104 protein-coding genes, 3 pseudogenes and 1 riboswitch are annotated in these 113,083 nt (G+C 67.5%); of the genes and pseudogenes, 54 read left to right on the top strand and 53 right to left on the bottom strand.

Features of this window, described 5'->3' with window-relative positions:
• Positions 1-29 precede the first annotated feature (29 nt).
• The 9 genes from hprK (at position 30) to AAD027_RS04540 (ending at position 9,350) form a co-directional block, all read left to right on the top strand.
• On the top strand, positions 30-980 hold the full coding sequence (gene hprK, locus AAD027_RS04580) for an HPr(Ser) kinase/phosphatase (protein ID WP_341725391.1): 951 nt from the start codon (positions 30-32) through the stop codon (positions 978-980).
• Positions 977-1,912, top strand: coding sequence for an RNase adapter RapZ (gene rapZ, locus AAD027_RS04575; RefSeq protein ID WP_341724845.1), 936 nt, complete (start codon positions 977-979; stop codon positions 1,910-1,912). Before hprK ends, rapZ begins: the two co-directional genes overlap by 4 nt.
• Before the next feature lie 207 nt (positions 1,913-2,119).
• Complete coding sequence (locus AAD027_RS04570; protein ID WP_341724844.1) at positions 2,120-2,512, top strand: PTS sugar transporter subunit IIA; 393 nt, start codon at positions 2,120-2,122, stop codon at positions 2,510-2,512.
• The gene (locus AAD027_RS04565) at positions 2,505-2,771 is read left to right on the top strand and encodes an HPr family phosphocarrier protein (RefSeq protein WP_341724843.1); all 267 of its coding nucleotides are present in this window, start codon (positions 2,505-2,507) and stop codon (positions 2,769-2,771) included. The genes AAD027_RS04570 and AAD027_RS04565 overlap by 8 nt, the downstream gene beginning before the upstream one ends.
• Entirely contained in the window at positions 2,768-4,486 is a 1,719-nt protein-coding gene (gene ptsP / locus AAD027_RS04560; RefSeq protein WP_341724842.1) for a phosphoenolpyruvate--protein phosphotransferase, read from the top strand. The genes AAD027_RS04565 and ptsP overlap by 4 nt, the downstream gene beginning before the upstream one ends.
• Before the next feature lie 265 nt (positions 4,487-4,751).
• Positions 4,752-6,113 (top strand): magnesium transporter, encoded by a 1,362-nt coding sequence (gene mgtE, locus AAD027_RS04555; protein ID WP_341724841.1) that lies wholly within the window; start codon positions 4,752-4,754, stop codon positions 6,111-6,113.
• Positions 6,114-6,515: 402 nt separating this feature from the next.
• The gene (locus AAD027_RS04550; RefSeq protein WP_341724840.1) at positions 6,516-7,316 is read left to right on the top strand and encodes a carboxylesterase family protein; all 801 of its coding nucleotides are present in this window, start codon (positions 6,516-6,518) and stop codon (positions 7,314-7,316) included.
• A gap of 8 nt (positions 7,317-7,324) precedes the next feature.
• Positions 7,325-7,615, top strand: coding sequence for a hypothetical protein (locus AAD027_RS04545; protein ID WP_341724839.1), 291 nt, complete (start codon positions 7,325-7,327; stop codon positions 7,613-7,615).
• Between the two features lie 133 nt (positions 7,616-7,748).
• Positions 7,749-9,350: a diguanylate cyclase gene (locus tag AAD027_RS04540; protein ID WP_341724838.1), complete on the top strand. Its 1,602-nt coding sequence runs from the start codon at positions 7,749-7,751 to the stop codon at positions 9,348-9,350.
• Positions 9,351-9,609: 259 nt separating this feature from the next.
• On the opposite strand, the gene AAD027_RS04535 is transcribed toward AAD027_RS04540, so the two are convergent.
• The 3 genes from AAD027_RS04535 to AAD027_RS04525 all read right to left on the bottom strand — a co-directional run bounded on the left by AAD027_RS04535 (position 9,610) and on the right by AAD027_RS04525 (position 11,677).
• Positions 9,610-10,554: an aspartate carbamoyltransferase catalytic subunit gene (locus AAD027_RS04535; protein ID WP_341724837.1), complete on the bottom strand. Its 945-nt coding sequence runs from the start codon at positions 10,552-10,554 to the stop codon at positions 9,610-9,612.
• Positions 10,555-10,575: 21 nt separating this feature from the next.
• On the bottom strand, positions 10,576-11,025 hold the full coding sequence (ruvX, locus tag AAD027_RS04530) for a Holliday junction resolvase RuvX (RefSeq protein WP_341724836.1): 450 nt from the start codon (positions 11,023-11,025) through the stop codon (positions 10,576-10,578).
• 85 nt (positions 11,026-11,110) lie between these two features.
• Positions 11,111-11,677 carry a YqgE/AlgH family protein gene (locus tag AAD027_RS04525; protein WP_341724835.1) on the bottom strand — a complete coding sequence of 189 codons (567 nt, stop codon included), beginning with the start codon at positions 11,675-11,677 and terminating at the stop codon, positions 11,111-11,113.
• 133 nt (positions 11,678-11,810) lie between these two features.
• On the opposite strand from AAD027_RS04525, the gene AAD027_RS04520 reads away from it, so the two are divergent.
• Positions 11,811-12,356 (top strand): DNA-3-methyladenine glycosylase I, encoded by a 546-nt coding sequence (locus AAD027_RS04520; RefSeq protein WP_341724834.1) that lies wholly within the window; start codon positions 11,811-11,813, stop codon positions 12,354-12,356.
• Between the two features lie 84 nt (positions 12,357-12,440).
• Here AAD027_RS04520 and AAD027_RS04515 read toward each other — a convergent pair whose 3' ends face one another.
• The 6 genes and pseudogenes from AAD027_RS04515 to AAD027_RS04495 form a co-directional block, all read right to left on the bottom strand.
• Positions 12,441-12,641: a hypothetical protein gene (locus AAD027_RS04515; protein ID WP_341724833.1), complete on the bottom strand. Its 201-nt coding sequence runs from the start codon at positions 12,639-12,641 to the stop codon at positions 12,441-12,443.
• A 271-nt stretch (positions 12,642-12,912) separates the two neighbouring features.
• Positions 12,913-13,146: pseudogene (locus AAD027_RS04510) on the bottom strand (transposase); the annotation flags it as partial.
• Positions 13,147-13,742: 596 nt separating this feature from the next.
• Positions 13,743-16,391 (bottom strand): annotated as a pseudogene (locus AAD027_RS04505) (RHS repeat-associated core domain-containing protein); the annotation flags it as partial.
• A gap of 945 nt (positions 16,392-17,336) precedes the next feature.
• Positions 17,337-17,630, bottom strand: a pseudogene (locus tag AAD027_RS19035) (DUF6531 domain-containing protein); the annotation flags it as partial.
• A gap of 809 nt (positions 17,631-18,439) precedes the next feature.
• Positions 18,440-19,570: a PilT/PilU family type 4a pilus ATPase gene (locus AAD027_RS04500; RefSeq protein ID WP_341724831.1), complete on the bottom strand. Its 1,131-nt coding sequence runs from the start codon at positions 19,568-19,570 to the stop codon at positions 18,440-18,442.
• Between the two features lie 133 nt (positions 19,571-19,703).
• The gene (locus AAD027_RS04495) at positions 19,704-20,741 is read right to left on the bottom strand and encodes a type IV pilus twitching motility protein PilT (protein WP_341724830.1); all 1,038 of its coding nucleotides are present in this window, start codon (positions 20,739-20,741) and stop codon (positions 19,704-19,706) included.
• 92 nt (positions 20,742-20,833) lie between these two features.
• Here AAD027_RS04495 and AAD027_RS04490 point away from each other — a divergent pair, with 92 nt between their 5' ends.
• The 3 genes from AAD027_RS04490 (at position 20,834) to AAD027_RS04480 (ending at position 22,948) form a co-directional block, all read left to right on the top strand.
• A complete protein-coding gene (locus AAD027_RS04490; RefSeq protein WP_341724829.1) occupies positions 20,834-21,517 on the top strand; it encodes a YggS family pyridoxal phosphate-dependent enzyme in 684 nt (227 codons plus the stop codon).
• A 51-nt stretch (positions 21,518-21,568) separates the two neighbouring features.
• The gene (proC, locus tag AAD027_RS04485) at positions 21,569-22,417 is read left to right on the top strand and encodes a pyrroline-5-carboxylate reductase (RefSeq protein ID WP_425605390.1); all 849 of its coding nucleotides are present in this window, start codon (positions 21,569-21,571) and stop codon (positions 22,415-22,417) included.
• A 63-nt stretch (positions 22,418-22,480) separates the two neighbouring features.
• Positions 22,481-22,948 carry a DUF4426 domain-containing protein gene (locus tag AAD027_RS04480; protein WP_341724828.1) on the top strand — a complete coding sequence of 156 codons (468 nt, stop codon included), beginning with the start codon at positions 22,481-22,483 and terminating at the stop codon, positions 22,946-22,948.
• A gap of 223 nt (positions 22,949-23,171) precedes the next feature.
• Here the strand turns inward: AAD027_RS04480 and AAD027_RS04475 are convergent, their stop codons facing one another.
• Positions 23,172-23,969, bottom strand: a complete 798-nt coding sequence (locus AAD027_RS04475; RefSeq protein WP_341724827.1) for a cobalamin-binding protein — start codon at positions 23,967-23,969, stop codon at positions 23,172-23,174.
• Positions 23,970-24,009: 40 nt separating this feature from the next.
• Positions 24,010-24,612: a pyridoxamine 5'-phosphate oxidase gene (pdxH, locus tag AAD027_RS04470; RefSeq protein ID WP_341724826.1), complete on the bottom strand. Its 603-nt coding sequence runs from the start codon at positions 24,610-24,612 to the stop codon at positions 24,010-24,012.
• 57 nt (positions 24,613-24,669) lie between these two features.
• On the opposite strand from pdxH, the gene AAD027_RS04465 reads away from it, so the two are divergent.
• Positions 24,670-25,500: a kinase gene (locus AAD027_RS04465; RefSeq protein WP_341724825.1), complete on the top strand. Its 831-nt coding sequence runs from the start codon at positions 24,670-24,672 to the stop codon at positions 25,498-25,500.
• Positions 25,501-25,503: 3 nt separating this feature from the next.
• Here AAD027_RS04465 and AAD027_RS04460 read toward each other — a convergent pair whose 3' ends face one another.
• The 6 genes from AAD027_RS04460 to AAD027_RS04435 form a co-directional block, all read right to left on the bottom strand.
• Positions 25,504-25,944, bottom strand: a complete 441-nt coding sequence (locus tag AAD027_RS04460; protein ID WP_341724824.1) for a hypothetical protein — start codon at positions 25,942-25,944, stop codon at positions 25,504-25,506.
• 56 nt (positions 25,945-26,000) lie between these two features.
• Positions 26,001-26,273, bottom strand: coding sequence for a DUF4282 domain-containing protein (locus AAD027_RS04455; protein ID WP_341724823.1), 273 nt, complete (start codon positions 26,271-26,273; stop codon positions 26,001-26,003).
• Between the two features lie 47 nt (positions 26,274-26,320).
• Positions 26,321-26,548: an SH3 domain-containing protein gene (locus AAD027_RS04450; protein ID WP_341724822.1), complete on the bottom strand. Its 228-nt coding sequence runs from the start codon at positions 26,546-26,548 to the stop codon at positions 26,321-26,323.
• A 130-nt stretch (positions 26,549-26,678) separates the two neighbouring features.
• Positions 26,679-26,987, bottom strand: a complete 309-nt coding sequence (locus tag AAD027_RS04445; RefSeq protein WP_341724821.1) for a hypothetical protein — start codon at positions 26,985-26,987, stop codon at positions 26,679-26,681.
• Positions 26,988-27,056: 69 nt separating this feature from the next.
• Entirely contained in the window at positions 27,057-27,911 is an 855-nt protein-coding gene (locus AAD027_RS04440; RefSeq protein ID WP_341724820.1) for an OmpA family protein, read from the bottom strand.
• A gap of 134 nt (positions 27,912-28,045) precedes the next feature.
• Positions 28,046-28,618 carry a hypothetical protein gene (locus tag AAD027_RS04435; protein WP_341724819.1) on the bottom strand — a complete coding sequence of 191 codons (573 nt, stop codon included), beginning with the start codon at positions 28,616-28,618 and terminating at the stop codon, positions 28,046-28,048.
• 147 nt (positions 28,619-28,765) lie between these two features.
• Here AAD027_RS04435 and AAD027_RS04430 point away from each other — a divergent pair, with 147 nt between their 5' ends.
• Positions 28,766-31,510 carry a protein kinase domain-containing protein gene (locus tag AAD027_RS04430; protein WP_341724818.1) on the top strand — a complete coding sequence of 915 codons (2,745 nt, stop codon included), beginning with the start codon at positions 28,766-28,768 and terminating at the stop codon, positions 31,508-31,510.
• 15 nt (positions 31,511-31,525) lie between these two features.
• On the opposite strand, the gene AAD027_RS04425 is transcribed toward AAD027_RS04430, so the two are convergent.
• A complete protein-coding gene (locus AAD027_RS04425) occupies positions 31,526-31,729 on the bottom strand; it encodes a dodecin family protein (protein ID WP_341724817.1) in 204 nt (67 codons plus the stop codon).
• Between the two features lie 110 nt (positions 31,730-31,839).
• Between AAD027_RS04425 and AAD027_RS04420 the strand changes: the two genes are divergently transcribed.
• The 5 genes from AAD027_RS04420 to AAD027_RS04400 all read left to right on the top strand — a co-directional run bounded on the left by AAD027_RS04420 (position 31,840) and on the right by AAD027_RS04400 (position 35,914).
• Entirely contained in the window at positions 31,840-32,382 is a 543-nt protein-coding gene (locus AAD027_RS04420) for a shikimate kinase (RefSeq protein ID WP_341724816.1), read from the top strand.
• A complete protein-coding gene (gene aroB, locus AAD027_RS04415) occupies positions 32,379-33,485 on the top strand; it encodes a 3-dehydroquinate synthase (protein ID WP_341724815.1) in 1,107 nt (368 codons plus the stop codon). The genes AAD027_RS04420 and aroB overlap by 4 nt, the downstream gene beginning before the upstream one ends.
• Positions 33,486-33,778: 293 nt before the next feature.
• Entirely contained in the window at positions 33,779-34,039 is a 261-nt protein-coding gene (locus AAD027_RS04410) for a WGR domain-containing protein (RefSeq protein WP_341724814.1), read from the top strand.
• A 126-nt stretch (positions 34,040-34,165) separates the two neighbouring features.
• Positions 34,166-35,227 carry a uroporphyrinogen decarboxylase gene (hemE, locus tag AAD027_RS04405; RefSeq protein ID WP_341725389.1) on the top strand — a complete coding sequence of 354 codons (1,062 nt, stop codon included), beginning with the start codon at positions 34,166-34,168 and terminating at the stop codon, positions 35,225-35,227.
• Between the two features lie 45 nt (positions 35,228-35,272).
• Complete coding sequence (locus AAD027_RS04400; protein ID WP_341724813.1) at positions 35,273-35,914, top strand: hypothetical protein; 642 nt, start codon at positions 35,273-35,275, stop codon at positions 35,912-35,914.
• Between the two features lie 97 nt (positions 35,915-36,011).
• Here the strand turns inward: AAD027_RS04400 and AAD027_RS04395 are convergent, their stop codons facing one another.
• Positions 36,012-36,986: a hypothetical protein gene (locus AAD027_RS04395; RefSeq protein ID WP_341724812.1), complete on the bottom strand. Its 975-nt coding sequence runs from the start codon at positions 36,984-36,986 to the stop codon at positions 36,012-36,014.
• A 14-nt stretch (positions 36,987-37,000) separates the two neighbouring features.
• Positions 37,001-40,591 carry an ATP-binding protein gene (locus tag AAD027_RS04390; protein ID WP_341724811.1) on the bottom strand — a complete coding sequence of 1,197 codons (3,591 nt, stop codon included), beginning with the start codon at positions 40,589-40,591 and terminating at the stop codon, positions 37,001-37,003.
• Positions 40,592-40,702: 111 nt separating this feature from the next.
• On the opposite strand from AAD027_RS04390, the gene AAD027_RS04385 reads away from it, so the two are divergent.
• From AAD027_RS04385 to AAD027_RS04375, 3 genes are read left to right on the top strand one after another with little or no spacing between them, the layout of a single operon-like run.
• Positions 40,703-41,440, top strand: a complete 738-nt coding sequence (locus AAD027_RS04385; RefSeq protein ID WP_341724810.1) for a YceI family protein — start codon at positions 40,703-40,705, stop codon at positions 41,438-41,440.
• A complete protein-coding gene (locus AAD027_RS04380; RefSeq protein WP_341724809.1) occupies positions 41,437-42,054 on the top strand; it encodes a cytochrome b in 618 nt (205 codons plus the stop codon). The genes AAD027_RS04385 and AAD027_RS04380 overlap by 4 nt, the downstream gene beginning before the upstream one ends.
• A complete protein-coding gene (locus tag AAD027_RS04375; protein ID WP_341724808.1) occupies positions 42,041-42,598 on the top strand; it encodes a YceI family protein in 558 nt (185 codons plus the stop codon). The genes AAD027_RS04380 and AAD027_RS04375 overlap by 14 nt, the downstream gene beginning before the upstream one ends.
• Before the next feature lie 18 nt (positions 42,599-42,616).
• Here AAD027_RS04375 and AAD027_RS04370 read toward each other — a convergent pair whose 3' ends face one another.
• The gene (locus AAD027_RS04370; RefSeq protein ID WP_341724807.1) at positions 42,617-43,192 is read right to left on the bottom strand and encodes a hypothetical protein; all 576 of its coding nucleotides are present in this window, start codon (positions 43,190-43,192) and stop codon (positions 42,617-42,619) included.
• A 72-nt stretch (positions 43,193-43,264) separates the two neighbouring features.
• A complete protein-coding gene (locus tag AAD027_RS04365; protein WP_341724806.1) occupies positions 43,265-43,513 on the bottom strand; it encodes a glutaredoxin family protein in 249 nt (82 codons plus the stop codon).
• Between the two features lie 71 nt (positions 43,514-43,584).
• On the opposite strand from AAD027_RS04365, the gene AAD027_RS04360 reads away from it, so the two are divergent.
• Positions 43,585-44,967 carry an L-serine ammonia-lyase gene (locus AAD027_RS04360; protein ID WP_341724805.1) on the top strand — a complete coding sequence of 461 codons (1,383 nt, stop codon included), beginning with the start codon at positions 43,585-43,587 and terminating at the stop codon, positions 44,965-44,967.
• A gap of 24 nt (positions 44,968-44,991) precedes the next feature.
• On the opposite strand, the gene AAD027_RS04355 is transcribed toward AAD027_RS04360, so the two are convergent.
• Complete coding sequence (locus AAD027_RS04355) at positions 44,992-45,588, bottom strand: helix-turn-helix domain-containing protein (RefSeq protein ID WP_341724804.1); 597 nt, start codon at positions 45,586-45,588, stop codon at positions 44,992-44,994.
• 368 nt (positions 45,589-45,956) lie between these two features.
• Here AAD027_RS04355 and AAD027_RS04350 point away from each other — a divergent pair, with 368 nt between their 5' ends.
• A complete protein-coding gene (locus AAD027_RS04350) occupies positions 45,957-46,949 on the top strand; it encodes an alpha/beta fold hydrolase (protein ID WP_341724803.1) in 993 nt (330 codons plus the stop codon).
• 51 nt (positions 46,950-47,000) lie between these two features.
• Here the strand turns inward: AAD027_RS04350 and AAD027_RS04345 are convergent, their stop codons facing one another.
• Genes AAD027_RS04345 through metX form a run of 3 tightly spaced genes read right to left on the bottom strand, consistent with a single transcriptional unit; the run spans position 47,001 to position 50,319 of the window.
• Positions 47,001-48,074 (bottom strand): homoserine dehydrogenase family protein, encoded by a 1,074-nt coding sequence (locus AAD027_RS04345; protein ID WP_341724802.1) that lies wholly within the window; start codon positions 48,072-48,074, stop codon positions 47,001-47,003.
• Positions 48,071-49,309: an O-succinylhomoserine (thiol)-lyase gene (locus AAD027_RS04340; protein WP_341724801.1), complete on the bottom strand. Its 1,239-nt coding sequence runs from the start codon at positions 49,307-49,309 to the stop codon at positions 48,071-48,073. Before AAD027_RS04340 ends, AAD027_RS04345 begins: the two co-directional genes overlap by 4 nt.
• Positions 49,306-50,319, bottom strand: a complete 1,014-nt coding sequence (gene metX, locus AAD027_RS04335; protein ID WP_425605408.1) for a homoserine O-succinyltransferase MetX — start codon at positions 50,317-50,319, stop codon at positions 49,306-49,308. Before metX ends, AAD027_RS04340 begins: the two co-directional genes overlap by 4 nt.
• Positions 50,320-50,461: 142 nt before the next feature.
• Positions 50,462-50,577, bottom strand: a riboswitch (SAM riboswitch).
• A 114-nt stretch (positions 50,578-50,691) separates the two neighbouring features.
• Here metX and AAD027_RS04330 point away from each other — a divergent pair.
• The 5 genes from AAD027_RS04330 (at position 50,692) to AAD027_RS04310 (ending at position 57,435) form a co-directional block, all read left to right on the top strand.
• Positions 50,692-51,783 carry a phytase gene (locus tag AAD027_RS04330; protein WP_341724799.1) on the top strand — a complete coding sequence of 364 codons (1,092 nt, stop codon included), beginning with the start codon at positions 50,692-50,694 and terminating at the stop codon, positions 51,781-51,783.
• A complete protein-coding gene (locus tag AAD027_RS04325) occupies positions 51,780-52,709 on the top strand; it encodes a peptidoglycan DD-metalloendopeptidase family protein (protein ID WP_341724798.1) in 930 nt (309 codons plus the stop codon). The genes AAD027_RS04330 and AAD027_RS04325 overlap by 4 nt, the downstream gene beginning before the upstream one ends.
• A gap of 128 nt (positions 52,710-52,837) precedes the next feature.
• A complete protein-coding gene (locus AAD027_RS04320; RefSeq protein WP_341724797.1) occupies positions 52,838-54,442 on the top strand; it encodes a peptide chain release factor 3 in 1,605 nt (534 codons plus the stop codon).
• 253 nt (positions 54,443-54,695) lie between these two features.
• On the top strand, positions 54,696-55,394 hold the full coding sequence (gene trhA, locus AAD027_RS04315) for a PAQR family membrane homeostasis protein TrhA (protein WP_425605389.1): 699 nt from the start codon (positions 54,696-54,698) through the stop codon (positions 55,392-55,394).
• A gap of 91 nt (positions 55,395-55,485) precedes the next feature.
• Positions 55,486-57,435 carry an AsmA family protein gene (locus AAD027_RS04310; protein WP_341724796.1) on the top strand — a complete coding sequence of 650 codons (1,950 nt, stop codon included), beginning with the start codon at positions 55,486-55,488 and terminating at the stop codon, positions 57,433-57,435.
• A 9-nt stretch (positions 57,436-57,444) separates the two neighbouring features.
• Here AAD027_RS04310 and AAD027_RS04305 read toward each other — a convergent pair whose 3' ends face one another.
• Genes AAD027_RS04305 through mtgA form a run of 3 tightly spaced genes read right to left on the bottom strand, consistent with a single transcriptional unit; the run spans position 57,445 to position 59,608 of the window.
• On the bottom strand, positions 57,445-57,873 hold the full coding sequence (locus AAD027_RS04305; protein ID WP_341724795.1) for a CBS domain-containing protein: 429 nt from the start codon (positions 57,871-57,873) through the stop codon (positions 57,445-57,447).
• Positions 57,833-58,864 carry a glycosyltransferase family 2 protein gene (locus AAD027_RS04300; RefSeq protein ID WP_341724794.1) on the bottom strand — a complete coding sequence of 344 codons (1,032 nt, stop codon included), beginning with the start codon at positions 58,862-58,864 and terminating at the stop codon, positions 57,833-57,835. Before AAD027_RS04300 ends, AAD027_RS04305 begins: the two co-directional genes overlap by 41 nt.
• A gap of 6 nt (positions 58,865-58,870) precedes the next feature.
• Positions 58,871-59,608 carry a monofunctional biosynthetic peptidoglycan transglycosylase gene (gene mtgA / locus AAD027_RS04295; RefSeq protein WP_341724793.1) on the bottom strand — a complete coding sequence of 246 codons (738 nt, stop codon included), beginning with the start codon at positions 59,606-59,608 and terminating at the stop codon, positions 58,871-58,873.
• Between the two features lie 63 nt (positions 59,609-59,671).
• Here mtgA and hslO point away from each other — a divergent pair, with 63 nt between their 5' ends.
• From hslO to AAD027_RS04275, 4 genes are all read left to right on the top strand, one after another.
• On the top strand, positions 59,672-60,628 hold the full coding sequence (gene hslO, locus AAD027_RS04290; RefSeq protein WP_341725387.1) for an Hsp33 family molecular chaperone HslO: 957 nt from the start codon (positions 59,672-59,674) through the stop codon (positions 60,626-60,628).
• Between the two features lie 151 nt (positions 60,629-60,779).
• Complete coding sequence (locus tag AAD027_RS04285) at positions 60,780-61,616, top strand: XOO1806 family protein (RefSeq protein WP_341725386.1); 837 nt, start codon at positions 60,780-60,782, stop codon at positions 61,614-61,616.
• A 453-nt stretch (positions 61,617-62,069) separates the two neighbouring features.
• Complete coding sequence (locus AAD027_RS04280; RefSeq protein ID WP_341725385.1) at positions 62,070-65,123, top strand: TonB-dependent receptor domain-containing protein; 3,054 nt, start codon at positions 62,070-62,072, stop codon at positions 65,121-65,123.
• A 205-nt stretch (positions 65,124-65,328) separates the two neighbouring features.
• Positions 65,329-66,984: a tetratricopeptide repeat-containing sulfotransferase family protein gene (locus AAD027_RS04275; RefSeq protein ID WP_341724792.1), complete on the top strand. Its 1,656-nt coding sequence runs from the start codon at positions 65,329-65,331 to the stop codon at positions 66,982-66,984.
• A 556-nt stretch (positions 66,985-67,540) separates the two neighbouring features.
• Here the strand turns inward: AAD027_RS04275 and AAD027_RS04270 are convergent.
• The 5 genes from AAD027_RS04270 to AAD027_RS04250 form a co-directional block, all read right to left on the bottom strand.
• Positions 67,541-68,440: a DUF4097 family beta strand repeat-containing protein gene (locus AAD027_RS04270; protein ID WP_341724791.1), complete on the bottom strand. Its 900-nt coding sequence runs from the start codon at positions 68,438-68,440 to the stop codon at positions 67,541-67,543.
• Between the two features lie 10 nt (positions 68,441-68,450).
• Complete coding sequence (locus AAD027_RS04265) at positions 68,451-68,930, bottom strand: hypothetical protein (RefSeq protein WP_341724790.1); 480 nt, start codon at positions 68,928-68,930, stop codon at positions 68,451-68,453.
• Positions 68,927-69,517 carry an RNA polymerase sigma factor gene (locus tag AAD027_RS04260; RefSeq protein ID WP_341724789.1) on the bottom strand — a complete coding sequence of 197 codons (591 nt, stop codon included), beginning with the start codon at positions 69,515-69,517 and terminating at the stop codon, positions 68,927-68,929. Before AAD027_RS04260 ends, AAD027_RS04265 begins: the two co-directional genes overlap by 4 nt.
• Before the next feature lie 222 nt (positions 69,518-69,739).
• Positions 69,740-71,530, bottom strand: coding sequence for a phosphoenolpyruvate carboxykinase (GTP) (locus tag AAD027_RS04255; RefSeq protein WP_341724788.1), 1,791 nt, complete (start codon positions 71,528-71,530; stop codon positions 69,740-69,742).
• A gap of 202 nt (positions 71,531-71,732) precedes the next feature.
• Positions 71,733-72,476 (bottom strand): helix-turn-helix domain-containing protein, encoded by a 744-nt coding sequence (locus AAD027_RS04250; RefSeq protein ID WP_341724787.1) that lies wholly within the window; start codon positions 72,474-72,476, stop codon positions 71,733-71,735.
• 108 nt (positions 72,477-72,584) lie between these two features.
• Between AAD027_RS04250 and AAD027_RS04245 the strand changes: the two genes are divergently transcribed.
• The 3 genes from AAD027_RS04245 to AAD027_RS04235 all read left to right on the top strand — a co-directional run bounded on the left by AAD027_RS04245 (position 72,585) and on the right by AAD027_RS04235 (position 74,292).
• Entirely contained in the window at positions 72,585-73,019 is a 435-nt protein-coding gene (locus AAD027_RS04245; RefSeq protein WP_341724786.1) for a hypothetical protein, read from the top strand.
• Between the two features lie 5 nt (positions 73,020-73,024).
• Entirely contained in the window at positions 73,025-73,846 is an 822-nt protein-coding gene (locus AAD027_RS04240; protein WP_341724785.1) for a DUF2145 domain-containing protein, read from the top strand.
• A gap of 161 nt (positions 73,847-74,007) precedes the next feature.
• A complete protein-coding gene (locus AAD027_RS04235) occupies positions 74,008-74,292 on the top strand; it encodes a hypothetical protein (RefSeq protein WP_341724784.1) in 285 nt (94 codons plus the stop codon).
• A gap of 71 nt (positions 74,293-74,363) precedes the next feature.
• Here AAD027_RS04235 and AAD027_RS04230 read toward each other — a convergent pair whose 3' ends face one another.
• Positions 74,364-74,972 carry a TetR/AcrR family transcriptional regulator gene (locus AAD027_RS04230; protein WP_425605388.1) on the bottom strand — a complete coding sequence of 203 codons (609 nt, stop codon included), beginning with the start codon at positions 74,970-74,972 and terminating at the stop codon, positions 74,364-74,366.
• Positions 74,973-75,108: 136 nt separating this feature from the next.
• Here AAD027_RS04230 and AAD027_RS04225 point away from each other — a divergent pair, with 136 nt between their 5' ends.
• From AAD027_RS04225 to AAD027_RS04210, 4 genes are all read left to right on the top strand, one after another.
• Positions 75,109-76,065 (top strand): alpha/beta fold hydrolase, encoded by a 957-nt coding sequence (locus AAD027_RS04225; protein ID WP_341724782.1) that lies wholly within the window; start codon positions 75,109-75,111, stop codon positions 76,063-76,065.
• On the top strand, positions 76,062-78,539 hold the full coding sequence (locus AAD027_RS04220) for an acyl-CoA dehydrogenase (RefSeq protein ID WP_341724781.1): 2,478 nt from the start codon (positions 76,062-76,064) through the stop codon (positions 78,537-78,539). The genes AAD027_RS04225 and AAD027_RS04220 overlap by 4 nt, the downstream gene beginning before the upstream one ends.
• A gap of 194 nt (positions 78,540-78,733) precedes the next feature.
• Entirely contained in the window at positions 78,734-79,216 is a 483-nt protein-coding gene (locus tag AAD027_RS04215; RefSeq protein ID WP_341724780.1) for a hotdog fold domain-containing protein, read from the top strand.
• A gap of 19 nt (positions 79,217-79,235) precedes the next feature.
• Complete coding sequence (locus AAD027_RS04210; RefSeq protein WP_341724779.1) at positions 79,236-79,619, top strand: hypothetical protein; 384 nt, start codon at positions 79,236-79,238, stop codon at positions 79,617-79,619.
• Between the two features lie 155 nt (positions 79,620-79,774).
• Here AAD027_RS04210 and AAD027_RS04205 read toward each other — a convergent pair whose 3' ends face one another.
• The 3 genes from AAD027_RS04205 to AAD027_RS04195 form a co-directional block, all read right to left on the bottom strand.
• Entirely contained in the window at positions 79,775-80,125 is a 351-nt protein-coding gene (locus AAD027_RS04205) for a DUF1304 domain-containing protein (RefSeq protein WP_341724778.1), read from the bottom strand.
• A gap of 140 nt (positions 80,126-80,265) precedes the next feature.
• The gene (locus AAD027_RS04200) at positions 80,266-81,447 is read right to left on the bottom strand and encodes an NAD-dependent epimerase/dehydratase family protein (protein WP_341724777.1); all 1,182 of its coding nucleotides are present in this window, start codon (positions 81,445-81,447) and stop codon (positions 80,266-80,268) included.
• The gene (locus AAD027_RS04195; protein ID WP_341724776.1) at positions 81,444-82,808 is read right to left on the bottom strand and encodes an NTP/NDP exchange transporter; all 1,365 of its coding nucleotides are present in this window, start codon (positions 82,806-82,808) and stop codon (positions 81,444-81,446) included. The genes AAD027_RS04200 and AAD027_RS04195 overlap by 4 nt, the downstream gene beginning before the upstream one ends.
• A gap of 218 nt (positions 82,809-83,026) precedes the next feature.
• Here AAD027_RS04195 and AAD027_RS04190 point away from each other — a divergent pair, with 218 nt between their 5' ends.
• The gene (locus tag AAD027_RS04190; RefSeq protein ID WP_341724775.1) at positions 83,027-84,676 is read left to right on the top strand and encodes a GMC family oxidoreductase; all 1,650 of its coding nucleotides are present in this window, start codon (positions 83,027-83,029) and stop codon (positions 84,674-84,676) included.
• Between the two features lie 9 nt (positions 84,677-84,685).
• Here AAD027_RS04190 and AAD027_RS04185 read toward each other — a convergent pair whose 3' ends face one another.
• Together AAD027_RS04185 and AAD027_RS04180 are read right to left on the bottom strand one after the other, a co-directional pair.
• Positions 84,686-86,605 (bottom strand): M48 family metalloprotease, encoded by a 1,920-nt coding sequence (locus AAD027_RS04185; RefSeq protein WP_341724774.1) that lies wholly within the window; start codon positions 86,603-86,605, stop codon positions 84,686-84,688.
• 112 nt (positions 86,606-86,717) lie between these two features.
• The gene (locus AAD027_RS04180; RefSeq protein ID WP_425605387.1) at positions 86,718-87,323 is read right to left on the bottom strand and encodes a LemA family protein; all 606 of its coding nucleotides are present in this window, start codon (positions 87,321-87,323) and stop codon (positions 86,718-86,720) included.
• A gap of 81 nt (positions 87,324-87,404) precedes the next feature.
• On the opposite strand from AAD027_RS04180, the gene AAD027_RS04175 reads away from it, so the two are divergent.
• The gene (locus tag AAD027_RS04175) at positions 87,405-88,820 is read left to right on the top strand and encodes a serine hydrolase domain-containing protein (RefSeq protein WP_341724773.1); all 1,416 of its coding nucleotides are present in this window, start codon (positions 87,405-87,407) and stop codon (positions 88,818-88,820) included.
• A 61-nt stretch (positions 88,821-88,881) separates the two neighbouring features.
• Here the strand turns inward: AAD027_RS04175 and AAD027_RS04170 are convergent, their stop codons facing one another.
• The 8 genes from AAD027_RS04170 to AAD027_RS04135 form a co-directional block, all read right to left on the bottom strand.
• Positions 88,882-89,415, bottom strand: a complete 534-nt coding sequence (locus AAD027_RS04170; RefSeq protein WP_341724772.1) for an SRPBCC family protein — start codon at positions 89,413-89,415, stop codon at positions 88,882-88,884.
• Positions 89,416-89,532: 117 nt separating this feature from the next.
• Positions 89,533-89,967 carry a hypothetical protein gene (locus AAD027_RS04165; RefSeq protein WP_341724771.1) on the bottom strand — a complete coding sequence of 145 codons (435 nt, stop codon included), beginning with the start codon at positions 89,965-89,967 and terminating at the stop codon, positions 89,533-89,535.
• A gap of 1,119 nt (positions 89,968-91,086) precedes the next feature.
• Positions 91,087-91,479, bottom strand: coding sequence for a glycine cleavage system protein GcvH (gene gcvH, locus AAD027_RS04160; protein ID WP_341724770.1), 393 nt, complete (start codon positions 91,477-91,479; stop codon positions 91,087-91,089).
• Positions 91,480-91,562: 83 nt separating this feature from the next.
• On the bottom strand, positions 91,563-92,183 hold the full coding sequence (locus AAD027_RS04155) for a 2-hydroxychromene-2-carboxylate isomerase (protein WP_341724769.1): 621 nt from the start codon (positions 92,181-92,183) through the stop codon (positions 91,563-91,565).
• A 10-nt stretch (positions 92,184-92,193) separates the two neighbouring features.
• Positions 92,194-93,315: a glycine cleavage system aminomethyltransferase GcvT gene (gene gcvT, locus AAD027_RS04150; protein ID WP_341724768.1), complete on the bottom strand. Its 1,122-nt coding sequence runs from the start codon at positions 93,313-93,315 to the stop codon at positions 92,194-92,196.
• A gap of 62 nt (positions 93,316-93,377) precedes the next feature.
• Positions 93,378-93,890 carry a hypothetical protein gene (locus AAD027_RS04145; protein WP_341724767.1) on the bottom strand — a complete coding sequence of 171 codons (513 nt, stop codon included), beginning with the start codon at positions 93,888-93,890 and terminating at the stop codon, positions 93,378-93,380.
• Between the two features lie 3 nt (positions 93,891-93,893).
• The gene (locus tag AAD027_RS04140) at positions 93,894-94,325 is read right to left on the bottom strand and encodes an NfeD family protein (protein ID WP_341724766.1); all 432 of its coding nucleotides are present in this window, start codon (positions 94,323-94,325) and stop codon (positions 93,894-93,896) included.
• 3 nt (positions 94,326-94,328) lie between these two features.
• Positions 94,329-95,285, bottom strand: coding sequence for an SPFH domain-containing protein (locus AAD027_RS04135; protein WP_341724765.1), 957 nt, complete (start codon positions 95,283-95,285; stop codon positions 94,329-94,331).
• A 171-nt stretch (positions 95,286-95,456) separates the two neighbouring features.
• On the opposite strand from AAD027_RS04135, the gene AAD027_RS04130 reads away from it, so the two are divergent.
• From AAD027_RS04130 to AAD027_RS04120, 3 genes are read left to right on the top strand one after another with little or no spacing between them, the layout of a single operon-like run.
• Positions 95,457-96,020, top strand: coding sequence for an RNA polymerase sigma factor (locus AAD027_RS04130; protein ID WP_341724764.1), 564 nt, complete (start codon positions 95,457-95,459; stop codon positions 96,018-96,020).
• On the top strand, positions 96,013-96,741 hold the full coding sequence (locus AAD027_RS04125) for a hypothetical protein (RefSeq protein WP_341724763.1): 729 nt from the start codon (positions 96,013-96,015) through the stop codon (positions 96,739-96,741). The genes AAD027_RS04130 and AAD027_RS04125 overlap by 8 nt, the downstream gene beginning before the upstream one ends.
• A gap of 32 nt (positions 96,742-96,773) precedes the next feature.
• Positions 96,774-97,940 (top strand): PDZ domain-containing protein, encoded by a 1,167-nt coding sequence (locus AAD027_RS04120; RefSeq protein WP_341724762.1) that lies wholly within the window; start codon positions 96,774-96,776, stop codon positions 97,938-97,940.
• Between the two features lie 198 nt (positions 97,941-98,138).
• Here the strand turns inward: AAD027_RS04120 and AAD027_RS04115 are convergent, their stop codons facing one another.
• From AAD027_RS04115 to AAD027_RS04095, 5 genes are all read right to left on the bottom strand, one after another.
• Positions 98,139-99,101, bottom strand: a complete 963-nt coding sequence (locus AAD027_RS04115; protein ID WP_341724761.1) for a DUF6607 family protein — start codon at positions 99,099-99,101, stop codon at positions 98,139-98,141.
• An 11-nt stretch (positions 99,102-99,112) separates the two neighbouring features.
• Entirely contained in the window at positions 99,113-99,754 is a 642-nt protein-coding gene (locus tag AAD027_RS04110) for a Hemin transport protein (RefSeq protein ID WP_341724760.1), read from the bottom strand.
• A 5-nt stretch (positions 99,755-99,759) separates the two neighbouring features.
• Positions 99,760-102,003 (bottom strand): TonB-dependent hemoglobin/transferrin/lactoferrin family receptor, encoded by a 2,244-nt coding sequence (locus tag AAD027_RS04105; RefSeq protein WP_341724759.1) that lies wholly within the window; start codon positions 102,001-102,003, stop codon positions 99,760-99,762.
• A 144-nt stretch (positions 102,004-102,147) separates the two neighbouring features.
• Positions 102,148-102,354 carry a hemin uptake protein HemP gene (gene hemP / locus AAD027_RS04100; RefSeq protein ID WP_341724758.1) on the bottom strand — a complete coding sequence of 69 codons (207 nt, stop codon included), beginning with the start codon at positions 102,352-102,354 and terminating at the stop codon, positions 102,148-102,150.
• A gap of 92 nt (positions 102,355-102,446) precedes the next feature.
• Positions 102,447-103,418, bottom strand: coding sequence for an aldo/keto reductase (locus tag AAD027_RS04095; protein ID WP_341724757.1), 972 nt, complete (start codon positions 103,416-103,418; stop codon positions 102,447-102,449).
• Positions 103,419-103,745: 327 nt separating this feature from the next.
• Here AAD027_RS04095 and AAD027_RS04090 point away from each other — a divergent pair, with 327 nt between their 5' ends.
• The 8 genes from AAD027_RS04090 (at position 103,746) to AAD027_RS04055 (ending at position 112,447) form a co-directional block, all read left to right on the top strand.
• Positions 103,746-104,318, top strand: coding sequence for a TMEM165/GDT1 family protein (locus AAD027_RS04090; RefSeq protein WP_341724756.1), 573 nt, complete (start codon positions 103,746-103,748; stop codon positions 104,316-104,318).
• A gap of 68 nt (positions 104,319-104,386) precedes the next feature.
• The gene (locus AAD027_RS04085; protein ID WP_341724755.1) at positions 104,387-105,685 is read left to right on the top strand and encodes a NupC/NupG family nucleoside CNT transporter; all 1,299 of its coding nucleotides are present in this window, start codon (positions 104,387-104,389) and stop codon (positions 105,683-105,685) included.
• A 98-nt stretch (positions 105,686-105,783) separates the two neighbouring features.
• The gene (locus AAD027_RS04080) at positions 105,784-106,770 is read left to right on the top strand and encodes a ribokinase (protein WP_341724754.1); all 987 of its coding nucleotides are present in this window, start codon (positions 105,784-105,786) and stop codon (positions 106,768-106,770) included.
• Positions 106,771-106,862: 92 nt separating this feature from the next.
• Positions 106,863-109,004, top strand: coding sequence for a TonB-dependent receptor (locus AAD027_RS04075; RefSeq protein ID WP_341724753.1), 2,142 nt, complete (start codon positions 106,863-106,865; stop codon positions 109,002-109,004).
• Between the two features lie 71 nt (positions 109,005-109,075).
• Positions 109,076-110,146, top strand: a complete 1,071-nt coding sequence (locus AAD027_RS04070) for a PepSY-associated TM helix domain-containing protein (RefSeq protein WP_341724752.1) — start codon at positions 109,076-109,078, stop codon at positions 110,144-110,146.
• Between the two features lie 33 nt (positions 110,147-110,179).
• Positions 110,180-110,515 (top strand): YegP family protein, encoded by a 336-nt coding sequence (locus tag AAD027_RS04065; protein ID WP_341724751.1) that lies wholly within the window; start codon positions 110,180-110,182, stop codon positions 110,513-110,515.
• An 83-nt stretch (positions 110,516-110,598) separates the two neighbouring features.
• On the top strand, positions 110,599-111,597 hold the full coding sequence (gene dusB / locus AAD027_RS04060; RefSeq protein WP_341724750.1) for a tRNA dihydrouridine synthase DusB: 999 nt from the start codon (positions 110,599-110,601) through the stop codon (positions 111,595-111,597).
• 22 nt (positions 111,598-111,619) lie between these two features.
• Positions 111,620-112,447, top strand: a complete 828-nt coding sequence (locus tag AAD027_RS04055; RefSeq protein ID WP_341724749.1) for a class I SAM-dependent methyltransferase — start codon at positions 111,620-111,622, stop codon at positions 112,445-112,447.
• Positions 112,448-113,083: the final 636 nt, after the last annotated feature.

Below are 113,083 nucleotides of genomic sequence, written 5' to 3'. Positions count from 1 at the left end.
TGGCCGTGCCTACGAGTCGCCGCCGCATGATGAACACCAGCATCACCGCCCGTGAACTGTTCGACCAGCAGAAGGACAAGCTGGCCCTGCGCTGGCTGGCCGGACAGAAGGGCGAGAAGCGCGTCCTGGAAGCGGGCGACACCGTATCGCGGCGGCCCTCGATGGCCGGCTATCTCAATGCGGTCTACCCCAACAAGGTGCAGATCCTCGGCTCCGAGGAACTGGCCTGGCTGGATTCGCTGGATTCGCGCCAGCGCTGGGAAACCATCGAGAAGATCGTGCAGTTCCGCCCGCTGGCGCTGGTGATCAGCAAGAACCAGTCCTGTCCCGAGGACCTGCGCGAAGTCGCCAACGAGACCGACACGCCGCTGTGGGTGTCGCCCAAGCGCGGCCACGAGCTGCTCAACCACCTGTCCTACCACCTGGCGCGCACGCTGGCGCCGCGGGTCACGCTGCATGGCGTGTTCATGGAGATCTACTCCATCGGCGTGCTGATCACCGGCGAAGCCGGGTCCGGCAAGAGCGAGCTGGCGCTGGAACTGCTGAGCCGCGGCCACCGGCTGGTGGCCGACGACGCGCCCGAGTTCACCCAGATCGCCCCCGACGTGCTCGACGGCACCTGTCCCGAACTGCTGCAGGACCTGCTGGAAGTGCGCGGGCTGGGCGTGCTGAACGTGCGCGAGATGTTCGGCGACACCGCGGTGAAGAAGAACAAGTACCTGCGCCTGATCGTGCACCTGACCCGGCCGATGACCGAACCCAACCCGCACGGCTACGAGCGGCTGACCGGCGACTCCGGCACGCGCCACGTGCTGGACCTGGACGTGCCGCTGATCACCCTGCCGGTGATGCCCGGCCGCAACCTGGCCGTGCTGACCGAAGCGGCCACCCGCCTGCACATCCTGCGCACGAAGGGCATCGACCCCGCCGCCATGTTCATCGCCCGCCACAGCAACCTGCTGGAACGCAGCACGCCATGAGCACGGTCGAGACCACCGGCGTCTCCCATCCGCACGACGTGCTCGAAGACAACGGCACGCCGGCGGCGGCGGCGCCCACGGTGGTCATCGTCAGCGGCCTGTCCGGCTCGGGCAAGTCGGTGGCGCTGAAGACCTTCGAGGACCTGGACTACTACTGCGTCGACAACCTGCCGGTGGAACTGCTGCCCTCGTTCGTGCGCAGCCTGATGCGCGACGACGAACTGCCGCCGAAGATCGCCGTCGGCATCGACGTGCGCAGCCGCCACAGCGACCTGTCCAAGCTGGCGCAATGGCGCGCCGCGCTGACCCAGCTCGGGCTGGAAGGCAGGCTGATCTTCTTCGACGCCAGCGACGACGTGCTGTTGCGCCGCTATTCCGATACCCGCCGCCGGCACCCGCTGGGACATGGCGGCCAGACGCTGAGCGAGGCGATCCGGCAGGAACGCGCCATCGTGCAGCCGCTGCTGGCCGAGGCCGACGTGGTCATCGACACCAGCCACCTCAACGTGCACCAGTTGCGCCGGCGCATCATCGCCGAGTTCGCGTTCAACAAGGGCACCTCGCTGTCGCTGCTGTTCGAGTCCTTCGCCTACAAGCGCGGGGTGCCGGCCGATGCCGACTTCGTGTTCGACGCGCGCGTGCTGCCCAACCCGCACTGGAACCCCGAGCTTCGCCCCTACTCCGGCCGCGACCCCAAGGTCCGCAGCTACCTGGACGCACAGCCGGAAGTGGCCGAATACGTCGGCCAGGTCAGCGGCTTCCTCGACACCTGGCTGCCGCGCCTGCGCGGCGAGACCCGCAGCTACGTGACCATCGCCTTCGGCTGCACCGGCGGCAAGCACCGCTCCGTCTACCTGGCCGAAACCCTGGCCCGCCACGCCCGCGACCTGGGCTGGGAAGAAGTCGCCACGTTCCACCGCGAACTGGACTGAGGGGGCGGGGAAGGAGGCGGGATGGCCCGTAGGAGCGCCCTGGGGCGCGATGCCCTCGGCTCTTCCGGACTTTCCCGCCGGAAAGCATCGCGGCCGAGGCCGCTCCTACCGACTTCTCCCTTTGCAGGCCGCAACGCGGCTGTGCCACTCTCACCGTTCCATCCACGCTGCTTCCAGCCCGTCATGCCGGTCTGTTAACGTTCCGGCATGGCCTGTGGCATTCTTCTGGTAACTCATCCTGGCGTGGGCGCCGCGATCCTGGCGGTCGCCACCGCGCTGTTGCGGCAATTGCCCTTGAAGGCGGAAGCCTTCGAGGTACCGCTGGACGCGGACCTGGACGCGCTGCTGCCTGAGGCATCGGCCGCGTTGCGGCGGGTGGACGGCGGCGATGGCGTGCTGGTGCTGACCGATCTGTACGGGGCCAGCCCCAGCAACCTGGCCGGGCAACTGGCCCGGCTGGGCACGCCGGTACGGCGGGTGTCGGCACTGAGCCTGCCCATGCTGCTGCGGGTGATGAACTATTCGGAACAGGGACTGGACGAACTGCCGGCGACTGCGGCCGCTGGCGCACGCAATGGAGTCATACACGACGATGCTTGAACGCGAACTCACCGTTTCCAACCGCCTGGGCCTGCATGCGCGCGCCACCGCCAAGCTGGTGCAGACGCTGTCCGGCTTCCGCTGCAACGCCACGCTGGCGGCCAAGGGCCGTGAGGTGAACGCCAAGAGCATCATGGGCGTCATGCTGCTGGCCGCCGGCCAGGGCACGCCGGTGACGGTACGGATCGAAGGCGAAGACGAAGCCGCCGCCATGCAGGAAGTCGTCTCGCTGTTCGAGCGACGATTCGACGAAGAATGACGCGGGCGCTGCTGCCGGGTCACGGGGCTTCGCGCGGCAGCGCGCTGGGACGCGCCCGGGTCCGGCTGCCGCATGTGCTGGAGGTCGCCGAGCAGCGCATCCGCCAGAACCAGGTCGACGGGGAACTGACGCGGCTGCACGATGCCGTGGGCGCCACTCGCGGCGAAATGCACGAGTTGCGCGCGCGCCTGCACGGCGCGTTGGCCAAGGAAGTCGGCGAGTTCCTCGACCTGCACGCCCTGCTGCTGGACGACCCCGAGCTGCTGCATGGCTTGGACGAACTGATCCGCACCGGCCGCTACTCCGCCGATTACGCCCTGCGCCTGCAGCGCGACCGGCTGGCGGCGGTCTTCGACGGCATGGACGACGCCTACCTGAAGAGCCGCATGGACGACCTGGACCATGTGATCGGCCGCATCCACGCGCACCTGCACCAGCGCGTCGCCGACACCGGCGGCGTGGCCGGCGAGATCCTGGTCAGCGACAACGTGGCGCCGTCCGAACTGGCCCAGTTGCAGACCCAGGGCGTGGTGGCCATCGTCACCGCCGCCGGCAGCCCGCTGTCGCACAGCGCCATCCTGGCGCGCAGCCTGCACCTGCCGCTGGTGGTCGGCAACGCACAGGCCCTGCAGCGCATCAACGATGGCGACATCCTGCTGGTGGACGGCAGCACCGGCGAGGTCATCGTCAGCCCGGACGCGGAGGACCTGCGGCGCTATCGCGCGCGCCTGCGCGAGGCCGCCAGGGAGGAACGCGAACTCGGCCGCCTGCGCTCCAAGCCCAGCCGCACCCGCGACGGCGTGGACATCGCGCTGTGGGCCAACGCCGAATCGCTGGACGACGTGGCGCATGCGCACGCGCTGGGCGCCGCCGGGCTGGGCCTGTACCGCACCGAGTTCCTGTTCCTGCAACGCAACGAGCTGCCGGACGAAGACGAGCAGTTCCGCACCTACCGCGACGTCGTGCTCGGCATGAGCGGCCGCCCGGTGACCATCCGCACGCTGGACCTGGGCGCCGACAAGGCCGACCGCACCGGGCTGGCGCTGAGCGACGAGGACAACCCCGCGCTGGGCCTGCGCGGCGTGCGCCTGTCGCTGGCCCATCAGGGCGTGTTCGACACGCAACTGCGCGCCATCCTGCGCGCCTCCGGCTACGGCCCGGTGCGCATCCTGGTGCCGATGGTCAGCAGCCGCGAGGAAATCCTGCAGGTACGCCGGCACATCAAGCGCGTCGCCCTGAAGCTGCGCAAGGAAGGTCACGAGGTCGCCGAACACATCGCCCTGGGCGCGATGATCGAAGTGCCGGCGGCCGCCATCGCGCTGCACGGCTTCGTCGACGTGGTCGATTTCCTCTCCATCGGCACCAACGACCTGGTGCAGTACCTGCTGGCGGCCGACCGCAACAACGACGCGCTGGGCGAACTGTATTCGCCCCTGCACCCGGGCGTGCTGCGCCTGCTGCGGCATGTCATCGGCATCGGCACCGAACACAAGGTGCCGGTGGCGATGTGCGGCGAGATCGCCGGCGACGCCAAGATGGCCCCGCTGCTGCTGGCCCTGGGATTGACCGAGTTCAGCCTGCATCCGGCCACGCTGCTGGAACTCCGCCGCGCCATCCGCGACAGCGACCTGGGCCAGTTGCAGGCACGCGCCGGCAAACTGCTGCAGGCGCGCGACCGCGCCGGCATCGAGCGCTGGCTGAAGGCCACCCCTTGAACACGCTCTCCGGCGCGATGCCGCAGGGACACCTTGTAGGAGCGCTCTCGGGCGCGATGCTTTGCTTTTTCCATGTGTCCATCGCCGAAAAGCATCGCGCCCGAGGGCGCTCCTACAGCAATGCTGTGGCTTCTCGTGCCCGGGGCGCACGTAGCAAGCTTGCGCGGGGTGTCCTTATTTCGACCATCGGGCGATAATGGTGCGATGAACACCTGATGCCCCGGTCGCATCCGTCACGCGGATCGGCCCCATTCCGGAGTCCCGAATGGTCGAAGCCATCCGCCACGACAAGACCGCGCGCCAGCTGCGCCTGCTCTCCGACGCGCTCGACAGCGGCCGGCTGGGTCCCGTGCGCCGGCTGGTCAACACCTTGTCGCCAGCGGAGATCGGCAACCTGCTGGAATCGCTGCCGCCCGGCAAGCGCGAGGTCGTGTGGGGGCTGGTGGATGCCGAGGACGACGGCGAAGTGCTGGTGCACGTAGGCGACGAAGTGCGCGAAAGCCTGCTGGCCGACATGGACCCGGACGAGATCATCGCCGCGGTCGAGGACCTGGACATCGACGACCTGGCGGACCTGGTCGAGGACCTGCCCGACACCGTCATCGACGAAGTGCTCAAGTCGATGGACCGCGAGAACCGCGAGCGGCTGGAGCAGGTGCTGTCGTACCCGGAGGACACCGCCGGCCGCCTGATGAACCCGGACGTGGTCACCGTGCGCGCCGACGTCAACGTCGACGTGGTGCTGCGCTACCTGCGCCTGCGCGGCGAACTGCCCGACCACACCGACCATCTTTACGTGGTCAGCCGCCGCCACCAGTACCTGGGCCGGGTGTCGCTGGCCTCGCTGGTGACGCACGAGGACTCCACGCCCATCAACCGGCTGATCGACGACGAGCAGCCGGCCATCGACGTGGGCGAAAGCGCGCAGGAAGTCGCGCGCCAGTTCTCCGACCTCGACTGGGTCTCCGCGCCCGTGGTGGACGACAACAACATTCTGCTGGGCCGCATCACCATCGACGACGTGGTGGACATCATCCGCGAGCAGGCCGAGCACCAGGCGCTGGGCGCCGCCGGCCTGGACGAGGACGAGGACTTGTTCTCGCCGATCAAGCGCGCCGTGCGCGGCCGCGTGGTGTGGCTGGGCATCAATCTGTTCACCGCGTTCCTGGCCGCCAGCGTGATCGGCCAGTTCGAGGCGACGCTGGAGAAGATCGTCGCGCTGGCCGTGCTGATGCCGATCGTCGCCGGCATCGGCGGCAATGCCGCCGTGCAGGTGCTGACGCTGATGGTGCGCGGCCTGGCGCTGGGCCAGGTGGGCTCCAGCAACGCCCGCATCCTGCTGTGGAAGGAAATCCGGGTGGCGCTGATCAACGGCGTGCTGATCGGCGGCATCGTCGGCATCATCGCCTTCGTCTGGTTCCACAGCGTGCTGCTGTCGCTGGTGATCGCATTGGCGCTGATCATCAATTTCTGCGCCGCCGCCGTCGCCGGCGTGCTGTTGCCGCTGCTGCTGAAGCGGATGGACATCGATCCCGCCGTGGCCGGCACCGTCGTGGTCACCGCGGTGACCGACGTGATGGGCTTCTTCTGCTTCCTGGGCCTGGCGACGCTGATCCTCTTGCATTGAGGCACCGCGCCGGTGAAGTGCGCGGAATGCAGATCGCTTTTGTAGGAGCGCCCCATGGGCGCGATGCTTTCCGGTCCAATCACGCAAGAGCATCGCGGGCATGGCCCGCTCCTACAAGCAGGCGCCTACTTCTGCAGGAGTATCCATGGACGCGATGCTCCCCGCCTCAACCATGCAAGAGCATCGCGGGCATGTACCCCATGCGGGGCATAAAGACCGCTCCTACCAGCAGGAAGGACATGCCGCGCCCTTCATGCTCCAACGGGGTACATGGGTGCTTGGCTGTTGCCGGAATCGCCTTGGGCCGAGACATCGAACACGCGGCTCCACCCGACGGCGCTTCATGCCGCCCGCACGACCACGGGTTATGCTGCAACCCGGTTTCCGCCGACTGATCCCACCATGCGCTATCGCACCTTCGCCTTCCTTGCCCTGCTGCTGATCCTGATGACCGCCTGCCAGACGACTTCCACCGCATCCACGGGCGAATTCGTCGCGCGCGAAGTCACCGTGGACGGTACGGTCCGTCGCTACCAGGTCTTCGTGCCGGCGTCGCGGTTCCGCAAGGACAAGCTGCCGGTGGTGCTGTTCCTCAACGGCTCCGGCGAGCGCGGCAGCGACGGCGTGAAGCAGACGATGGCCGGGCTGGGGCCGTACCTGCGGCAACACACGGACGACTTCCCCGCCCTGGTCGTCTTCCCGCAGGCGCCCGAAGACACCGAATGGACCGAGGACGCCGGCCCGATCGCGTTCGCCGCACTGGATGCCGCGGTGGAGGAGTTCAAGGGCGATCCGGATCGCGTCTACCTGACCGGCATCTCGATGGGCGGCTACGGCACCTGGGAACTGGCGCTGCAGCAGCCCACCCGGTTCGCCGCGCTGGTCCCGGTCTGCGGCGGCATCACGGTGGACTGGACCGAGGCGCGGCCGACGATGAACGTGCACAGCGTGGCCGGCACTGCGGATCCCTTCGCCGCCGCAGCGCAGCGCCTGAAGGACGTGCCGGTATGGATCTTCCATGGCGGCAAGGACGAAGCGGTGCCGCCGGCGCAGTCCCGTCGCATGGACGCCGCGCTCAAGGCCGCTGGCGCCCGCGATGCGCGCTATACCGAATTCCCCGACGCCAACCACAACAGCTGGGACGCGACCTACGCCCATGCCCCGATGTGGGACTGGCTGTTCGCGCAACACCGCGGGAAGTAACCCTCCCCATGGCCGAACTCGTCCCCGATTACTTCAGCGCCGGCTGGCGTACCCGCGCGCTGGCCTGCCCCTGCGGGTGGGAGGGCGACAGCCGGGGCATGGCCATGGAACTGCACGACCAGGTCACCGACTACGCCTGCCCGCAATGCGGCAACCTGCTGCTGATCGTCACCCATCCCACGCTGGCGCAAGTGCGGCAGGCCGCCGCCGAAGGCCAGGCCGAGGCCATCGAACAGCTGGCGATCGTCGAGGAAGCACGCCGGCATTTCCCGTCCGGCGCCGAGGGCAGGGACGGCTGAGCCGCCCCAAGCCGCACCCGCGTCACGATTCCGCTCTTCCCGCCATCGACCGTGGGGCCTGCGGCTCAATTGTGGCCCGCCGCGGCCGATAAACCGGCATCCCTCCTTCCGGCGGCCCGACGGCTGCGCACCCGTGGCCAAGAAGCCTTCCGCCCTACCCGAGACGACCGACGACGATTCCGGCATCGCAGGCGGCCTGCGCCGCCTGTGGCCGCTCCGCCGGGAAAAAGCGGCCCCGGCTTCGACCGAACTGGCCACGGTGCCGCCGACGGCGAACGGTGTCGCCGGCGCCATCCTCCTGCCCAGCATCAGCCCGGCGCAGCTGCACACCCTGTTCGCGCACGCACTGGAACCGGCCACCCTGCTGTCGGCCTTCGCCGACGGCGTGGCCGGCCTGCCGGGCGAACTGCGCGGCATGGGGCAGCGCCTGCAATCGGCGCATGCCGATGGCGACTGGGCGCGCTACGGGCGCGCCCTGCGGCAACTGGTGGACAAGTACATCCGCACCATCCAGGACGAACCCGTCGCCGGCGAGGCCGAACAGTTGCGCGACCTGCTGCACCATACGCTGGCGCTGGCGCTGGAGACCCTGTTGCGCGACGATGCCGTGCTGTTGCCGCAGACGCATGCGCTGGCCGGCCGCGTGAAGCAATGGCGGCCCACGCAACCGCTGGACGCGCTCGCGACCGAACTGAAGGACCTGTGCCGGCAGGTCGGCCTGCGCACGCACGAAGTCAGCGATGCGCAGGACCTGATGCGCAGCCTGTTCGACCTGTTGCTGGAGAATGTCGGCGAACTGCTGGAAGACGGCAACTGGTTGCAGGACCAGATCGCCGCCGTGCGCGAACTGCTGGCCGGCCCGCTGGACCGGACCACGCTGGAACAGACGCGCGCCGGCCTGCGCGAGGTCATCTACAAGCAGGGCCTGTTGAAGCAGGGCATCGCCGATTCCAAGACAGCGATGAAGGACATGATGGTGGCCTTCGTCGAACGGCTGGATGGCATGGCCAGCAGCACCGGCGAGTTCCACGACCGCATCAGCTTCCACGCGCAGGCGATCCGCGACAGCCGCAGCATCGCCGAACTGGGCAAGCGCATGGACGACATCCTGCAGGACACCGAACAGCTGCAGGCGCAGGCGCTGAAGGCGCGCGACAACCTGCTGGCCGCCCGCCGCGAGGCGGAAGAAGCCGAACAGCGCGTGGCCGACCTGGAACAGGAACTGCAATCGGTATCCACGCTGGTGCGCGTGGACCAGTTGACCGAAGCGCTGAACCGCCGCGGCTTCGACGAACTGTTCAAGCGCGAATCCGTGCGCGCGCTGCGCAGCGGGCAGACGCTGTGCCTGGCCATGCTGGACCTGGACGACTTCCGCCAGATCAACGCGGTCCACGGCCATCTCGGCGGCGATGCCGCGCTGTGCCATGTCGTCGCCATCGCGCGCGCCACGCTGCGCGGCAGCGACGCGGTGGCGCGCTTCGGCGGCGAGGAATTCGTGCTGCTGCTGCCGGACACGCCGTTCCTCGAAGCGATGGGCACGCTGGAACGCCTGCGCGCCCGCCTGTCCCAGCGCCCCGTGCTGCACCAGGGCCTATCGCTGGCGGTGACGTTCAGCGCCGGCGTGGCCCGCTGGCGCCCGGGCGAATCGCAGGACGACCTGCTGGCGCGCGCCGACCGCGCGATGTACCAGGCCAAGCAGGACGGCAAGAACCGCGTGGTCGCGGCGGCGGATTGAGCGCCGGGTTCGCCGGACAGCACGACACGGACAAGCGCGAAGGAAGGAAGGAAACCTCCAGACGCCTCGCCTCCCTCTGGTAACCATCATCAATGACAGCCGTCATCCCGGCGAAAGCCGGGACCCAGTGCCTTTGCACTTCAGCGATGAAGTCGCTGGGTCCCGGCTTTCGCCGGGATGACGGGGAAACGGCTTGCCGGAAGTTTCCTGCTTATCTATCCGTGCGGGAAGAACACCCTCGACCACTACGGATACACACTCAGGCCAGCAACGTCTCCAGCACCGCCATGCGGATCGCCACGCCGTTGCTGACCTGGCGCAGCACCAGCGATTGCGGGCCGTCGGCCACCTCGTCGGTGATCTCCACGCCGCGGTTGATCGGGCCGGGATGCAGCACCACCGCATCATTCGCCGCACGTGCCAGGCGCGCGGCCGTCAGGCCGTAGTCGCGGTGGTAATCCTCCAGCGAATCCACCAGGCCTTCCTCCATCCGCTCCCGTTGCAGGCGCAGCATCATCACCACGTCCACGCCTCCCAGCATGGCGTCGAAATCCCCGCCAACTTGGCAGCCCGCCAGGGTGTCGTCGTCCGGCAGCAGCGATCGCGGGCCGCAGACGCGGATCTCGCCCGCGCCCAGCGTGCGCAGCGCATGCAGGTCCGAGCGCGCCACGCGCGAGTGCTTCACGTCGCCCACCATCAGTATCTTCAACCGCGAGAAATCCGCGCCCTTGGCCTGGCGGATCGTCAGCGCGTCCAGCAGGCCCTGGGTGGGATGGGCGCTGCGGCCGTCGCCGGCATTGACCAGCGTGGTGCCCTCGCCCGCCTCGGCCGCCAGCGCGGCCACCGCGCCGTCCTCGGCGTGGCGCACGATGAAGCCGCGCACGCCCATCGCTTCCAGGTTGCGTAACGTGTCGCGCGCGGTCTCGCCCTTGCGGGTGGACGAGGTGGAGGCGTCGAAGTTCAGCACGTCCGCGCCCAGCCGCTGCGCGGCGATGTGGAACGAGCTGCGCGTGCGCGTGGAAGGCTCGAAGAACAGCGTGCAGACCGTGGTGCCCACCAGCGCCGTGCGCCGTTGCGTGCGCCCCAGCGCCGCATCGCGGATCTGCCCGGCGCGGTCCAGCAGCCGGCACAGCGTTTCGCGGGGCAGTCCTTCCAGGGTCAGCAGGTGCCGCAGGCGTCCATCCGAATCAAGTTGTTGGGTCATGTGCCATCACGAAGGAAAGAATCAGGTCACCTGGGTCGCGTCATGCGGCGCGGCCAGCCAGCGTTCGATGATGACCGCCGCCGCCACCGCGTCCAGCGCGGCGGCATCGCGGCGGCGCTTGCGGCCTTCGGCGCGGTCCAGCGCGAAGCGCTGCGAAGCCTCGATGGAACTGGTGCGCTCGTCCACCAGCACCACCGGCAGGCCGTAGCGCGTGCGCAGTTCGCGGGCGAAGGCGTGCGCGCGCTTGCGGATCGGCTGGTCGCCGCCGTCCAGCGTCATCGGGTCGCCCACCACCAGCCCGTCGGGCTTCCATTCGGCGTGCAGCTTGTCGATGGCCAGCCAGTCCGGGCCATGAGCATGCACGTCGATCACCGCCAGCGCGCGGGCGCCGGTGCCGAAGGCGCTGCCCACCGCCACGCCGATGCGGCGCGCGCCCACATCGAAACCCAGCACGGTGCCGTCCAGCTTCATGCGGCGCGCCTCCTTCCGCGAAGGACGCCACGATCCCGCGCCGGATGGCAAGGAGAGCGCGTGTCCGATGCGGGCAGGCCGGGCTTCATGCGTGGCCGCTGTAGTCCGTCAGCCGGGTCATGTCCACGCCGATGCGGCTGCCGGCCGCCTGCCAGCGCTGTTCCAGCGGCAGCGCGAACAGCAGTTCGGCGTCGGCCGGCGCAGTCAGCCAGCCGTTCTCGCCCAGTTCGTATTCCAGCTGCCCGGCACCCCAGCCGGCGCACCCCAGCGCCACGACGACGTGCTCGGGGCCATCGCCGGCGGCCATGGCTTCCAGGATGTCGCGCGACGTGGTCAGGTAGAGGCCATCGGCCACTTCCAGCGTGGAGTCCCATTCGCGTTCGCCGTCGTGCAGCACGAAGCCGCGCTCGGGGTGCACCGGGCCGCCACTGAGGACGATCTGGCTGTCCAGTTGGGCGTCGTTGACCTGCAGGTTCATCTGCCGCAGCACGTCGCCCAGCGTGTATTCGGAGGCGCGGTTCACCACCACGCCCATCGCACCCTCGTCGTCGTGCTGGCAGATCAGGGTGACGCTGCGGGCGAAATGAGGGTCCGACAGCGCCGGGGACGCGATCAGCAGCTGGTTGGCAAGGGGAGTGGGAGCGTCTTGCATGGCGCCATTCTAGCCCGGTCGCGCGCCCCGCGGACCGGCCACCGAGGGCGGCCGCTGTCCCCATTCCGGGCCTACACTGGGCGATCAACGCGGCGCATTTCCGCCCGCCTCTACCCGGCCACGTCCACACCCCATGTCGAGCTACTGCGATTTCGCCCCCGGCCACCCGCTGCACGGTCCTTACCACGACCACGAGTACGGCTTCCCGCAGCGCGAGGAAGCGGTGCTGTTCGAACGGCTGTTGCTGGAGATCAACCAAGCGGGGCTCAGCTGGGAAACCATGCTGAAGAAGCGCGATGGCTTCCGCGCGGCCTACAGCGGCTTCGACGTGGACAAGGTGGCGCGCTACGGCGAGATGGACCGCGCCCGCCTGCTGGCCGACCCCGGCATCATCCGCAACCGGCTGAAGGTGGATGCCGCCATCCACAACGCGCAGGTGATCCGTCAGCTGCGCAAGAGCCACGGCGGTTTCGTCGAATGGCTGGACGCCCACCACCCGCTCGCCAAGGCGGAGTGGATCAAGCTGTTCAAGAAGACCTTCCGCTTCACCGGCGGCGAGATCACCAACGAGTTCCTGATGAGCCTGGGCTACTTGCCCGGCGCCCACCGCGAGGACTGCCCGGCGTTCAAGCGGGCGGCGAAGCGGAAGCCGGCGTGGATGGGGGAAAGCATAGGCTGACAAGCCGGCCTTTGGCGAGGGGAATCCTCGTAAAAGTAAGCCCCGCAGTGCTGCAGGGCTTCCTCGTTCTTCATCAGAAGTAGATCAGATGCAAGACTCGGCGATGCACTGCGCATAAACGCGTGCGCAAACGTTTGTGCTCAATCCATTCGCGATGCATTCGTCGTAGATTTCTTGGCAATATTGAATCGCAATGGGCGAACATGGAGCTGTCTGAGCGACAGCGCCGCCCAATCCAGAAGACACAAGAACAGCAGCGGCCACTACACTCTTGATGATCTTCATGAGTCAGTTCCTGACTGTGCCTGCAATTCAGGCTGTCCGACTCTATCGAAATGGAAGTCCAGCATGACGTGATGCTACTCACGTATCTAAAGCCTGATATTTCCCCTACATGCAAGTTCACACTAGGGGGGTGCTTCATATCATAAAGCATGGCTTCCCATCCTTATCCCTGTAGTCCTTGTCAGGCTACCGTTCGAGGTGGCTGATGAGGTAGACGCGGCCGCCCACGGTGGTACTTTCGCCCACCTTGATAGGCGGGTACAGAACGCGTCTTCAGCCGGGCCACCTCCTTCTTCAGCCGCTCGATCTCCGCTTGCTCGGGCCGCTGCTGGCCCGGCCCCGGGAACGGATGCTTGGAATCTTCGTCGACGGCCTTCAGCCATGCCCGCAGCACGTTGAGGTGAATCCCCAAGTCCCGCGCCGCCTGCGAGATCGATACCCCGCGCTCCCGGACCAGCTTTACCGCCTCAAGCTTGAACTCGGGCGTGAACGTCCGCTTTGCCATTTACCACCTCCGACTTCATCATTGCACCTGAACTAGGTGTCTGTGAAATCGGCAGCAGGCCACACAGTACACTCCCATATGGCGATCGTTACCCAATTAAAGTGTCCAATAAATCGGGAGAGAAGGGCACTCTATCCTCATTCTTTTTGTGAGATAGCGGCCGTGACGAGCCTACTAATTACGGATGCGCTTTTTTCCACTCAGCCTCTAAAGCCTTCAGACTCTTCAACTTGCTCTACCAAGTTTGGACGGGAGTCAACTTACGTACGCTACTGACACTCGGGTGCCGGGTACTTACTGAACTTGTACGCGGCTGAAATCCGCTCCGCTCAACCCACTCTACGTGTCACATGACGCAGATCGCAATATACATCGCAAATATAGACACGCCAGTCATAACTGATAGATACACCCAATGCCACCACGAAAAGCCACCCGTTCCGCTATGCTTTGACCAGAGCCAACCGGAGATGATCTTTGACATTCTTCTATGCTTTACAGAAGAAGCAACACCAAAGATGAGCACCATGGAACCTACCAAAAGAACTCCACGAAGTAAAAATTCGGACATAACTGATTCCAGACTCATCCTGCTCTCAATCGCAGGGCCATAGAAGACCAACATACTTCTTCGCAAACCAACCCGCGACAAAGCTCAATTCGGGCCTAAAGATGCCAACCAGACATCCCGCCACAGCAGCATTCTTGGCTTCACAATTCATTGAGTTGCGTAAGCAAGTCCTCCAGTCACAAGTTCGGACGTCCCATGATCCGCAAGCATCCTTACAACAATCGAAGGTTTGTTTCGCAATGTTCGTTGTCGTGGAAGTAACTGCGCCAGCCAGGCACCGACTTAATGCTCCCAAGATAATACTGTTTATTGCAGCTGCTGAAGGAACAAGACCCTTCTCGTCATGTGAAAGGAAGGGATCCCCTGCAACATAACTGTATGTACTCACCCCGCCCAGAAGACCGATTGGATCACTCTGCGAGTATCGGCCAGTGGCGAGATCGTAATCCCGCAGATAGTTATAACTGATAGCACTAGCGGAATCGTAGCGCTGCCCTGGAAAACGCATATCGAATACGAACGGAATCCCATCTCCATCCGGATCCTGCTCCGGCGGCGTGTTACCAAAAGCCTCGCCTTTGATATCCCACTTCCACACCGCCACATCCCGCATCGGATCGACCACCATGCGCGGTGTCCCCAAGTGATCCGGCTGCACGTAATGCAGCTGGTTGCCGTTGGCTAGCAGGCCCACCGGCAGGTCGTCCATCCAGATCGCCTGCTGGATGGGACTGCCGCTGCTATCGTAGTCACCCAGCCAATGGCCAGCCTCGTCGTACAGCGTGTAAGTATTGGCTGCGCCTAGATACCGGCGTACCTGTTCGCCACGGCCGTTGTAGGCGTACTCCCTGGTCACCAGCCCGGCCTGCTTCACCTGGCTCATGCGGCCGGCGTCGTTGTAGACGAACTCGCGCGAACCGCCAATAGCCAGTGTATTGCCTGCCGCGTCGTAGCTGCGGATAACGCCACCAACATCGGTCAGGCGATGGTTGTTGGAGGAATAGCCATAAGCACTGGTTCCCGACGAGGTGCCATGCGCCGTGCGGTTGCCCGTCTTGTCGTAGCTGTAGCTGTCGATGATCGCCTGCGTGGGACCATCCCGGGTTTCGGTCAGGCGACCCAGGGCGTCGTAACCATAATTCACAGGCGGCGGCGAACCGCTGGTCAGTTCGGCCAGATTCCCGACCGGATCGAAACCAAAGGCCAACGCCAAGCCATCCGTGCCACCCTGTACCGAGATCGGGCGGTAGTCCTGGTCCACGTCGCGCTGCATCGGACGGCCATTGCCGTATGCCCAACCCGCGACAGGGCCGAAGGGATGGTAGGCAGCCTGGTGGAGCAATGTGGCGCGGGGCTGCCCGGGCAAGGCCACTCCCACTTCGCTTACCTGGGCTAGCGTATTGCGCACGTAGTCCACCACCGTGCCATCGGGATACAGCATGGCCTGCAACTGACCAGCCTTGGTGTAGGCGTAGCGCAGCACGAACGAAACGCCGTTGGTGGTCTGCACCTTGCGCACAAGATTGCCGAAGCGGTCATGGCAGTACTGTGTGCTGCCGCTGCCATCCTGCATGCGGGTCAGCCGGCCGATCGAGAACGTTTCCCCCGACTCGCACACCGCCTGCGTGACGTCGTAGGTATAAGCGACGTCCAGGCCGGGTGTGGGATAGCCGACATGGGTGAGTCGGTTCAACGCATCGTACTGGTAAGTGGTGGTGACCCCGCGCGCATCGGTCTGGCTGGTGCGGTTGCCGGCACTGTCATGGGTATAGGTGGTGGTGCCGGTATCCGGACTCTGCAACTGGACCAGATCGCCCAGACCGTTGTAGGTGTAGGTGGTGTCGAGCCCCTTGGGGTCCGTCACCTTGGTCAGGTTGTCCAGTGCGTCGTACTGGAACTGGGTTTCTGCCGCGATGCCACCCACGTCTTGGAGCGTGCGGATCAGCCGGTTCAACGGGTCATAGTGGTTGCCGGTAACCCGACCCAATGCATCCGTCACCGAACCCATGTTGCCGTTGGCGTCGTAGGTGAAGTCCGTGGGGTTGGCCTGCGCATCCGCCTGGGTGGCAAGCTGCCCCAACTGGTTGTAGATGCGCGACAACGTGCGCTTCAACTGCCCGCCTGCATCCTTGGTATCTTCCTTGATGCGGTTGCCGGCGTTGTCCAGCAGATATTCGATGCGGTTGCCGGCATTGTCGGCGATGGCGGCCAAGCGATGGGCGGCATCGTATTCGTAGGAGGTGAATGCACCGTCCGGTTGTGTAACTTTCTTGACCAGCCCGGTAGGCTCGTATTCGTAGAGTGTCGTGCGGTCCTCCGTGGGCGTGATGCCTTTGACAGTTGTGGCGGCTACCCATCCACGTGGGTGGTAGAGCGTCTCCGTAACCACACCATCGGAATTCTTCACAGTGAGTGGGCGAGCGAAGATGTCATAGGCCAATACCTCGGTGACGCGACCCAATGCATCCGTGACCGTCCATACGTCTCCGGGAGCATAACCACAATCCGATAGGCTCGTAGTGCAAACCGGTCCGGTGCTGTTGTAGTACGCATACGTTGTCGTGTCAGTAACGTCTGTACGCGGCCCATCGATGGACTTGAGCAAACCAAGCCTGGGGCATAGGCCGGCATCAATGTCTACCTGCTCACAGTATGTGAACGAAGTCGTGCGCGAAGCCAAGGTAGCCGTATCAGTCGATGTCGAGAGAACTCTTTGACCCCGACTATTCAGCGAGTAATCCTCCCTCAGATTGGGCTTTAGGACTCTTACGAGCCTAGGTGTTGCAACTTGCTTCCAAGTCTGTGACGTTCTGGCATATGGCGTACCCGCTCCTTCCACCTTAGTGACCACCCGTACGCTTCCCAACAGCGGGTCCGTGGTATCGGCATACTGATATGTTGTTTGGTTCCCGCGACCATCCAGAATCTTGACTGGTCGGCGCCTGAAATCTGACCCCAAAGAGGCGAATGTAGTAGTAGACGTACCGGCGCTAGTCTGCGCTGACGAGACCTTGCGGTAACTTGCATCATTCGTCAGACGATATGTGTACTCCTCCCCTAATTGGTTTATATACCTAGTCGACCCATCAATATCGTAAGCGAACTGATGAATCTCCACTCCATTAGCGCGCTCGGACCGGATTGCTCGCCCCGATTCATCATAGCTGTAGGTAGAGATCCTATATCCTGATTCATCGGTAATACCTGTCAGATAACTCGGGAACCTGACATCCTCGTAATGGTAATGCCGCTCACCACCTTCAGGGTAAGTGACACCCGTCAGCTTTCCTTCGCCGTCATAGGAATAGGCCGCCAATGTGTATCCAGCGCTCTCAATGGAGCTTATGTTTGCTGCCGCAGGATGGGCGATCTCCTCATATCGAAAGGCCAGACTTCGCCCAGTCGAATGGGACACCGAGAACAATCTTCCGTACGAATCGTAAGCGAATGTCAACCCTTCCCCGTTGTTATTCATGATAGTGGTGACTCGGCCCGATACATCGAATCGCACTACATCATCGCCGCGATGAAGGGCATACCCATTCTGGTTTGTTATTCGCCAGCCAGAGCCATCATTTGCCTCGTAACCGCCCGCAACATTGAGAAAATTTAGTGCTTGTCCTCCATCGGCCATCAAAGCCGGACCATTCCTTCCATGCACCAGCCTGATGTTGAGATCATGGCTCCAGCCGCTTCCCAGCCGCCCATCGATAGAGGATTCCGCCGAGTGATAAATGCGAGAGAACTTTATCCAAGGAAGCGACAGATCTATTTCGACCTGACGCTTGTCTCCGGTCGCCACGCTTACCGGATTCCCCACGTAGTCACAGGCCCCGCAAGGAGGGAGTGGCTTGGTCACTGTTCGAGCTATGTCGTGCCTTGCACAAGCCTTGTCCAAGCTACTCCATGCCATGTACTCCGGACATTCCACAGGTCTAGTACGCCAGCCTCGAACCTTCCACGTTAAGGTGCAATGCCCTTGAGTCGCATTAGATGTCATGTCATATAGTCTTGACTCCAAAGAGTTTGTACCGTCGTACCATTTTTGGAACATAGCCCAATCTGAAGTGGGGGTAATAGATACGAAATTGCATGTCGGATACCTAGCATTCATTATGGCTAGCTTCGCGGCAATCGCCCCTGCCTCGCTGGTTGACGCACCTTCTCCTTGTGGACTTGATCCCTCCAGGTTGTACGTCCAATTTCCTACTGTCGGCCCTCTTGGAATTGCACCATAGACGTAGGTGACTTTGTCGATATCAGGGATCACCTGCTCCACGCGTTGCGCCAGTGCGTAATGGCTGCCGAGCGCTCTCACTGCCGAAATCGCAGTGGCCTCAGATGCGAATTGACCAGGCACCACATTGGTAGTCCAGACCTGGTGCGGCGTATGCGTTTGCGCGCGCAGATTCGTTGACGACAGGGCGATCAGAAAAACCAAGAACAATTGCCCCGTGAAAGTCCTTATCTTCGACTCCATACTTCCCCTGGCATAGTTGGCTTTGAATTGACCATCGCTATATTGCGTCGCTCGCAATCACAATGGTTCGGAATGGTGGCAATGTGTACCAAGCTTGTTAGCTATATGCGTTTACTTCAAGCGCACGCGAATATCCTCGACCAGACGGGATCGTCGTCAGGACCGTCACCTCTTTTCCGATTCCCACTAAAAAGGGGCGGTCGCCCGCCCCTTTCTTCAGTGCATCGATGCGAACTGGTGGCTCAACGCACTTCCGCAATCTCCACGCCATCCAGCCCCTGCGCCAGCGTGCGCGCGTCGCCGCCCTGGGCCAGCTTGATGCGCAGGCGCACTTCGTTTTGCGAGTCGGCATAGCGCAGTGCGTCTTCGTAGCTGATCTCGCCGGCCTGGTACAGCTCGAACAGGCTCTGGTCGAAGGTCTTCATGCCGAGGTTGGTGGACTCCTTCATCACTTCCTTCAGCTTGTGGATCTCGCCGTCGCGGATGTAGTCCTGGATCAGCGGCGTGCCCAGCAGGATTTCCATCGCCACGCGGCGGCCCTTGCCATCGGGCGTGGGCACCAGTTGCTGCGCCACCACACCCTTCAGGTTCAGCGACAGGTCCATCAGCAGCTGGGTGCGGCGGTCTTCCGGGAAGAAGTTGATGATGCGGTCCATCGCCTGGTTGGCGTTGTTGGCGTGCAGGGTGCACAGCACCAGGTGGCCGGTTTCGGCGAAGGCGATGGCGTGGTCCATGCCCTCGCGGGTGCGCACCTCGCCGATCATGATGACGTCCGGCGCCTGGCGCAGCGTGTTCTTCAGCGCCGCGTCCCAGCTGTCGGTGTCGATGCCCACTTCGCGCTGCGTGATGATGCAGCCCTCGTGCTTGTGCACGAATTCGATCGGGTCCTCGATGGTGATGATGTGGCCGGTGGAATTCTGGTTGCGGTAGCCGATCATCGCCGCCAGCGATGTCGATTTACCCGTACCCGTCGCGCCGACGAAGATGATGATGCCGCGCTTGGTCATGGCCAGCGTCTTGATGACCGGCGGCAGGTTCAGTTCTTCCACAGTCGGGATGCGCGTCTCGATGCGACGCAGCACCATGCCCACCTGGTTGCGCTGGTAGAAGCAGCTCACGCGGAAACGGCCCACCCCGGCCACGCCGATGGCGAAGTTGCACTCGTGGGTCTTTTCGAATTCCTCGCGCTGCGCCGGCGTCATCACGTTGAGCACCAGGTCGCGCGACTGCTGCGAAGTCAGCGGCGTCTGCGTGATCGGCGAGATCTTGCCGTGCACCTTGATGGACGGCGGCATGCCGGACGTGATGAACAGGTCCGACGCCTTCTGGTGCGCCATCAGCTTGAGGAAGGAGGTGAAATCGATGGTGCTCATGGGTGGCTCCTGTGGAGCCGGGATTCGGGATTCGGGATTCGGGATTCGCAACAGTGAAGGCGACCCAACCCGCATTCCGGTACCGGCTTTTACGAATCTCGAATCCTTAATCCCGAATCCCGCGCTTGTTCGATTATTCGAACAAGCGCTTGTCCTTGGCGTATTCCTTGGCCTGGTTGCGGGTGATCAGCGCGCGCTTCACCAGGTCCTGCAGGTGCTGGTCGAGGGTCATCATGCCGCTCTGCTGGCCGGTCTGGATGGCCGAGTACATCTGCGCCACCTTGTCCTCGCGGATCAGGTTGCGGATGGCCGGCGTGCCGACCATGATTTCCCACGCCGCGGTGCGGCCGCCGCCGATCTTCTTCAGCAGCGCCTGGCTGATCACCGCGCGCAGCGATTCGGACAGCATCGAGCGCACCATCGGCTTCTCGCCGGCCGGGAACACGTCGATCACGCGGTCGATGGTCTTGGCCGCCGAGCTGGTATGCAGGGTGGCGAACACCAGGTGGCCGGTTTCCGCGGCGGTCAACGCCAGGCGGATGGTTTCCAGGTCGCGCAACTCGCCGACCAGGATGTAGTCCGGGTCCTCGCGCAACGCCGAGCGCAGCGCTTCGTTGAAGCCGTGCGTGTCGCGGTGCACCTCGCGCTGGTTGATCAGGCACTTCTGCGAGGTGTGGACGAATTCGATCGGGTCCTCGACGCTCAGGATGTGGCCGTATTCGTTCTTGTTGATGTGGTCGATCATCGCCGCCAGCGTGGTCGACTTGCCCGAACCGGTCGGGCCGGTCACCAGGATCAGGCCCTGCGGCTGCTGGATCAGTTCGCGGAACAGCGGCGGACAGCCCAGGTCTTCCAGGGTCAGCACTTCCGACGGAATGGTACGGAACACCGCGCCGGCGCCACGGTTCTGGTTGAAGGCATTGACGCGGAAGCGCGCCAACGACGGGATCTCGAACGAGAAGTCGACTTCCAGGAATTCCTCGAAGTCGCGCCGCTGCTTGTCCGACATGATGTCGTAGACCAGCGCGTGCACCTGCTTGTGGTCCAGCGCCGGGATGTTGATGCGGCGGACGTCGCCGTCCACGCGGATCATCGGCGGCAGGCCGGCCGACAGGTGCAGGTCCGATGCTTTGTTCTTAACCGAGAACGCCAAGAGTTCGGCGATATCCATAACGCTGCTTCCCCAATTTGCTGCGACTGGAACGATACTTCCCCGAAGGGCAGTATAGCGCTCTTGTAGCTCCCGCCAATGGTTGAACGAACATGCTCGCCGACACCCTCAGCGAGACCCTGCAACGTATTGAAAACGCAGCGGATGCGGCGCAACGGCCAGCGCCGCGCCTGCTGGCCGTCTCCAAGCTGCAACCGGCCGCCGCCGTGGCCGCGCTGGCCGCCGCCGGACAGCATGCTTTCGGCGAAAACTACGTGCAGGAAGCGCAGGCCAAGATCGCCGAACTGGCGCCATCGGCGCTGGAATGGCACCTGATCGGCCACCTTCAATCCAACAAGGCCGACGTCGCCGCGCGCACGTTCGACTGGGTGCAAACGGTAGACCGTCACAAATTGATTGGCGCGCTGTCACGGTATCGGCCGGCCGAACTGCCGCCGCTCAACGTGCTGATCCAGGTCAACATCGACGACGAGGCCAGCAAGCACGGCTGCCACCCGCAAGACATCCCCGCCCTGGCGCGGGCCATCGCCGCCGAACCGCGACTGGCCCTGCGCGGGCTGATGGCGATTCCCGCCCCCCATCCCGACCCGGCGTTGCGCGCCGCCGCATTCAGCCGGATGAAGGCGCTGTACGATGGACTCGCCGCGGAATACCCGCAGGTCGATACGCTGTCGATGGGCATGAGCGACGATTACGCCCTGGCCATCGCGCATGGTGCGACCATGGTGCGCATCGGCACGGCGCTGTTCGGCGCACGGCCTACGCGGTCGCCCTGACACGCCGCACGGCCGCACCCGATTCCTGCATTCCACGTGAAAAACGACGCCATGACACACGCCTCCGCTTCGCGCACCCTGCTCTCCCATCCCATCGCCTTCATCGGCGGCGGCAACATGGCGCGAAGCCTGATCGGCGGACTGGTCAAGCGCGGTGCGGACCCCTCGCGGATCCGGGTGGCCGAGCCGGTCGAGGCGCTGCGCGCCGCGCTGGCCGCCGACTTCGGCGTGCAGGTCTTCGCCGATGCCGGCGAAGCCGCCTACGGCGCCGATACCTGGCTGTTCGCCGTCAAGCCGCAGGCGATGCGGCAGGCCTGCGAATCGCTGGCCGCCAAGGCGCAGTCGCAACGGCCTCTGGTGGTCTCGATCGCCGCCGGCATCACCACCGCGCAACTGCGACGTTGGCTGGGCGACGACCTGCCGGTGGTGCGCAGCATGCCCAACACGCCCGCATTGCTTGGCGCGGGCGTCACCGGGCTGTTCGCCAGCCCCGAGGTCGACGACGCCGGCCGCCAGCGCGCGGAGTCGTTGCTGGCCAGCGCCGGCCCCACGGTATGGATCGACGCCGAGACGAAGATGGACGCGGTGACGGGCGTGTCCGGCAGCGGCCCGGCCTATGTCTTCCTGCTGGCCGAAGCGATGGAAGCGGCGGCGAAGGCAGAAGGACTGCCGGACGACTCGGCACGCACGCTGGTGTTGCAGACCGTGCTGGGCGCGGCCCGCATGCTGACCGAAACCGGCGAGGCACCGGCCGAACTGCGCCGCCGCGTCACCTCGCCCAACGGCACCACGCAGGCCGCCATCGAAACCTTCCAGGCGGGCGGTTTCGAGACGCTGGTGGCCCAGGCGGTCCATGCCGCCACCGTGCGCGGCGGCGAGCTGTCGGCGGCCAACGACTGAATGCCTTCCCTTCATGCGACCCGCATGCATCCCCATGGACCCGGCCGATCCCTTGGTATCGCAATGATCAAACTCCTCGTGCGCCCCACCCTGCCGGTCCTGCTCGGCCTGCTGTTGTCCGCATGTTCCGGCGGCGACGCGCCGCGTGCGGCGGAATTCGTGCCGCCGGCACCGGCGGAAAGCGACTTCGGCACGCTGCGCGTGCGCTACAACGCGCTGCCCACGCTGTCGCTGAGCGAAGCGGTCGCACGCGAGTACGGCGTGCAGCGCGATGCCGGCACCGCGCTGGTGGTGGTGGCGCTGCGCGACCTTTCCGGCGATGAAGAGAAGCATGCCGAGGGCGAAGTAGACGCGGTCGCCGTGGATATCTCCGGTGCGCGCCAGAAGATCGCGCTGCGCAGCGTCGGGACCGGCAGCTACACGGACCACATCGGTACGGCCCGCATCTCGCCGCGCAATACCTACCGTTTCGAACTCGACGTACGATCCGGCGGACGCAGCGGACAGGTGAAGTTCCAGCGCAATTTCTGACCCGTCACCCCTGTAGGAGCGACGCAAGTCGCGACCGCGCCGCAAGAGTCCATGGATACCGGCATGGATGAGCGCGTCGCCACGCGGCTGGTAGGCGAACAAGAAGGGTATTGCCCTTCCCAGCCGCGCGGTCGCGACTTACGTCGCTCCTACAGGGCGGAAGGGCGCGCGTTCGGCGCACCCCCTATCCCATGCATCCCCAACCGGTGCGCCAGGGCGCACCCTACGCGTGGCGCGATGCCCATGCATGGATGATCGCGGCGATCTCCCGCACGCCGTCGGTCAACGCGGCCGGGCCCGGCTGCAGGATCAGCGGCGACTTGATCTCGTGCAGTTCGCCATCGCGCACCGCGGGGATCGCCTGCCAGCCGGGGCGCGCGGCCACCTTCTCGGGGCGGAACTTCTTGCCGCACCACGAGCCCAGGATGATGTCCGGCGCGCGCCGTACCACTTCGCCGCCGTCGGCCAGGATGCGCTGCTTCGCCAGCGGCTCCACCGCCAGCTCGGGAAAGGCATCGTCGCCGCCCGCGATCCGCACCAGTTCGGACACCCAGCGGATGCCGGTGATCTGCGGCTCGTCCCATTCCTCGAAGTACACCTTGGGGCGGCGCGGCAATGTCGCGGCCTGTCCGCGGATGCCGTCCAGTCCTTTCGCCAGCTCGTCCGCGTAGGCGTCGGCCTTCGCAACCACGCCGACCAGCGCGCCGAGCCGGCGGACATAGTCGAGGATGCCGTCCACGCTGCGGTGGTTGGAGATCCACACTTCCACGCCATGCCGCACCAGTTCGGCCGCGATGTCGGCCTGGATGTCGGAGAAGCCGATCGCCAGGTCGGGCTTCAACGCGAGGATCTCGCCGATCTTCGCGCTGGTGAACGCGCTGACCTTGGGCTTTTCCTTGCGTGCCTGCGGCGGCCGCACGGTGAAGCCGCTGATGCCGACGATGCGGTGCTGCTCACCGAGCGCGTACAGCGTCTCGGTCGGTTCCTCGGTCAGGCAGACGATGCGTTGCGGGCCCGTCATGGCAATGCACTATCCGTGGGAGCGGCGCAGGGGGCGCCCCTCACGGATACAGCATCCGCTTGCTCCACGCGCCGGCGGCATCGCGTTCGTAGCGCCAGCGTTCGTGCAGGCGGAACTGCGCGCCGTACCAGAACTCGATGCTCTCGGGCACCACGCGGTAGCCGCTCCAGCCGACGGGGCGCGGCACATCGCGGCCGGCGAATTCGGCCTCCACTTCCGCCATGCGGGCCTCGAAGGCCTGGCGCGACGCCAGCGTCTCGGACTGGATCGACGCCCAGGCACCCAACTGGCTCTGGCGCGGACGCGAGGCGAAATAGGCATCGGCCTCGGCATCGCTCACCGGGACGACATGGCCTTCCACGCGCACCTGGATGCCGGCCTCGCGCAGGCTGCGCCACAGGAACAGCAGCGCCGCGCGCGGGTTGTCGTGCAGTTCGCGGCCTTTCTGGCTGTGCATATGCGTGTAGAACACGAAGCCTTCCGCATCGAACGCCTTCAGCAGCACGGTGCGCGCGGACGGGCGCCCGTCGGGCGTGGCCGTCGCCACCGTCATCGCGTCGGCTTCGGCCTCGGTGCCCGAGGCCTTGGCTTCCTCGAACAGCGTGGCGAAGTGGGACAGGGCTTCCGCGTACAGGTCGGGCATGGCGATACCAACGAAGGGAGGGCAGCCCGCAAGACGGGCATGCGCTATTGTCTCTCGATGACGACGCTTCCGCACCCGCTGGAGAACGAAGGGTTTCCGCACGCCCTGGCGACGTCGGCACTGGCGGCCGCGCGTGCGCTCCCCGGCGGCACCCCGGTCTTCGGCATCGCCGGCCTGCAGGGCAGCGGCAAGTCCACGCTGGCCCGTCAGATAGCGGAACTGGGCCAATCGCAGGGCCTGCGCGTGGCCGTGCTGTCCATCGACGATGCGTACCTGACCCGCGCGCAGCGGCAACGGCTCGCCGCGGACGTCCACCCCCTGCTCGCCACGCGCGGGCCGCCCGGCACGCACGACGTGGGCCTGGCCTGCGCCGTGCTGGATGCGTTGCGCGCCGGCGAATCCGTACGACTGCCGCGTTTCGACAAACTGGCGGACGACCGTGCCCCCGAACGCGAGTGGGACCGGGTCGATGAGCGGCTGGACCTGGTGATATTCGAAGGCTGGTGCCTGCAGGTGCCGCCGCAGGACGAAGGAGAACTCGCCACGCCCCTCAATGCGCTGGAACGCGACGAAGACCCCGACGCCCGCTGGCGGCGCTGGTGCAACGAGGCCCTGGTGCGCGACTACCCGGCGCTGTGGGCACGGCTGGACGCGCTGTGGTTCCTGCAACCGCCCGGCTTCGACATCGTTGCCGCGTGGCGATGGCAGCAGGAACGGCACCTGCATGCCCGCGATCCCGGCCGCGTGGCGATGGACGAAGCGCAGGTGAGGCGCTTCATCCAGTTCTTCGAGCGCGTCAGCCGACAGGCGCTGCGCACCCTGCCGGCCGTCGCCGACGCCACCATCGCGCTGGACGAAAACCGCAAGCCACGGGCCTGGCCCGCGTAGCCGTCACTTGCACTTGAGGTACGGCGACCCCGCGATGTATGGGCGGTACTTGTCGGGCAGTTTCGGTCCGCCGGCATAATCGAAGTCGTACACCTCGATCTTCATCACGCCTTTTTTCTCGTCCGCATTGAGCCTCAGCAAGAACGGCCGCGGCTCGGCGGGATACGGAAAGAAGGCCAGGCTGATGCCCTCGTAGAAGTTGCCCATGAAGCTGGCCGCGTATTCCGGGCGCGTGGCCTTGGGCAGCGCCGGGCCGCCCTCGAACGCGAAGCCGTCGCGCCCCACCACGACCTGCGGCTGGCGCGAACAGTCGCCGCCCGGCGCATAGCGGTCGAAATGCTCCTCGAAGCCGTCGAGGTTCTCCACTTCGATCGCCTGTGCGGCGCCCCACGGCGCCATCGCCGCGGCGAGCGCAAGGATCGCCCTGCGTCCCTGTATTTTCATTGCGGTTCCTCCCGATTGGGATCGTCTAACGCGGTTGCCGGCGCGCCGGCCGCGGATCATTTCCTGCGGATGTCCTGCAGCGCTTCGTTGATCTTGAACAGCACGATCATGATCTCGCAGTAGATCCGCGCCAGCAGCGCCGAGAACACCACCAGGATGGGCGCGGCGACCACCATGCCGAACCCGGCGAAGCCCGAATACTTCATGAGGCCGAATCCCTTGAACATCAGCACCAGGCCACTGATGGCGGCGCCCGCCAGAAGCAGCCAGTAGATGAAGGTGATGATCTTCGGCGTCACCATCGAATCGAAATAGAGCAGGTCGCGCATGGATGGGTTCCTCTTTCTCGGTGTGTTGTATGTGTAGGCGTCGCCGATCAGTCACGGGGGACGTAGCCGACGGTGCCATCGGTGTAAAGGACGATCTGGTCCCAAGTGCGGCCCAGCTCCACCACGCCGCTACGCCTGTACCGCTCGCCGGCGCGGAGCGTTTCCAGCACTGGCGCTTCGGGGTCGGGGAAACTGCGCACCTGGACGGGCCTGCCGGAATCCCAGTTGCCGCCTTGCGACTTCACCCGGAAATCCAGCAGCGCCAGCCGGGCCATCAGAGCGCGCTTGCGATCTTCATTGCATTCCCCCTTTTGCCCATGTCAGTCGTTCCTTGCCGCCAGCACCGCGCCATCGAGCGCATCGGTGATGGCGACCTTGCGCGGCACGCCTTGGACGGTGGAGTGGTCATCGCGGCTCGCGCCTGTACTTGATGCCCATCGGCCCGGACAGCGTGTCGGCGTCGGTCCGCGTGAGCACCAGGGCCGCGCCCCGCGCGTCGGGATGGGTCAGCCGGACCTTGTCGCCATCGATTTCGTACTGCATTTCCACCTCGACGCCGGCCAGTTCCGAAGACTGCACGACCTTGCCGCCATCGTGGGAGGTGAGCGTGCCCATGCCGAATTCGTCGGTATAACGCCCTTCCAGGCCGCTCCCGCAAGCCGACAGCAACATGGCCAGCACCACCAGCGCCGCCACTCCCAACCGATTGCCCATGCCCATTTCCGATCCTCCATTCAATGGAGGGTGCCGCCCCGGCCAACCGCGCGGCACCGCTGCGCCCTGTCACTCCAGCACGATGATCTCGACCCGGCGGTTGGCTTCGTCTTCCGGCGACTCGGGTCGTTTCAGGCGCGCTTCGCCATGCCCTTGCACGTCCAGGCGCGATGCCGGCAGTTGGAACTGCCGCACCAGGTAGTCCCGCACGGCTTCGGCGCGCTGCCTGGACAGGCGCAGGTTGGCCTCGGCCGATCCGACCGCATCGGTGTGGCCGTGGATGCCGATGCGGCGCCCGGCCAGGGACGGCGACAGCAGGATGCGTCCCAGTTCGTCCAGTTGCGGCGTGCCATCGGCGCGCAGGGTCGCCTTGCCGAAATCGAACAGGATGTTGAGATCGATGCGGCCATCCGCGGCCAAGGCGCTGCCGATGCCGCCCGCATCCACCTGGTCGGGCTGGGCGGGCGGCATGGGAATGGCGCACTCCGCCCGCGGCGGCGCGGGCGAGGGGCGGCGGCCGAGATCGAAGTCCTTGCAGCCTCCTCCCCCTCCGCCGACCTTGCCGCTGAAGCGCCGACCCTCGGCGTCGACCAGGCCGTCGAAGGACACCACCCGATAACCGCTTGGGTGCAGCAGCCAGTCGCCGCCCTTCAACCTCAGCCGGCCGGTCGCCGGGTCGTAGTCGCCGGTCATGGTGAAGCAGCCCGTGGGCACTTTCGGATTGCGGGGATCGGCATAGAAGTGGAACAGCGCGCGCGCCTGCGTGGGCGTGGCTTCCGCGATGCTCAGCGTCAGTCCGGTCAGTCCCTGCGCGCAGACGTAGGTTCCCACCCATTCGCCCAGCACGCTGCGCGGCGGCGCGGACTGCCGGTCGTCGGCGCCGGCGGCCATCGCACGCGGCGCGCACGGCCACGCGGCGATCATCGCCGCGCAGGCCAGTGCGTGGACGATCCGGTGAACCGCCGCCTGTCCCGGCCCATGGGCCCGGTGCGGCGCGGCCGCCGGTGCGCGCGCGGACGCGGACGGAGGCGGCCCATGCGGGGACCCCGCCGCGCCCATCAGGGAACCCGCCAACCGTCGCTGGTCTTGACCAGGGTCATGCTGCTTTCGACCGGTTCGACCATGCCCTGGATGCCCTTGAACATTTCCGGCTCCACCCAACCGGGCGCGTCCTTGAGCCGCCAGGTGTAGGTCACCTCGGTGAAGGTCATCCCCTTGCCCTCGCCGGGTTCGGTCCAGCGCACGACTTCGTGCAGGCGCCGGCTGCCGATGCAGATGCCGTCCTTGGCGTCCCATACGCCGGCCTTGCGGCCCTTGTCGGTCAGGTCGATGCGCCAGCGGCTGCCCATGAAGCCGCTGCGTTCCCGGGCAAGTTCCAGGAACCCCGCGTCGACCGCGCCGGCCAGGATCGGCTCGTCGGCGGGCGAGCCGAAACCGAAGTCGACCACCACCGGCCAATCGAAGTTCGTGTTCTGCAGGGTCCAGCAGCGCGGCCGGCTGTCCTTCCGCAGTTCCTCGTCGATGATTTTTCCCAGCGATCCCTTGGACAGCCCGTCTCCGCAGCCGGCCAAGGCCAGCGCCATCAGCACGAGGCCCGTCACCGCCACTGCCCGCCTGTTTCCGATCGTCATGTCCGCGCCTCCGTCTGGTGCCTGGCCACCGATGCTGGCGGTCCGGCGACGCGGTGTCCTCACGCCACCTTCAAGGAACCTTCAAGCCTGTCCGCAGCGGCGGTGCGAGCGGGGTTGCCGCGCCGCAGCGGGCGTTATCATCCGGCCATGCCGTTCTCCTCCCCTCCCCGCGACGCTCGGCTGTACCGCTGGCGCTTCGGCAGCGTCGAGTTCGACGAGGCGCGCCACGAACTGCGCGTGGCCGGGCTGGCGGTGGACATCGAGCACAAGCCGCTGGAAGTGCTGTCGCTGCTGCTGCGCCACGTCGGCGAAGTGGTGACCAAGGAGGAACTGTTCGACAGTGTCTGGGCCGGCCGGATCACCGTCGACCACGTGCTGGCCACCGCCGTGGGCAAGCTGCGCAAGGCGCTGGACGCGGCCGGCGAGAGCCGCATCGCCACGGTGCCGCGGATCGGCTACCGCTTCGACGGCCCGGTCGAACGGACTGCGGTCGGCCGGCAGCCGGGCAGCGTACTGAAGCTGGAGATCGGCCAGCCGGTGCCGGGGCGCGAGCACTTCCTGCTCGAACGCCCGCTCGGCAGCACCCTGGGCAGCGAAGTCTGGCTGGCACGGCAACCGCGCAGCCGCGAAACGCGGGTGTTCAAGTTCGCCCTCGACGGCGAACGGTTGTCGTCGATCAAGCGCGAGGCCACCCTGCTGCGGGTGCTGCGCGACACCCTGGGCGAGCGCGACGACTTCGTGCGGGCGCTGGACTGGAACTTCGAGTCCGAACCCTACTTCCTCGAATGCGAATACGGCGGCGAGGCGCTGCCGGAATGGGCCGCGAAGGACGCGCGGCTGGCCGCGCTGCCGCGCGAACCGCGGATCGCCTTCTTCCTGCAGATCGCCGACGCGGTGGCCGCCGCGCACGGGGTCGGCGTGCTGCACAAGGACCTGAAGCCGGCCAACATCCTGGTCGCGGCGCACGGCGGCGACTGGCAGGTCAGGTTGACCGACTTCGGCAACAGCCGCCTGCTGCAACCGGAACGGTTGGCCGAACTGGGCATCACCGCGCTCGGCCTGACCGCGCCCCGCACCGACGGCGACACCTCGGGCACGCCGCTTTACCTCGCGCCGGAGCTGGTGGCCGGGCAGCCGCCCACCATGCGCAGCGACGTCTACGCGCTGGGCGTGATGCTGTACCAGTGCCTGGTGAGCGACCTGCGGCGGCCGCTCGCGCCGGGCTGGGAACGCGAGATCGACGACCCGCTGCTGCGCGAGGACATCGCCCAAGCCACCGACGGCGACCCGGCGCGGCGCATCGCCAGCGCGGCGGGACTGGCCGAACGCCTGCGCCACCTGCCACAGCGTCGCACCGAACGCACCCGGCGCGAAGCCCAGGAACGCGCCGCCGCCGAATTGCGCCAGGCGCTGGAACGCACCCGCGCCCGCCGCCCGTGGGTGGCCGCCGCCGTCTCCGCGCTGTGCATCGGCTTGCTGCTCAGCGGCCTGCTGTGGGGGCACAGCGAACGGCAACGGCGCATCGCCCAGCAGCAGGTCGCACGCACCGAAGCAGTGGTGCGTTTCCTCGACCATGCGCTGGGCACGATCAGTACCGGCAACAGCGGCCACGGCAACAACGCGACCATCAGGGAAATGCTGGAGTACGCTTCGGCTCCCGGCAACGGATACCTGTCGGACGATCCGGAGGTGCGCGGCGACATCCACACCCTGCTGGGGCGATCCTGGCGGAATCTGGGGGACTCCGCACGCGGCGTGGTCGAATACCGCACGGCGGTGGGCGGTTACGCCCAAGCCCTCGGCGAAAGCCACGAACTGACGCTGAAAGCCCGTTACGCGCTGGCGCGCACGCTGGCCTACATGCAAACCGCGCAAGCCTTCGCCGAAGCCGGTGCGTTGCTGGACGAGACCGATCGGCTGGCCGGCGCGCGCCTGCAGCAAGACAATGCACTGGCGCTGCAGGCGGCGCTGGAGCGCGGCATCTTCCACCTGCGCCGGCTGCAGATGGAGCCGGCGCTGCACGCATTGCGCCGTGCCGATCGCCTGCAACGCAAGATCGCACCGGACGATGCCGGGACCGCAGCGCTGATCCGCGGCAACATCGCCGATGCCCTGCGACGTTCCGGCAAACCGGAAGAAACCCTCGCCTGGCTGCGTGCCGCGCAGGCCGACCCGTTGCTTTTCCCCGAACGCATCGGCGAGGTCAGCGTGGCGCTGCTGCAATCCGCTTCGGCCAACGCACTGCACGATCTGGGACGCCATGCCGAAGCGCTGCCGCTGGCGCGTGCGGCGGCGGAAGAAAGCAGGAAATTCCTCGGCCCCGACGATTACCTCACCCTGGTCCAGCTTTCCACGGTCGCCAGTATTCATGGCGCTTCGGGAAACTGCTCCGCAGCACTGCCGCTGGCCCGCGACGTGCGCGAACGCATGGCTCGGCGATTCGGCGAGAACATGCAAGCCACGCTGATCGAAACCGGCAATCTGGGAAAAATCGAACTCGATTGCGGCGAACGCGACGCGGGCATCGAACATCTGAGCCGGGCCGAAGACCGCTTGCGTGCGGATTTCGGCGAAGACAACGTGGCCGCGCACAACTTCCGCTATGCGCTGGCGCGCGCGCTGGCCGAACAGGATCGCTACCGCGAGGCACTGGCGATGGCCGAGGGGCTCGACGTGGAGGCGCTGACCGCCGGCGATCCCGCGCCCGGCTGGGAACATCGCCTGCGCGCGTTGCGCGGGCGCATCCTGATGCTGTCCGGCGACGCGCCGGCGGGGCGCGAACTGCTGGCCGAGGCGCTGCCCGCGCTCGTCTCGCTCGGCACCGAGGAGCCGGACGACATCGGGCAACTGCGACGGCTGCTGGACGGCGGCGAGGCCGCCGCCGGACCTTGAGCGGTCAGGCGGCGCCTACGAAACCACGAAGCTGATCCGCAGGTTGACGCGCCATTCGGTGACGTTGCCGCCGTCGTCGGTGACCACCTTGATCTCGTTGACCCAGGCGCCCTTGAGGTTCTTCACCGTCTCGGCGGTCTTGCTCAGGCCCACCTTCACCGCATCTTCGATGCTGGTCTTGGAGGCGGCGTTGACTTCGATGATCTTGGCTACGGACATGGTGCGATTCCTTCCAGAAGAGTGACCCGGCCATCCGCCGGGAATCCAACTTACCCGCCCCGCCGTTAAGCCGGCGACACGCCCGCGCGCAGTGCTAGCATCTGCCCATCATGAATCCGGCCCCCAACCTGATCCTCGTCGGCCCCATGGGCGCAGGCAAGACGTCCATCGGCAAGCGCGTGGCCGAGCGCTTCGGCCTGCTGTTCGTGGATGCGGACCACGTGATCGTGGAACGCGCCGGGGCCAGCATCCCGACCCTGTTCGAGCATGTGGGCGAGGCCGGCTTCCGCGAACGCGAGAAAGCCGCGCTGAAGGACCTGCTGGCGGGCCACGGGCAGTTACTGTCCACCGGCGGCGGCGCGGTGCTGGACGCGGACAACCGTGCGCTGATGCGCCGGCGCGGCTACGTGGTCTATCTGCGCGTCGGCGTGGAAGCGCAGTTGCGCCGGCTGGGCCGCTGCACCAACCGGCCGCTGCTGCAACGCCCCGACCGCGAGGACGTGCTGCGCGAAATGGCGGTGCTGCGCGAACCGCTGTACCACGAAGTGGCCGACCTGACCCTGGACACCGACGGCCTGACCCCGCCGGAGGCCACGGCCCGCCTGACCCAACTGCTGGTCCACCGCTGGCAGCCCATCGAAGAGAACGCATGACCACCGCACGCACCGTCGACGTCGGCGGCGAACACCCCTACACCATCGCCATCGGTCCCGGCCTGGCCGGCGACGGTACCGCACTGGCCCGCCACGTGCGCGGCCGCCACGCGCTGCTGGTCAGCGATTCGATCGTGGCGCCGCTCTACGCCGGCGCCGTGCGCGAAGCGCTGCATGCCGCCCGGCCGGAGCTGGCCATCGGCACCTTCGTGCTGCCGGCCGGCGAGGAATCGAAGACGCTGGCGCACTTCGGCGCCGCCATCGATGCGCTGGCCACGCTGGGCGCCACTCGCGACGCCTGCGTGTTCGCGCTGGGCGGCGGCGTGGTCGGCGACCTGGCCGGTTTCGTCGCGGCCTGCTGGATGCGCGGCGTGGACTGCGTGCAGTTGCCCACCACGCTGCTGTCGATGGTGGACTCCTCGGTGGGCGGCAAGACCGCCGTGGATATCCCGCAGGGCAAGAACCTGGTGGGCGCCTTCCACCCGCCGCGCGCGGTGTTCGCCGACACCGCGACGCTGGCTACGCTGCCGCCGCGCGAACTGCGCGCGGGGCTGGCGGAAGTGATCAAGTACGGCGCCATCCGCGATGCGCGCTTCTTCCAATGGCTGGAACAGGAACGCCCCGCGCTGCTGGCCGGCGATCCGGACACGCTGGCGCTGGCCATCGCCGCCAGTTGCGAGCACAAGGCCGAGATCGTCGAACGCGACCCGCTGGAGAAGGGCGAGCGCGCCCTGCTGAACCTGGGCCACACCTTCGGCCATGCCATCGAGACCCAGCAGGGCTACGGCGGCCTGGGCAACGACAATCTCAACCACGGCGAGGCCGTCGCCGTGGGCATGGTGCTGGCCGCCCGGCTGTCGGCCGACCTGGGCATGGCCCCGGTCGCCGACGCCGACCGGCTGGAATCGCTGTTGCAGGCCTATGCCCTGCCCACCCGCATCCCCGCCGGCCTGGCCGCGGACGCGCTGCTGGCGCGCATGCGGCTGGACAAGAAGAACCTGGCCGGCCGCCTGCGGCTGGTGCTGTGGCGGGGCATCGGCCAGGCCGAGGTGGTACCGGGCGTGGACGAAGCACGCGTGCTGGCGGTGCTGCGCGCCGGCTAGCGGAGTTTTCCAGCAACTCCATCCGTCGCCTTCCATTGTGGGAGCGACGTCAGTCGCGACTCACGTCGCTCCCACAATGCACGCACTGATGAGCCGGCGCACCTGCGCCCGCCGCTTCCGTAAGCCACCGGTGCCAGCCTCGGGCAACGGCCGACCAGCGGTCGGCCCGCGCACAGCGGCGGCTGGAAACCACCGACCATCGCCGCCGCGCCGGGCACCTCGCCTTCGGCCTACCGACGACTTCCGCGGCGGCCGACCCTGCCCGCGCGGGCCGCAACCGCTACAATCCGCCCATGCGCGTCCTCCTCCAGCAACGCCCCGGCGCGGGCGAAGCGCCCCGCTACGTCCAGCTGACCCTGCAGCCCGATCTGTTCGGGGGCTGGGAACTGTTGCGCGAAACCGGCCAGATCGGCGGCCGCGCGCAGCTCAAGCGCGAGCAGTACCTGCTGCAGGACGAGGCCACCGCCGCGTTCGAGAAAGCCCGCGACAGCCACCTCAAGCGCGGCTTCCAGGTGACCTTCGTGCGTGGCGCCGAAGCCCCCAGGAACCCGTAGCGGGTTCCGGTCGCGGGCCGCCGGTTGCCGGAGCGAAGACCGGGACGGCCACCCGCGACCTGGAACCCCGAACCCGCCATCGACCCCCACATGCCTTCCGGAACCTCCGCCTTGTCCACCCCTGCCCTGAAGAACGACCGCCTGCTGCGCGCACTCAAGCGCCAACCCGTGGACCGCACGCCCGTATGGCTGATGCGCCAGGCCGGGCGCTACCTGCCCGAGTACCGCGCCACCCGCAAGCAGGCGGGCAGCTTCCTGGGCATGGCGAAGAACCCGGAGGTGGCCTGCGAAGTGACTCTGCAGCCGCTGCGCCGCTTCGACCTGGACGCGGCCATCCTGTTCTCCGACATCCTGACCATCCCCGACGCCATGGGGCTGGGCCTGTATTTCGTGGAAGGCGAGGGCCCCAAGTTCGAGCGCACCGTGCGCAGCGCCGCCGACGCGCAGGAGCTGGGCGTGCCGGACATGGAAACCGAGCTGCGCTACGTGATGGACGCGGTGCGAGTGATCCGCCGCGAACTGGACGGCAAGGTGCCGCTGATCGGCTTTTCCGGCAGTCCGTGGACGCTGGCCTGCTACATGGTGGAAGGCGGCGGCAGCAAGGACTACGCCCGCATCAAGGCGATGGCGCTGAACGACCCGGCCACCCTGCACACGCTGCTGTCGGTCAACACCGACGCGGTGATCGCCTACCTGGCCGCGCAGCGCGCGGCCGGCGCACAGGCGCTGCAGGTGTTCGACACCTGGGGCGGCGTGCTGTCCCCGGCGATGTACCGCGAGTTCTCGCTGCCGTACCTGCAACGCATCGCGCGCGAACTGCGGCGGGGCGAAGGCGACGAGCGCACGCCACTGATCCTGTTCGGCAAGGGCAATGCCGCCTACCTGGAAGACCTGGCCGACAGCGGCGCCGAAGGCGTCGGCGTGGACTGGCTGGTGGAACTGTCCGAAGCGCGCCGCCGCACCGCCGGCAAGGTCGCGCTGCAGGGCAACCTGGACCCGGCCGTCCTCTATGGCTCCCCCGAGGCGATCCGCGCGCAGGTCAAGCGCACGCTGGACAGCTACGCCGAAGGCGCCGGTGGCGGCCGCGACGGCCATGTCTTCAACCTGGGCCACGGCATGTCGCCGGACATGAACCCCGAGCACGTCGCCGTGCTGGTGGATGCCGTGCACGAATTCAGCGCAAGATAAACGCCACGCGCGCCGTCCGGCCGCGTCCACCCATGGAGTGACGCAATGGATTGCCGCCGCCTGCTGGTCCCCGCCGCCGCGTGCCTGCTGCTGGCGGCCACGCTGCGCGTTCGGGCCGAGGACGCGCCCCCACTGCGCGCGCTGCAGGTACAGGGGCGCGACTTTCCGTCGTTGACGATGGAGATTGCTCCCGATCTGGCCGATGCCGCGCATGGCCTGTCGCCGGTGCCGGGCTGCGACCGGATCCGCGTGCGCCGCCTGGACGAACTGGCGCCGGACTGGCGCCGGCGCGTCCACGGCGTGCAACTGGATTGCGATACGGCCACCGCCAACGATGCCGGTTTCGAGACGGTGGCCCTGTCCGCGCGCGCGCTGCTCAGGCCGGGCCAGGTGGAACTGGCGGGGCATCCGGTGACGGAAGTGCGGTTGATGGATTCGGAACTGTGGGGCGACCACCAGTACATCGTGGACGCTCCGTACGGACAGGCCGCCGAGTCCCTGCGGCGGCATGTCGAGGCATCCTGCCGTCTATGGCGGCTGCGCGAGGAAACCGACGCCGCCGGCTGCACGATGAGCGCGGTCGGCGACGGGTTGTTCCTGTCCACCAGCGAGATCGGCGGCATCTGGATCCATCCCGATCCGGAAAACGCGCGGCGCACCGTCTATGCCGAGGCCTGGGCGGACTGACCGCACGCCGCGTACCGGGCCTTGCTCCTCGTTGCCGCTCGTGCACGGATGAGAGCCTCGCGGCACGGTGGAAGCACATCCACTGCGCCGGATGCGATCACCCCACCCCGGTACGGCGCCCATGCAGGCGCGGCGTGTTGCCATCGCTCCGCTCGGGCGGCGCGCGGTATTCGAAGCGGATCTCGCGGTGCGTCGCCGGCACCTCGGGCGTCATGTCCTCCGGCGGATGGCAGCCGGGTATCCAGCGGCCACTGGCGCTCATCGACATGAGCTGCATCGCCTTCGCCTCGGGCGCTTCCGGATCCACCGCTTCGACGCGATCGGCGAATGCGACGGTGCGCAATCCGTCCTCGCGGCGGATGTGCATCAGGTTCCCGGCCGCCGCGTCGTCGGGCACGGCAACCTGCACGATCGGCGGCGGCATCCAGCATGCGCCGGTGCTGAACAACGACGTCTGCCGGACCAGCGGCTCCATCAACGCCTGCAACCGGGACTGGACGCGCGCCGGCTTGAGCGCGTCCGCCTCGGCGCTGAAGCGTCCCTTGATGAAATACAGGTCCTTGGCCAGCAGCACCATCGCCGAACTGTAGTCCTTGCCGTCGCGTTGCAGCGACATGGAAACCGCATAGGCGGGCAGTTGCCTGCGTTGCTTCCCCGAACCCGTGGCGATGGCGTACCCGCGCAACGGCGCGATCTCGGCACGGCTGTAGCCGCCATGTTGCCGCACGCCCTCCAGCGTCCCCTTGGCTTCCTCCAGCAACCGTCCCTGCGGCAGCACGCCGGCGGGATAGAAATAGATGTCCACCCAGCGGTCGCGGTGCACGCGATGCTGGTAACGCACGGAGACGCCCATCTCCGCCTGTTCGTAGCGATGCTCGCCGCGCGCTTCCCAGTCGCCGACCGCGAGCGGATAGAGGATGCGCGTCTCGGTCAGGAACCCGCCCAGGAAAGGCGCCCCGTCCTGCTGCGAGGCCGCTTCGGCCTGCTGCGCCGACGACACGGACGTGCCCCTGTCCTGCGCCGCCGCGATGGCCGGGCCCAGCAACAGTCCGCCCAGCCAGCGTCTCGCCATGTCGCGCCGCGTCGTCACGCGCCGCCGCCCTGATCGTTTCCGCCTTCGCGGGAGGGCGGGGAAGGGGCGCTGGCCATCGCCTGGGCCACGACCTCCGCCAGCATGTCGCCGGTGACCGGTTTGCGCAGGAAGCTGTCGAAACCGGCGGCGCGCGCCTGCGGTTCGGCCTCGGCATCGGCGCGCGCGGTCAACGCCACCAGCGGCGCGACGAATCCACGCTGGCGCAACTGCTGCGCCAGTGCCATGCCGTCCAGCCCCGGCAGGTCCAGGTCCAGGAACGCCAGGTCGAAATCCCCGCCCGACGCTTCGGCCAGTGCCGCCAGGCCATGCGGCGCATGCGTCACCCGGTGGCCGCGCGCGCGCAGCAGGCCGGCGACGACCTCGGCCACCGTCATGTCGTCCTCCACCAGCAGGATGTGCAGGGCCAGCGGCGCGGCGCGCATCGGCGCCGGGGTCGCCGCAACCATCCCGCCTTCCACCGGCACCAGCGCCGGCAGGTCGACGAAGAAGCGCGTGCCCTTGCCCGGCGCGCTTTCGACGCTGATCCGGCCGCCCATCGCCATCGCCAGTTCCTGGCAGATCGCCAACCCCAACCCGCTGCCGCCGTAGCGCGCCGCGGTGCGCGCGCCCTCGGCCTGTTCGAACCGCTGGAACAGCCTGGCCAGCTGTTCGGCATTGATGCCCGGGCCGGTGTCGCCGATCTCCACGCGCAGGCCGTGCGGCGACAACGGCAGCGCGCGCATCGACACGTGGCCGGCTTCGGTGAACTTGATGGCGTTGCCCAGCAGGTTCAGCAGGATCTGCCGCAGGCGCAGCGGGTCGCCGCGCACCGTGCGCGGCACGCCCGCGGCGATGCCGTCGTGGAAGGCGAGCCCGCGCTTGCCGGCCACCGGCGCCATCAGGGCGACGACATCGTTGAGCAGCGTATGCAGGTCGAAGTCGATCTGCTGGAACTCCAGCTTGCCGGCCTCGATCCTGGCCAGGTCCAGCGCATCGTTGACCAGCCGCAGCAGGTGCGTGCCGGCGCGCTGGATGGCATCGGCATAACCGCGCTGGCGCGCATCCAGCGGCGTGGACTGCAACAACTCGGTCATGCCCAGCACGCCGGTCATCGGCGTGCGTATCTCGTGGCCCAGCGTGGCGAGGAAGCGCGTCTTCGCCAGCGATGCCTGTTCCGCCAGTTCGCGCTTGTGCTCGGCCAGCTGCCAGGCGCTGCGACGGCGCACGCGGCGGCGATAGGCGGCCGCCATCGCCAGCATCGCCAGCAGACCGAGCAGGCAGAACAAGGCGATGCCCCATGGGCTGCGCCACCATGGCGGCAGCACGCGGAAGCGCAGGTGGATCTCGCGCGAGGCGTTGCCGGCGGCATCGAAGGCCTGCATGCGCAGCAGGTAGCGGCCCGGCGACAGCGCGGAGAACACGCGTTCGCCGCTGGCGCCCTGGTCCACCCAACCCTGGTCGACGCCCTCCAGCAACGAGCGATATCGGTTGGCCAGCGGATCTTCGTAGTTCAGCAGGCGCATGCTGATCTGCAGTTCGTGGTCCTGCGGCCTCAGCTCCAGCCCATCCTGCACGGGGAAGTGCATGACGTCGTCGCCACGGCTGACCTGCAATCCGTCCAGCACCAGGCTGGGCGTGAGCGGCTCGGGGTCGGGCAGATGGGTATCCAGCAGCATCACCGAGCCATCGGCGGCGGTGCCGGCCAGCAGGCCGTCGGGCGTCATCAGCAGGCCGCGGTCGTTGAATTCCTGGCTGAGCAGGCCATCGCGCACGCCGAAACTGCGCAACAGCGCGTGCGAACCCTGCGGGTTGGGATCGATGCGGAACACGCCGCGCCGCGTGCCCAGCCAGACGCGACGCTGCGCGTCCACCTGCAACCCGGTCGACTCCACCGCCGGCAATCCCTCGGCCACGCCGATGCGCCGCTCGCGCACCCAACCCTTCGCACCGTCGCGACGCCAGGCCTCCACGCCGGACAACCGGTGCAGCCACAGGCGGTCTGCGTGCTCGAAGGCGAACGAGAACACGCGCTCGTCGCCGAGCGAAGGCACCGCAACGAATCGGCGCGCGGCCGGATCCCAGCGCAGCAGGCCGGCGGCGCCGCCCAGCCACACGCTGCCGTCGGGCGCACGCACGATGGCCTCCGTGTCCGGCAACGCGGCGCCTTCGTCGGATTCCTTGTCCACCGTGTCCAGCACGCGGCCGGTCAGCAGGTCGCGCCGTTGCACGCTGCCCATCTGGGTGACCAGCCAGACGCTGCCATCCGGTGTTTCCACCAGCCAGTCCACGGAGGTCCCGTCGGGCGTGGCGTCCACCGCGCTCTCATGCGTCCACCGATCCAGCTGGCCGGTGTCGGGATCGATGCGCAGCACGCCGGTACGGTGGCCCAGCCACAGCTTTCCCCGGCTGTCCTGCAAGGCGGACGTCAGGCGCATCTCCGCCAGCATCGCTTCGTGCAGGCCCAGCGGCACGATCTCGCCGGTGCGCGTGTCCAGACGCTCGACCTTGCCGGTGCTGCTGGCCAGCCACACCCCATGGTCGCCGGCCTGCGACAGTCCGCGGTACAGGCCGCCGCCCAGTCCCTGTGCCGTGGAAAAAGCCGCGGTGCGGCGCCAGTCCGGACGCAGGTAGGCCAGGCCGCGCGTGGGCACCGGCACCCACAGGCCGCCATCGGGCAGCATCAGCACCGTCTGCAGCACGCGTCCGATGCCGACGCTCTGGTGGTCGTAGTTGACCGGCGCGGGGGCGCCATCGCCTTCGGTGCGCCACAGGCCGCCCTGGCTGGCCAGCCAGTATTCGCCCCGCCCATCGTGCGTCATCGCGATCACCGCATTGGGGCGCGCGAACATCGGCGACCAGGGCGGCGTGACCCAGCCGCCGTCCGGCGACCACCGGTGCACGCCATCGGAAGCGCCGACCCAGACGGCGTCCTGGTCGGCGTTGACCGAGTAGACGATCAGGCCATCGCCGCCAGGCAACGCATGGCGCCGCACTTCGCGACCGTCGTAGCGCGCCAGCCCGGCCATCGTGCCGATCCACAGCGCGCCGCGCGCATCGAAGGCCAGCGAAAGCACCACATCCGAAGGCAGGCCATCGGCCGCGCCCTCGACGGCGGCGAACCGGCTGATGCGGCCATCGGCCGACAACCGGTGCAGGCCACCGCCGAACGTACCGAACCAGATATCGCTGCCGGCGCTGGCGATCGCGAAGACGTCGTCGCTGGCCATCTTCGGATGCGAAGCCATGCGGTAATGCCGGAAGCCCTTGCGCTCGGGTCCCATCACGCTGAGTCCACCGTTCTCGGTAGCCACCCAGATGCGATCGGACGCATCGATGTGCAGCGCCTGCACCACGTTGCCCGGCAACGACGCCGGGTCGGCGGGATCGTGCCGCCATACCTTGAAGTGCACGCCGTCGTAGCGGGCCAGCCCGTCCCAGGTGGCGATCCACAGGAATCCGGCGCGGTCGCGGGTCAGTGCGGGAATGGTGGTGGAAGGCAACCCGTCGGCCGCGCCCAGCAGGCGGAAGCGCGGGATCTCCGGCACGGCCGCCCAGGCCGGGGCACACAGCAGGCACAGGACCAGCCACCACGCACGCATCGCCATCCCCACTCCACCTTCCATTGCTGATTGCTCACCCCGTCCGGCATCCTCGCAACGGACCGTTGCATGTGCAAGCGGAGTATCTTCAGCGTCCGGCCCCTAGAATCGGCGCCCATGCCCGGACTTCACGCCAGCTTCCGCTCCCGCCCGCGCGCCGCCAGGCTTGCGTGGCGCCTATGGCCCCTGCTGGCGCTGCTGCTGCCCGTGCTGGCCTGGGCCGACGACAGGATCGCCGAATACCAGTTGGACCCCGTGCACACGCGCGTGATGTTCGCGGTGGAACACGCGGGCTTCTCGCGCGCGATCGGCACCGTTTCCGGCAGCACCGGCACGCTGGCGTTCGACCCCGGCGACTGGACCCGCGCCCGGCTGGACGCCACCGTGCCGTTGGACCGGGTGGACCTGGGCGATGCGGAGTGGAACAAGGCCACCCTGGCCCGCTCCCTGCTGAACGTGGAGCAATACCCCACCGCGCACTTCGTTTCCACGCGCGTCGAACCGGTCGATGCGCAGCACGCCGCTGTCTACGGCACGCTGACCCTGCACGGGGTCTCGCGCGAAGTGAAGCTCGACGTCACCCTCAATGCCGCCAAGCGCCATCCGCTGCCGCCGTTCCGCCGCACCGTCGGGTTTTCCGCCACCGCCCGCATCAGCCGCGCGGAATTCGGCATCACCGCATGGAAATCGGTGATCGGCGACGACGTGGAACTGCGCATCGAAGCGGAAGCGACCTACCGCGGGAAGACCGGGGCGGAGGCGGAGGCCGAAACGGAGACCGGGACCGGGACCGAGGCCGACGACGACGCACGCGGACACGACGAAGAAGCCACCGCCCCGGAGCCGACGCCATGACCCTGAAGAACACCGACGAGCGCTGGGGCGCCATCAGCCAGTTGTTCCACTGGGTCATCGTGGCGCTGATCCTGGTGATGGCCTACCTGGGCCTGACCATGGGCGACCTGCCCAACGGCCCGCGCAAGATCAACGTCTACGCGCTGCACAAGTCCATCGGCCTGACCATCCTGGCGCTGGTCGTCCTGCGCGTGGCCTGGCGCCTGTATGCCGGCGCACCCGCCGCCGTGCCGGGCACGCCGACCTGGCAGCAACGCATCGCGTCGGTCACGCATGTCCTGCTGTACGCATTGCTGCTTGCCATCCCCTTGTCGGGCTGGGTGTTGAATTCGTCGGCCGGCTATCCGCTGCAGTGGTTCAAGCTGTTCAACCTGCCGGCCATCGCCGGGCGCAGCGACCGCGTGCACGAACTGGCCGAAGACGCCCACGAACTGCTGTTCTGGATACTGGTGGCGCTGGTGCTGGCGCATGCCGCGGCGGCGTTCTATCACCATCTATTTCAAAACGACGATACCTTGCGGCGGATGCTGCCGGGTCGCCGCAAGGCCATCGCGCCCCCTCCCGATCCCGTTCCCCCTTCCCCCACCCAGGATTCCCCCGATGAAACTGTCTGATCGCACGCGCATCGCGCTGGCCGGCTTGCTGCTGGCCACCGCACCGGCCATGGCGGCCGACTACGTGCAGGCCCCCGGCTCCACGCTGGTGTTCGCCAGCAACTACCAGGGCGAAACCTTCACCGGCAGGTTCGGCGGCTTCACCACCACATTGAGCTTCGACCCCGCGCAGCTGGCCACGTCGAAACTGGACGTGGTCATCCAACTGGCCGGCACGCAGACCGGCAACCGCGACCGCGACGACACGCTTTCCACCAGCGACTTCTTCAACGTCGCCAAGTTCGCGCAGGCGCGCTACACCGCCAGCACGTTCCGCTCGCTGGGCGGCAACCAGTACGCCGCCGACGGCACGCTGAGCCTGCGCGGCGTCAGCAAGCCGGTCACCCTGACCTTCACCTGGACGCCCGGCGCGCAGCCGGTGCTGTCCGGCAAGGCCACGGTCAAGCGCCTGGACTTCGGCGTGGGCGGCGGCGACTGGGCCGACACCGGCACCATCCCGAACGAAGTGGCGATCAGCACCAAGGTCGTCTTCAAGCCGAAGTGAATCCCGCGCGGGATGCGATCACTGCCGGCAGAAGCGCCGCTCGGGATTCCCCGGCGGCGTTTCGATCCGCCCCAGGCCATAGCTGAGCGCACCCAGCAGATCGCCTTCGCGCGCACGCGCGTGGCAGGCCAGGCATTCGCCTCGCGCCCGGATCGGGCCCATCGCGCGCGTACTCCCCGCCACGTCATGGACGACGAGCGACTGGCCCGACGCCAGCAGGCCAAGCATGTCGCTTTCCCATCCGGACAGATCGCGCGTGGGATGCCCGGGGGCTTGCCCCGACTCGGCATTCGCATGCTGGAAACCCATGAAGCGCCCCGCGTGGACCAGGGGCGGATCGTGTCGGGCGATGCCGATCAACTCCACATCGTGGACGCACCGTCCGCTGTCGCCGATGCCATCGAACTCATAGCGACGCATCTGCACCATCATCGGCGTCACGCGCCGTGGCCCAAAGCCATCGCTTTCGACGAACGCCTCGACGAACGCCTCATGCATCCGCTGGAGCGCCGGAGCATCCCCGTCCACCTGCGCGGTGGCCACCGAGGCCCCCGACCCGATCACGGCCAGCACCAGGACTGCAACGCGGAACATGCGGCTCTCCTTCGGCATGCGGATGCGCCAGCCTAGCCCGGCCATGCCCGCTCGTGCCGTCTTCGCGGCCGGTCATTGCGCTGGCGGACAGGTTGCCTGGCCAAGGAAGATACCCACGCGCCCGGCATCGAAAGGCCACTCCAGTTCCGCACCGGTGTCGCTGCATAGCAGCACCGGCACCCGGCTGCCGTAGCGCGCTTCCAATCCCGCGTCATCGTCGATGAACACGCTTTCGAACTCCGGCACCCGCGCCGCAGCCAGCACATCCAGCGCCAGGTCGCACAGATGGCAGTCGTCGCGTTGGTACAGGATCAGCGGCATGGGCGTCATCGGGTCCGGATCTGCTGCGACGCAGGAAGGTTTGCGCGCACGGGCAGCATAGAATACGCGCCATGGCAGTGAGCACGTTCGACCTGTTCAAGATCGGCATCGGTCCCAGTTCCTCGCACACGGTCGGCCCCATGCGGGCCGCCGCCCGTTTCGTCGCCCGCTGGCTGACCGAACCCGGCCGCCTGCCCGAGGTGGCCCGCATCCGCGCCGAGGTGTTCGGCTCGCTGGCCCTGACCGGCCGCGGCCACGGCACCGACAAGGCCGTGCTGATGGGCCTGGAAGGCCACTCTCCGAATGAGATCGACCCGGACATCATCCCGCCGGCGCTGGCCCGCATCCGCGGCTCCAGGCAGGTGCGGCTGGGCGGCACCCACGCCATCGCCTTCGACGAGAAGCGCGACCTGCTGATGAACAAGCGGCAGAAGCTGCCCTACCACACCAATGGCATGCGCTTCACCGCCTACGACGCCCACGACGAGGTGATCGCCACCCGCGACTACTATTCGGTCGGCGGCGGCTTCGTGGTCAACCAGGACGATGCCGCCTCGGACCGCATCGTTGCCGATGAAACGCCGCTGCCGTACCCGTTCCACAGCGGCGACGAACTGCTGGCCCAGTGCCAGCGCAGCGGGCTGAGCATCGCCCAACTGATGTTCGAGAACGAGAAGTGCTGGCGCGGCGAGGAGGAGATCCGCGACGGCCTGCGCGAGCTCTGGGGCGCCATGCAGGCCTGCGTGGCGCGCGGCATCCGCGAGGAAGGCACCCTGCCCGGCGGCCTGCACGTCTCCCGCCGCGCGCCCAGCCTGCACCGCGAGCTGTCCGGCAAGCCGGAGGCGGCGATGCGCGACCCGCTGACGGTGCTGGACTGGGTCAACCTGTACGCGCTGGCGGTGAACGAGGAGAACGCCGCCGGCGGGCGCGTGGTCACCGCACCCACCAACGGCGCGGCCGGCATCATCCCCTCGGTGCTGCACTACTTCGACCGCTTCTGTCCGGGCAGCAACGAGCAGCGCATCTTCGACTTCCTGCTCACCGCCTCCGCCATCGGCATCCTGTACAAGGAGAACGCCAGCATCAGCGGTGCCGAGGTCGGCTGCCAGGGCGAGGTGGGGGTGGCCTGTTCGATGGCCGCCGGCGGGCTGGTCGCCGCGCTGGGCGGCAGTCCCAGCCAGATCGAGAACGCGGCCGAGATCGGCATGGAGCACAACCTAGGGCTGACCTGCGACCCGATCGGCGGGCTGGTGCAGATCCCGTGCATCGAGCGCAACGCGATGGGCGCGGTCAAGGCGATCAACGCCAGCCGCATGGCCATGCGCGGCGACGGCAAGCACAAGGTCAGCCTGGACAAGGTGATCAAGACCATGCGCGACACCGGACGCGACATGCAGGACAAGTACAAGGAAACCTCACGCGGCGGACTGGCCGTCAATGTCATCGAGTGCTGAAACTGCGGCGAGGCCCTGTTCAGATCACCCCGCCGCCCTTGCCTTGGCCGCCGCGGACTGCGCCAGGATGATTTTCTTCCAATGATGTCGTCCCCAGAGGACGAACCGATATTCCTTGCCCCCGGCAACATGGATTGCCAACGAATTGGGAAATATCGGGATGACGTTGAGGAACTTCGTCCAGCAAGGACGAACAGTCTCTATCTCCGCGAGGCGGATCTCCGTTCTACCCGGCTGCACATTGATCGCATGCGAATCGAAGCGCAAACGCTCGCTTGTCAGGCATATCAGGCCACCGACCGTTTCCCATCCCCGCTGGAGATTGGCGAAGCCCTGCCGGACCAGGCGCTCCCCGGGCCGTCGGTCCATTGCCATGCGAGGCAAGGCCACCGCGTCCGTTACATTCTGATCGACATCCTTCCTGGTGAGTTCCGCCGAACTCAAGCCAAAAGCCGCCGCAATGGCGGCGCGCGATTCAAGCGACGCGCTGCCGGCGTTTTCCGCCCGCTGAACCGTGCGGGTGCTCAGGCCGGCTACCGTCGCCAACTGTTCCTGGGACCAGCAGCGCTCTTCGCGCAACTTCTTTATCAATGCACCGTCCAGCCTCATCGCCAGCACCATTCTTCCTCAAGCAGATTTCCAATGAAGGACTCTCGTTCACCTCGCGCCCACTGACCACGTCAGTCTTGCGACAGCCGGACGACAGCGACACGACACTGCTTTGGAATCAATGAATTACACAACCGGCGCCGGGCACTCAGCCCGGCTACTGCAGCCCAAATGCTGCTGACCAGTCCCGTTGTTCCCGCGGCGATTTCAGGCGATAGGGGGCGATCTTCATGCCCATGTCCGGATGATTTCGCTGTGGCGAGCATACCGTGGCGCGTGATCCTCCCGGAACCGGCACGACATCGGCCCGCCAGCGGCGTCTTAACTTTCCGAATGCGCGGCTCGTTACTCTACCCCTCCCCATATCGCCCTGTGCCCTGATGAAACGGCTCCCCGTCCTGCTGGCATTCGCCTGCGCGCCGCTCTCCCTTGCCGCCCAGGACGCGCACTACGGCGCGCGGCTGGAAGGCTTCGACTATCCCCATCCCGTGCAGCACTTCGGTTTCGCCTCGCAGGAGCAGGTGCTGGAGATGGCCTACCTGGACGTCGCGCCGAAGACACCCAACGGCCGCACCGTCGTGCTGCTGCACGGGAAGAACTTCTGCGCCGCCACGTGGGAATCGGCCATCGCGGCGCTCACCGGTGCCGGCTATCGCGTCATCGCGCCGGACCAGGTCGGCTTCTGCAAGTCCAGCAAGCCGCAGCGCTATCAATATTCGTTCGGGCAACTGGCGGCCAACACCCGTGCGCTGCTGGAAACACTCGGCATCGAACGCGCGGCGATCGTCGGTCACTCGATGGGCGGCATGCTCGCAGCGCGCTATGCGCTGCAATATCCGGATGCCACCGGGCAACTGGTGCTGGTCAACCCGATCGGGCTGGAGGACTGGAAGGCCGAGGGCGTGCCGTGGCGCAGTGTGGACGAATGGCATGCGCGCGAATTGAAGACCGGTTTCGACAGCATCCGCCAATACCAGCAGACCGTGTACTACGGCGGCCAATGGAAGCCCGAGTACGAACGCTGGGTGGAGATGCTGGGCGGCATGTACGCCGGCGACGGCAAGGCCGCCGTGGCATGGAGCCAGGCGCTGACCTCGGACATGGTGTTCAACCAGCCGGTCATGTACGAATTCCCGAAGATCGCCGTGCCGACCACGTTGTTCATCGGCCAGAAGGACCGCACCGCCATCGGCAAGGATCAGGCACCGCCGGAACTGGCGAAGCGGCTGGGCGACTATCCCGCGCTGGGCAGGCGCGCCGCGGCGGCGATTCCCGGCGCGACGCTGGTGGAATTCGCCGACCTGGGCCATTCGCCGCAGGTGGAAGCGCCCGCGCGCTTCAATGCGGCCCTGCTCGACGCATTGACGCCGTAGCGTGGGCCGCGCACCCGGAACGATCCCTTGTCCGCGTGCGCGCGGCCCACGCTACGGACGGGCGATGGCCAGCACATCGTCCAGCAACGCGGCCGCGGTGACTTCCGCTCCAGCGCCCGGACCCTGCACGACCAGCGGCTGTTCGGGATAGCGATCGCTGTAGATCGCGACCCGGTTGTCGGTACCGCCGCCGCCGCACAGCGGGTGATCGGCGGGCAGTGCCTGCAGGCCGACGCTGGCGCGCTCGGCATCGAAGCGACCAAGGAAGCGCAGCCTGGCGCCGTTGCGGTAGGCATCCTTGAACCGGGTCGCCAACGGAGCGTCCAGTTGCCCGAGCGCGGCGTCCAGTTCGGCCAGCGGCAATTCCGCAAGTTCCGCCGGCACCAGCGATTCGACGCGCACGTCCTCGGCCTGCAATGGCAGGCCGGCCGCGCGCGCCAGGATCAGCAGCTTGCGGCGCACGTCCTCGCCGGACAGGTCGATGCGCGGATCGGGTTCGGTATAGCCGGCCTGCCTCGCCTGCCGGACGAAGCCGGAGAACGCGCGCATGCCGTCGTAGTGGTTGAACAGCCACGCCAGCGAGCCGGACAGCACGCCTTCCACGCGATGGATGCGGTCGCCGCCGGCGACCAGCGCGCGCAGGCTGCGCAGCAGCGGCAGGCCGGCGCCGACGGTGGCGGCATCGCCGTAGCGCGCGCCGAAATCGGCCTGTGCCCGCGCGATCGCCTGCGCACGCGGCAGCGAGCCGCCGTTGCCCAGCTTGTTGGCGGTCACCACGTGCACGCCGCGCGAAAGCCATTCCGCATGCCAGTCGGCGACGGCTTCGCTGGCGGTGGCATCGACGACGATATCGCCCGAACGCAACGCTTCGCCCTCCGCCCACGGCGGCGGGCCGCCGTCGCGCGGTTCGGCCTGGTTGGCTTCGTCCAATGCCTGCTGCGCGGACGCATCGCAGGCATGCACCACGCGGGAGTTGGCCAGCCATGCCAGTTTCGGCACCGGCAATGCGCGATCCTGCAAACGCTGGTAGCGCGAAACGAAGGCGCCACCGACCACGCCGGTACCCAGCAGCGCGAGTTTCGGCGCGGCGCGCGAGGCGGTCGCCAGCCGGACGACGGTGCTCATGCGTCGGCGAGTTTGCGTTTGCCGGCCTTGATCACCGCCTCGGCACGGGCCAGTGCCGCCGACAGATCGGCCAGCAGGTCGTCGGTGGCCTCGATGCCCACCGACAGGCGCAGCAGGCCGTCGGAGATGCCGGCCTTGGCGCGCGCTTCCGGCGTCATCGCCGCATGCGTCATCGAGGCCGGGTGCGCGATCAGGCTTTCCACGCCGCCCAGCGACTCGGCCAGGGTGAAATAGCGCAGGCCGTCGACGAAGGCGCGCACCGCCTGCTCCTGCAGACCATGTTCGCCACCGGCCAGTTCGACGCTCAGCATGGCGCCGAAGCCCTTCTGCTGGCGCGCGGCCAGCGCATGGCCCGGGTGCGATTCCAGGCCCGGGAAGTACACCTGCGACACCACCGGATGCTGGTCCAGCAGCGCGGCGATGGCGGTGGCGTTTTCCTGGTGCACGCGCAGGCGCGCGTCCAGGGTGCGCAGGCCGCGCAGGGTCAGGAAACTGTCGAACGGCGAACCGGTCAGGCCCAGCGCGTTGGCCCACCACACCAGCTGATCGTGGACGTCCTTCTCGCGCGCCACCACCGCGCCGCCGACCACGTCGCTGTGGCCGTTGATGTACTTGGTGGTGGAATGGACGACCAGGTCGGCGCCGAACTCGATGGGCTTCTGCAGCGCCGGCGACAGGAAGGTGTTGTCCACCACGGTGACCGCGCCGGCCTTGTGCGCGGCGTCGATGACGAAGCGCAGGTCGGTGATGCGCAGCAGCGGGTTGGATGGGGTTTCGATCAACACCAGCTTCGGCGATTGGGCCAGCGCGTCGGCCAGCGAGCGCGGATCGGTCAGGTCGGCGGTGGTCAGTTCGAAATGACCCTTCTTCGCCAGGGCGTTGAACAGGCGCCAGCTGCCGCCGTAGGCGTCGTGCGGCACCACCAGGCGGTCGCCGGGCTGCAGCAGCGCGTTCAGCACCAGGGTGATCGCGCCCATGCCGGTGGAGGTGACGACGGCGCCGGCGCCGCCCTCCAGTTCGGCCAGCGCGTCGGCCAGCAGGTCGCGGGTGGGATTGCCGCTGCGGGTGTAGTCGTATTCGCGCTTGTTGCCGAAGCCGTCGAAGCTGAAGTTGGACGACAGCACGATGGGCGGCGTCACCGCGCCGTAGGCGGTATCACGGTCGATGCCGGCGCGCACGGCGGAGGTGGCGGAACGACACGGGGCGTCGGCGTCGGTCGGGGTATGGGTGCTCATGCGTTGTCTCCGGTGCCGCGCAGGGCCGAGGTGAGGATGGAATCGATGCGATCGGTTTCTTTCAGGAAGGCGTCGTGGCCGTACGGCGAGCGCAGCACGCGCAACTGGCCCAGGATGCCCAGGCCTTCGACCAGCGCGACGGAATCGGACAGCGGCACCAGGCGGTCGCCTTCCACCGCGACCACCACGGTCGGCACGCGGACGTCGGCGGGCGCGACGCGGTGCAGGTCGATGGATTCGGACAGGCGCACGTAGGCGGTGACCGGCGTGCGCGCGACGTACTGCGCGCCGGCGGCGTCCAGGTAGTCCTCGGCGGCGCAGCGCACGCGGCCGTTGACGATCTCCGGCGCGGCATCGAAGCGTTCGCCGAATTCCTCCGGCGTGCGGTAGCTCAGCATGGCGAACTGGCGCGCCAGCGACAGGCCCTGCGCATCGGCGCATTGCAACTGGCCCAGCGTGACCGCGCGGCGTTGGAGCGCACGCCACGCGGCGGCATACGGATGCGCGCGATGGGCGCCGCTGACGGCGACCAGCTTCCCGATGCGTTCCGGATGGCGCGCGGCGAACTGCAGGCCGACCAGCGCGCCATAGGAATAACCGACGAAGGCCTCCAGCCGCGCGATGCCCAGTGCCGCCAGCAGCTTGGCGATGGCGTCGGCCTGGTCGGTCGAATCGATGGGCGCGTCCAGGCGCCCGTCGGCGCCGATGAAATCGAAGGCGAGCAGTTGGCGGTGCGCCGGGTCCAGCGCGCGGCCGGCGCCGACCAGGTCGTTCAACCAGCCGGCTTCGGGAAACACGTCGCTCGCCGCCAGGTGGCGATGCGCGGAAATGCCGCCGGCGACGAACACCACCGGCGCGCCCACCGGTCCCTGCAATTCGTAGCGCAGGGTGACCGCACGGGTGCCGGCGTGGCGCATGGCCAGTTCCACCACCACTTCGCCGCGCACGGCGCGCGGGGCGTCGTCCTGCACGGACGAGGCCTGCACGGATGGGAACAGGACGCCTTCGATGGGCGAAGGTTCGGCAAGGCGGTTCAGGGCGGGGCTGACGAAACTCATGGCGGCATCCGGTGGGTTCGGTTCGTCCCTCGCGGGACGGGACAACACCACCGAGCTTCGCGGAGCTCGCGTTCGCCGTGCGAAGGCACGGTACGAACCATCTTCCGGCAGACGCTGGGTCCCCGCAGGATTTGGCACCTACACGGCGCTTGCGCGTCGCTGGCTGCCCCGGCTTCTTCGGGCCTGTCCCTCTGCCGGTCTCGATGGTGGGGCTACTTTGCCGCAGGTTCGCGGCGATGTCAATCGCTTTATTCGGATAAAGCGATGGAAGATGAACCCGGCCACCCTCGCCCGCGCCTGCGACGATGCCGCATAATTCGTCGCATGACCCGAAACTTCCTGTTGGCCGGGCTTTGCGCCGTCCTGTTGGCCGCCTGCAGCACCCCTGCGCCGCGCACTTCCACGCCCCCGGCGCCGACACCGAAAACTCCCGCCGATGCGGTGATCGCCGAAGCCTGGGTGTCCGAACCGGTGCCCGGCGACGAGCTGGATTCGCTGGTGGCGTGGCCCACCGAGGAAGGTCCGGTCTGGCTGATCGCCACCGCCAAGGCCAGCCACCGCCTGGCCGTGTACGACGCCGACACCGGCCGCCGCCTGCGCACCGTGGGCGGGCCGGGCACCGCCCCGGGCCGGTTCAACCGGCCCAATGGCATCGCCGCGTTCGGCGACCTGCTGTTCGTGGCCGAACGCGACAACCACCGCGTGCAGGCGTTCCGCCTGCCGGAATTCGAGCCGCTGGGCAGCTTCGGCGAGGACGTGCTGGGTTCGCCCTACGGCCTGTGGCTGCAGGAAACCGGCCCGGGCGAGTTGGAGTTGTTCGTCACCGACAGCTTCATGGCCGATTTCCGCATCGGCAAGCTGCCGCCGATGGAAGAACTCGACCGCCGCGTGAAGCGCTTCCGCGTGCAGGTGGACGCGGACGGCGAGCTGCGGACGGAACTGCTGGGCAGCTTCGGCGACACCGGCGAAGCCGGCGCATTGCGGATGGTCGAATCCATCGCCGGCGACCCGGCGCACCAGCGGCTGCTGATCGCCGAGGAAGACCGCCGCGTGGGTTCCACCCTGCGCGACTACACGCTTGCCGGCCACTACAACGGCCATAGCCTGCCGATCTTCGACGCCGACGCCGAAGGCATCGCGCTGTGGGCCTGCAATGCCGAGGACGGTTACTGGGTGGCGGTGGACCAGTTGACGCCCACGCGCTTCCGCGTGTTCGACCGCGCCACGCTGGCGCCGAGCGGCGTGTTCTCCGGGCAGGTCACCGCCAACACCGACGGCGAGGCCATCTACGCCATGCCCACGCCGCGCTTCCCGGCCGGTGCGCTGTTCGCGCTGCACGACGACGTATCGCTGACGGCGTTCGACCTGCGCGACATCGCGCGTGCGCTGGACCTGCACGAAGACTGCCACCGATGAGCGCACTGCGTGCCCTGCTGACGGGGTGCGTGGCGGGTGCCCTGCTGTGCACCGCCGCCAGCGCCGATGCCGCGCGGCTGTACCGCTGGAAGGACAAGGAGGGCTACACGCAATACGGCGACCAGCCGCCCCAGCCCGACCAGGTGGCGGGCGGCGACCTGGACGTGATGCGCTTCCGCAATCCGCCCAGCGCATTGGTGCGGTTGCGGCTGGAAAAGCAGGGCCTGCGCTACCAGGCCTGGGCCGACAACCTGATGCATGGACCGGTGGAGGTGCAACTGGGCTTCCGCCGCCAGCGCAGCGTGCACAGCGCGCCCACCCTGCCCGCGCGCACCGTGGTGCCGGCCCGCAGCAGCGTGCTGGTGGCCAACATCAGCGTGACCGATCCGCTGCGCGGCGGCGATTTCGAGCTGTCGCTGGACGGCATGCCGGGCGATCCCGCCAGCCAGCCGCAGGATTACGAGTACCGCATTCCCTTCGACTACGGCCGCGTGCGCGTGGACCAGGGGCCGGGCGGGCGCTTCAGCCACAGCGACCCGCAGAACCTCCATGCCGTCGACTTCGCCGTGCCCGAGGGCACGCGGATCGTGGCCGCCCGCGAGGGGCTGGTGATGCAGGTGGAATCGGATTTCGACAAGGCCGGCCTCAACCGCGAGAAATACGGCGGCCGCGCCAATTTCATCCGCATCCTGCACGCCGACGGCAGCATGGCGGTGTACGCCCACTTGCGGCCGGAGGGCGCGCAGGTGCGCGTGGGCCAGTACGTGCGCAAGGGCCAGTACATCGGCCTGTCGGGCAACACCGGCTTCTCCACCGCGCCGCACCTGCATTTCGTGGTGCAGGCCAACCGCGGCATGCGGCTGGAATCGGTGCCGTTCCGGATGTTCGGCCCACTGGGGCAATTGCAGTTCCCGACGGACCGGTGAAGCGTTGGCGGGCCCCGGGCTGTCGGGAATCCGCTTCACCATAAACCGGCCGCCCGGAACCCGCCGGCGCAGCCGGTATAATCCCGCCCTCCCTAGCCTCTTCCGCGCCCACCCTGGGCGTCCGCCCCATGCCCGAAGTTTCCACCGAAGCCGCGCGCCGCCGCACCTTCGCCATCATTTCCCACCCCGACGCCGGCAAGACCACGCTGACCGAGAAGCTGCTGCTGTTCGGCGGCGCGATCCAGATGGCCGGCTCGGTGAAGGGCCGCAAGGCCGCGCGCCATGCGACGTCCGACTGGATGGCGCTGGAAAAGGAGCGCGGCATCTCGGTCACCTCGTCGGTGATGCAGTTCCCGTACGAAGGCAAGATCGTCAACCTGCTGGACACCCCGGGCCACGCCGACTTCGGCGAGGACACCTATCGCGTGCTGACCGCGGTGGACTCGGCGCTGATGGTCATCGACGTGGCCAAGGGCGTGGAGGAACGCACCATCAAGTTGATGGAGGTCTGCCGCCTGCGCGACACGCCCATCATGACCTTCATCAACAAGCTGGACCGCGAGGGCCGCGAGCCGATCGAACTGCTGGACGAGGTGGAAAGCGTGCTGGGCATCCAGTGCGCGCCGGTGACCTGGCCGATCGGCATGGGGTCGCGCCTGAAGGGCGTCGTGCACCTGGTTAGCGGCGAAGTGCACCTGTACGAGCCGGGCCGCAATTTCACCCGCCAGGATTCGACCATCTTCGCCTCGCTGGACGATCCCGGCCTGGAAGCGAAGATCGGCGCCGAAATGCTGGCCGGCCTGCGCGACGAACTGGAGCTGGTGCAGGGCGCCAGCCATCCGTTCGACCTGCAGGCCTACCGCGAAGGACGGCAGACGCCGGTGTTCTTCGGCTCGGCGGTCAACAACTTCGGCGTGCAGCCGCTGCTGGACTTCTTCGTCGAACATGCCCCGCCGCCGCAGCCGCGCGCGACCACCACGCGCACCGTGGACCCAGCGGAACCGAAACTGACCGGCTTCGTGTTCAAGATCCAGGCCAACATGGACCCGCAGCATCGCGACCGCGTCGCCTTCATGCGGGTGTGCTCGGGCCGCTTTGAGGCCGGCATGAAGACCTTCCATGCGCGCACCGGCAAGGAGATGAAGCTGGCCAACGCGCTGACCTTCATGGCCAGCGACCGCGAGATCGCCGCCGAGGCCTGGCCGGGCGACGTGATCGGCATCCACAACCACGGCACCATCTCCATCGGCGACACCTTCACCGAGGGCGAGGCGATCGGCTTCACCGGCATCCCCAACTTCGCGCCCGAGCTGTTCCGCCGCGCCCGCCTGCGCGATCCGCTGAAGCTCAAGCAGTTGCAGAAGGGCCTGGCGCAGCTGAGCGAGGAAGGCGCCACCCAGTTCTTCCGCCCGCTGATGAGCAACGACCTGATCCTGGGCGCGGTGGGCACGTTGCAGTTCGACGTGGTGGCCTACCGGCTGAAGGACGAATACGGCGTGGACGCCAGCTTCGAGCCGGTCGGCGTGGTCACCGCGCGCTGGGTGCGTTGCGACAACGCGAAGAAGTTCGAGGAATTCCGCGACAAGAACGCGATGAACCTGGCGCTGGACGCGGCCGGCCAGCTGGTCTACCTGGCGCCGACGCGAGTGAACCTGCAACTGGCGCAGGAACGCGCGCCGGACGTGGCCTTCCTGGCCACGCGCGAGCACGCGCACAGCGTGGCGCTGGACTGACCGAAGCTCCTCCTCTGTAGGAGCGGCTTCAGCCGCGACCGGAACCTGGCTGGCAACGAAAGGCTTGTCCTCATGCGGACGGACACGCGCCACCGTTCTGTCTGGATCTGCCGTCCCATGCCTGATCCATGTCGAGAGGGCACTTCAGCCATGCGGTCGCGGCTGAAGCCGCTCCTACAGGGGCCGGCTCCGTGCTGAATGCCGGGCCGGCGTACAGATGCGTCGATTGCTGCATTGCGGTAATTTTGTCGCCATGAGCACCGATCCCTCGCCCTTCAAGACCTTGCGCGCGCGCAAGCGGGCCGACCACCTGGCCGACATGCGCGACGAGATCGCCAGCGCGCTGACCCATGGCCTGGGTGCCGTGGCGGCGCTGGCCGGCGGCGCGGTGCTGATCACGCTGGCCGCGATCCATGGCGACGGCTGGCAACTGGGCGCTTCCATCGTCTTCGGCATCACCCTGCTGCTGCTCTACACCGCGTCCACGCTGTACCACGCCATCCAGCATCCTGTGGCCAAGGGACGGCTGAAAGTCTTCGACCACTGCGCCATCTATCTGCTGATCGCCGGCACCTACACGCCGTTCACGCTGATCGGCCTGCGCGGGCCCTGGGGCTGGGGGTTGTTCGCCGCGATCTGGACGCTGGCCATCGCCGGCGTCGTCTTCAAGCTGTTCTACACAGGCCGCTTCAAGCTGCTGTCCACGCTGATCTACATCGCGATGGGCTGGCTGGTGATCGTGGCGATCCGGCCGCTGCTGCAATCGCTGGACGGCTGGACGCTGGGCTGGCTGCTGGCCGGAGGCCTGTTCTACACGCTGGGCACCTACTTCTACCATCGCGAATCGATCCGTTATTCGCACGCGATCTGGCACCTGTTCGTGATCGCCGGCAGCGTCTGCCATTTCATCGCGGTGACCGAACAGATATTGATGCCGCGACTGGGCGGCTGATTCACGCGATGCTGCGGTTCATGTCCCGCGCATGAATCGCTGAGGCGCCGCTTCGCAGCATCTGAACACATGGCGGCCAACCATGGGCGCCATGAGCCAGGCGACACGCCCGCGACGCCGTTTCCCACGCCTGCGGCCACTCTCGCGCACCAGCACCATCGTGCTGGGCGTGGTGGCGGCACTCGTCGTCGTGTTGCTGCTCCTGTTCGAATGGAACTGGCTGCGCCGCCCGATCGAGCGCGTCGTGCAATGGCAAACCGGGCGGAGTTTCCATATCGGCGGCGACCTGGACGTCGACCTGGGACGCGTCACCACGATCCGCGCCGATGCGCTGACCTTCGGCAATGCCGCGTGGTCGAAGGTGCCGACGATGGCCTCGGCCGACCGCGCCGAGCTGAGCGTCGAAGTGCTGTCGCTGGTCTTGCGGCGCGAAACGCGCATCCCCGCCATCAGGCTGCAGAAGCCGCGGTTGCGGCTGGAGATGGGACCGGACGGCACGGGCAACTGGGTGTTCGGCGAACCCGGCGAGAGCCGGATCCGCTACCGCGCGTTGTGGATCGAGGACGGCCGCCTCAGTTACCTCGATCCGGGCAGCAAGACCGGGATCGAACTGCAACTGGACAGTGCGGAAAGCCGCCGCGGAGCCGAATCGCCTCCGGTCGACGTGAAGGGCGGCGGACATTGGACCGGCAGCCGCTTCACCCTCGCCGGACGCGTGGAATCTCCCCTGGCATTGCGCGACACCGACAAACCTTATCGGATCAACCTGCGCGCCACCGCCGGGCCGACGCGCGCCCATGCGCGGGGTACGCTGCTGGACCCGTTCCGTCTGCGCGATTTCGATCTCCGCCTGATGCTGACGGGCCAGGACCTGGAGGACCTCTATCCCCTGATCGGCGTGGCCACGCCCCCTACCCCTCCCTACCGGCTCGACGGCCGTTTCACCCGCGATGGCGACAGCTGGCGCTACGACGATTTCACCGGCACCGTCGGCGACAGCGATCTTTCCGGTTCGGCCAGCATCACCGTGGGGCGCGACCGTCCGTTGCTGAAAGCGGATCTGGTGTCGAAGCGATTGGATTTCGACGATCTGGCCGGCTTCGTGGGCGCGCCCCCCGAGACCGGCGGCACGGAGACCAGCAATCCGGAACAGAAAGCCCAGTCGGCCAAGCGGGCCGCCGAGGCCCGCCTGCTGCCGGACACGCCGTACGACCTGACCAAGTTGCGCGCGATGGATGCGGACGTGCGCTGGAAGGCGCAACGCATCAATGCACCGGGGCTGCCCATCGACAACATGGACGCGCACCTGTTGCTGGATGCCGGCCTGCTCCGGCTGGAGCCGCTCAACTTCGGCGTCGCCCAGGGCAATGTCCGTTCGACGATCCGCATGGATGCGCGGGCGGACACCATCCGCACCGACGCCCGGATCGCCGCGCGCGGCCTCGACCTGGGCAAACTGTTCCCGGACGTGCAACTCACCCGCGACGCCATCGGCCGCATCGGCGGCGACATCGCGATCTCCGGCACCGGCAACTCCATCGCGCAGATCCTGGGCAGCGCCGACGGCGATATCGCGCTGGGCATGGGCCGGGGCCGCATCAGCAACCTGCTGATGGAACTGGCCGGCCTGGACATCGCCGAATCCCTGAAGTTCCTGGTGACGAAGGACCGCACCGTGCCGATCCGCTGCGCCTTCGGCGACTTCGCGGTGAAGGACGGCACGATGCAGGCGCGCGCGCTGGCGTTCGACTCCACCGACACGATCATCGTCGGCAAGGGCACGATCAGCCTGAAGGACGAGACGCTGGACCTGGAACTGCGGCCGCGTCCCAAGGACCGCAGCATCCTGGCGCTGCGCTCGCCGCTGGTGGTGGGCGGCACCTTCAAGGATCCGTCGTTCCGCCCCGATTTCAAGCGCCTGGGCCTGCGTGGCGCCACCGCGCTGGTGCTGGGCAGCATCGCGCCGCCGGCCGCGCTGCTGGCGACACTCGAAGTGGGGCCGGGCGAGGACAGCGGCTGCGGCGGGCAGTACGCGGAATAGGCGCGGCGGTCAGCTGGCGATGTAGCGCTGCAACTGGTCCAGTTCCACCTGCTGGTCCTCGATCACCGCCTTGACCAGGTCGCCGATGGACACCACGCCGACGACGCTGTCGCCTTCCACCACCGGCAGATGGCGGATGCGGTGCTGGGTGACCACCTGCATGCAATGGTCCACCGTATCGTCCAGCCGCACCGTCACCACCTTGGCGGTCATGATGTCGCGCACCGGCGTATTGGCCGACGAACGGCCCTGCAGCACCACCTTGCGGGCGTAGTCGCGCTCGGACACGATGCCGCTCAGCCGCGGCCCCTGCATGGCGAGCACAGCGCCGACGCCTTTCTCCGCCATCAGCTTGATGGCGTCGAGGACCGACGAATCCGGGGAAACTGAGAAGACTTCAGGGGTCTTGGCCCCCAGCAACTGACGAACCGTGCGCATGGCTGCCTCCGTGATGGAGAGAGGATCGGTCGGGTTGTGGCAAGGATACTCCTGCCCCACCGGGTTGCCACACATCGATCAGGTAAAGCGGGCGCTGCTTGGCTTCCTCGTACAACCGGCCCAGGTACTCGCCGATCAGGCCCAGCGCGACCAGTTGCACGCCGCCCAGGAACAGCACCACCGTCATCATCGTCGGCCAGCCCGCCACCGGGTCGCCCCACAGCAGCGCCTTCAGCACCACCCAGATCGCGAAGGCGAACGCCAGCAGCGCCGTCATCACGCCCAGGTAGGTCGCCGCGCGCAATGGCGCGGTCGAGAAACTGGTGATGCCCTCCAGCGCGAAGTTCCACAGTTTCCAGAAGCCGAAGCTGCTGCGGCCGGCCATCCGCGCCTCACGGTGATAGGGCATGGCGACCTGGTTGAAGCCGACCCAGCCGAACAGGCCTTTCATGAAACGGTGGCGTTCGCGCAGTTCGCGCAGGGCCGCCAGCGCGCGCGGCGACAGCAGCCGGAAATCGCCGGTGTCGGCCGGAATGGGCGTCTTCGACAGGCGCCCGATCACCCGGTAGAACGCATGCGCCGTGGAACGCTTCAGCCAGCCTTCGCCCTCGCGCCGGATGCGGGTGCCGTGCACGTTGTCGTAGCCGGCCCGCCATTGGCGGACGAATTCACCGATCAGTTCGGGGGGGTCCTGTCCGTCGGCGTCGAGGATCAAGGCAGCCCCTTCATCGACACGGTCCAGCCCCGCCGTCAGCGCGGCCTCCTTGCCGAAATTGCGCGAAAGGCGCAGCAGCGAAACGCGCGGGTCGGCACCGGCCAGCGCCCGCAGCACCGGCCAGGTGTTGTCGGTGCTGCCGTCGTCCACGTAGAGCACGCGGCCACGCACGTCCGCCAGGCCGTCCAACGCCGCCGCGATGCGCGGATGCAGCAGCGGAAGGGTCTGCGCTTCGTTGAAGGCGGCCACGACGACGGTAAGCGAGTGAGGGGTCATCCGGATTCAGTCCAACGTCTGCAGGTAGTCGGTGCCGCCGATCTGCTGGACCTGGCGCTGTATCCAGCGCGCGCGGCGCTGCACGTAGGGGCCGGGATCGCGGGCGTCGTAGCGACGGGGCGAGGGCAGCACAGCCGCCAGACGGGCGCTTTCCGCCGGAGTGAGCCGCGATGCGTCCTTGCCCCAGTACCGGCGCGCGGCCGCCTGCGCGCCATACACCCCATCGCCCAGTTCGGCCACGTTGGCATAGACCTCCAGGATGCGCGTCTTCGGCCACATCAGCTCGATCAGCAACGTGTACCAGGCCTCGAACCCCTTGCGCAGCCAGCGCGAGGCGCGGCTCTGGCCCTGCCACAGGAACAGGTTCTTGGCGACCTGCTGGCTGATGGTGCTGGCGCCGCGCACCTTCCGGCCCTTGGCGTTGCTGGCGCGCGCCTTCTGGATGGCCGGCAGGTCGAACCCATGGTGATCGGCGAAATTCTGGTCCTCCGCCGCCACCATCGACAGCGGCAGGCTGGGCGCGATGCGATCCAGATCGCGCCACTGGTAGGACACCCCGAAGCGCCACTCGCCCTGCCCCCACGCCTCCAGTTGCCGCCCCGCCATGAAGGCCGTGAACGGAGGATCGACGAAGCGCAGCACAGCCACCTGCAGCGCGCTGGCCGCGGCGAACAGGAAAGGCAGCGCGACCAGCCAGCGCAACCAGCGCCGCAGGCGGCGGGGCGGTGATGACGGCTGGCTCATCCCGCCATCCCTGTCTTGAGGATGGCCCGCGGCGCCCCCATCGTGGTGTTTCCCTTGGCTGACATGTCCGGCGCATTATGCCGAGGCGATGCGTCCGCCCGCACCCACTGCCTGGACCACGACGTGAGCAACGAGCATTCCCGCGACACCCTGACCCGTTTCCTGCTGCCCGCCGCCGGCGTGCGCGGCGTCGGCGTGCGACTCGACGAGACGTGGCGGACGGTCGCCGGGCGCGCCGAATACCCCGCCGCCGCGCGCGAACTGCTGGGCGAGGCCCTGGCCGCTGCCATCCTGTTCACCGGCCACACCAAGGTGGACGGCCGGCTGTCGATCCAACTGCGCAGCCAGGGCGCCTTGCGCACACTGTTCGCCGAATGCACGGCGGCCGGTACGGTGCGCGGCATCGCGCAATTGGCCGACGGCGAGGACGCCCCGCGCGATCTCCGCGACCTGGGCGAGGATGCCCTGCTGGCCATCACCATCGAGAATCCCGGCCTGGACCCGCGCGAACCCCAGCGCTACCAGAGCCTGGTCAGCCTGCAGGCCAGCCGGCTGGCGGAGGCCTTCGAAGACTACTTCCGCCAGTCCGAGCAGCTCCCGACCCGGCTGCTGCTAGCCACCGACGGCCAGTGCGCCGCCGGCCTGATGCTGCAGAAGCTGCCCGGCGACGAGGGCGATGTGGACGGCTGGACCCGTGCCGGCGCCCTGTTCGACACCCTGGGCGAGCCGGAACTGCTGTCCACGACGGCCCCGGTGCTGCTGCACCGGCTGTTCCACGAGGACAACCCGCAAATCTTGACGGAACGTCCAATTCGCTTCGGCTGCTCTTGTTCCCGGGAGCGGGTTGCGAGCATGCTGCAGGCGCTGGGGGAAGAGGAAGCGACCGCGGCCCTGGCCGATGGGGTGGCCGAGGTGCGTTGTGAATTCTGTGGTCAGCGCTACCATTTCTCTCCGGCCGAGATTGCGGAACTTTTCGCCCAACCGCCGGTCGGATGGGAAGCACCGGCCAGGCTGCAATAGCCTGCCGGAGGGGGCAAGACACCCCCGGGGACTTGTTAAAGAAACATAAACGGCATAGCATCGGTTCCCCTTCGGGAGGGGAACTCCATCGGTCCAACGGAGTCTGAAGCGAGCCATGAACCTGCGTTGCCTGCCACTGTCGCTTGCCCTGCTGCTCGCCTTCGGCGCGGCATCGGATGCGCATGCGCAGAGCAAGCCGCAACGCAGGCAGGCCGCCGAATCCAACTCTACCGCGCTGCCCATCTGGAACAACGACGGCAAGGTGGAAGCCCTGCTGCTGCTGGAACCCACGGGCGAAGCCACCGCGGGCGCCCGCTGGCGCATGGGCAGCAATACCCTCAGCGCCGCCTTCGGGCTGGACGCCGATGACTCGCTGGGCCTGGTCTGCAACCGCAACAGCGGCATCGTTGGCAACATCGGCAACCTGGCCAGCCATTGCATGCTGGCCGCCCTGGGCGACGAAGCCGACAACGACAGCCAGCGCATCAGCGCCGGCGCCACCCTCAGCCGCCCGGGCGGTCGCCTGGGCCTGTCCGCCGGCACCGGCCGCGACACCCTGCCCGCCTGGCTGTCCGGCGGCACCGCCGCCAGCGGCCGCATCGAACAGAACGACCTTGCCGTCTTCGGCCAGAAGAACATCGGCCGCGAAGGCTTCGTTTCCATCGGCGGCGCGGTGGCCAAGGCTCGCCTGGTGCCCGCTTCCGACCTGCCCGCGCTGGCCGATCACTGGAACAGCAAGAGCCTGACCGTGGGGGGCGGCTATGGCCCCTTCAGCGCCAACATCGTCGGCCGCGTCGTCGACGTCCCCGGCCAGCCCGGCAAGTGGGAAGGCCTGGGCCTGGGCCTGACCTGGCGCACCCCCTGGAGCGGCCAGTTGACCGTCGGCGCCGAAAACGTCATCACCCGCGGCAAGAACCCCTTCTCGCTCAGCAACGAGAACGTCGACGAAGGCACCGTGCCTTACGTGCGGTACGAGCAGGACCTCTGAGGCGGCAATCGCCCCCCCAGCGCCCGAAAGATTGCTCCCACCGGCCGACTGCCGGGGAAGACATAGGCAATCAAGACCTTAGTTGAAGCACGCATCCCTTCTGCATAGCACGGATCAGCCTGTACTGGTCGTGATCCCAAGGCGCAAGCACTGTACACCGATTGCCGCGCCATCAACGCCGAACGTCAATTCAAGCTACCCCCCGGGGGGGGAGACCGATGCTTCAGCGTTGCGGTCACTTGAAGGTGCCTATTCAGGTTCACTTTGCCGACCCTGCCCAAGCATCATGCCGACCCGGCTTGCAGGTTTTGCTTCAATTTGGGACTTAACAACACTTTAATTCTTGGGGAAGCCCGTCTATGATCGGGCCACCCCCGCTTTTTGGTGGCCGTTCATTGGCCGGCCAGCTGGGTTCCTTAGGGCTTGAATCGACCTCACTTGGAGAGAGAGAGAATGAACTGTAAAACCAGCAAGCTTCGCGACGCGATTAGCCTCGCGCTCGTTGTAAGCGCCTCTGCCACCGGCGCCGCTTTCGCACAGGAAAGCACTGCCGCTCAGGAACGGCAGGCGACCAACCTGGATCGTATCGAAGTGACCGGCAGCCGCATCCGCCAGGTCGAACTCGAGACCGCGCAGCCGGTGCTGACGATCAGCCGCGAAGACATTCAGGCCGGCGGCTTCAACACCGTTGCCGACATCCTGCAGAACATCAGTTCGGCGGGCAATCCGACGTTCAGCCGCACCTCGCCGCTGACCGCCAACCAGGAAGCCGGCGGCCAGTACATTGACCTGCGCAACCTCGGCGCGCAGCGCACCCTGGTCCTGCTCAACGGCAAGCGCCTGGGCATCAGCCCCGATGGCTTCCAGGACGTTTCCACCATACCGTCCGTCGTGGTCGAGCGCATCGATGTCCTCAAGGACGGCGCCTCCTCCATCTATGGCTCCGATGCCATGGCCGGCGTGATCAACATCATCACCCGCCGGAACTTCGAAGGTGCCGAAGCCAACGCCTACTTTGGCCAGTACAGCCAGGGCGACGGCGAGAAGCAGACCTACGACTTCATAATCGGCATGACCGGCGACCGCGGTTCGGTCACCGTCGGCGCCGAATACCACAAGGAAGAGGGCGTCTGGGCGCGCGACCGCTGGTTCTCCGACGAGAGCTATCCGGGCTATCCGCAGTACAGCACCACGGTCGTCGGCCAGTGGGGCAACTACAACCGCAATGCCAACCTTTTCCAGCGTGACGAAAACGGCGTGTTGATCCTTGACGAGGAGACTGGTAATCCTCTTCGTGTTGGCGCAGCTTGGTCCGCAGCCAATCGCGGCAGCAACGCCATCGGGGCAGGGAACTTCCACCCGCAGAACGCCGACGACACCAGCAAGCCTTCCGACCAGATGCACGTGCTCACCCCGCTTGAGCGCCGTTCGCTGTTCGTCAGCGCCGACTATGACCTGACCGACAACATCCGCTTCGTCACCGATCTGGGCTACACCAAGCGCAAGTCGTTCCGGCAGATCGCCGGTTACCCGACTCAGTCCACCGCCATCAATGCACCGATGGCTGGTGCGGTTTACCGTACCCTGCCAGACGGCACGCGCGAGTTCGTCAGCCATGGCAGCTACTTCAACCCCAACGGCAATGCCGATCTCTTTGATCCCGAGGTCGCGACCTATCTGGATCCCGACACTGGCTTGCCAGTGTTGAGCCAGACCAACAACATCGACTGGCGACGTCGCGGTTGGGAAGTGCCGCGCACCACCCAGACCGACCAGACCACTTGGCGCTTTACCGCTGCGCTTCAAGGCTCGTTCAATGTGGGTGAACGGTATTTCGACTGGGATGCCGGCTACATGTTCAACGAGAACGATCTCCAGATCATCAACAACGGCAACCTCTACATTCCCAACGTCCGCCAAGCGGTAGGTCCGTCGTTCGTGAACGACCAGGGCCAGATCGTCTGCGGCACCCAGGGCCAGAACGGCGCGCCGGACAGCGTCATCGCCGGCTGCGTGCCGTGGAACCCGTTTGCCGGCTTCGGCACCGGCGCGGTGGCCAACTCGCTGGAGGATCCGGCGGTGCAGGCCTTCCTGTACAAGCAGGAGCACGCGCTGGGCAACACCAAGACCAACAACTACTTCGCCAACTTGGCGGGTTCGCTATGGACGCTGCCGGCCGGCGATCTGGCCTTCGCAGTGGGTTACGAATACCGCAAGGAAGAAGGTGGCTTCACTCCGGACGCCATCGCGCAGTCGGGCGACTCCACCAACCTGGCTTCCGGCCCCACCTATGGCTCGTACTCGGTGGATGAAGTCTATGCCGAGTTGAGCATCCCGATCCTGGCCGATGTCAGCTTCGCCAGGGAACTGTCCCTGAGCGTGGCCAGCCGGTACTCAGATTTCGACACCTTCGGCGACACCACCAATAGCAAGTTCGGCCTGAAGTGGCGTCCGATCGACAACCTGCTGGTCCGTGGCACCTGGGCCGAGGGTTTCCGCGCACCGACCATCGGCGACCTGTACGGCGGCAGCTCGCAAACCTTCACCACCGGCTTCCGCGACCCTTGCGACAGCGTTTATGGCGCCGCCGCCGGTTCGGCCCGCTGCCTCCAGGATGTGGGTGCCGGTTACCGTCAGTTGCAGCAGGGCTTCGTGCCCACGGACGCCCCGGGCGCGCAGACCCCGGTTCCATTCCGCTCGGGTTCCAACCCCTTCCTGGAGCCGGAATTCTCCAAATCGAAGACCGTCGGCGTGGTGTACAGCCCCGGTTTCGCGCAGGGCCTGACCGTCGCGCTGGACTGGTGGAACATCAGGATCAACAACACGGTGGTCGCCGACCACCCGAACGACATCCTGAGCGACTGCTACGTGGCGTTGATCGAGAGCCGCTGCGCTCTGTTCACGCGTGATCCGTCCCTCGGCAACATCGTCGGCGACCTGTCGTACGGCGGCCGCAACGCCGGCTACACCGAGACCGAAGGCTTCGATCTGGATGTGAACTACGTGCTGGATACCGACTATGGCCGGTTCAACGCGAAGTGGTCCACCACCTACGTCAGCCTCTACGAGGTCAAGTCGACCAACGATGCGGACACCATCCCGGAACAGGACAACGGCATCGCGGACAACAATGGCGTCAACTTCCGCATCCGCTCCAACCTGAATCTGGGTTGGGCCTACAATGACTTCGGCGTCACTTGGGGCATGCGCTACAACTCGGGCGCCAAGGAAGAGTGCTTCTTCGACGAGCACTGCTCGAACCCGGACTTCCAGGCCCCGTGGACCCAGGGCGCGACCGTCCCGATGAACCGTGTCGGCTCGGTCACCTTCCACGACCTGCAGGTCAGCTGGAATGCTCCGTGGAATGCCCGGATCGCGATCGGTGCCAACAACGTGTTCGCCAAGGATCCGCCGATCTTCTACAACGCTCCGGCTTCTGGCTTCTCGTTCTACGGCGGTCACGACCTGGGCCGCTTCGTCTACGCTCGCTATCAGCAGAAGTTCTGATCCGGCTGCAGCGATCAGAGATAGTTTGTAACGACTACAGCCCCGCAAGGGGCTGTAGTTTTTTGGCGAAAAAGAAACCAGCCTGGGCACCCGCTCCCCATGCCGGTGAAGTCCCGGATCAGGCACAGTGCGATTTCGGATGCGACCTGGTTTCACCCTGCAGCGGCCGACGTTTGAGACAATGCGGGAAGCAGCATCCCTACGCATGGCTCATCAGGCGGCCCAGGCCCACATGTCCAGTCCGCACCCGGATGCGATTCAACGCATGCAGGAACCCCATCAGATGCATCCCGATATCCATCAGCAGGCGATCATCGCCTTGCAGCAGCGCCGCTGGGAGCAAGCCGGAGCATTGGCGACCCGGGTGCTGGACCGCTCACCGCAGGATCCTGATGCGCATTACATTGCCGGCATCTCCCTACTGGAGCGCAACGAAAATCCCGCAGCGCTGAACCACCTGAAACGGGCAGTGGCCCTGGATGGTTCCCGCATGGAATTCAGCCTGCTCCTGGCCCGGGCCCATGCCTCGCTACAGGACTATGGAGCCGCGCTGCAGGAAGCCGAGCGCGCCATGGAAATGGCGGCCCCCGAAGATGCCCTTGCTCATGACACCCTTGGCGTGATCTTCAGCCAATGTCATGCCTACACCAGTGCGTTGGCTTCATTCCGGAGCGCAGTCGGCATCATGCCGACAAACGATGGATTCAGGTTCAACCTGGGCACCACACTCACATTCTTCGGCAAGCTGGAAGAAGCCGAACAGGAATTCGAAGCCTGCCTGGCCATCAACCCCCATCATTGGAAGGCGCACCACTCCCTGGCACAAATCCGCAAACAGACTATTGCCTCCAATCATATCGAGAGGCTTTCCAGGCTGATTGCCGGTGTAGCCGGCAGAGTGACCGCCACGACTTACTTGAACATGGCCCTGGCCAAGGAGTTGGAAGACATAGGGGAGTACGAAAAAGCCTTCAACCACTACTCCATCGGCAAGCATGCACCGAAAGCTCTGCTGGGGTATTCAAGGGAGCGAGAGAACGCATTGTTCAACGCGCTGGCATGCAACTTCCCATGGGCAGGAGCTGCGTTGCCTTCCACAGGGTGCAGCGAGGAAGGACCGATCTTCATAGTCGGCATGCCGCGTAGCGGCACCACGCTGGTGGACAGGATCCTGTCCAGCCATCCGCTTGTGCATTCCGCCGGTGAACTGCACAACTTCCCCTCCGCCTGGAAACGGGCACTGGGCGGGCCGGGGTTTGAAATGTTCAACCCGGAGCATATTTCCAACGCCAGGGATATCGATTGGCAGGGATTGGGCGCGGCCTACTTGGCAAGCACCAAGCCATTGGTGGGTTCATCCCCTTTCTTCACCGACAAGCTTCCGCACAACTTCATGTACCTGGGGTACATCGCCATGTCACTACCAAACGCAAGAATCGTATGCGTGAGGCGGAATCCCATGGACACCTGCCTGAGCAATTTCAGACAGTTATTCGCACCCGAATCCCCGTATTTCGACTATTCCTACGATCTGATGGACACGGGCAACTATTATGTTCTGTTCGATCGACTGATGGCGCACTGGGACCGGACTTTCCCCGGCAGGATATTGCAAGTACGTTACGAATCCCTGGTCGCGGAACAGGAGAAGAACATCAGGAAACTGCTGTCCCACTGCGGCTTACCTTGGGATGAGGCCTGCCTAAACTTCGAGAACAACACCGCGCCGGTTGCCACCGCCAGCGCCGTACAGGTGCGCGAGCGCATCTACAGTTCCGCCCTGGATAGATGGAAACGCTACGGGACGCAGATGGACGGCCTCAAACAGATGCTGATGGATGCGGGCATCTCTTGTGAATAAAATCCTCAAACGGGATCACGAGCTTTCCATGCCCATGGAATCGCTGTAGGTGCTTTTGCGTCTCGAATCACACGACGATGCACGCACCCGCCATCACACAATTAGTTTCATGCACAGGGAGCCCCAATCGGCCTAGTCCCGAAAGCATGGGGATTCGACGGATGAGGCGTGGATGACCAGGCTGAAGAGTGCCTGGATATTGCCTGGCTCGACGGCCAGGACCTGTGCCCACGAACGCTCCGCTTCGGATCAGCGCCCTGCGGAAACGGCGGTGCCGGCCGCGGAAACCAGCGATTTCGTCTGATCGCTCACGGCGCGGATCTTGGCTCAACACGTGCGCTCTCCCGTTCTCGGATAAGACCCACTCAGACCCGTGTCCGCCGCCGGTCCGGGGGCGCAACACGAAAAAATGACACGGCACCCCATTCTGGCCCGACGTCGAGCCGGGCCCACTGCATGGGAGCGGTGACAATGGCCATGATGCGACCCTTCCCTCTTCATCGGTACGCGGAGGTCGATGATAAGAAATGGTATCGACGCCCGACGGACAGAGCGCCTACTCCACCCGCACTTCCGCACTCCCGGAGAACGTCTCCAGCTTCACGCGACCCCTGCCATCGCCGTAGCGGGTGTTGAAGCTGCGGCCGGCGCCGCTGCGTTTCTCGATGGTGACGCCGGTCGCCTTGAGGCCGCCGCTGAAGGTTTCGCCCCTGACCTGCGCGGATACGTTGGCGGGCAGGCGCAGCAGCAGGTCGCCGCTGACCGATTCCATGCTGATCTCGCCGCCCGGGGCCAGGGCGGTGCTGACTTCGGCGCGGCCGCTGACGGTGCTGGTGCTGAGGTCGCGGACCTGTTCGCCGTTGACGGTGACTTCGATGCGGCCGGAGACGGTCTCGGTGCTGATGTCGCCATTCAGGCGTCCACGCAGGACGATGTTGCCGCTGACGGTCTGCACATCCACGTCGGCGCTGTTGAGGGTCAGGTGGGCGCTGCCGCTGACGGTTTCCACGTCCGCCTTGCGCGGCGCGGCGGCGGCGACCACGCTGCCGCTGACGCTGCTGATGGACAGCTCGTTGGACGCCATGCCGGTGACATGCACGTCGGCGGCCACGGATTCGATGTCCAGGTCGGCGCGCAGCGGCACCATCAGCACCAGTTCGGTCGGACCGGACTGATTGCCGCCCCAGCCGCCGCTCTTCGGGTAGCGCACTTCCACGCTCAGGTGCGGGCCGCCGCCGTCCACCTGCAGCCGCTCCACGCCCTTGCCCAGCGTGCCGGTGATCTTCACCTCGTCGCGCTCCCAGCCACGCACTTCGATGCGGCCCTTGATGTTGTTGATGTCCACGCGGCCGCGCGGGTCCAGCGGGCGGGTTTCGTCGATGGCGGTCTGCGCCAGCGCGGGGGACGCCAGCAGTGCGCTGCCCAGCAGCAGCGAGAAAGCGATGGTGGTACGCATGGGGTACTCCTCAGGTCATGGCCACGCGCTGGGTCAGCGCCAGGCGTCGGGCATAGGTGCGGCGCAACTGGTCCAGCAGGAAGCGCGCGTTGGGATCGGTGGCGATGGCGCGACGGATCTGCGCCGCGCTTTCGTCCAGGGCGTGCAGCGCCGGGGCGATTTCCTCCGGTGCCTGGGCGCGCTGGTCCAGTTGCGCCAGCGCGCCGGCGTAGTCGCGGGTCATCGAGGCGGCTTCGCGCTGGATCAACGCACCGTCTTCCGGCGCTTTCTGCAGTTGCCAGGTCACGGTGACGGCGAGCAGCACCGACGCCGCCAGGGCGAACGGGGTCACCCGTCGCCGCACGGGCGTTGCCGCCCGTTGCGGGGTGGCGGCCAGGCGCGCGGCGATGTCCGGCCACAGGTCGCGCGAGGGCGGCGTGTCCTGCCGCAGTGCGCGCAACCGCCAGCGCAGCGCGTCGTCGGGAAGCTTCGTGGGGTCGTGATGGGTCATGCCTCTACTCCTAACCGCTGGCGCAGCAAGTGCCGCGCACGGTGCAGCTGTGCTTTTGAACTGCCGACCGCCATGCCCAGTTCGGCGGCGATCTCTTCGTGTTTCCAGCCTTCCACGTCGTACAACACCAGCACGGCGCGGGCGCGCGGCGGCAGCGTGGCCACGGCGCGTTCCAGGTCCAGCGACAGCGCCGTGCCGTAACCCGCGCTGTCGGCCATGCCCAGGTCGTCCAGCGCATCCTCGTCGTCGTCGAAACGCGGCTGGCCGCGCCGGCTGCGCAGTTCCATCAGCGCGGTGTTGACCGCCAGCCGGTGCAGCCAGGTGGTGAAGGCGCTTTCGAACCGGAACGCGGGCAATGCCTGCCATGCCCGCACGAAGGCTTCCTGCGTCAGGTCTTCCGCCCGCACGCCCTGCCCGCCCACCAGCCGCTGGATCACGCCATGCACGCGGCCGGCATGGCGGCGGTACAGCGCCTCGAAGGCGCGGGTGTCGCCGCCCGCGGCCGAACGCACCAGCGCGGTGTCCTGGGCGGCCGCCGCCTCGGGGGCAGCGCTGTCGGCAACGGGTTCGATCACGGCATTCAGCATACTGACTAGGATGCCGGGCGGGGCGCGGGGGTTTAGAGGGGCTGGGGATTTTTCTCCAAGCCTCTACCGGCATGGTGGAACGCGTGCCCCTCTCCCTGCCTGCGGAGGGAAGGGATTGGGATCCTTCCTTACTGCGCGCCCACAAAAAGCCCCGCGTCGGCCGACGGACCGTGCGCGGGGCCAGTGCAGGAGCGATATGAAGCCGCGGCTATGCGGGCGGCGTCAGCCCGCCAGCTGTTGGACGATGCGCTGCTGTTCGTCCATCAACGCCTGCGGGGTACGGGTGCCGAACTCCTGCAGGAACTCGCCGATGCCGGCGAACTCGGCCTGCCAACCGGCACGGTCGAAGCCGAACAGCACCTCGCGGGCTTCGGCGGTCAGTTCGATGCCGTCCAGGTTCAGGTCGTCCGCACGCGGCAACCGGCCGATGGGCGTTTCCACCGCCCCGGCCTTGCCCTCCACACGCTGGATCATCCACTCCAGCACGCGCAGGTTGTCGCCGAAACCCGGCCACAGGAACTTGCCGTCGGCGCCCTTGCGGAACCAGTTGACGTGGAAGATCTTGGGCAGCTTCGCGCCAGCCACGTCGAACGACAGCCAGTGCGCGAAGTAGTCGGCGAAGTTGTAGCCGCAGAACGGCTTCATCGCCATCGGGTCGCGGCGCATCACGCCGACCGCGCCGGTGGCGGCGGCGGTGGTTTCCGATCCCATCGCGGCGCCGACCAGCACGCCGTGCGTCCAGTCGCGCGCCTCGAACACCAGCGGCACCAGCGAGGCGCGACGACCGCCGAAGACGATGGCCGAGATCGGCACGCCCTGTGGGTCTTCCGCGCGCGGCGAATAGCTGGGGCACTGCCTGGCCGACACGGTGAAGCGCGAGTTGGGGTGCGCGGCCGGGCCGTTGGCCGGGTCGTACGGGCGGCCCTGCCAGTCCAGCGCCGGCGTGCGCTTGTCCAGGCCTTCCCACCACGGCTCCTGGTCGTCGGTGACGGCGACGTTGGTGAAGAGGGTGTGGTGGCTGATGGTGGCCAGCGCGTTGGGGTTGGAGATGTCCGAGGTACCCGGCGCCACGCCGAAGAAGCCGGCTTCCGGGTTGATCGCGTACAGGCGGCCGTCGGCGCCGGGGCGCATCCAGCAGATGTCGTCGCCTACCGTCCAGACCTTCCAGCCGGCCTCGCGGTAGCCCTCCGGTGGGATCAGCATGGCCAGGTTGGTCTTGCCGCAGGCGCTCGGGAACGCGGCGGCGATGTAGTGGGTCTCGCCCTGCGGGTTCTCGATGCCGACGATCAGCATGTGCTCGGCCAGCCAGCCTTCGCTGCGCGCCTGGTGCGAGGCGATGCGCAGCGCATGGCACTTCTTGCCCAGCAGCGCGTTGCCGCCGTAGCCGGAGCCGAAGCTCTTGATGGTCAGCTCTTCGGGGAAATGCATGATGAAGCGGCGGTCCGGGTCCAGCTCGCCGGTGGAGTGCAGGCCCTTCACGAACGAACCCTCGCGCTCGATGCGTGCCAGCGCCGCCGCGCCCATGCGGGTCATGATCCGCATATTGGCCACCACGTACGGCGAATCGGTGACCTCCACGCCGCAGCGCGCCAGCGGCGAATCGATCGGGCCCATGCAGTACGGGACCACGTACAGCGTGCGGCCGCGCATGCAGCCGGCGAACAGCTCATCCATCTTCGCGTGCGCCTCGGCCGGTGCCATCCAGTGGTTGTTGGGGCCGGCGTCTGCCTGTTGCGGCGTACATATGAAGGTCAGGTGTTCCACGCGGGCCACGTCGCTGGGATTGGAACGGTGCAGCCAGCTGTGCGGGTGGGTCTCCGGGTTCAGCGGCAGCAGCGTGCCGTCGGCGAGCATCTGCCGGGTCAACGCGGCGTTTTCGGCATCGCTTCCTTCGCACCAGTGGATGTGGTCGGGCAGGGTCAGCGCGGCGACTTCGGCCACCCAGGCGTTGAGGGCGTCCAGCCGGCTGCCGTGGGTGTTGAGTTGCTCGAAAACGTCGACCGCTGCGTTCATGCCCACCCTCCGATAAATGAGACCAAAATGATACCAATGTCCTGTCCCGCTGACGAGGACAACGCTGAATGCCCCGGCCCGAGGCCAGGAATGCCTTGTAGGAGCGCCCCATGGGCGCGATGCCCTTGCTTTGCCTCTGCGGAAAAGCATCGCGCCCACGGGGCGCTCCTACAAAGAAAGGGGGGCAGGCATAAGAATGAGGTCAGGGCCCGCGCGAACGGCGGTAGGGGTTGAACAGCTGCAGCAGCCAGGGTTTCTGCGCCAACACCAGGCTGACGCCCACGCGCTCCTCGGCGCTGAGGGTGGCATCGCGGGCCAGCAGGGCGTCGAACTCGCGCGCCACTTCCTCCAGCCGCTGGCGCAGTTGCTTCACGCCGTCGATGCTCAGGCTGCCGCTGAGCAGCAGCAAGGCGTCCTGTTCCCCGTCGAAGGGATCGGCGAAGTAGTCGGTCAGCAGGGTCAGGCGGAAGTAGCGCTCCATCGGCCCGTCGGCGCGCCAGCGGAAGTTGCGGGCGGTCAGCGCGCGGCCGCGGTTGCCGGGCATCAGTTCGATGATGCCCAGCCGGTCCAGTTTCACCAGCAGGCCGGTCCACTGCGCGGGGGTGAAGCCGAAGTGGCCCATCACGTCCTCCTGCCGCCAGCGGTTGAGGGTCAGGAACAACGCCATCAGCAAGGGCGGGTCGTCCACCAGCGCCTGTTCCTGCGCCTCGCTCAGCTGCGCCATGGCCTTGCGCCCGCGCGAGGCCTCGGCGCTGAGTTCGGCCAGGCCCACGTCCAGCACGTCGCAGATCTGCTCCAGCCGCTGCAGGCTCATCGCGCGGCGGGAGAACATGCGCTTGACCGCCGCTTCGCTCATGCGGATGCGGGCGGCCAGGTCGCGGTAGGTCATGCCCTGCCCGCGCAGGCAACGCTTCAGTGCATCAATCAGGTCCACGGAGACGGCCATGGGTAGCGGATTCCTATACCTGTCGTTTCGCCAGAGCTTACCTTGTCGATGATCGTTGAATGCCGGCATCGCCCGCGTCCACCCTCCGGCATCCACGGAGGACGCCTCATGACCCGCCTGATCGCACGTTCGCTGACCCTCGCCCTGATCGCCGCGCTGTCCACGCCGGCATGGAGCGCGCCGCAGTCCGACGGCGCGAGCCGGCATTCGCAGGCCAGCCTGGCCGCCTCGGTGGAAGTGCCGGTGGCGGTGGTGCATGCACTGGGGCACGGCGCCTCGGCGGTGGTGTCCGGCGTGGGCGCCAGCGTCGGCGCGGTGGCCGGCAGCGTGGCGGTCACCGTGTCGGTGGTGGGCGTGGGCGCATCGTTCGTGGTGTATCTGTCGGTGGAGGCGATCCGCCGGCTGGGCATCGTGGTCGGCACCGCACTGAGCGTGGCCGTGGTGGCGACGGGCTGGATCATCAGCGCAGCCGGCGAGGCGTTGTGCTTCATCGCCAACGACACCGTGCGCCCGCACATCCACAGCCATCGCTACGGCGGGTGAGCGCGATGAAGCGCATTCTTTCCGCATGGATGCTGCTGCCGTGCCTGTGGCTGGCCGTGTCCGGCGCCCGCGCGGGCGATGCGTGCCGGGAGATGCAGGTGCCTCCCCACAAGGTCGAGGCCGCGGCGCGCACCGCGCTGTTGGCTGCTTCCGCATTGGATGAAATGGATGCGCCGGTCGCCTTGATCGCACGGGTGGGCACCGACCTGTCCAGGCAGGGCCTGTTCTACAGCCACGCCGGCTTCGCGGTGCGCGACCACGCGCACGGCCGCTGGACGGTGGTCCACCTGCTCAACGAATGCGGCAGCGACCGCTCGGGCCTGTACGCGCAGGGACTGGTGAACTTCTTCTCCGACGACCTGGTGAACCAGGACCTGCGCATCGTGTGGTTCACGCCCGAGGTGGCGGACCGACTGGCCGCGCGCCTGCAGCAAATGCCGCGCCACAGCCTGCACCACCCGCGCTACAACCTGATCGCACGCCCAGGCAGCGACGACTACCAGAACTCCACGGCGTGGATCGTCGAAGTGCTGGCCTCCGCGCTGGCCGAGCGACCGGTGTACGACCGCCGCACGGCGTACGCGTTCGCCAAGGGCGACGGCTTCGCGCCGGATACCGTGCATATCCCCTATTCCAAGCGCGTGCTGGGCGGATTGTTCTCCGCCAACACCGTCTTCACCGACCACCCCGTCGGCACGCGCCTGTCAGGCGACTATCCGGTGATCACCGTGCGCTCGATCTTCCGTTATCTGGAGAAATCCGGGTACGTGCGGGAGCAACGCGAGTGGCGCGGTGGGGTGCGGCAGGGCGTGATGGGACCTGCCTGACCCGATGCATTCCCGGACTCGAAGGAAACCGCCATGTTCCTGACCTTGCTTGCCGTAACCCTGCTGCTTTCAACCGCTGTGTCGTGGTGCGTGGCGCGTGCGTTCTCGCAGCCGATCGACCGGATCCTCGGACGCATCATCGCCGACGACATCAGCCAGGCGTGGCTGCGTTACATGAAGTTCGCCATCCTGGTAACGGCGTCTCGTCGGGCGTGCGCATCCACGAACTGGAGCGCTACATCACGGCACCACGATGGGCAGACAAGGAAAAGGCCCAGATCATCGCGCTGACCACCGAACGCTGGGTGCTGGAGGTCTATCGCACGGTCATCGAGACACTGCAGGGCATCGCCTGGATGCTGCTGGCGTTCTTCGCGGTGGCGCTGCTGGCTTATGTGGTGGTGCGCTTGTCCGAGTTGAAGCGGGCGGCGGCCACACCCGCGTAGGGCGGACCCGGGCCCACCACGTGCAATCGCAGCATCACGGAAGGTGGGCCCTGGCCCACCCTACGAACGCATCACACCGGGATCAGCGTCGAGATGACGTGTTCGAGGTAGGCCTCGAATTCCTCGTGGGTCATGCGCGGCTGCTGGAGTTGCAGCGACAACTGCAGGAAACCCACGTACGCGGCGTAGGTGAGGCGGGCACGGTGGATGGCGTCCTGCCGGCCCAGGCCGGCCTGCCGGAACGAGGCCACCAGGTAGTCGAGGCGGCGCTGCGAGACGCGGTCGATCACCGGCTGCACGGCCGGATGGTCCAGCGCCTTCAGCAGTTCGCTGTAGATGATGTGCGGCTTGACTTCGTGGCCGACCAGCTGGAACAGCGCGCGCAGGCGTTCGCGCGGATCGGGGACCTTCTCAAGGTTGCCGAACACGCTTTCCTGCTCCACCACTTCCCAGCGCTCCAGCGCGGCCTGCAGCAACGCATCGCGCGACGGGAAATGCCAGTAGAAGCTGCCCTTGGTCACGCCCAGGCGGCGGGCCAGCGGCTCCACCGCCACGGCGGCGACGCCCTGCTCGGCGATCAGGTCCAGCGCGGCCTGCGCCCAGTCGTCGGCGCTCAGGCGCGCGGTGCGGGCAGGTGCGGTCGGGGTGGCTGCGGGGCTGGGTGTGGTCATGCTCCGCATTTAACCATACGCCGTGGTGTGTTGCGGTACGTTTGCTGCGATGCACAATAAATAAAATGAAATCAATCGGTTGCATAGGCAGGAACATCGGCAAACCGATTGACTACTCTAAAAGTGAAAACCCATACTAGGCCGTATGGTCACTTCCGTTTCCCCTGCCACTCCGATCCGCGACGACCTCGATGCGGGCCATGGCCGCGTGATGGCGGGGCACGGCGATTTCGCCCTGGCGACCCGGCGCTTCGCCTCGCCACGCGCATTGCAGGGCAACCCCGCGCTGGTCTATGCGCACGGCTTCGGCCAGACGCGCGGCGCGTGGACCCGTACCGGCCAAGTGCTGGCCGGGCATGGCTACAGCGGCCTGGCCTACGACGCGCGCGGCCACGGCGAATCGGACCGCAATCCCGCCGACCTGCCCTATGCCGGCGACCAGTTCGCCGACGACCTGATCGTGGTGGCCGGCGAACAACCCGAGCCGCCGGTGCTGGTGGGCGCATCGATGGGCGGCCTGTTCGGCCTGATCGCCGAATCGCGCTGGCCGGGCCTGTTCCGCGCCATGGTGCTGGTGGACATCACCCCGCGCTGGGAGCCCGCCGGCCTGGAGCGCATCCTGGGCTTCATGACCGCATTCCCCGATGGCTTCGAATCGCTGGAGCATGCGGCCGACGTCATCGCCGCCTACCAGCCGCAGCGCCGCACCCGCAAATCGCCGGACGACCTGCGCGAACTGCTGCGCGAAGGCGTCGACGGCCGCTGGCGCTGGCATTGGGACCCGCGACTGGTGGACGAACTGGCGCGCGACAGCGCGCAGCACCAGGACGCCATCGCCGAAGCGGCGCGTGGCGTACAGTGTCCCGTACTGCTGATCAGCGGCGGGCGCAGCGACCTGGTCTCGGAAAAGACCGTCGAAGACTTCAAGACGCTGGTGCCGCACGCGCGCCACGCGCATCTGCCGCAGGCCACCCACATGGTGGCCGGCGACGACAACGATGCGTTTACCGCCGCCGTGTTGGAATACCTGGCCGGACTTCCCGCCATGCCAGGTGCCGTCGAACCCGATGTAACCGAATCCGTGCCCGGAGCAAGCCCATGAGCATCGCCATCCCCTTCCTCGCCTTCCTGCTGGCGGGCGCCTTCGCCGCCTACCACCGCCTGCGGCTCGCGTACTGGGCCGCCATCACCGCCAGCCTGCTGGTGGCGTGCTGGCTGCTGGGCGCCAACCCGGTCGCGACGGCCATCGCCGCGGTCATCGTCGCCGTCATCGCGGTGCCGCTGCTGATCCCGGCGATCCGCAAGCCGCTGATCACCTCGCCGATGCTGAAGTTCTTCCGCAAGGTACTGCCGCCGCTGTCGCAGACCGAGCGCATCGCGCTGGAAACCGGCTCGGTGGGTTTCGAGGGCGAACTGTTCACCGGCGACCCGGACTGGAACAAGCTGCTGGACTATCCCAAGCCGCAGCTGACGACCGAGGAACAGGCGTTCCTCGACGGCCCGGTGGAAGAACTGTGCAGGATGGTCAACGACTGGGAGATCACCCACGTCCATGCCGACCTGCCGCCGGACCTGTGGGAGTTCATCAAGAAGAACAAGTTCTTCGGCATGATCATCCCCAAGCAGTACGGCGGCCTGGGCTTCTCCGCGCTGGCGCACCACAAGGTCATCCAGAAGCTGGCCTCGGTCAGCAGCGTGGTCAGTTCCACCGTCGGCGTGCCCAACTCGCTGGGCCCGGGCGAACTGCTCAACCACTACGGCACGCAGGAACAGAAGGACTACTACCTGCCGCGCCTGGCGATCGGCCAGGAAGTGCCCTGCTTCGGCCTGACCGGTCCGTTCGCCGGTTCCGACGCCACTTCGATCCCCGACTACGGCATCGTCTGCAAGGGCGAGTGGAACGGCGCCAACGTGCTGGGCGTCAAGCTGACCTTCGACAAGCGCTACATCACCCTGGCCCCGGTCGCCTCGCTGATCGGCCTGGCCTTCCGCATGTACGACCCGGACGGCCTGATCGGCGACACCAAGGACATCGGCATCTCGCTGGCGCTGCTGCCGCGCGAAACGCCGGGCGTGGAAATCGGCCGTCGCCACTTCCCGCTCAACTCGCCGTTCCAGAACGGCCCCATCCACGGCCGCGAGGTGTTCATCCCGCTCAGCCAGCTGATCGGCGGCGTGGAGATGGCCGGCAAGGGCTGGAACATGCTCAACGAGTGCCTGGCCGTGGGCCGCTCCATCACTCTGCCCTCGACCGCCAGCGGCGGCGCCAAGGCCGGGGCGGTGGTGACCGGCGCCTACGCGCGCATCCGCAAGCAGTTCGGCCTGTCGGTCGGCCGCTTCGAGGGCGTGGAGGAAGCGCTGGCCCGCATCGGCGGCAAGGCCTATGCGATCAGCGCGCTGTCGCAGGCCACCGCCGCCGCGGTGGACCGCGGCGACGTGCCGTCGGTGCCGTCGGCCATCGCCAAGTACCACTGCACCAGCATGAGCCGCGAAGTCATCAGCGACGTGATGGACGTGGTGGGCGGCAAGGGCATCATCCTGGGGCCGCGCAACTTCGCCGGCCGCAGCTGGCAGGCCGCGCCCATCGCCATCACGGTGGAAGGCGCCAACATCATGACCCGCAGCCTGCTGATCTTCGGCCAGGGCGCGATCCTCTGCCATCCGTGGGTGATGAAGGAGATGAAGGCCGCGCAGAACCCGGACTTCGACGCCGGCGTGGAAGAGTTCGACCGCAACCTGTTCGGCCACATCGGTTTCGCGATCTCCAACGCCGTGCGTTCGTTCTGGTTCGGCCTGACCGGCGCGAAGATCGGTTCGGCGCCGGGCGACGACTACACCCGCCGCTACTTCCGCAAGCTGGACCGCTATTCCGCCAACCTGGCGCTGATGGCCGACGTGTCGATGCTGACGCTGGGCGGCAAGCTGAAGTTCAAGGAATCGCTGTCGGGCCGTCTGGGCGACGTGTTGAGCCACATCTACATGACCAGCGCCATGCTCAAGCGCTACCACGACGAAGGCGCGCCGCAGTCCGACCAGCCGCTGCTGGCATGGGCCTTCCACGACAGCGTGCACAAGATCGAACTGGCGCTGTCGGCCGCGCTGCGCAACTTCCCGATCCGCCCGGTGGGCTGGCTGATGTGGGCGCTGATCTTCCCGTGGGGCCGCCGTGCCGAAGCCCCGGGCGACCGCCTGGGCCACCGCGTGGCGGCATTGCTGATGGCGCCGAACGAAGCCCGCGACCGGCTGGCGCAGGGCGTGTTCCTGACCCCGTGCGCGAACAACCCCGGCGGCCGCATCGCCAGCTACCTGGCCACCGCCATCGCCGCCGAGCCGGTGGAGCGCAAGTTCCTGAAGGCGCTGAAGACCAAGGGCATCGAGGCGCTGGACTACGCCGCGCAGCTGGACGAAGGCGTGCGCGAAGGCTGGATCACCGTGGAGGAGCGCAAGCTGCTGGAGGAACTGCGCGCCATCACGCTGGAAGCCATCACCGTGGACGACTTCGACGTGCACGAACTGCGCGCGGCCAGCTACTACGACCTGCCGCAGAACAAGCGCCAGCCGCGCGAAGCGGCCTGAAGGGAGTATCCCCTCCCTCGCCTGCGGGGGAGGGTTAGGGTGGGGGCGACGAAGCCACCGCCCATTGCGAGCCGGGCTGGCACCCGAAGACGATGCCAGCCCGCCCGCGAAGACCCAGCTTCACCATCTCCGCCCGCCCCGATCCCAGCCCCGTATCAAGTACGGGGGGAGGGGTTGATCCGAAGGGTTCCCCGATGAGCGCCAACGTCCTGCAGATCTACCGCACCCTGAGCCGCAAGCCGCTGGGCAAGTGGCTGTTCTCGCGCCTGATCTGCTTCAAGGCGCCCTACTTCGGCAGCATCAAGCCGCGCATGACGCTGCTGGAGCCCAACCGCGGCGAGGCCACCATCGCCCACCGCCGCAGCGTGACCAACCACCTGGGCACCGTGCACGCGATCGCGCTGTGCAACCTGGCCGAGTTCGTCGGCGGACTGACCACCGACGTCAGCATCCCCGCCTCGATGCGCTGGATTCCGAAAGGGATGACGGTGGAGTACGTGAAGAAGGCCGTCGGCACGATGCGGGCCGTCGCCACGCCGGAGTTTGCGCCCCACGCATCGGCCGATGGCTACGAACTGCCGATGAACGTGGTGGTCGACAACCCGCAGGGCGAGGCGGTGTTCCGCGCCCGCATCAGCATGTGGGTATCGCCGAAACCGGCGCGCGACACACGCTGAGCATCGACCCGGCGACGCCATGGACACGCCCGAACTTCTGGTCCGCCTGGGCGGCGCGCACAGCCTCGGTTTCGCGCTGTTCCACCTGGCATTCTGGAAACTGTTCGACTGGAAGCGCGACCTGGCCCGCAACTCGGCGGCCAACCGCGCGATCATGCAGATCCTCAACCTGCGGTTGATCTACGTGTTCCTCGGCATTGGCGCGGCCTGCTTCGTCTTCACCGACGAACTGCTGCGCACGCCGCTGGGCAACGCGATACTGGCCTTCATGGCGCTGTTCTGGGTGGGGCGGACGATCGAGCAATTCGTGTTCCTGCGCGTGCACCACCCGTTGGTGCACGCGCTGACGGCCTTGTTCGTTCTGGGCGCCCTGCTGTTCGCGATTCCGCTTCTTTCCCCGTAGGAGCGCCCTGGGGCGCGATGCTCTTCTTTCCACCACTGCGCAAAAAAGCATCGCGGGCATGGCCCGCTCCTACAACTACCATCAAGCAGCGGTATCGATGAACGGAATGCCTCGCGGGCATACCGTGAGGAAGAGCATCGCGCCCCAGGGCGCTCCTACAATAGCCAGATGGCCGCCAGCGCGGCGATGGCCGGCACGCCCTGCACGTAGAAGATGCGCCTGCTGACGCTCCACGCGCCATACAGCGCCGCGACGACGACGCACAGCAGGAAGAACACCACCACGTTCCACTGTGCGGTGAACAGGCCCCAGAGCAGGCCCGCGGCGAGGAAACCATTGTAGAGCCCCTGGTTGGCGGCCAGCACGCGCGTGGTCTCCGCCTTCTCCGGCGTGTTGCGGAAGGTCTTCATGCCCAGCGGACGGGTCCACAGGAACATCTCCAGCACCAGGAAATACAGGTGCAGCAGTGCGACCAGCACCACGAGCACGGACGCGAGCAGGGTCATGCGATCACTCCGGAGGGCAGGCGGCCAGCATAACGTCCCCCGCATGGAAACGCTTCATGGGTGTCGCCCCGCGCAATGGCCTGCCGGTCGATACTCAGGGAGTATCGCGGCGTGTTATCCAACAGGCCTGCAGACCGCTCCTACGCGGTCTTCCGCGCGTGCCAGGCCCTCAGCACTTCGGCCTCGCGCTCGGCATCGATGCCCGCCTTCGGCTTGGCGCGGCGCTCTTCCGGCAATGCCAGCCACCACTGCAGGGTATCGTGCACGGTGGTGTCGAGAGAGCGGTAGGTCAGCCCGGCGGCCTGGGCGCGTGCGCTGCTGCGCAGGCCGAAGGCCGCGTATTCGCCGGTCGGCGGAATCCACGCCGGCATGTCCTGCCAGGCGCTGACCTTCTGCTGTTCCAGGAAGTCCGCCGGTACCCAGGTCACGGTGGAACTGGCGGCGGCGGGCTGGTCGCACGGTGCGCGCACGCACTGGACCTGATTGGCTTCCGTCCCCGCCTTCTGGCAGGCGTCCAGCAGCGCGCCCATCGTCAGCTTGCCGGCCGGGGCATCGGCGTTGAAGACGTCGAAGTTGCGCGTCTCGATCAGGCGCAGCATGAATTCCGCCAGGTCGCGCACGTCGATGACCTGGGTGGGGTTGTCCGGCGCGCCGGGGGCGAGGATCTCGCCGCCCCGCGCGGCGCGCGCAGGCCAGTAGGTGAAGCGGTCGGTGGTGTCGCCGGGCCCGACGATCAGGCCGGGGCGCACGACGGTGGTGCGGCCGGGCATGGCCTTCTCCGCCGCCTGTTCGCACAGTGCCTTCAATGCACCGTAGGTCTCGCCGGTGATCTCGGTGACGGTGGGGTCGGGAATCGTCGCCACCGCCGCGGTTTCGTCGGCGTCGGGCGTCGCGTTGTCGGCGTAAACCGAGATCGAGGAGACGATCAGGTACTGCCCCACGCGCGGGGCCAGCAACTCCGCCGAACGCGTCACGTCGGCTGGCAGGTAGGCGGAGGTATCCAGCACGGCGTCCCAGCGGCGCGTGCCTTCCAGCGCGGCCAGGTCGCTCTTGCGGTCGCCGTGCAGTTGTTCGATATCCTTGAACGCTTCGCCGCTGAAGCGTGTCGGGTTGGACTTGCCGCGATTGAACAGGGTCAGCCTGTGGCCGCGGTCGCGCGCGGCTTCGACGAAGTGCGGACCGAGGAAGCCGGTGCCGCCCATGACCAGGATGTCGAGTGGCCTGGCGGCCTCGCCTTCGACCGCGGCGCGGACGCTGCCCGGCAACGTCATCCAGGCGGCGGCCGCGGAACCGGCCAGCAGGAAATCGCGGCGTGAGGTCATGGTGTGCTTCCGGCAGGCGCCGCGGCGGCGGCGCGTTCGGAAGGCAGCTTGGACTCCTCGCGCAGCAGCCGCCATGCCCCGAAAGTCATGACGCTGGCGACCAGCAGGCCGGCCCCGAACACCACGTTCGAGCCGAAGGCGGACAGCAGTTTGTGCAGCCAGACGAAACTCAGGTCGCCGCCGCGGTAGATCACCGTGTCGATGGCGGCGCCGGCCTTGTAGCGCCATTCGCGCCCCACCCGGGTGTAGATGGTCTCGCGCGCCGGCTTGGCCAGCGAGAACTCGCTGGCGCGCGTGACCACCTGCACGATGGCCACCATCACCGGTAAGGGCGACGCCGACAGGATGGAGAAGCCGAGGATGATCGCAGCGCCGGGGATCAGCAGCGCCGGCGCGATGCCGTAGCGCGACAGCAGGAAGCGGGTCAGCAGCAACTGCACGACCAGCGTCAATGCGTTCACGGCCAGATCGAGGGTGGCGTAGTACGCCGTGCTGGCCGCGGGATCGGTGTAGAGGCGCCGCACGATGGCCGCCTGCTCGTTGTAGAGCAGCGTGCCCACGCCGACGCCCGTCACCACCATCACCGCCAGCCAGCGCAGCAGCGGCTCGCGCGCGATCAGCTTCAGGCCGGCCAGGATCTCGCCGCCCATGGGCACCTCGCCGCTGACGATCTTCCGTTCCTGTTCGCGCGCCACGGCCCACAGGCGCAGGCGCAGGATGCACACCACGCAGACGGACAGGAAGCCGGCGGACACCAGCATCAGGTTGGCGATGCCGATGCGTTCGACCAGGCTGCGGGTGAGGACGGGGCCCAGGAACGCCCCCATCGTGCCGGCGGCGCCGATGTAGCCATAGAACTTGCGCGCTTCGGCGTTGCTGAAGACATCGGCCATGAAGCTCCAGAACACCGCCACGGCGAACAGGTTGAACACCGTGATCCACAGGAAGAACGCCATGCCGCGTCCCGGCACGCCGCTGTTGAACAGCACGTAGAACAGCAGCAGCGTGGCGATGAAGAAGCCGTACACCACCGGCAGGAACACGCGCCGCGGATAGCGGCTGACCAGCCAGCCGTAGACCGGCTGCAGCAGCAGCATGATCAGGAAGGTGCAGGTGAACAGCACCTGCAGGGTGAAGTCCCTCAGCGGCATGCCGCGCGCGGCGAAGAACTCGATCATCTGCGCCGGAAAGATCGCCTGCACGTCCGCCGAAGCCCCCATCGCCTCGCGTACCGGCCGCAGCACGTAATAGCCGCTCAGCAGGCAGAAGAAGTAGATGAACGCCCACAGCAGCGGGGGCGATTCGGACAACGCCGCCCGGAACCGGCCGAGCCTGGAAGTGGCTGCTGATGGATGGCTCATGGGCGGGCGCATTCCCCTGGTGACGGCCGTGGGCAGGCATCCGGCCCGCATCTCGCGCGCACGGTATACGATGCACTGCAACATCGCCAGCACGGCACGGGGCGCCAACCGCGCGATGGCCCAGGCGTCGCCCGCCACCGGTCCGCATCGCCCCTGCTCAGAGCATTTGCTCTAGCCCCGGCCGATACGTTCGGGCGGTCTCGGGAACAGGTCCACGCGTGTACGACTTCGTCATTATCGGTGCCGGCTCCGCCGGTTGCGTGCTGGCCCATCGCCTGTCCGAAGACCCCGGTTGCCGGGTACTGCTGCTGGAAGCCGGTCCGCGCGACTGGCACCCCTTCATCCACATGCCGGCCGGACTGGCCAAGCTGGTCGGGCAGAAGGGCGTCAACTGGAACTACGACACCGCGCCCGAACCGCACCTCGACGGGCGCCGCCTGTGGTGGCCGCGCGGCAAGGTGCTGGGCGGCTCCAGTTCCATCAACGCCATGTGCTACATCCGCGGCGTCGCCGGCGACTACGACGACTGGGCCGAGGCCGGCGCGGACGGCTGGGGCTGGGCCAGCGTGCTGCCCTACTTCAAGCGTTCGGAACGCAACGCGCGCGGCGCCGACGCCCTGCATGGCGCAAACGGCCCGCTGTACGTGTCGGACCTGCGCTACACCAACCCGCTGTCGTCGGCCTTCCTGCAGGCCGGGCAGCAGGCGGGCTTTGCGCTCAACCCCGATTTCAACGGCCCGCGACAGCAGGGCTTCGGCTTCTACCAGGTCACGCAGAAGGACGGCGCGCGCTGCTCCAGCGCGGTGGCCTACCTCGATCCCGCGCGCGACCGGCAGAACCTGGACATCGTCACCGGCGCGCTGGTGCGGCGCATCCTGCTGGAGGACGGCCGCGCCGTCGGCGTGGCCTACGCGCGCGGCGGGCACGAGGTGACGGTGCGCTGCGAGCGTGAGGTCCTGTTGAGTGGCGGCGCGATCAACTCGCCGCAGCTGCTGATGCTGTCCGGCATCGGCCCGGCCGAGCACCTGCGCGAACACGGCATCACCGTGCGGCACGACCTGCCCGGCGTGGGCCGGAACCTGCAGGACCACCTGGACATCTGCACGCTGCAGCACTCCACCCAGCGCGTGACCTACGACCGCGCCAGCGAGCTGAAGACGGCGTTCGACTACTTCCTGCGCGGCCACCGCGGGCCCGGCAGCAGCAACATCGCCGAGGCGGGCGCGTTCGTGCGTTCGTCGCTGGCGCAGGACGAGCGCGCCGACATCCAGCTGCACTTCGTGCCGGCGATGCTGGACGACCACGGCCGCAACCGGCTGGAGGGCGACGGCTACACCCTGCACGCCTGCTTCCTGCGGCCCCGCAGCCGCGGCCGGATCGCCCTGGCCAACGCCGATCCGCGTGCGGATGCGCGCATCGAGGCCAACTACCTGAGCGATCCGGAAGGGTTCGACCTGAAGATGATGGTCGAATGCGCCAAGCTGTCGCGCGAGCTGTTCGCGCAGAAAGCGTTCGACGCCTATCGCGGCGCCCCCATCCACCCGGCGCGCAGCGACCTGTCCGATGCCGAGCTGGTGGACTTCATCCGCGCCAAGGCGGAGACCGTCTACCACCCCATCGGCACCTGCCGGATGGGCAGCGACGACAGCGCCGTGGTCGATCCGCAGTTGCGCGTGCGCGGCATCGGCGGCCTGCGCGTGGTGGATGCCTCGGTGATGCCCATGCTGATCGGCGGCAATACCAACGCACCCACCATCATGATCGCCGAGCGCGTGTCGGACCTGATCCGGGGCGTCGCGCCGTTGCCGTCGTCGTCCGGCGACGCGTTCGCCCATGCCGACGCGTCGCAGACGGTGCTGGCGGACTGATCCCCGCGCCTACTTGCCTTCCAGCATCGCCGGCAGCGGGCAGTGCAGCACGGCGCAGACGGTGCGCAGCAGTTCCGCTTCCTCCACGCTCACCTGGCCGTCGTGGCTGACGGCGGCGGCCACCGCTTCCACCATCAGCTCCTTGGCCAGCGGGTCCAGCGCATCCAGCGGCTCCCATACCTCGTCCAGCGCCAGCACGCCCCTGGCCGGCGGCGCATAGGGCAGGTGGTCGCGTGGCAGCACGCGTTGCAGGCCCGCCAGATAGGCATGCTGCGCCTTGACTGGCGTGTCGTGGCCGGCCTGCGCCACCACCGCCAGCAAGGTGGCGAACGGCTGCCGCACATCGTGCGGCTTGCGGCGGCCGAACGGTTTGCCGCGGCCCGGCGACAGGGCTTCGCGCACCTGCACCTGCAGCAGCCGCGCCAGGCAGTACTCGAACAGCGAGACCTGGCCGTCGGCGTGCACGGCGGCGTCCACGGTATCGATGAAGGCATCCAGCTCCGGTCGCGGGAACCGGCGCAGCAGCGGGAACGCCAAGGCCGCCAGCGGCAACCTCAACATCGGGTGCAGCGTGCGCAGGTGCTGCTCGCGCAGTTCCACGGCGCGCTCAGCCGTCGCCGCGCCCAGCCGCGCGGCGATCTCGAAGCGCTGGCGCGCGGCCACCGTCTCCGTCGCATCCAGCACCAGTCCCAACAGCAGCGGCATCACCTGATCGCGTTGCCGCGCCAGCACCCGCAACGCGTCCGGCAGCGTGGTCGCGATGACATGGGCGCGCCCGTAATCGTCGTCCGCGGGCGTCGCCACCTGGGCCGCCACCATCGCCGGGGTCAGCGAAATCGAGGCCGAGGCCAGCGGCAGCGGCGGCGGTTCGCTGCCGGCCAGCCCCTTCGCGACGTCTTCCTGCAGCCCATCCGGCGGCGACACCGCCCAGCGGCGCGCCAGGTCGTCCAGCTGCTGCTTGCCGAACAACGGGTCCAGCGTGCAGATGCGCTGCAGCAGCGGCGGATGGGTGGCGAACAACCGCGAGTACGCGCGGCCTTCGCCGAACAGCATGTGGCTGACTTCCTCCACCTTGCCCTTGTCTTCCAGCGTCGAGCCCGCGTCCAGCCCGCCGATCTTCTTCAGCGCGCCGGCCAGTCCCGCAGTCTGGCGGGTGAACTGCACGGCGGAGGCATCGGCCAGCAGCTCGCGCTGGCGGCTGACGCCGGCCTTGATCATGCGGCCGAAGAACAGCCCCACGCCGCCGGCCACCATCGCGGCCAGCGCGATCATCAGCACCGCCGCGCCGTCCTTGCCGCGTCCACCGCGCCCGTACAGCAGCACGCGCTGGCCGATGATGCTCAGCATCATGATGCCGAACAGCACGCCCATCAGCCGCAGGTTGAGCCGCATGTCGCCGTTGAGGATGTGGCTGAACTCGTGCGCGATGACGCCCTGCAACTCGTCGCGGTTCAGGCGGTCCAGCGCGCCGCGGGTGACCGCCACCGCCGCATCGGCGGGCGAATAGCCGGCCGCGAAGGCGTTGATGCCGGCTTCGTTCTCCAGCACGTAGACGCGCGGCACCGGCACGCCGGAGGCGATGGCGATCTCCTCCACCACGTTGCGCAGCCGGCGCAACGACAGGTCGGTGACGTCCTGCGGCACCTCGCTGCCGCCCATCTGCAACGCCACCGTCTCGCCACCGGCGCGCAGCGACGCCAGCCGGTACAGCGAGCCCAGCCCGATCACCGCCAGCGTGCCCAGCGTGGCCATCGCCAGCAGCGCGATCACCCCGCCATTGCCGCCACCGCTGGCCCACACCTGGCTGCCGAACAGCACCAGCACCACCAGGTCCACCACCGCGACGATGCCGGCGACCGCCAGCGCGAACAGCACGACCATCCGCAATGAGCCACGGCGCGCGGCCGCCTGGTGTTCGAAGAAGTTCATGCGAGAGCCGGGATTAGTGATTGGGGATTGGGGATTGGTCGAAGCGGGAGGGATGCGGAACAATCGGGCTTTCTCTCGAATCCCCTCATCCCGAATCTCCAATCCCGGTCCCTTAGAACTGCACCTTCGGCGCCTCGCGCACCTGCGCCGCCTTGTCCGCCGGGATGTCCAGCAGCGCCGCGGGCGTGAAGTCGAACGCACCCGCCACCACGCTGGAGGGGAACATCTCGCGCTTGTTGTTGTAGGCCATCACCGCGTCGTTGTAGGCCTGCCGCGCGAACGCCACCTTGTTCTCGGTAGACGTCAGCTCTTCGGTCAGCTGCATCATGTTCTGGTTGGCCTTCAGGTCCGGATAGGCCTCGGCGATCGCCAGCAGGCGGCCCAGCCCCGCATTCAGCTGGCCCTGCGCGGCGGCGAGTTGCGCCATCGCCGCGGGATCGCCCGGATTGGCCTTGGCCGCGGCCAGGCCCGACTGCGCGGCCGAACGCGCCGCCACCACGGCTTCCAGCGTCTCGCGCTCGTGGTTCAGGTAGCCCTTCGCGGTTTCCACCAGGTTGGGTATCAGGTCGAAGCGGCGCTGCAATTGCACGTCGATCTGCGCGAAGGCGTTCCTGAACGCGTTCCGGGCGGTCACCAGGCCGTTGTAGATGCCCACGCCCCACAGAACTGCGACGACCGCCACACCCACCACCAGCAGCAGGATGAACAACATGGACATGGAACTTCTCCTTGATTGTGCAATCGAAAAAACCGGCGTTATCATCCGGTACGGCAAGAGCTTACGCAGGCCACGCGCACGATGAAAGACAAGGGTACACGGCGGCCGATGCGGTCACTCCGGTTGGGACTGGTCGGCATGCTGCTGCCCCTCACGCTGTCCACCACTGCGCAGACGCCGTCGCGCTGGGACCCGGCCAGCCCGCCACCCGCCGCCGCGACCGCGACGCCTGCCCACACCGCGACGCCGCAGTACCTGTCGCCCACGCAGCCACGCCCCTACCGTACCGCATTGGCGGAGCAGCGCGTGCTGCCGTTGGCGCAGGGCTTCGACGTGGCCGGCTTCGAGGCCATGGCCCAGCAACTGACCGTCGGCCAGCGTGTGCCCGGGATGGCCATGGCCATCGTGCACAACGGCCGCGTGCTCAGCGCGCGCGGCTACGGCGTCACCGACGTGACCGCGCCGCAGGCGGTGGATTCGCACACCGTGTTCCGGCTGGCCTCGCTGTCCAAGGCCTTCGCCAGCACGCTGACCGGGCTGCTGGTCAACGATGGCTCGCTGCGCTGGGACAGCAAGGTCAGCCAGTACGTCCCCGGTTTCCAGCTCAACGATCCGGTGGCGTCGCAGCGCGTCACCGTGGCGGACCTGCTGAGCCATCGCGTGGGCCTGCAGGCCTACAACGCCTTCGACCGCGACATCGAGGCCAACGCCGACTACTACGAGGTGAGCCGCAAGCTGGCCTACGCGCCGATGAAGTGCATGCCCGGCCAGTGCTACGCCTACCAGAACGTGGCCTTCAGCCTGGTCGGCGACGTGGTGTTCGCGGCGTCCGGCACGTTCTACGACCAGGCGCTGGACCGCCGCATCTTCAAGCCGCTGGGCATGAACGACGCCAGCGTGGGCCTGGCCGGCATCCAGGGCAGCACGCGCTGGGCGCGTCCGCACGTGCGCAGCCGCAACGGCTGGGTCTCGCTGATGCCCAAGCCTACTTACTACCGCCTGCCGCCCGCGGCGGGCGTCAACGCCAGCGCCAGCGACTTGGCGCAATGGCTGCTCGCGCAGACGGGGCATCGCCCCGACGTGCTGCCGGCGCCGCTTCTGGCCACGTTGCATGCGCCCATCATCGCCACGCCGGGCGAGATGCGTGCCGGCTGGCGGCGCGAGCGCGTGTATTCGGCCAGCTATGCGCTGGGCTGGCGCGTGTTCGATTACGCCGGACAGCCGGTGGTCTTCCATGCCGGTGCGGTGCAGGGCTATCGCGGCCTGGTCGCGTTGCTGCCGGAACGCGACCTGGGCGTGGCGATCGTCTGGAACAGCGAAAGCTCGCTGCCGTCCGGCCTGCTGCCGACCATCCTGGATCGCGCGATGGGCCTGCCGGGCCAGCCATGGGTCGATACGCCCGCCGACTACGATCTGCTGATGGCCGATTCGCCGGCCACGCCGCCAACGGAAGAGAACGGCACCTCGGCGCAGCGCGCGAAGGCCTCGCCGAACTGACCGGCCATCGCCGGAACGCACCGGGCGCATCGAGCGCCCGGGATCCTGTCTTTCGCGGTCCTCAGGCCTGCGTGCTTTCCAGCAACGCCTTCAGCTTGGCCAGGCCCTTCTCGTAGTCCCCCCCGATCATCCGGTCGAACAACAGGCCCAGCCAACGACCGAACGGGTTGTAGCCGTGGTCGGTATCGAACGCCCAGGTCAGCCGCGTGCCGCTGCCCTCCGGTTCGATCAGGTAGGTCGCGCGCCCCTGGCTGCCACCGAAATCCAGTTCGACCACGATCTTCCGGTGCGGCACGCTTTCGCTGATCTGCTGGCTGCCCGAACCGACCGACCGATTGCCGATCCAACTCATGCGCGCGCCCACGCCGTTGGCCGGGCCCTCGAACGTGTACCTGGCCTGCGGGTCGTACTCGGCCCACGGCGACCAGGCGTTGAAGCGTTCGAACGAATTGAGCGTGGCGTAGACCTGCTCCGGGCTGCGGTCGATGGTGACGGCGCGCTCGACGTGCGTGCTGGCCGGCAGCAACAGGCTGCCCAGGGCCAGCACCAGGCCCAGCCCGACGATCACGGCCAACGTCCATTTGATGAACTTCATGCGGCGCCTCCTCCGGTTGGATGACGGCGCCAGACTAACCGGTCGCGCATAAAAAAACTCCCTCCCCGCTGGGCATCGGGGAGGGAGTCCATGGTGTTACGGCTAATCGGGGTTGGCTTAGATCAGCGGAGCCGGGGTAGCCGGCAGCGCGACCGGGGCCGCTTTCTTCTTGGACTTCTTGGCAGGCTTCTTGGCGGCCTTCTTCGCGGCCTTCTTGGCCGGCTTCTTGGCTACTTTCTTGGCAGCCTTCTTCGCGCCCTTCTTGGCGGCCTTCTTCGCAGGCTTCTTGGCTACTTTCTTGGCAGCCTTCTTGGTGGCCTTCTTCGCGGTCTTCTTGGCAGTCTTCTTCGCCGGCTTCTTGGCTACCTTCTTCGCAGCCTTCTTGGCGACCTTCTTCACCGCCTTCTTGGCCTTGGCGACCTTCTTGGCGACCTTCTTGGCAGCCTTCTTCACTGCCTTCTTCACGGTCTTCTTGGCGGCCGACTTCTTGGTGGCCTTCTTGGCGGCCTTCTTGGCGGCCGGTTTCTTCTTCGCAGCTTTCTTCGTTGCCATGTGATGGCTCCTCGTCAATGAACTATGGATTGGTACATCTGGTTACAGCACATCTGCCCGTGGGCAGGCCCAGTTGCAAGAAACGCCGCGGGAGTCGGACCCGCCGGCAGCCGCCGCCGCGACCAGCGCGGCGATGCGGATTCCCAGGGAGACGGGCGTGCGAAACCCGGCTCCCTACAAATACGAAAACACCCGCGTCGCGCGGCGACACGGGTGTCCTGGAAAGGGGGGCGATGCGTTTTTCCGGGGGAAGCGAAGCCTGCGTCCACCGCGATCCCGGTGCGGACGGTTGGCCTTGTTGTCTTTCGCGCTGTCGTGTTGATTCGACTCACTCGCTTCCGCAGGATGCTCTGCTTGGGGCGAAACCTAATCACGCTTTTTCTGGGTGTCAACACTTTCGTGCAACTTTTTTCCGCGATGGGAAGCGCACCGGAACACCGGTGGTCGCGCGCCCGGTTGCCTAACGCCGCGCGGCGGTAGCCGGCGCGCATGCGCGCAGTGGAAGTGCATGCAAAAAAACATCGGGAAAACGCGTGTTTTTTTTTCGCGACCCATCCACTGGCACACAACGGGTGGTCGCGCGGGCGACTTCGACGACAACCTGGAAAGTCTCGTTCCGGGTTGAACGGCAGCTAAAAAAAACTTTCGCGAAGGGCGCCGGATTCGGCGTCGCACAAGCCCGATTGCGTCGATTTGCGCAAGAATTTTTCCCGTGCCGTCCCGCTCGCGGACGGACGAACGCGGCATGTTCGCGCCGCGACGCACCCTGTCCGGGCAACGCGCGCATCCTCTTCGACGACTGCCTTCGACGGTCGCGAACGATGCTTTCCCGCCCTGCGCCATCGTCGATCGCGAGTCGGCGGCGCGGAACAGGACGACGGGATGTCGGCGGACGCGGTTGCCGACCGGCCGGAGCGACAGCGATGCGCCGTCGACAGGCGGACGGCGCGTCAACGATCCGGCACCGGCGCCGACGAACGGCGCGGCATGGTTCGCCGCATGGGTGCCGGCGCTTCGGCGCCGCGACGGACCGCGGAAACGAAGCGGGGAACCGCGGAGCGGCGGGATCTGCATCCTGCCGCTCCCGGTTCCCCGGGAGACATTCCGTCGCGGACCGGCTCAGTCTTCGTCTTCGAGCAGCTCGGCGTAGTCGTCGGGCGACAGCAGGTCGTTGAGCTGGTCGGGTTCCTCGACCTCGATGACGAAGATCCAGCCTTCGCCGTAGGCGTCCTCGTTGATCGTCTCGGGCTTGTCGCTGAGCGCGGCGTTCACCTCGACGATCTTGCCGGTGACCGGGCTGTACACGTCGGAGGCGGCCTTCACCGACTCGACCACGGCACTGGCGTTGCCGGCTTCGATCCGGTCGCCGACGTTGGGAAGCTCGACATAGACCAGGTCGCCCAGCAGGCCCTGCGCATGGTCGGAAATGCCGACGGTCACGCGGCCACCGCCTTCGACGCGGGCCCATTCGTGGGACTTGAGGAACTTAAGATCGCCAGGAATCTCACTCATGGGGCTACTCCGGATTGAACAGTGGATCGGGACAGGGACGATAGTTTAGCGGAGTAAGCGGCCGGTGAAGGAAGCGCCGCCGGTCAGCCGGCACGGAACGGCGTGCGCCCGTTGCGCAGGGCGTCGTCCAGATGCGCGATGCGGTCCTGGCCCCAGAACGCTTCGCCATCGGACACGTAGCCCGGCACGCCGGGCAGGTCCGCCGCGATCGCCGCTTCGGTATTGGCCCGGTACTCCGCATGGACGGCGTCCGCACCGGCGGAAGCCAGCATATGGTCCGCATCGTGGCCGTGCGCGGCGAGGCGCGCGGCCAGCGCCTGCGGATCGGCGATGTCGGCATCGTCCACCCACAGCGCGCGGGACACCGACAGCATGTAGTCGGCCGGATCGGCGCCCGCGTGCAGCAGCGCGACGACGGTGCGGTCGGCCAGCGAGGCGTCCACCGGGAAATGCTTCGGGTGCAGGTTCAGGGGCAGGCCGCGCGCTTCACGCCAGCGTTGCAGTTCCAGCAGGCGGTAGCGCTGGCGCGACAGCGGGCGCTGCCCCAGCGGCACGCCGCCGCCGGCGGCGAACACCTCCAGCATGCGCACCGGGCGGAAGCGCACGTTCGCGCCATGCCGTTGCGCCACCTGCAGGAACGCCGCGTGCCCGAGATAGGCATACGGCGACGCCAGCGAGAAGAAATAGTCGACCGCGGCGGCCATGGCGCAGGGCTCAGCCCAGCACGCCGGGCTGTACCTGGCCTTCGCGCACGAACGGGAACTTCACCACGCGCACCGGCACTTCCTTGCCGCGGATGTCCACGCGCACGCCGCCGTCCGCGCCCAGCGCGATGTCGCCGGCCGGCACGCGGGCGAAGGCGATGGCCTTGCCCAGCGTGGGCGAGAAGGTGCCGGACAGGATCTCGCCGTCGCCGTGGGCGGTGAGCACCTTCTGGCCGTGGCGCAACACGCCCTTCTCGTCCATCACCAGGCCGATCATCTGGCGCGGCACGCCGGCGGCCTTCTGCGCCTCCAGCGCGGCACGGCCGATGAAGTCGCGCCCTTCGTCGAGTGCGACCGTCCAGGCGAGCGCGGCTTCGTAGGGCGAGACGGTCTCGTCCATGTCCTGGCCGTAGAGGTTCATGCCGGCTTCCAGGCGCAGCGTGTCGCGCGCGCCCAGGCCGGCCGGCTTGACGCCGGCTTCCAGCAGCGCGTTCCAGAACGCCACCGCCTCGGTTTCCGGCAGCACGATCTCGTAGCCGTCCTCGCCGGTGTAGCCGGTGCGGGCGACGAACAGCGGGATGCCGGTTCCGGTCTGCGCCTCCATCGCGGCGAAGCGCGCCAGCCTGGCGGCGCCGGCGCGGTCGCCTTCGCGCAGCAGCCCCTGCACGCGTTCGCGCGCGGCCGGGCCCTGCACGGCGATCATCGCGAACTCGGGACGCTCGCCGACCTGCACGCCGAACGCGGCCGCCTGCGCGGCGATCCATGCCAGGTCCTTGTCGCGGGTGGCGGCGTTGACCACCAGGCGGAAGAATTCCTCGCCCATGAAGTAGACGATCAGGTCGTCGATCACGCCGCCCTGCTCGTCCAGCATGGTGGTGTACAGCGCCTTGCCCGGCTTCTGCAGCTTGTCCACCGAGTTGGCCACCAGGCGTCGCAGGAATTCGCGCGTGCGCGCGCCGCGCAGGTCGACCACGGTCATGTGGCTGACGTCGAACATGCCGGCGTCGCGGCGGACCAGGTGGTGTTCCTCGATCTGCGAACCGTAGTGGATCGGCATGTCCCAGCCGCCGAAATCGACCATCTTGGCGCCGAGCGCGCGATGGGTGTCGTTGAGGATGGTCTTCTGGGTCATGGCGGCTTCCGGCACAAAGAAGCGCATTATCCCAGAAGCACGCCGCTGGCGCGGGTCGGCCGCTAAAGGCCGTAGTAGGCCTCGTTGATGCAGTCCACGGCCTTGGCGTCCAGCACGGTGAAGCGACCCGCGGGCAGTTCGATGCGCCCGGCCCAGGCGATGTCCTTCAACCATTCCTGCATGCCGTGCTGGCGCACGATGGCCGCCACGCGGCTGTCGTCCTGGCCGTCGAGGCGGCAGGTGCCGAACTGCAGGTAGTACCCCGGCACGGCATCGGGGTACGGCACGGCATCGGTCACCTGCCAGCGCGCGTGCGCGCCCTCGCGGCCCGCCATCCTGCCCGCGATCAGGTAGCGCGGTTCGGGTTCGCCGGGGGCATCGACCGGTGCTGAGGCCAGCAGCGTGATGGCGTACTCGCAGACCCGCAGCGGGTCGCTGGAATCGGAGACGCAACTGCCGCCGACATCCTGCAAGCCGTCCGGATAGGGCGGCACCACCCGCCCCACCAGTTCCGCACCCGGCGAACCCGTGGAGGCGAGCAGCGATGTCAGCCAACCGAGTACCGCCGCCTGCATGGTTCAGGCCTCCTGGACCTTCAGCGTCATCCCGTCCACGGCCACCACCCGCACGCGCGTGCCGAGCGGCAGGTCGGGACCTTCCACTACCCAGAACGCATCGTCGATCTTGACCCGGCCGCGTCCGCCCGCGATCGGCTGGTCCAGTGCGGCGACCGTGCCGACCAGCTGTTCGGCGCGGCGGTTGAGCAGCGGGCGATCGCTCTGCCGCGCCCTGCCGCGAAACCAGGTGCGGTAGATCTGGATCGACACGAAGCTCAGCACCACGAACGCGGCGACCTGCGCCAGCACCGGAATGCCATCCACCAGCAGCACGCCCAGGAACACCGCCGCCGCCGCGAAGCCCATCCATAGCATGAAGGCGCCCGGCGCCATCGTCTCGGCGGCGAACAGCAGCAGCGCCACCGCGGCCCAACCCGCTACGTCCCAGCGCATGGCTCAGCCCCCCACCCGCGGCGGCACGCGCGGCGGTGCGGCCTGCTGCTTGTTCAATGCCTCCTTGGCCAGTTCGGCGATGCCGGCGATGGAACCGATGATGCCGCTGCTCTCCATCGGCATCAGCACGAACTTCTGGTTGGGCGCGGTGGCCAGTTCCTTGAAGGCCTCCACGTACTTCTGCGCAATGAAGTAGTTGATCGCCTGTACGTCGCCCTTGGCGATCGCGTCGCTGACCATCTGGGTGGCCCTGGCCTCGGCTTCGGCCAGGCGCTCGCGCGCCTCGGCGTCGCGGAACGCGGCCTCCTTGCGGCCCTCGGCTTCCAGCACCGCGGCCTGCTTCTCGCCCTCGGCGCGCAGGATCTCGGACTGGCGCGAACCCTCGGCCTCCAGGATCTGCGCGCGCTTCTCGCGCTCGGCCTTCATCTGCCGCGCCATCGAGTCGATCAGGTCGCGGGGCGGCTGGATGTCGCGGATTTCGATGCGGTTGACCTTGATGCCCCAGGGATTGGTGGCATGGTCGACCACGCCCAGCAGTTGGGCGTTGATGGTCTCGCGCTGGCTCAGCGATTCGTCCAGGTCCATCGAACCGATCACGGTACGGATGTTGGTCTGCACCAGCGCGATGGTCGCGATCTCCAGGTTGGAGACCTCATAGGCCGCCTTGGCCGCGTCCAGCACCTGGAAGAACACCACCCCGTCCACCTTCACCACCGCGTTGTCCTTGGTGATGACGTCTTGGCTGGGCACGTCCAGCACCTGCTCCATCACGTTCACCTTGCGGCCGATCCCGTAGATGATGGGGACGAGAAAGTGCAGGCCCGGCTCCAGCGTATGGGTGTACTTGCCGAAACGCTCTACGGTCCATTCGTAGCCCTGCGGCACCATCCGCACGGTCTTGAATAGGATGATGACGCCGGCGATCAGCAGCACGATCGCCACGAAGCTTGTCTCGAACATCGTTGTTCTCCCCTCTTTATCTAATGTCCTTCGGATGGCCCGAGTATAGACCGCCGGGATGAGGGTTCCGTTCCAGCCCCGGAAGCCGCCCGGAAGGAACTTTCCCACCGGTGCGACGGTATTGCCCGCAGCGGCATCTCCTTCCCTGACCGCCCTGCGACGTCCGCCCGCTTGCCAAAGTCACAATTCGCCATCGATGTGCCGGAAACCCTGATCGCGCACGCGCGCACGGGCGGACGGGAGGCGTTCGAGCAGATCTACCGGCGCTTCGAGCGACCCGTGTTCACCCTGGCGCTGCGCATCTGCGGCAACCGCGAGGACGCCAGCGAGGTACTGCAGGACACCATGATGAAACTGTTCCACCACCTGCCCGACTACCGCGGCGACAGCCCGTTCTGGGGCTGGCTGCGGCAGATCGCCGTCAACGAAGCCCTGCTGCGCCTGCGCCGGCAGAAGCGGCTGGTGGCCGAGATCGCGGTGGACGAGGACGACCTGCCCCAGGACCACGGACCACCCCCGTCCGCCGCCGCCGATGCCGCGCTGCTGCAGCGCGCCTTGGATGCCCTGCCCGCCGCCACCCGCAGCGTGCTGTGGCTGTACCACGCCGAGGGCTACACCCACGATGAGATCGCTGCGCTGATGCAGCGCACGCCCAGCTTCTCCAAATCGCAGTTGTCGCGCGGCACCCGCCGCCTGCGCGCGCTGCTGCGGATCGAGGAACCCGCCCATGCCTGATTCCCGCATTCCCAATCCGCTGCCGCGCGACTGGAGCGACGCCTTCGCCGCGCTGCCGCTGGAGACGCCACCGCCCGACGCATGGGCGGCATTGTCCGCGCGCCTGCCGCCTCGCCCGGCCGGCACGCCGGTGCGGCAGCGCCGGTTGCGCCGCATCGCCCTGGCGGCGGCACTGGCACTGGCCGCCCTGCTGCCGGCATGGTGGCTCGGCCAGCCGGCCCCGACGCCCGCCGATCCGGCCGTCGCCATCCGCGCCACCGCGCCGGACAGCGGCACGGTCCCGGCTTCGTCCCTGCCGCCGGCACCCGACGCGATGACGGCATCCGCTGTCGCCGATCCGCCGGCCAGGGTGGTCACAATGCCGGTCGAAAAGGCGCCACGTGCCACGCACCGCGACGTGCCCGCCATCGCCGCCGCCGCGCCATCCGATCCGCTCGACGCGCTGTATGCCGAATCCGCGCAGTTGGAAGCCGTGCTGGCGCAACTGCCCGAGGCCCGCATGGCCAACGCCGCCGCCGAGGCGCTTTCGGCCGGCTTGCACGACCGCGTGGCCAGCATCGACGTCGCGCTGTCGCAACCGGCCCTTCCCTCGGATACCCAGGCCGACCTGTGGCGGCGGCGCGTGGACGCGCTGCGCCAGCTGACCGGCGTGGAAACCACGCAGCGGTGGCAACTGGCCCGTGGCGACGTCAACAACCGTCCCGACACCGCGATCTACTGAACCGCGATCCGCATCAAGAACACGAGGCCCACATGAAACCGACCTTGCTCACCTCCACCCTGCTGGCCGTCGCACTTGCCCTGCCGCTGGCCGGCCATGCGCAGGCGGATGCCACCGCCAGGCAGCAGGAACTGGATGCCGCCCGCCAGGAATTGCAGCGCGCCGCCAAGCGGGTGGCGGAACTCTCCCGTGAGACGGCCGAACTGCCCCGCGCGATCCAGCTCGATCGCCTTGCCAGCCGCAAGCCGCGCCTGGGCGTGCTGCTTGCGGGCGACGACGACGCCGGCGTACGCATCACCGGCATCACCCCCGACAGCGGTGCGGCCAAGGCCGGACTGAAGTCGGGCGACCGCCTGCTGAGGATCGCCGGCAAATCCATCGCCGGCGCCAACGCCGACGAACGCCTGCAGAACGCGCGCGCCGCGCTGGCCGACCTGAAGGCCGACACGCCCGTGTCGTTGGGCTACCAGCGCGATGGGCGCATGCACGAGGTCCATGTCACGCCCACGCCGGTCGGCCCGCGCATCGCATTCTCCGGCCGCTCCATGGGCGATCCCGGCACCTTCACGATGCTCGGCGATGGCGAAGGCATGCCGTGGCTGGAAGGCGTGCCGCTGCCGCTGGAGGAACTGCGCCTGGGCATCGCGCCGGAAGTGCAGCGCGAACTGCGCCGCCTGGGCAAGCTGGAGGACTGCAAGGGCGAGGACTGCAGGCTGCCGGTGCTGGCCGAGGCGTTCCGCTGGAGCAACCTCAACCTCGCGTCGGTGGACGCGCAGCTGGGCCGCTACTTCGGCACCGACGCGGGCGTGCTGGTGCTTTCCACCGGCGACGAACTGGAAGGACTGCAGGCGGGCGACGTGATCCGCAAGGTGGAAGGCAAGGCGGTCGGATCGCCGCGCGAAGTGATGGAAGCGCTGCGCGGCAAGCCGGGGGACGCCAAGGTGTCGGTGGAATACCTGCGCGACCGCCAGCCGCGCACGTCCAGCATCACCGTGCCGAAGGCCATCCCATTGCGCCTGCCGCTGGCGCCCCGCATGGCGATCCAGGCCCGTCCCGTCACGACCACCATCGCCGCGCCGCATGTCATCGGGAAACGCCGCACGGTCATCGTGGATTCGGATGGCAACGTGCAGACTTTCGGTGAAGAGACAGACGATCCGCCGCCACCGCCGCCCGGCGATGGCGGCGCCCCGCTTTGACGCATAACAAGAAAAGAAACCGTCGTGAATCCCCTGCCCCCGCCGCGTGCGGGGGTCTTTTTTTCCATCGCCTTTTCCATCGCCCTGTAGGAGCGCCCTTGGGCGCGATGCCTTTGCTTTACCGGCAGCCGGCCAAGAGCATCGCGCCCAAGGGCGCTCCTACAAGGATCGAGGCATCAAGGGCGCTTGGTGGGGCGGCTACTTCCCGGCGTGCACGGCAACGCCGTGCTCGGGCGGTGCCTTCTCCACCCACTGCGCGAACACCTTGGCGATGTCCGCGTCGGCCACTGGCTTGCCGGCCTGGATGTCGCTGGCCTGGGTGAACAGCGGGATGATCATCGCCATGCCGTCCACCTTGGTCTTCAGGTGCACGCCCGGCGCCTGCGACAGGAAACCGTCCCAGTGCGCGCGCACTTTCGCCCAGTAATCCGCGGTGGTCTGCCAGTAGTCGCGGGCCGGCTTGAAATCGATCTCGGTGGTCTTCTGGTAATCGTTGAAACCGAACTCGCGCGCCAGTTCCACCTGCGTGCCGTCGGGCTTGCGCAGCACCTTGGTGTTGAACTGCTCGTGCGTCCAGCCGCCCGGCGTCAGCGTGTGGCGGTTGACCACCGACAGCGCGTTGTAGTCGCTGCGGCGGGTGTACTCGCGGCGCGGCAGCGGACGCCAGCTCAGGTCGCTGGTCCAGGTGGCCACGTCGTTGGTGTAGTCCCAGCGGCCGGTGCCACAGTAGCGCGGCGCGTCGCTGACTTCGTAGACACACTGCGTCCATGCGCCTTCGCTGATCCCGGCGGGAACCGGACGCACGTGCCAGGTCTGCTCGGCGCTGAACTCGAAACGCGTCGGCGCCTCGTACACCCAGTCCTGCCGCCAGTGCTTGGTGACGTGGCCGCTCTTGGCGTCCACCAGGATGTGCTGCAGCACGATGCGGGTGGGCGTGTCCTCCACCACGATGACGGTCTCGTCGCCGCCGCTGCGCATGGCCGACTGGCGCTCGTAGCCGGGCTGCAGCAGCACCGTCTCGTCGAAGGCGAAATCGACCGTGTAGTCGCCCTGCATGGCCAGGATGGACTGGCGGTCGCGGGCGGGATCGGCCGCGGCGAAGGCATTGGCGGTAAGGCACAGCGCGGTGGTGGCAAGTAGAACGGCTACCGGGTTCTTCATGGGTACTCTCTTCATTTCAATCTGACCAGCGGGATCGCGTTGTCGTCCCCCGCACCTTTTGCATCCACGCGCGGTCCTGCCGGAAAGTGCGAACCCGCGCAACAACAGTCGTCGATCGACGTGTCCGCCTCGGCGCCTTCGGCCAGGGCGATCCTGCGCGCCGTCGCAACGCCCAAGGGCGATACGGTCGCAAGGCTCGCCGCCAGCGATGGCGAAACCCGTGCCTGCACGTTGTGTTCCTGCGGCACCGCATGCAGCCGCAGCGCGCAGGCACGCCACTGCCCGCTCAGCAGCCTGCCTGCCAGGCGCCGCCAGAGGCGTTCGCCCAGGCTTCCGCACGCACTCTCGCTGCGGGCCGGCAGCGAGCCGAGCAGGCGGTCCCATGCCACGAAGTCGCTGTCGGGCAACAGGAACAGGCGCCAGCAACAGCGATCCTCCGCGTCGAAGAACAGCAGGCTCTCGTTCAAACCATCGCTGTCCACGCCGGTACACGCTTCCACGCGGACCGCCTGGTGCCAGCCGGCCAGTTCGCTGCCATGCTGCGTGCGATACAGACACAGCACGGTGCCCAGGCCAGCCAATTGCCGGGACGTGGGCAGCATGCCCGCCTGATGCAAGCGCATGCTTCCCGGATGTCCCAGCACGCCGGCCATGACGGCTACCAGCTCACCGAGACGCTGGCCGCCAGCGTACGGCCCGGCGAGGTGTAGCGGTCCAGCGTGGCGCTGCTGCCCGCCACGACAGGCACGTCGCCGGCGTCGGAATACTTGCGGTCCGCCAGATTGAACACGCCCACGTTGAACTTGGCGCCCGGCGCGAAGTTCCAGTGCGCGTACAGGTCGAGCACGCCGTAGCCGCCCTGCCGGTAATTCGTGGGGTCCGACACACGATCCTTGCGGTCGACGAATCGGCCTGCCAGTTCGGCACCCCAGGCGTCCTGGTCGTAGGCCAGGCCCAGCGTCGCCGTCAGCGGGTCCACGCTGTCCAGCGGCGTCCCGTCGCTGCGGTCCTCGCCACGCGACCACGCGGCCGCACCACGCAGCGACCAGCCCTCCCACGTGTCGGACAGGGCGCCGAAGTCCACGCCCGCCTTGGCTTCCACGCCGTAGATCTCCGCCTCGGCGATGTTCTGCGACTGGTAGACCATCAGGCCATCGTCGTTGAAGCCGATGAAGCGCATGGACTCGATGAAGTCGTCGTATCGGTTGTAGTAGCCGGACAGGCTGCCGTAGACCGCAGCGCCCGAGAACCGCACGCCCAACTCCAGCCCGTCGCTGGTTTCCGGCTTCAGGTCCGGATTCGCGATCGCGGTGTAGCCGAACTGGACGTTAGTGAAGCCGATGTTGACGTCGTTGTACGGCGGCGAGCGGAAGCCGCGCGCATAGCCGCCGAACAGCGACCAGTCCGGCGCGAAATGCCAGACCATGCCCAGCTTGGGCGAAACGCTGGTTTCGCTGATGTCGGCGATCGCCACGCCGGGATTGTCGCCTGCGAAGATGGCGTCCATCTCCGGCTTCAGGCGATAGTGGTCCACGCGCAGGCCGGGCACCAGGCGGAATTCGCCATCCGCGAAACCGATCTCATCCTGCACGTACAGTGCCGCATTGGTGGTCTTGCTGATCGGGAAGTCGCGCACGGGGAACACGTCCGGGGACATGACCGGCGTACTCACGCCGGTCAGCGGGAATGTGCGCAGGCCATCGCGCTTCTGCCGCGTTTCGGTCCGCGACACGTCCAGCCCATAGATCAGGTCATGGCGCACCCGTTCGCCGAAGGCTTTCCGGACGTTCGCCTGCAGGCCATAGGTGCGCTGGTCGAAATTGAATTCGCGCTCGCGGACGTCCTGCAGCGTGGGAGCCGGCAAGATGCGCTCTTCGCGCGTGTACTGGGTGGTTTCGCTGTCCTGGCGATAGACCTGCCAATCCAGGCTGTCGGCGAAACCGGTGCCCAACTGGTCCCACTCATGGGCAAACGCCACGCGCGCCCGGGTCTGGTGGTCGTGCGCGGTCACCGACGTATTGGTGGCGCCGGTCAGCGCCTGGAATCCCAGCTGGTTGAGCAGGTTGGTATCGGTACTGTCCTCGTTGCCTTCCACCGTCAACTTGAAGCGTTGCGTCTGGCTGGGCGCGAACACCAGCTTGGTCAGCAAGCTCCGGCCATCGCGATCTTGAGGATTGGGAAGCGTGCGCGCGGCACCGGTACCACCGACCTCGCCTTGGTTTTCGGTCTCCTGGCCCTGGCGATGGCTTACCGCCACCAACCCGCTCCAGCGTTCGCCGCCGAAGGCCGCCGTCGCGCCGCCGAACAAGCCATCCCAGCTACCGTCATAGCCGAGCTTGAATCCGAAATAGGCATCCTTGCCCTCCTCCAGATAGTCCGAAGGATCCTTGGTGATGAACGACACCACGCCGCCCAGCGCATCGGAGCCATACAGCGAACTGGACGGGCCGCGCACGATCTCGACCTGCTTCAGCGTGTCCAGATCGACGAAATTGCGGTTGGCGTTGGAAAAACTGCCGATGGAGAACGCATCCGACACCGGGATGCCGTCGGTCTGGATGCGCACGCGGTTTCCGTCCAGCCCGCGGATGCGGAAACCGCCCAGTCCGAACCGACCGAAGCTCGAGGTCACCGACACGCCCGGCTCGTATCGCACCAGGTCCTTGATGTCGCGGACCAGGTGGTCGTCCAACTGCTCGCGGTCGATGACGCTGACCGTGTTGGGCACGTCGCCGATGGCGCGCTCGCCACGGGTCGCGGTGACCTGGATGCGCTCGAATTCGCGCGCGGCGGCATCGGCGGAGGAAGAAGTCGAACCGGATGTATCGGCGGTGGTTTCGGCGTGGGCGTGGCTGGCGAATGCCAACCACAGTGCCGTGGTCAGCAGCGTGGGGCGCATCATGGCGTGCAGCATTCCTACTGATGGGTAGATGAAAAACCCGGAAGGCTGGCGGCCGGAAATCCGATGGCTGGCGCCCAGGTGGAGAGATCAGGTTGTTGCGGCGCGCAGGGACTCCCCCGCGCACCAACGGCGGCGTGGCGCGGATTACTTGGTGAGGATCAGCTTGTCGTTGCTGGTGTGGCGCAGACGGTATACGCGGTCGCCGTGCCGGATCAGGATCTCGCGGCGTCCCTTCAACAGCACTTCGCTGTCCAGGGATTCGTCGGCGGCCGGCGTGGCCAGGCGCGGGGAGATTCGCTCGCGCAGCGCGGTCGAATCGACGGTGGGCAAGGGTGTGACGTTGGTGATCATCGGGAAGCTCCGTGGCGGAACGGAGTTAGATGATAATGATTCTTATTTGCGCGTCAATAGGGTCCGCGCAATCCGCCGATATACGGCATCGATCAATCCGCGGCGGCCGTCAGCCGCGCCCAGACCGGTTCGTCGTAGCGGGCCATCAGGTCCAGGGCACCCAGGTTCTCCCGCAGCTGTTCAGGGCGGCTGGCGCCCAGGATCACGCTGGAGACATGCGGGTTGCGCAGACACCACGCGATGGCCAGCGGCGCCGGTTTCTCGCCCAGTTCCCGCGCCACGTGGGTGAAGCGCTGCGCGCGTTCCCGGCGGCGGCTGTCGGGATCGCCGAACACCATCTCGCGCAGCCAGCCATGTCCGGCCTGGCCCAGCCTCGAATCGGCCGGCACCGATGCGTCGTACTTGCCGGTCAGCAGGCCCGAGGCCAGCGGCGACCAGGTGGTCGTGCCCAGCCCCAGTTCGGGATACAGCGGCGCATATTCCAGTTCCACCCGCTGGCGGTGCAGCAGGTTGTACTGCGGCTGCTCCATGGTCGGGCCATGCAGGTGATGCTCGCGCGCGATCTTGGCCGCCTCGCGGATACGCGCGGCCGGCCATTCCGACGTGCCCCAGTACAGCACCTTGCCCTGGCGCACCAGGCTGTCCATCGCGAACACGGTTTCCTCGACCGGGGTGTCCGGATCGGGGCGATGGCAGTAGTACAGGTCCAGGTAATCCACGCGCAGCCGCTGCAATGCCGCATGGCAGGCTTCGATCACATGCTTGCGCGACAATCCGCACTGGGTGGGTCGCGGGTCCTCGACCGCGCCGAAGTACACCTTGCTGGACACGCAATAGCCATCGCGCGGCAATCGCAGGTCGCGCAGCGCATCGCCCATGACCCGCTCGGCCAGGCCATGGCCGTAGACCTCGGCATTGTCGAAGAAGTTGATGCCCTGTTCCCACGCCAGCGCCAGCAGCTCGCGCGCTTCGTCGCGTCCTACCTGCTGGCCGAAGGTGACCCAGGCGCCGAAGGACAGTGCGGAGAGCTTCAGGCCGGAATTGCCGAGGCGACGGTATTGCATGGCGCACTCCTTCTGGAAGAGACGACGTCGCCGGCATCGTATCGCGCGCCGGCCCGGCCGGACCCGTTCCATCGCCTGCGAATGAGAACGGCTCCGCGGCGCGCGGGCGGACCCTGTACAATGCGCGCACTTTCCTCCTCCGGGGAGTAGCCCACCCGTCCCGACGGGTTCCGCGCGTCAACACACTTGGTCGCAGGCCATGGTGCGCGGGGCGAAGCTACTGGCTTCCGCTGGGCAAGACCGAAGGCAGGCGTCGCGCTTACCCGGGCCGGGCAGTGCGTCGTTTGCCTTCGCGCATCGCGCGAATGCCTGGCCCCGGAGCACTCGATGTTGTCCCTGCACGCCCTGCTGGTTTCCACCGGCACCGTCACCCTGGCCGAGATCGGCGACAAGACCCAGTTGCTGGCCCTGTTGCTGGCCGCGCGCTACCGCAAGCCCTGGCCCATCGCGCTGGGCATCCTGGCGGCGACATTGGTGAATCACGCGATATCGGCCTGGTTGGGCGCCGAACTGACCCAGTGGCTGTCGCCGGAGGTCCTGCGCTGGATCGTGGCCGCCAGTTTCCTGGCCGTGGCGCTGTGGACGCTGAAACCGGACACGCTGGAGGACGAAGCCGACAAGCTGCCCGCCCGCGGCGCCTTCCTCGCCACACTGGTGGCTTTCTTCCTGGCCGAGATCGGCGACAAGACCCAGGTGGCGACGGTGCTGCTGGCGACCAAGTACGTGCCGCTGTGGCAGGTGGTGGTCGGCACCACGCTGGGCATGCTGCTGGCCAACCTGCCCGTCGTCTGGCTGGGCCACCGCTTCGCCGACAGGCTGCCGCTGAAGCTGGCCCGCACGCTGGCCGCGGTGGTGTTCCTGGCGCTGGCGATCTGGGTAGCCTGGAACGGCGTCGGCTGAACGGCCGTACCGGCGGTCCCGGCTGCTAGACTGCGCCGTCAAAAGAACGATGAAGGCTGGGGGATTGCATGGTGGAAGTCCTGGGGCGGATCGGCTTCGGCCTGTTCGGCCTGGCGGTGCTGATCGGCATCGTCTGGCTGTTTTCCAACAACCGCAAGGCCGTCGACTGGAAGCTGGTCGCCACCGGCATCACCCTGCAGATCGGTTTCGCCGCACTGGTGCTGCTGGTGCCGGGTGGCCGCGAAGTATTCGATGCGCTCGGCCACGGGTTCGTGAAGATCCTGAGCTTCGTCAACGCCGGCTCCACCTTCATCTTCGGCGGATTGATGGACACGGAAACGTACGGGTTCATCTTCGCCTTCCAGGTGCTGCCCACCATCATTTTCTTCGCCGCGCTGATGGGCGTGCTGTATCACCTGGGCGTGATGCAGTTCGTCGTGCGGATCATGGCCCTGGCCATCACCAAGGTGATGAAGGTGTCCGGCGCGGAAACCACCAGCGTCTGCGCCAGCGTGTTCATCGGCCAGACCGAAGCGCCGCTGACGGTGCGCCCCTACATCTCCAAGATGACCGAGTCCGAGCTGATCACCATGATGATCGGCGGCATGGCGCACATCGCCGGCGGCGTGCTGGCGGCCTACGTGGGCATGCTGGGCGGCGGCGATCCGGAACAGCAGGCGTTCTACGCCAAGCATCTGCTGGCCGCGTCGATCATGGCCGCGCCCGCCACGCTGGTGGTGGCCAAGCTGCTGATCCCCGAAACCGGCACGCCGCTTACCCGCGGCACGGTGAAGATGGAAGTGGAGAAGACGTCCAGCAACATCATCGACGCCGCCGCGGCCGGCGCCGGCGACGGCCTGCGGCTGGCGCTGAACATCGGCGCGATGCTGCTGGCCTTCATCGCGCTGATCGCGCTGATCAACGCGCCGCTGACCTGGCTGGGCGACGTCACCGGCCTGTCGGCGATGCTCGGCAAGCCGACCGACCTGGCGGCGATCTTCGGCTACCTGCTGGCGCCCATCGCCTGGGTGATCGGCGTGCCGTGGCAGGACGCCACCACGGTGGCCTCGCTGATCGGCCAGAAGGTCGTCATCAACGAGTTCGTCGCCTACCTGCAACTGGCCGACATCGTCAACGGCAAGGTCGCCGGGGTGGCGCTGTCCGACGAAGGCCGGTTGATCGCCACCTACGCGCTGTGCGGCTTCGCCAACTTCAGCTCGATCGCCATCCAGATCGGCGGCATCGGCGGGCTGGCGCCCGAGCGCCGTTCCGACCTGGCGCGCTTCGGCCTGCGTGCGGTGCTGGGCGGCACCATCGCCACCCTGATGACGGCCACCATCGCCGGCGTGCTGTCGCACTTCGGCTGAGCCCGGAAGCGGCCGTACGGCGGCCGCTTTCCTCCGATGGATCACGTTCCACTCCATGACCGCGGCATCGCCGCCGTCGGGACAGCAGGTGCACTCCGATGAACAAGCCTTCCCCCTCCACCGGCCGCGTCACCATCGTCGGCTCCTTCAACGTCGACCATGTGTGGCGCTGCGATGCGCTGCCCGTCGCGGGAGCGACCATCGCCGGCCGCTATGCCAGCGGCCCCGGCGGCAAGGGATTCAACCAGGCCATCGCGGCGGTCCGCGCCGGCGCGGACATCACCTTTGTCTGCGCATTGGGCGATGACGCGGGCGGAGCATTGGCGCGCGAGCTGGCGGCGGGCGACGGCCTGGACCTGCGCGCGCAGGCCAGCGAGGAACCCACCGGCACCGCCGGCATCTACGTGGATGCGCACGGCCGCAACACCATCGTCATCGGCGCCGGCGCGAACGCCGTGCTGGACGCGGCCTTCGTGGCGCGGCAGGACGAAACGCTTGCCGCTTCCGCCGTATTGCTGACGCAACTGGAATCGCCGGCCGACACCGTGCTGTCCGCGCTGCAATCGGCGCGCCGGCACGGCGCACTGACGCTGCTGAATCCGGCGCCCGCCAACGCCGGCACCACCACCGAACTGCTGGCGCAGGCGGACATCGTCACCCCCAACGAAACCGAGTTCGCCGCGCTGCTGGCGCGCCACCTGGGCGAACGCGTCAGCGCCGACGACGTCGCCACGCTGGACGGGGTGACCCTGCACCAGCACTGCCGCCAGTTGCTGCCGCACGGCACGGTCGTCGTCACGCTCGGTTCGACCGGCGTGTACGTCTCCCACTGCGAGGACGCCTTGCGCGGCGATGCGCGCGCCCACTACCGGGTGCCGGCGGAAGCGGCCAACGTGGCCGACACCACCGGGGCCGGAGACGCCTTCAATGGCGCGCTCGCCGCGTCGCTGGCGGGAGCGCCGCAGCCTGCGTTCGCGGACCACGTGCGCTTCGCCAACCGTTACGCCGCCCTGTCCACCGAACGCGCCGGCGCGGCGCTGGCGATGCCGACGCACGCGGAATTGCAGGCCCGCTTCGGCGACTGAGGCACCAGCCAGGTGTGGCGGCCCCGGTGGCGGGTCGATATCGATAACAATTCTCATTTACAATGCGCGGGATTCCCACTCCCACCGCATTGATGAACGCCACCCGCCCCCGCCTGCTCGTGCTGGCCCTGACCGTCGCCCTCGTCCCCAACGCCTTCGCCCAGACCACCCAGACCGCCCCGGCCGGCGACCAGGTCACCCAGCTCACCAAGGTCACGGTGTCCGCTTCCACCGCCCGCCTGCCCGAGGGCGAGGGCGCGCTGCCCAACACCATCACCGTGATCACCCGCGAGGAACTGGAACAGCAGCTCGCGCTGACTTCGGACATCTCGCAGATCATCGCCAACCTGGTACCCGCCTTCGCGCCTTCGCGGCAGAAGCTCTCCAGCCGCGGCGAATCGCTGCGCGGCCGCCGCCCGCTGTACATGGTGGACGGCGTGCCGCAGTCCACACCGCTGCGCGACGGCTCGCGCGACGCGCACACCGTCGACCCGGCGATGATCGAGCGGATCGAGATCATCCACGGCGCCAACGCGCTGCAGGGGCTGGGCGCCTCCGGCGGCATCATCAACTTCATCACCAAGCGCGCGCCGAAGGAAGACGGCACGTTCTTCGAGACGTCGCTGTCGGCCAGCGCGGCCGTGCCGCGCCAGTCGGACGACGCCAGCTACCGCGGCTCGTTCCTGGTCGGCACCCGCAAGGGCGACTTCGACTTCATCGGCGGCGTCGCCTACGACAGCCAGGGCCTGTACCGCGACGGCGAGGGCCGCGCCATCGCGGCGAACACCGTGCAGGGCGACATCATGGATTCGAAGGCCAACGACGTGTTCCTGAAGTTCGGCTGGAACCTGCCGCGCGACCAGCGGCTGCAGCTGAGCGTCAACCGCTACGAACTGGAAGGCAACGGCGACTACGTCTCGGTCGACGGCGACTTCGCCGCCGGCATTCCCGCCACGTCGGTACGCGGCCGTGCGCAGCTGGACCCGGCGCGCAATCTGGCCGAGTCCGTGGCGTTGGACTACACCGTGCCGCACCTGCTCGGCGGCAGTTTCCAGGCACAGCTGTTCTGGATGGACTTCAAGAGCCGCTTCGGCGAATCGCAGTTCAGCAATTTCAACGGACCGGGCACGCCCAGCCAGCTGGAACAGTCGCAGAACGTGTCCAGGAAACGGGGCGTGCGCCTGACCCAGTCCTGGGGCAAGGTGGCGGGCCTGCCGCTGCGCATCACCGCCGGCCTGGACGCGCTGAGCGACACGACCTACCAGGAACTGCTGGTCAGCGGCCTGGACTGGGTGCCGGAAACCGAATACCGCAGCCTGTCGCCGTTCGTGCAGGCGCAGTGGTGGCTGTTCGACAGCCGCGTCATGCTGGCCGGCGGCTTGCGCTACGAGAACGCCGAACTGAAGGTGGACGACTACACCACCATCCCTTCCACCGGCGCGCACTTCGTCGAGGGCGGCACGCCCGACATGAGCGAGACGCTGCCCAACTTCGGCGCGGTCTGGTACATCACCGGCGACCTCAACGCCTACGCGTCCTATGCCGAAGGCTACAGCGTGGCCGACGTGGGCCGCGTGCTGCGCGCGGTGAACCAGCCGGGCCAGCGGGTGGAGAACCTGGTGGATATCTCCCCGGTGGTGGCCGACAACCAGGAGATCGGGCTGGAATACGACAACGGCCGCTTCGACGCCAACCTGGCCTATTACCGGTCCGAATCCGACCGCGGCTCGCTGCTGATCTTCGATCCGGTGAACAATGTCTACAACGTGCAACGCCAGGCCACCGAGATCAAGGGCTGGGAAGCCAGCGCGGCCCTGCGCTTCAACGAGAAGACGCGGATCGGCCTGGGCTACGCGCGCGCCGACGGCCGCTACGACCGCGACCAGGACGGTCGGCTGGACACCGACCTGGAAGGCGTGAACATCTCCCCCAACCGGCTGACCGCGTTCTGGGAACAGGGTTGGGGCGATGCGTTCTCGACCCGCCTGCAGGCCAGCCACGCCTACGACCGCGACTTCGACCGCAATGGCGCCCAGGTCGCGGATTTCCAGGGCTACACCACCGTCGACCTGTTCGCCCGCATCCGGTTGCCGGTGGGCACATTGAACGTGGGCGTGGAGAACCTGCTGGACGAGCAGTACATCAGCTACTACTCGCAGACCACGCCGTCCAACGCCGACTACACGGCCGGCCGCGGACGCGTGCTGACGGTGGGCTGGGCGCACCGATTCTGACCTCTGCCACAAGGCCCCGCATGCCGCACCGCCAGGCCACACGTCCATCCGCCGCATGGCGCCTCCGCGCCGTGCTCGCCTGGCTGCACCTGTGGCTGGGCCTGACGGTGGGGCTGGTATTCGCGGTGGTTGGGCTGACCGGCTCGGTGCTGGCGTTCCAGAGCGAGCTGTTGCAGGCGGCGCACCCGCAGCTGTCGCGCGCGGACCTGCCGGCGCTGGAGCGGCAGGGACAGGCGCTGGCGCGGATCATGGCCGATGCCGAAAGCAGGGGCATCCGTTCCATCGACCTGCCTTCCGCCCGCCTGCCGGCCTGGCAGGCGCACGCCGGCAAGGGCGAACGCCATTACTTCGACGCCGCCACCGGGGAACCGCTGCTGGTCCGCACCGCCGACAACGACCTGCTGCTGTGGCTGCGCGAACTGCACACCCATCTGCTGGCGGGTGAGAACGGCGAACAGGTACTGGGTGCTTGCGGCATCGTCGCGGTGTTCCTGCTGCTGTCGGGCCTGTACCTGTGGTGGCCACGACTGGCATCGCTTTTCGTCAGCCTGCGCTGGCACGCGCACCCGCCGGAGCGACGCTGGCTGAGCTGGCATCGCAGCGCCGGCGCATTGCTGTTGCCGTTGCTGCTGCTGGCCAGCGTGACCGGCGTGGCGCTGGTCTACAACCAGCCCGTCCGCGCCGCGCTGCGCTGGACGCTCTACGACGGGCCGGAGGTGGTACCGCCACTGCCCCTGGCACCGCGCGGCGAGCGCATCGACTGGCCGGCCGTCCTGCGCGCCGCCGAAGGCGGGCTGCCCGGCGGAGCGCTCAGGCGCGTCAACGTACTGCGCGGCGACAACGCCCTGGTGGCGATCCGCGCCCGCGCCGCCGGCGAGTGGCATCCCAACGGCCGCAGCATGATCTGGCTGGATCCCTACCAGGCCCGGGTGGTGCAGGTGCACGACGCCACCGCGCAGGATGCCGGCGCCCGCATCAGCGAAGCGATGTACCCGCTGCATGGCGGCTTCATCGGCGGACGCGTCTGGCAATGCGTAGTCGCCCTGGCCGGGTTGGTGCCCGCGTTCCTGTTCGTCACCGGCCTGATGTTATGGATCTCACAGAAGAGGCGCGACGCACGTGCCGTCGCGGCGACGCGGTAAGCTCGGCGGGCCACCACCGACAGGAGGATTCCCATGGCAGGCAAGTTCGAGATCACCACCCGCAAGAACGGCGAATTCCAGTTCAACCTGAAAGCCGGCAACGGACAGGTCATCCTGACCAGCGAAGGCTATGGCGCCAAGGCCTCGGCGCTCAACGGGATCGAATCGGTGCGCAAGCACAGCCAGGCCGATGCCAGCTTCGAGCGCCTCACCGCGAAGGACGGCAGCCCCTACTTCACCTTGAAGGCAAGCAACGGCCAGGTGATCGGCCACAGCGAGATGTACAGCGGTACGGCCGCCCGCGACAACGGGATCGCATCGGTCAAGACCCACGCACCGGATGCCGCGGTGGTGGACACCACCGCCTGACGACCCTTCCACGGAAACGCGGCGGAGCCCGGCATCGCCGGGCTTCGCCGTCCCCGGATGGCCGCGACGGTACAATGGCCGCCATGCAGATCGGCCCGTACCGCATCGACCCGCCGGTGATCCTGGCCCCCATGGCCGGGGTCACCGACAAGCCGTTCCGCCTGCTGTGCAAGCGGCTGGGGGCGGGCCTGGCCGTGTCGGAGATGACCATCAGCGACCCGCGTTTCTGGAACACGCGGAAGTCGCTGCGCCGCATGGACCACGACGGCGAACCCACCCCGGTCAGCGTGCAGATCGCCGGCACCGAGCCCGGTCAGCTGGCCGACGCGGCGCGCTACAACGCCGACCATGGCGCGCAGATCATCGACATCAACATGGGCTGCCCGGCCAAGAAGGTCTGCAATGCCTGGGCGGGCTCCGCGCTGATGCGCGACGAGGCGCTGGTCGGCCGCATCCTGGAAGCGGTGGTGAAGGCGGTGGACGTGCCGGTCACCCTGAAGATCCGCACCGGCTGGGACTGCGACCACCGCAACGGCCCCGCCATCGCCCGCATCGCCGAGCAGAGCGGCATCGCGGCGCTGGCCGTGCATGGCCGCACCCGCGACCAGCATTACACCGGCACGGCCGAGTACGACACCATCGCCGCCATCAAGGCCGCGCTGCGCATCCCGGTGGCGGCCAACGGCGACATCGATTCGCCGGAGAAGGCCGCCCACGTGCTGAGGAAGACCGGCGCGGACGCGGTGATGATCGGCCGCGCCGCGCAGGGACGGCCGTGGATCTTCCGCGAGATCGCGCATTTCCTCGCCACCGGCACGCGCCTGCCGCCACCCTCGCTGCAGGAAGTGCGCGAGATCCTGCTGGGCCACCTGCGCGCGCTGCACGATTTCCATGGCGAACCGCAGGGCGTGCGCATCGCGCGCAAGCACCTGGGCTGGTACGCCAGGGACCGTCCCGAGAACCTCGCCTTCCGCGCTGTGGTGAACCGTGCCGAGAGCGCGGTCGAGCAGTTGCGCCTGACCCGCGACTACTTCGATGCCTTGATCGCCGGCGTGGCGCCGGAATTGTCCGCGGCCGCCTGACCCCCTTGCCGGAAGTTTCCCCATGAGCGACGCCGAAAACGCCCCCGCCTACCTGCATGGTTTCTCGCCGGTGGAACAGGCGCGCCTGATGAAGCAGGCCCGCCTGCTGGAAAGCACGCTGTTCAACCACGTCGACTACACCGGCGCGCGGCGCCTGCTGGAAGTGGGCAGCGGCGTGGGCGCGCAGACGGAAATCCTGCTGCGCCGCTTCCCCGACCTGCACGCCACCTGCGTGGACCTCAACGCCGCGCAGCTGGAATCCGCGCGCCAGAACCTGGCGCGGATGCCCTGGTGCCGCGAGCGCTACACGCTGCAGCAGGCCGATGCGAGCCGGCTGCCGTATTCCGCGCGCGACTTCGACGCCGCCTTCCTGTGCTGGGTGCTGGAGCACGTGCCCAACCCTGCGCGCGTGCTCAGCGAAGTGCGCCGCGTGCTGGCGCCGGGCTCACCGGTGTACGTCACCGAGGTGATGAATTCCTCGTTCCTGCTGCATCCGTATTCGCCCAACGTGTGGCGCTACTGGATGGCGTTCAACGATTTCCAGTACGACAGCGGCGGCGACCCGTTCATCGGCGCCAAGCTGGGCAACCTGCTGCTGGCCGGCGGCTACCGCGACGTCGCCACCGAGATCAAGACGGTGCATTTCGACAACCGCGAGCCGGCGCGGCGCAAGGACATGATCGCGTTCTGGGAGGAACTGCTGCTGTCGGCGTCCGATTCGCTGGTGCAGGCCGGACGCGTCACCCAGGACGTGGTGGACGGCATGCGCCGCGAAATGCGCGACGTGCAGAACGACCCCGACGCGGTGTTCTTCTACGCCTTCGTGCAGGCCCGCGCGACGGTCTATTGACGTTGGTATACGACGGATAAACATAACCGTTGCACGGTGCTTTCCGGCATTGTCTGGCGTGTCGGCGGCGGCGGGACGATAGACGTGCCGGACGGCCCCCACCGGCTTGCGCATCGCCGTAGCACAACACGCCGTACCGGCTTCATCCGGAAGTTGTCATGTACGTAAGAACCCTCTAGCCGCCGCGATCGTGCCGTCATGCTCACGATCAGCGGGACAATCGGGAAAAGACTTCCGGCTGGTGAAATCCGCGGTCCGCGGACCGCTTGCCCACGCACCTTCCCGCCACAGGCAAGGCGTCGCGCGCCACGAGGCACGTGATGGCTCGCCCGGATGACGATCTTGACACGGCCCCTGTTGCCTTCAGGCCCAGCGTCTCGGCTGCGACCGTGCACGGATGTTGCGGTAGGTCGGACTGAGTCGCTGGCGTGAGTTGGTGGAGCCGTAGGCATCCTTGCAACGTTACCGATAAGTCCGGTCGGCCGCGGCGGCGGTCCAGACCTTAAAGCAGACGGATCGGTGACTTGACCGCGTCCGTGGTATTGCTTGCATCCATTGATGGGTGGGTCGGCTACAGGCTGGAAGCAGCCGATAGCGTGGTCTCGGCTGCTGTTGCATTCATGGGGATTTGGGTCG

Source organism: Pseudoxanthomonas putridarboris (assembly GCF_038321125.1).
Classification (GTDB): Bacteria; Pseudomonadota; Gammaproteobacteria; order Xanthomonadales; family Xanthomonadaceae; genus Pseudoxanthomonas_A; species Pseudoxanthomonas_A putridarboris.
This window is presented reverse-complemented; position numbering and strand designations above follow the sequence as displayed.

Coding starts and splice junctions, on each gene's coding strand:
- hprK (WP_341725391.1), top strand. CDS start 30: ATGAACACCAGCATCACCGCCCGTGAACTGTTCGACCAGCAGAAGGAC.
- rapZ (WP_341724845.1), top strand. CDS start 977: ATGAGCACGGTCGAGACCACCGGCGTCTCCCATCCGCACGACGTGCTC.
- AAD027_RS04570 (WP_341724844.1), top strand. CDS start 2,120: ATGGCCTGTGGCATTCTTCTGGTAACTCATCCTGGCGTGGGCGCCGCG.
- AAD027_RS04565 (WP_341724843.1), top strand. CDS start 2,505: ATGCTTGAACGCGAACTCACCGTTTCCAACCGCCTGGGCCTGCATGCG.
- ptsP (WP_341724842.1), top strand. CDS start 2,768: ATGACGCGGGCGCTGCTGCCGGGTCACGGGGCTTCGCGCGGCAGCGCG.
- mgtE (WP_341724841.1), top strand. CDS start 4,752: ATGGTCGAAGCCATCCGCCACGACAAGACCGCGCGCCAGCTGCGCCTG.
- AAD027_RS04550 (WP_341724840.1), top strand. CDS start 6,516: ATGCGCTATCGCACCTTCGCCTTCCTTGCCCTGCTGCTGATCCTGATG.
- AAD027_RS04545 (WP_341724839.1), top strand. CDS start 7,325: ATGGCCGAACTCGTCCCCGATTACTTCAGCGCCGGCTGGCGTACCCGC.
- AAD027_RS04535 (WP_341724837.1), bottom strand. CDS start 10,554: ATGACCCAACAACTTGATTCGGATGGACGCCTGCGGCACCTGCTGACC.
- ruvX (WP_341724836.1), bottom strand. CDS start 11,025: ATGAAGCTGGACGGCACCGTGCTGGGTTTCGATGTGGGCGCGCGCCGC.
- AAD027_RS04525 (WP_341724835.1), bottom strand. CDS start 11,677: ATGCAAGACGCTCCCACTCCCCTTGCCAACCAGCTGCTGATCGCGTCC.
- AAD027_RS04520 (WP_341724834.1), top strand. CDS start 11,811: ATGTCGAGCTACTGCGATTTCGCCCCCGGCCACCCGCTGCACGGTCCT.
- AAD027_RS04515 (WP_341724833.1), bottom strand. CDS start 12,641: ATGAAGATCATCAAGAGTGTAGTGGCCGCTGCTGTTCTTGTGTCTTCT.
- AAD027_RS04500 (WP_341724831.1), bottom strand. CDS start 19,570: ATGAGCACCATCGATTTCACCTCCTTCCTCAAGCTGATGGCGCACCAG.
- AAD027_RS04495 (WP_341724830.1), bottom strand. CDS start 20,741: ATGGATATCGCCGAACTCTTGGCGTTCTCGGTTAAGAACAAAGCATCG.
- AAD027_RS04490 (WP_341724829.1), top strand. CDS start 20,834: ATGCTCGCCGACACCCTCAGCGAGACCCTGCAACGTATTGAAAACGCA.
- proC (WP_425605390.1), top strand. CDS start 21,569: ATGACACACGCCTCCGCTTCGCGCACCCTGCTCTCCCATCCCATCGCC.
- AAD027_RS04480 (WP_341724828.1), top strand. CDS start 22,481: ATGATCAAACTCCTCGTGCGCCCCACCCTGCCGGTCCTGCTCGGCCTG.
- AAD027_RS04475 (WP_341724827.1), bottom strand. CDS start 23,969: ATGACGGGCCCGCAACGCATCGTCTGCCTGACCGAGGAACCGACCGAG.
- pdxH (WP_341724826.1), bottom strand. CDS start 24,612: ATGCCCGACCTGTACGCGGAAGCCCTGTCCCACTTCGCCACGCTGTTC.
- AAD027_RS04465 (WP_341724825.1), top strand. CDS start 24,670: ATGACGACGCTTCCGCACCCGCTGGAGAACGAAGGGTTTCCGCACGCC.
- AAD027_RS04460 (WP_341724824.1), bottom strand. CDS start 25,944: ATGAAAATACAGGGACGCAGGGCGATCCTTGCGCTCGCCGCGGCGATG.
- AAD027_RS04455 (WP_341724823.1), bottom strand. CDS start 26,273: ATGCGCGACCTGCTCTATTTCGATTCGATGGTGACGCCGAAGATCATC.
- AAD027_RS04450 (WP_341724822.1), bottom strand. CDS start 26,548: ATGGCCCGGCTGGCGCTGCTGGATTTCCGGGTGAAGTCGCAAGGCGGC.
- AAD027_RS04445 (WP_341724821.1), bottom strand. CDS start 26,987: ATGGGCAATCGGTTGGGAGTGGCGGCGCTGGTGGTGCTGGCCATGTTG.
- AAD027_RS04440 (WP_341724820.1), bottom strand. CDS start 27,911: ATGATCGCCGCGTGGCCGTGCGCGCCGCGTGCGATGGCCGCCGGCGCC.
- AAD027_RS04435 (WP_341724819.1), bottom strand. CDS start 28,618: ATGACGATCGGAAACAGGCGGGCAGTGGCGGTGACGGGCCTCGTGCTG.
- AAD027_RS04430 (WP_341724818.1), top strand. CDS start 28,766: ATGCCGTTCTCCTCCCCTCCCCGCGACGCTCGGCTGTACCGCTGGCGC.
- AAD027_RS04425 (WP_341724817.1), bottom strand. CDS start 31,729: ATGTCCGTAGCCAAGATCATCGAAGTCAACGCCGCCTCCAAGACCAGC.
- AAD027_RS04420 (WP_341724816.1), top strand. CDS start 31,840: ATGAATCCGGCCCCCAACCTGATCCTCGTCGGCCCCATGGGCGCAGGC.
- aroB (WP_341724815.1), top strand. CDS start 32,379: ATGACCACCGCACGCACCGTCGACGTCGGCGGCGAACACCCCTACACC.
- AAD027_RS04410 (WP_341724814.1), top strand. CDS start 33,779: ATGCGCGTCCTCCTCCAGCAACGCCCCGGCGCGGGCGAAGCGCCCCGC.
- AAD027_RS04400 (WP_341724813.1), top strand. CDS start 35,273: ATGGATTGCCGCCGCCTGCTGGTCCCCGCCGCCGCGTGCCTGCTGCTG.
- AAD027_RS04395 (WP_341724812.1), bottom strand. CDS start 36,986: ATGGCGAGACGCTGGCTGGGCGGACTGTTGCTGGGCCCGGCCATCGCG.
- AAD027_RS04390 (WP_341724811.1), bottom strand. CDS start 40,591: ATGGCGATGCGTGCGTGGTGGCTGGTCCTGTGCCTGCTGTGTGCCCCG.
- AAD027_RS04385 (WP_341724810.1), top strand. CDS start 40,703: ATGCCCGGACTTCACGCCAGCTTCCGCTCCCGCCCGCGCGCCGCCAGG.
- AAD027_RS04380 (WP_341724809.1), top strand. CDS start 41,437: ATGACCCTGAAGAACACCGACGAGCGCTGGGGCGCCATCAGCCAGTTG.
- AAD027_RS04375 (WP_341724808.1), top strand. CDS start 42,041: ATGAAACTGTCTGATCGCACGCGCATCGCGCTGGCCGGCTTGCTGCTG.
- AAD027_RS04370 (WP_341724807.1), bottom strand. CDS start 43,192: ATGTTCCGCGTTGCAGTCCTGGTGCTGGCCGTGATCGGGTCGGGGGCC.
- AAD027_RS04365 (WP_341724806.1), bottom strand. CDS start 43,513: ATGCCGCTGATCCTGTACCAACGCGACGACTGCCATCTGTGCGACCTG.
- AAD027_RS04360 (WP_341724805.1), top strand. CDS start 43,585: ATGGCAGTGAGCACGTTCGACCTGTTCAAGATCGGCATCGGTCCCAGT.
- AAD027_RS04355 (WP_341724804.1), bottom strand. CDS start 45,588: ATGGTGCTGGCGATGAGGCTGGACGGTGCATTGATAAAGAAGTTGCGC.
- AAD027_RS04350 (WP_341724803.1), top strand. CDS start 45,957: ATGAAACGGCTCCCCGTCCTGCTGGCATTCGCCTGCGCGCCGCTCTCC.
- AAD027_RS04345 (WP_341724802.1), bottom strand. CDS start 48,074: ATGAGCACCGTCGTCCGGCTGGCGACCGCCTCGCGCGCCGCGCCGAAA.
- AAD027_RS04340 (WP_341724801.1), bottom strand. CDS start 49,309: ATGAGCACCCATACCCCGACCGACGCCGACGCCCCGTGTCGTTCCGCC.
- AAD027_RS04330 (WP_341724799.1), top strand. CDS start 50,692: ATGACCCGAAACTTCCTGTTGGCCGGGCTTTGCGCCGTCCTGTTGGCC.
- AAD027_RS04325 (WP_341724798.1), top strand. CDS start 51,780: ATGAGCGCACTGCGTGCCCTGCTGACGGGGTGCGTGGCGGGTGCCCTG.
- AAD027_RS04320 (WP_341724797.1), top strand. CDS start 52,838: ATGCCCGAAGTTTCCACCGAAGCCGCGCGCCGCCGCACCTTCGCCATC.
- trhA (WP_425605389.1), top strand. CDS start 54,696: ATGAGCACCGATCCCTCGCCCTTCAAGACCTTGCGCGCGCGCAAGCGG.
- AAD027_RS04310 (WP_341724796.1), top strand. CDS start 55,486: ATGAGCCAGGCGACACGCCCGCGACGCCGTTTCCCACGCCTGCGGCCA.
- AAD027_RS04305 (WP_341724795.1), bottom strand. CDS start 57,873: ATGCGCACGGTTCGTCAGTTGCTGGGGGCCAAGACCCCTGAAGTCTTC.
- AAD027_RS04300 (WP_341724794.1), bottom strand. CDS start 58,864: ATGACCCCTCACTCGCTTACCGTCGTCGTGGCCGCCTTCAACGAAGCG.
- mtgA (WP_341724793.1), bottom strand. CDS start 59,608: ATGAGCCAGCCGTCATCACCGCCCCGCCGCCTGCGGCGCTGGTTGCGC.
- hslO (WP_341725387.1), top strand. CDS start 59,672: ATGTCCGGCGCATTATGCCGAGGCGATGCGTCCGCCCGCACCCACTGC.
- AAD027_RS04280 (WP_341725385.1), top strand. CDS start 62,070: ATGAACTGTAAAACCAGCAAGCTTCGCGACGCGATTAGCCTCGCGCTC.
- AAD027_RS04275 (WP_341724792.1), top strand. CDS start 65,329: ATGGCTCATCAGGCGGCCCAGGCCCACATGTCCAGTCCGCACCCGGAT.
- AAD027_RS04270 (WP_341724791.1), bottom strand. CDS start 68,440: ATGCGTACCACCATCGCTTTCTCGCTGCTGCTGGGCAGCGCACTGCTG.
- AAD027_RS04265 (WP_341724790.1), bottom strand. CDS start 68,930: ATGACCCATCACGACCCCACGAAGCTTCCCGACGACGCGCTGCGCTGG.
- AAD027_RS04260 (WP_341724789.1), bottom strand. CDS start 69,517: ATGCTGAATGCCGTGATCGAACCCGTTGCCGACAGCGCTGCCCCCGAG.
- AAD027_RS04255 (WP_341724788.1), bottom strand. CDS start 71,530: ATGAACGCAGCGGTCGACGTTTTCGAGCAACTCAACACCCACGGCAGC.
- AAD027_RS04250 (WP_341724787.1), bottom strand. CDS start 72,476: ATGGCCGTCTCCGTGGACCTGATTGATGCACTGAAGCGTTGCCTGCGC.
- AAD027_RS04245 (WP_341724786.1), top strand. CDS start 72,585: ATGACCCGCCTGATCGCACGTTCGCTGACCCTCGCCCTGATCGCCGCG.
- AAD027_RS04240 (WP_341724785.1), top strand. CDS start 73,025: ATGAAGCGCATTCTTTCCGCATGGATGCTGCTGCCGTGCCTGTGGCTG.
- AAD027_RS04230 (WP_425605388.1), bottom strand. CDS start 74,972: ATGCGGAGCATGACCACACCCAGCCCCGCAGCCACCCCGACCGCACCT.
- AAD027_RS04225 (WP_341724782.1), top strand. CDS start 75,109: ATGGTCACTTCCGTTTCCCCTGCCACTCCGATCCGCGACGACCTCGAT.
- AAD027_RS04220 (WP_341724781.1), top strand. CDS start 76,062: ATGAGCATCGCCATCCCCTTCCTCGCCTTCCTGCTGGCGGGCGCCTTC.
- AAD027_RS04215 (WP_341724780.1), top strand. CDS start 78,734: ATGAGCGCCAACGTCCTGCAGATCTACCGCACCCTGAGCCGCAAGCCG.
- AAD027_RS04210 (WP_341724779.1), top strand. CDS start 79,236: ATGGACACGCCCGAACTTCTGGTCCGCCTGGGCGGCGCGCACAGCCTC.
- AAD027_RS04205 (WP_341724778.1), bottom strand. CDS start 80,125: ATGACCCTGCTCGCGTCCGTGCTCGTGGTGCTGGTCGCACTGCTGCAC.
- AAD027_RS04200 (WP_341724777.1), bottom strand. CDS start 81,447: ATGACCTCACGCCGCGATTTCCTGCTGGCCGGTTCCGCGGCCGCCGCC.
- AAD027_RS04195 (WP_341724776.1), bottom strand. CDS start 82,808: ATGAGCCATCCATCAGCAGCCACTTCCAGGCTCGGCCGGTTCCGGGCG.
- AAD027_RS04185 (WP_341724774.1), bottom strand. CDS start 86,605: ATGAACTTCTTCGAACACCAGGCGGCCGCGCGCCGTGGCTCATTGCGG.
- AAD027_RS04180 (WP_425605387.1), bottom strand. CDS start 87,323: ATGTCCATGTTGTTCATCCTGCTGCTGGTGGTGGGTGTGGCGGTCGTC.
- AAD027_RS04175 (WP_341724773.1), top strand. CDS start 87,405: ATGAAAGACAAGGGTACACGGCGGCCGATGCGGTCACTCCGGTTGGGA.
- AAD027_RS04170 (WP_341724772.1), bottom strand. CDS start 89,415: ATGAAGTTCATCAAATGGACGTTGGCCGTGATCGTCGGGCTGGGCCTG.
- AAD027_RS04165 (WP_341724771.1), bottom strand. CDS start 89,967: ATGGCAACGAAGAAAGCTGCGAAGAAGAAACCGGCCGCCAAGAAGGCC.
- gcvH (WP_341724770.1), bottom strand. CDS start 91,479: ATGAGTGAGATTCCTGGCGATCTTAAGTTCCTCAAGTCCCACGAATGG.
- AAD027_RS04155 (WP_341724769.1), bottom strand. CDS start 92,183: ATGGCCGCCGCGGTCGACTATTTCTTCTCGCTGGCGTCGCCGTATGCC.
- gcvT (WP_341724768.1), bottom strand. CDS start 93,315: ATGACCCAGAAGACCATCCTCAACGACACCCATCGCGCGCTCGGCGCC.
- AAD027_RS04145 (WP_341724767.1), bottom strand. CDS start 93,890: ATGCAGGCGGCGGTACTCGGTTGGCTGACATCGCTGCTCGCCTCCACG.
- AAD027_RS04140 (WP_341724766.1), bottom strand. CDS start 94,325: ATGCGCTGGGACGTAGCGGGTTGGGCCGCGGTGGCGCTGCTGCTGTTC.
- AAD027_RS04135 (WP_341724765.1), bottom strand. CDS start 95,285: ATGTTCGAGACAAGCTTCGTGGCGATCGTGCTGCTGATCGCCGGCGTC.
- AAD027_RS04125 (WP_341724763.1), top strand. CDS start 96,013: ATGCCTGATTCCCGCATTCCCAATCCGCTGCCGCGCGACTGGAGCGAC.
- AAD027_RS04120 (WP_341724762.1), top strand. CDS start 96,774: ATGAAACCGACCTTGCTCACCTCCACCCTGCTGGCCGTCGCACTTGCC.
- AAD027_RS04115 (WP_341724761.1), bottom strand. CDS start 99,101: ATGAAGAACCCGGTAGCCGTTCTACTTGCCACCACCGCGCTGTGCCTT.
- AAD027_RS04110 (WP_341724760.1), bottom strand. CDS start 99,754: ATGGCCGGCGTGCTGGGACATCCGGGAAGCATGCGCTTGCATCAGGCG.
- AAD027_RS04105 (WP_341724759.1), bottom strand. CDS start 102,003: ATGATGCGCCCCACGCTGCTGACCACGGCACTGTGGTTGGCATTCGCC.
- hemP (WP_341724758.1), bottom strand. CDS start 102,354: ATGATCACCAACGTCACACCCTTGCCCACCGTCGATTCGACCGCGCTG.
- AAD027_RS04095 (WP_341724757.1), bottom strand. CDS start 103,418: ATGCAATACCGTCGCCTCGGCAATTCCGGCCTGAAGCTCTCCGCACTG.
- AAD027_RS04090 (WP_341724756.1), top strand. CDS start 103,746: ATGTTGTCCCTGCACGCCCTGCTGGTTTCCACCGGCACCGTCACCCTG.
- AAD027_RS04085 (WP_341724755.1), top strand. CDS start 104,387: ATGGTGGAAGTCCTGGGGCGGATCGGCTTCGGCCTGTTCGGCCTGGCG.
- AAD027_RS04080 (WP_341724754.1), top strand. CDS start 105,784: ATGAACAAGCCTTCCCCCTCCACCGGCCGCGTCACCATCGTCGGCTCC.
- AAD027_RS04075 (WP_341724753.1), top strand. CDS start 106,863: ATGAACGCCACCCGCCCCCGCCTGCTCGTGCTGGCCCTGACCGTCGCC.
- AAD027_RS04065 (WP_341724751.1), top strand. CDS start 110,180: ATGGCAGGCAAGTTCGAGATCACCACCCGCAAGAACGGCGAATTCCAG.
- dusB (WP_341724750.1), top strand. CDS start 110,599: ATGCAGATCGGCCCGTACCGCATCGACCCGCCGGTGATCCTGGCCCCC.
- AAD027_RS04055 (WP_341724749.1), top strand. CDS start 111,620: ATGAGCGACGCCGAAAACGCCCCCGCCTACCTGCATGGTTTCTCGCCG.